At 57.8% G+C, this 115,343-nt stretch carries 99 protein-coding genes (1 of these 99 running past the window's edge); 45 read left to right on the top strand and 54 right to left on the bottom strand.

Going from position 1 to position 115,343, the window contains the following annotated elements; translation table 11 throughout:
* Both B2590_RS12255 and B2590_RS12250 read left to right on the top strand, forming a co-directional pair.
* Positions 1 to 641, top strand: the 3' portion of a protein-coding gene (locus B2590_RS12255) for a cupin domain-containing protein (RefSeq protein ID WP_091641339.1). Its footprint begins 511 nt before the window's first position; only the last 641 of its 1,152 coding nucleotides appear in the window; the start codon falls outside the window, past its left edge; its stop codon occupies positions 639 to 641.
* A 29-nt stretch (positions 642 to 670) separates the two neighbouring features.
* A complete protein-coding gene (locus tag B2590_RS12250) occupies positions 671 to 1,636 on the top strand; it encodes a GNAT family N-acetyltransferase (protein ID WP_286811705.1) in 966 nt (321 codons plus the stop codon).
* On the opposite strand, the gene B2590_RS12245 is transcribed toward B2590_RS12250, so the two are convergent.
* The gene (locus tag B2590_RS12245; RefSeq protein WP_007153713.1) at positions 1,625 to 2,635 is read right to left on the bottom strand and encodes a LysR family transcriptional regulator; all 1,011 of its coding nucleotides are present in this window, start codon (positions 2,633 to 2,635) and stop codon (positions 1,625 to 1,627) included. The genes B2590_RS12250 and B2590_RS12245 overlap by 12 nt on opposite strands.
* A 232-nt stretch (positions 2,636 to 2,867) precedes the next feature.
* Here B2590_RS12245 and B2590_RS12240 point away from each other — a divergent pair, with 232 nt between their 5' ends.
* The gene (locus B2590_RS12240; RefSeq protein ID WP_041336667.1) at positions 2,868 to 3,641 is read left to right on the top strand and encodes a hypothetical protein; all 774 of its coding nucleotides are present in this window, start codon (positions 2,868 to 2,870) and stop codon (positions 3,639 to 3,641) included.
* Between the two features lie 122 nt (positions 3,642 to 3,763).
* A complete protein-coding gene (locus tag B2590_RS12235) occupies positions 3,764 to 6,034 on the top strand; it encodes a hybrid sensor histidine kinase/response regulator (RefSeq protein ID WP_228301351.1) in 2,271 nt (756 codons plus the stop codon).
* Here B2590_RS12235 and B2590_RS12230 read toward each other — a convergent pair.
* Positions 5,994 to 6,464, bottom strand: a complete 471-nt coding sequence (locus B2590_RS12230) for a MarR family winged helix-turn-helix transcriptional regulator (protein ID WP_286811706.1) — start codon at positions 6,462 to 6,464, stop codon at positions 5,994 to 5,996. The genes B2590_RS12235 and B2590_RS12230 overlap by 41 nt on opposite strands.
* 3 nt (positions 6,465 to 6,467) lie before the next feature.
* Positions 6,468 to 6,953, bottom strand: a complete 486-nt coding sequence (locus tag B2590_RS12225) for a glutathione peroxidase (protein WP_075196229.1) — start codon at positions 6,951 to 6,953, stop codon at positions 6,468 to 6,470.
* Between the two features lie 240 nt (positions 6,954 to 7,193).
* Between B2590_RS12225 and B2590_RS12220 the strand changes: the two genes are divergently transcribed.
* The 3 genes from B2590_RS12220 to htpX all read left to right on the top strand — a co-directional run bounded on the left by B2590_RS12220 (position 7,194) and on the right by htpX (position 9,859).
* Positions 7,194 to 8,408: a pyridoxal phosphate-dependent aminotransferase gene (locus tag B2590_RS12220; protein ID WP_036205287.1), complete on the top strand. Its 1,215-nt coding sequence runs from the start codon at positions 7,194 to 7,196 to the stop codon at positions 8,406 to 8,408.
* A gap of 10 nt (positions 8,409 to 8,418) precedes the next feature.
* On the top strand, positions 8,419 to 8,880 hold the full coding sequence (locus tag B2590_RS12215) for a hypothetical protein (protein WP_041334247.1): 462 nt from the start codon (positions 8,419 to 8,421) through the stop codon (positions 8,878 to 8,880).
* 97 nt (positions 8,881 to 8,977) lie between these two features.
* On the top strand, positions 8,978 to 9,859 hold the full coding sequence (htpX, locus tag B2590_RS12210; RefSeq protein WP_091641347.1) for a protease HtpX: 882 nt from the start codon (positions 8,978 to 8,980) through the stop codon (positions 9,857 to 9,859).
* Positions 9,860 to 9,889: 30 nt separating this feature from the next.
* Here htpX and pdxB read toward each other — a convergent pair whose 3' ends face one another.
* The 3 genes from pdxB to B2590_RS12195 are packed head-to-tail and all read right to left on the bottom strand — an operon-like array spanning position 9,890 to position 12,935.
* Positions 9,890 to 11,044: a 4-phosphoerythronate dehydrogenase PdxB gene (pdxB, locus tag B2590_RS12205; protein WP_278367520.1), complete on the bottom strand. Its 1,155-nt coding sequence runs from the start codon at positions 11,042 to 11,044 to the stop codon at positions 9,890 to 9,892.
* Positions 11,045 to 11,063: 19 nt separating this feature from the next.
* On the bottom strand, positions 11,064 to 12,350 hold the full coding sequence (locus B2590_RS12200) for a DEAD/DEAH box helicase (protein WP_041334245.1): 1,287 nt from the start codon (positions 12,348 to 12,350) through the stop codon (positions 11,064 to 11,066).
* Between the two features lie 6 nt (positions 12,351 to 12,356).
* On the bottom strand, positions 12,357 to 12,935 hold the full coding sequence (locus tag B2590_RS12195) for an elongation factor P hydroxylase (protein WP_273623547.1): 579 nt from the start codon (positions 12,933 to 12,935) through the stop codon (positions 12,357 to 12,359).
* A gap of 150 nt (positions 12,936 to 13,085) precedes the next feature.
* On the opposite strand from B2590_RS12195, the gene dsbD reads away from it, so the two are divergent.
* Positions 13,086 to 14,999 carry a protein-disulfide reductase DsbD gene (gene dsbD / locus B2590_RS12190; protein ID WP_127401518.1) on the top strand — a complete coding sequence of 638 codons (1,914 nt, stop codon included), beginning with the start codon at positions 13,086 to 13,088 and terminating at the stop codon, positions 14,997 to 14,999.
* 10 nt (positions 15,000 to 15,009) lie between these two features.
* Here the strand turns inward: dsbD and tusA are convergent, their stop codons facing one another.
* A complete protein-coding gene (tusA, locus tag B2590_RS12185; RefSeq protein ID WP_041334240.1) occupies positions 15,010 to 15,249 on the bottom strand; it encodes a sulfurtransferase TusA in 240 nt (79 codons plus the stop codon).
* Positions 15,250 to 15,338: 89 nt separating this feature from the next.
* Between tusA and B2590_RS12180 the strand changes: the two genes are divergently transcribed.
* A complete protein-coding gene (locus tag B2590_RS12180) occupies positions 15,339 to 15,623 on the top strand; it encodes an antibiotic biosynthesis monooxygenase family protein (RefSeq protein ID WP_041334237.1) in 285 nt (94 codons plus the stop codon).
* Positions 15,624 to 15,643: 20 nt separating this feature from the next.
* Here B2590_RS12180 and rlmM read toward each other — a convergent pair whose 3' ends face one another.
* On the bottom strand, positions 15,644 to 16,720 hold the full coding sequence (gene rlmM / locus B2590_RS12175) for a 23S rRNA (cytidine(2498)-2'-O)-methyltransferase RlmM (protein WP_273064420.1): 1,077 nt from the start codon (positions 16,718 to 16,720) through the stop codon (positions 15,644 to 15,646).
* Between the two features lie 112 nt (positions 16,721 to 16,832).
* Between rlmM and B2590_RS12170 the strand changes: the two genes are divergently transcribed.
* The gene (locus B2590_RS12170; RefSeq protein WP_075196235.1) at positions 16,833 to 18,674 is read left to right on the top strand and encodes a sensor domain-containing diguanylate cyclase; all 1,842 of its coding nucleotides are present in this window, start codon (positions 16,833 to 16,835) and stop codon (positions 18,672 to 18,674) included.
* 1 nt (position 18,675) lies between these two features.
* Here the strand turns inward: B2590_RS12170 and B2590_RS12165 are convergent, their stop codons facing one another.
* Positions 18,676 to 19,338, bottom strand: a complete 663-nt coding sequence (locus B2590_RS12165) for an alpha/beta family hydrolase (protein WP_052479672.1) — start codon at positions 19,336 to 19,338, stop codon at positions 18,676 to 18,678.
* A gap of 228 nt (positions 19,339 to 19,566) precedes the next feature.
* Between B2590_RS12165 and ccoN the strand changes: the two genes are divergently transcribed.
* From ccoN to B2590_RS12120, 9 genes are all read left to right on the top strand, one after another.
* Complete coding sequence (gene ccoN, locus B2590_RS12160) at positions 19,567 to 20,997, top strand: cytochrome-c oxidase, cbb3-type subunit I (RefSeq protein WP_007153696.1); 1,431 nt, start codon at positions 19,567 to 19,569, stop codon at positions 20,995 to 20,997.
* Between the two features lie 15 nt (positions 20,998 to 21,012).
* A complete protein-coding gene (ccoO, locus tag B2590_RS12155; protein ID WP_007153695.1) occupies positions 21,013 to 21,621 on the top strand; it encodes a cytochrome-c oxidase, cbb3-type subunit II in 609 nt (202 codons plus the stop codon).
* Positions 21,622 to 21,626: 5 nt separating this feature from the next.
* The gene (locus B2590_RS12150) at positions 21,627 to 21,812 is read left to right on the top strand and encodes a CcoQ/FixQ family Cbb3-type cytochrome c oxidase assembly chaperone (protein ID WP_036205261.1); all 186 of its coding nucleotides are present in this window, start codon (positions 21,627 to 21,629) and stop codon (positions 21,810 to 21,812) included.
* Positions 21,809 to 22,699: a cytochrome-c oxidase, cbb3-type subunit III gene (gene ccoP / locus B2590_RS12145; protein ID WP_041334233.1), complete on the top strand. Its 891-nt coding sequence runs from the start codon at positions 21,809 to 21,811 to the stop codon at positions 22,697 to 22,699. Before B2590_RS12150 ends, ccoP begins: the two co-directional genes overlap by 4 nt.
* Before the next feature lie 132 nt (positions 22,700 to 22,831).
* Positions 22,832 to 24,265 carry a cytochrome c oxidase accessory protein CcoG gene (gene ccoG, locus B2590_RS12140; protein WP_075196237.1) on the top strand — a complete coding sequence of 478 codons (1,434 nt, stop codon included), beginning with the start codon at positions 22,832 to 22,834 and terminating at the stop codon, positions 24,263 to 24,265.
* Positions 24,266 to 24,309: 44 nt separating this feature from the next.
* Positions 24,310 to 24,825, top strand: coding sequence for a FixH family protein (locus B2590_RS12135; protein ID WP_091641359.1), 516 nt, complete (start codon positions 24,310 to 24,312; stop codon positions 24,823 to 24,825).
* A complete protein-coding gene (locus B2590_RS12130; protein ID WP_278367531.1) occupies positions 24,822 to 27,269 on the top strand; it encodes a heavy metal translocating P-type ATPase in 2,448 nt (815 codons plus the stop codon). The genes B2590_RS12135 and B2590_RS12130 overlap by 4 nt, the downstream gene beginning before the upstream one ends.
* 42 nt (positions 27,270 to 27,311) lie before the next feature.
* Complete coding sequence (gene ccoS, locus B2590_RS12125) at positions 27,312 to 27,539, top strand: cbb3-type cytochrome oxidase assembly protein CcoS (RefSeq protein ID WP_041334231.1); 228 nt, start codon at positions 27,312 to 27,314, stop codon at positions 27,537 to 27,539.
* Positions 27,539 to 28,237, top strand: coding sequence for a sulfite exporter TauE/SafE family protein (locus B2590_RS12120; protein ID WP_085680187.1), 699 nt, complete (start codon positions 27,539 to 27,541; stop codon positions 28,235 to 28,237). Before ccoS ends, B2590_RS12120 begins: the two co-directional genes overlap by 1 nt.
* Before the next feature lie 29 nt (positions 28,238 to 28,266).
* On the opposite strand, the gene ttcA is transcribed toward B2590_RS12120, so the two are convergent.
* The gene (gene ttcA, locus B2590_RS12115) at positions 28,267 to 29,178 is read right to left on the bottom strand and encodes a tRNA 2-thiocytidine(32) synthetase TtcA (RefSeq protein ID WP_075196242.1); all 912 of its coding nucleotides are present in this window, start codon (positions 29,176 to 29,178) and stop codon (positions 28,267 to 28,269) included.
* A 74-nt stretch (positions 29,179 to 29,252) separates the two neighbouring features.
* On the opposite strand from ttcA, the gene B2590_RS12110 reads away from it, so the two are divergent.
* Genes B2590_RS12110 through B2590_RS12100 form a run of 3 tightly spaced genes read left to right on the top strand, consistent with a single transcriptional unit; the run spans position 29,253 to position 31,656 of the window.
* A complete protein-coding gene (locus B2590_RS12110) occupies positions 29,253 to 29,897 on the top strand; it encodes a TetR/AcrR family transcriptional regulator (protein WP_041334226.1) in 645 nt (214 codons plus the stop codon).
* 27 nt (positions 29,898 to 29,924) lie between these two features.
* Entirely contained in the window at positions 29,925 to 30,587 is a 663-nt protein-coding gene (locus tag B2590_RS12105; RefSeq protein WP_041334224.1) for a DNA-J related domain-containing protein, read from the top strand.
* A gap of 46 nt (positions 30,588 to 30,633) precedes the next feature.
* Positions 30,634 to 31,656, top strand: a complete 1,023-nt coding sequence (locus B2590_RS12100) for a polysaccharide deacetylase family protein (protein ID WP_075196290.1) — start codon at positions 30,634 to 30,636, stop codon at positions 31,654 to 31,656.
* 3 nt (positions 31,657 to 31,659) lie between these two features.
* Here B2590_RS12100 and B2590_RS12095 read toward each other — a convergent pair whose 3' ends face one another.
* The 4 genes from B2590_RS12095 to B2590_RS12080 are packed head-to-tail and all read right to left on the bottom strand — an operon-like array spanning position 31,660 to position 36,281.
* The gene (locus B2590_RS12095; RefSeq protein ID WP_278367535.1) at positions 31,660 to 32,712 is read right to left on the bottom strand and encodes a MalM family protein; all 1,053 of its coding nucleotides are present in this window, start codon (positions 32,710 to 32,712) and stop codon (positions 31,660 to 31,662) included.
* 35 nt (positions 32,713 to 32,747) lie between these two features.
* Positions 32,748 to 34,373: an OmpP1/FadL family transporter gene (locus B2590_RS12090; RefSeq protein ID WP_075196246.1), complete on the bottom strand. Its 1,626-nt coding sequence runs from the start codon at positions 34,371 to 34,373 to the stop codon at positions 32,748 to 32,750.
* A 37-nt stretch (positions 34,374 to 34,410) separates the two neighbouring features.
* Complete coding sequence (locus tag B2590_RS12085) at positions 34,411 to 35,421, bottom strand: hypothetical protein (protein WP_041334221.1); 1,011 nt, start codon at positions 35,419 to 35,421, stop codon at positions 34,411 to 34,413.
* 59 nt (positions 35,422 to 35,480) lie between these two features.
* Positions 35,481 to 36,281 (bottom strand): C39 family peptidase, encoded by an 801-nt coding sequence (locus tag B2590_RS12080; RefSeq protein ID WP_085680181.1) that lies wholly within the window; start codon positions 36,279 to 36,281, stop codon positions 35,481 to 35,483.
* Positions 36,282 to 36,533: 252 nt separating this feature from the next.
* Here B2590_RS12080 and malT point away from each other — a divergent pair, with 252 nt between their 5' ends.
* Positions 36,534 to 39,299, top strand: a complete 2,766-nt coding sequence (malT, locus tag B2590_RS12075; protein WP_085680179.1) for an HTH-type transcriptional regulator MalT — start codon at positions 36,534 to 36,536, stop codon at positions 39,297 to 39,299.
* A 7-nt stretch (positions 39,300 to 39,306) separates the two neighbouring features.
* Here malT and B2590_RS12070 read toward each other — a convergent pair whose 3' ends face one another.
* Complete coding sequence (locus tag B2590_RS12070) at positions 39,307 to 39,627, bottom strand: TraR/DksA family transcriptional regulator (RefSeq protein WP_041334219.1); 321 nt, start codon at positions 39,625 to 39,627, stop codon at positions 39,307 to 39,309.
* 134 nt (positions 39,628 to 39,761) lie between these two features.
* Between B2590_RS12070 and B2590_RS12065 the strand changes: the two genes are divergently transcribed.
* Complete coding sequence (locus B2590_RS12065) at positions 39,762 to 41,132, top strand: sodium:solute symporter family transporter (protein ID WP_126812321.1); 1,371 nt, start codon at positions 39,762 to 39,764, stop codon at positions 41,130 to 41,132.
* A gap of 219 nt (positions 41,133 to 41,351) precedes the next feature.
* Here the strand turns inward: B2590_RS12065 and B2590_RS12060 are convergent, their stop codons facing one another.
* A complete protein-coding gene (locus B2590_RS12060) occupies positions 41,352 to 42,287 on the bottom strand; it encodes a LysR substrate-binding domain-containing protein (RefSeq protein WP_228209742.1) in 936 nt (311 codons plus the stop codon).
* A 173-nt stretch (positions 42,288 to 42,460) separates the two neighbouring features.
* On the opposite strand from B2590_RS12060, the gene B2590_RS12055 reads away from it, so the two are divergent.
* A complete protein-coding gene (locus tag B2590_RS12055) occupies positions 42,461 to 43,327 on the top strand; it encodes a DMT family transporter (RefSeq protein WP_286810276.1) in 867 nt (288 codons plus the stop codon).
* A gap of 299 nt (positions 43,328 to 43,626) precedes the next feature.
* Here the strand turns inward: B2590_RS12055 and B2590_RS12050 are convergent, their stop codons facing one another.
* Both B2590_RS12050 and B2590_RS12045 read right to left on the bottom strand, forming a co-directional pair.
* Positions 43,627 to 43,881 (bottom strand): Txe/YoeB family addiction module toxin, encoded by a 255-nt coding sequence (locus tag B2590_RS12050; RefSeq protein WP_126812317.1) that lies wholly within the window; start codon positions 43,879 to 43,881, stop codon positions 43,627 to 43,629.
* Complete coding sequence (locus B2590_RS12045) at positions 43,878 to 44,129, bottom strand: type II toxin-antitoxin system Phd/YefM family antitoxin (protein WP_126812315.1); 252 nt, start codon at positions 44,127 to 44,129, stop codon at positions 43,878 to 43,880. The genes B2590_RS12050 and B2590_RS12045 overlap by 4 nt, the downstream gene beginning before the upstream one ends.
* A 150-nt stretch (positions 44,130 to 44,279) precedes the next feature.
* Between B2590_RS12045 and B2590_RS12040 the strand changes: the two genes are divergently transcribed.
* Entirely contained in the window at positions 44,280 to 44,657 is a 378-nt protein-coding gene (locus B2590_RS12040) for a GFA family protein (RefSeq protein WP_228209744.1), read from the top strand.
* Between the two features lie 60 nt (positions 44,658 to 44,717).
* Here the strand turns inward: B2590_RS12040 and B2590_RS12035 are convergent, their stop codons facing one another.
* From B2590_RS12035 to B2590_RS11965, 15 genes are all read right to left on the bottom strand, one after another.
* Entirely contained in the window at positions 44,718 to 45,725 is a 1,008-nt protein-coding gene (locus tag B2590_RS12035) for an AgmX/PglI C-terminal domain-containing protein (protein ID WP_286810275.1), read from the bottom strand.
* Positions 45,726 to 45,727: 2 nt separating this feature from the next.
* Entirely contained in the window at positions 45,728 to 46,228 is a 501-nt protein-coding gene (locus B2590_RS12030) for an ExbD/TolR family protein (protein WP_041334208.1), read from the bottom strand.
* A complete protein-coding gene (locus B2590_RS12025; RefSeq protein WP_286810274.1) occupies positions 46,225 to 46,722 on the bottom strand; it encodes an ExbD/TolR family protein in 498 nt (165 codons plus the stop codon). The genes B2590_RS12030 and B2590_RS12025 overlap by 4 nt, the downstream gene beginning before the upstream one ends.
* Positions 46,723 to 46,746: 24 nt before the next feature.
* A complete protein-coding gene (locus tag B2590_RS12020) occupies positions 46,747 to 47,460 on the bottom strand; it encodes a MotA/TolQ/ExbB proton channel family protein (RefSeq protein ID WP_041334205.1) in 714 nt (237 codons plus the stop codon).
* Between the two features lie 135 nt (positions 47,461 to 47,595).
* A complete protein-coding gene (locus B2590_RS12015; RefSeq protein ID WP_286810272.1) occupies positions 47,596 to 47,913 on the bottom strand; it encodes a hypothetical protein in 318 nt (105 codons plus the stop codon).
* Positions 47,910 to 48,509 (bottom strand): tetratricopeptide repeat protein, encoded by a 600-nt coding sequence (locus tag B2590_RS12010; protein ID WP_286810271.1) that lies wholly within the window; start codon positions 48,507 to 48,509, stop codon positions 47,910 to 47,912. Before B2590_RS12010 ends, B2590_RS12015 begins: the two co-directional genes overlap by 4 nt.
* On the bottom strand, positions 48,496 to 51,375 hold the full coding sequence (locus tag B2590_RS12005) for a tetratricopeptide repeat protein (RefSeq protein ID WP_286810270.1): 2,880 nt from the start codon (positions 51,373 to 51,375) through the stop codon (positions 48,496 to 48,498). Before B2590_RS12005 ends, B2590_RS12010 begins: the two co-directional genes overlap by 14 nt.
* Positions 51,368 to 53,395 carry a hypothetical protein gene (locus tag B2590_RS12000; RefSeq protein WP_286810269.1) on the bottom strand — a complete coding sequence of 676 codons (2,028 nt, stop codon included), beginning with the start codon at positions 53,393 to 53,395 and terminating at the stop codon, positions 51,368 to 51,370. Before B2590_RS12000 ends, B2590_RS12005 begins: the two co-directional genes overlap by 8 nt.
* Positions 53,396 to 53,403: 8 nt before the next feature.
* Positions 53,404 to 53,955: a hypothetical protein gene (locus B2590_RS11995; protein WP_036205193.1), complete on the bottom strand. Its 552-nt coding sequence runs from the start codon at positions 53,953 to 53,955 to the stop codon at positions 53,404 to 53,406.
* A 20-nt stretch (positions 53,956 to 53,975) separates the two neighbouring features.
* A complete protein-coding gene (locus B2590_RS11990) occupies positions 53,976 to 55,106 on the bottom strand; it encodes a DUF3570 domain-containing protein (RefSeq protein WP_286810278.1) in 1,131 nt (376 codons plus the stop codon).
* Between the two features lie 22 nt (positions 55,107 to 55,128).
* Positions 55,129 to 55,368 carry a DUF4266 domain-containing protein gene (locus B2590_RS11985; protein ID WP_127401546.1) on the bottom strand — a complete coding sequence of 80 codons (240 nt, stop codon included), beginning with the start codon at positions 55,366 to 55,368 and terminating at the stop codon, positions 55,129 to 55,131.
* Positions 55,369 to 55,386: 18 nt separating this feature from the next.
* On the bottom strand, positions 55,387 to 55,884 hold the full coding sequence (locus tag B2590_RS11980) for a TlpA family protein disulfide reductase (RefSeq protein WP_007153661.1): 498 nt from the start codon (positions 55,882 to 55,884) through the stop codon (positions 55,387 to 55,389).
* 15 nt (positions 55,885 to 55,899) lie between these two features.
* Positions 55,900 to 56,547 (bottom strand): outer membrane beta-barrel domain-containing protein, encoded by a 648-nt coding sequence (locus tag B2590_RS11975; protein ID WP_286810268.1) that lies wholly within the window; start codon positions 56,545 to 56,547, stop codon positions 55,900 to 55,902.
* Positions 56,517 to 57,272 carry an SH3 domain-containing protein gene (locus B2590_RS11970; protein WP_075196258.1) on the bottom strand — a complete coding sequence of 252 codons (756 nt, stop codon included), beginning with the start codon at positions 57,270 to 57,272 and terminating at the stop codon, positions 56,517 to 56,519. Before B2590_RS11970 ends, B2590_RS11975 begins: the two co-directional genes overlap by 31 nt.
* A gap of 20 nt (positions 57,273 to 57,292) precedes the next feature.
* A complete protein-coding gene (locus B2590_RS11965) occupies positions 57,293 to 59,941 on the bottom strand; it encodes a hypothetical protein (RefSeq protein ID WP_286810267.1) in 2,649 nt (882 codons plus the stop codon).
* 397 nt (positions 59,942 to 60,338) lie between these two features.
* Between B2590_RS11965 and B2590_RS11960 the strand changes: the two genes are divergently transcribed.
* Genes B2590_RS11960 through B2590_RS11950 form a run of 3 tightly spaced genes read left to right on the top strand, consistent with a single transcriptional unit; the run spans position 60,339 to position 65,537 of the window.
* On the top strand, positions 60,339 to 61,418 hold the full coding sequence (locus B2590_RS11960; RefSeq protein WP_286810266.1) for a hypothetical protein: 1,080 nt from the start codon (positions 60,339 to 60,341) through the stop codon (positions 61,416 to 61,418).
* A 6-nt stretch (positions 61,419 to 61,424) separates the two neighbouring features.
* Positions 61,425 to 63,965, top strand: a complete 2,541-nt coding sequence (locus B2590_RS11955) for a LamG domain-containing protein (RefSeq protein WP_286810265.1) — start codon at positions 61,425 to 61,427, stop codon at positions 63,963 to 63,965.
* 12 nt (positions 63,966 to 63,977) lie between these two features.
* Positions 63,978 to 65,537, top strand: coding sequence for a general secretion pathway protein GspF (locus B2590_RS11950; RefSeq protein WP_286810264.1), 1,560 nt, complete (start codon positions 63,978 to 63,980; stop codon positions 65,535 to 65,537).
* Positions 65,538 to 65,583: 46 nt separating this feature from the next.
* On the opposite strand, the gene B2590_RS11945 is transcribed toward B2590_RS11950, so the two are convergent.
* On the bottom strand, positions 65,584 to 66,543 hold the full coding sequence (locus B2590_RS11945) for an FAD:protein FMN transferase (protein WP_273623597.1): 960 nt from the start codon (positions 66,541 to 66,543) through the stop codon (positions 65,584 to 65,586).
* A 278-nt stretch (positions 66,544 to 66,821) separates the two neighbouring features.
* Between B2590_RS11945 and B2590_RS11940 the strand changes: the two genes are divergently transcribed.
* Both B2590_RS11940 and malK read left to right on the top strand, forming a co-directional pair.
* Positions 66,822 to 68,435 (top strand): alpha-glucosidase family protein, encoded by a 1,614-nt coding sequence (locus B2590_RS11940; RefSeq protein WP_286810263.1) that lies wholly within the window; start codon positions 66,822 to 66,824, stop codon positions 68,433 to 68,435.
* 36 nt (positions 68,436 to 68,471) lie between these two features.
* The gene (malK, locus tag B2590_RS11935) at positions 68,472 to 69,587 is read left to right on the top strand and encodes a maltose/maltodextrin ABC transporter ATP-binding protein MalK (protein ID WP_085680157.1); all 1,116 of its coding nucleotides are present in this window, start codon (positions 68,472 to 68,474) and stop codon (positions 69,585 to 69,587) included.
* Positions 69,588 to 70,051: 464 nt separating this feature from the next.
* Here malK and malG read toward each other — a convergent pair whose 3' ends face one another.
* The 3 genes from malG to malE all read right to left on the bottom strand — a co-directional run bounded on the left by malG (position 70,052) and on the right by malE (position 73,812).
* Positions 70,052 to 70,942 (bottom strand): maltose ABC transporter permease MalG, encoded by an 891-nt coding sequence (malG, locus tag B2590_RS11930; protein ID WP_041335489.1) that lies wholly within the window; start codon positions 70,940 to 70,942, stop codon positions 70,052 to 70,054.
* A gap of 10 nt (positions 70,943 to 70,952) precedes the next feature.
* Positions 70,953 to 72,446 carry a maltose ABC transporter permease MalF gene (malF, locus tag B2590_RS11925; RefSeq protein WP_286810262.1) on the bottom strand — a complete coding sequence of 498 codons (1,494 nt, stop codon included), beginning with the start codon at positions 72,444 to 72,446 and terminating at the stop codon, positions 70,953 to 70,955.
* Positions 72,447 to 72,612: 166 nt separating this feature from the next.
* Positions 72,613 to 73,812, bottom strand: coding sequence for a maltose/maltodextrin ABC transporter substrate-binding protein MalE (malE, locus tag B2590_RS11920; protein ID WP_085680153.1), 1,200 nt, complete (start codon positions 73,810 to 73,812; stop codon positions 72,613 to 72,615).
* Positions 73,813 to 74,074: 262 nt separating this feature from the next.
* Between malE and B2590_RS11915 the strand changes: the two genes are divergently transcribed.
* From B2590_RS11915 to B2590_RS11905, 3 genes are all read left to right on the top strand, one after another.
* Complete coding sequence (locus B2590_RS11915; protein WP_286810260.1) at positions 74,075 to 75,898, top strand: alpha-amylase; 1,824 nt, start codon at positions 74,075 to 74,077, stop codon at positions 75,896 to 75,898.
* 2 nt (positions 75,899 to 75,900) lie between these two features.
* Positions 75,901 to 76,788, top strand: coding sequence for an aldo/keto reductase (locus B2590_RS11910; protein ID WP_286810259.1), 888 nt, complete (start codon positions 75,901 to 75,903; stop codon positions 76,786 to 76,788).
* A gap of 166 nt (positions 76,789 to 76,954) precedes the next feature.
* Positions 76,955 to 78,205, top strand: a complete 1,251-nt coding sequence (locus tag B2590_RS11905) for a substrate-binding protein (protein ID WP_091641391.1) — start codon at positions 76,955 to 76,957, stop codon at positions 78,203 to 78,205.
* On the opposite strand, the gene tpiA is transcribed toward B2590_RS11905, so the two are convergent.
* From tpiA to B2590_RS11860, 9 genes are all read right to left on the bottom strand, one after another.
* Positions 78,202 to 78,990: a triose-phosphate isomerase gene (gene tpiA, locus B2590_RS11900; RefSeq protein ID WP_085680147.1), complete on the bottom strand. Its 789-nt coding sequence runs from the start codon at positions 78,988 to 78,990 to the stop codon at positions 78,202 to 78,204. The genes B2590_RS11905 and tpiA overlap by 4 nt on opposite strands.
* A 33-nt stretch (positions 78,991 to 79,023) precedes the next feature.
* Positions 79,024 to 80,325 (bottom strand): phosphopyruvate hydratase, encoded by a 1,302-nt coding sequence (gene eno / locus B2590_RS11895; protein ID WP_036205147.1) that lies wholly within the window; start codon positions 80,323 to 80,325, stop codon positions 79,024 to 79,026.
* 172 nt (positions 80,326 to 80,497) lie between these two features.
* Complete coding sequence (locus B2590_RS11890; RefSeq protein ID WP_286810258.1) at positions 80,498 to 82,504, bottom strand: methyl-accepting chemotaxis protein; 2,007 nt, start codon at positions 82,502 to 82,504, stop codon at positions 80,498 to 80,500.
* 270 nt (positions 82,505 to 82,774) lie between these two features.
* The gene (locus B2590_RS11885) at positions 82,775 to 84,523 is read right to left on the bottom strand and encodes an extracellular solute-binding protein (protein ID WP_286810257.1); all 1,749 of its coding nucleotides are present in this window, start codon (positions 84,521 to 84,523) and stop codon (positions 82,775 to 82,777) included.
* Positions 84,524 to 84,782: 259 nt separating this feature from the next.
* Complete coding sequence (locus B2590_RS11880) at positions 84,783 to 85,058, bottom strand: DUF2160 domain-containing protein (RefSeq protein WP_041335498.1); 276 nt, start codon at positions 85,056 to 85,058, stop codon at positions 84,783 to 84,785.
* Positions 85,059 to 85,069: 11 nt separating this feature from the next.
* A complete protein-coding gene (locus B2590_RS11875; RefSeq protein ID WP_007155503.1) occupies positions 85,070 to 85,876 on the bottom strand; it encodes a carbohydrate ABC transporter permease in 807 nt (268 codons plus the stop codon).
* A 10-nt stretch (positions 85,877 to 85,886) separates the two neighbouring features.
* Positions 85,887 to 86,753 carry a carbohydrate ABC transporter permease gene (locus B2590_RS11870; protein WP_036205138.1) on the bottom strand — a complete coding sequence of 289 codons (867 nt, stop codon included), beginning with the start codon at positions 86,751 to 86,753 and terminating at the stop codon, positions 85,887 to 85,889.
* Positions 86,750 to 87,853: an ABC transporter ATP-binding protein gene (locus B2590_RS11865; RefSeq protein ID WP_041335501.1), complete on the bottom strand. Its 1,104-nt coding sequence runs from the start codon at positions 87,851 to 87,853 to the stop codon at positions 86,750 to 86,752. Before B2590_RS11865 ends, B2590_RS11870 begins: the two co-directional genes overlap by 4 nt.
* Entirely contained in the window at positions 87,853 to 88,950 is a 1,098-nt protein-coding gene (locus B2590_RS11860) for an ABC transporter ATP-binding protein (RefSeq protein ID WP_126812285.1), read from the bottom strand. The genes B2590_RS11865 and B2590_RS11860 overlap by 1 nt, the downstream gene beginning before the upstream one ends.
* A gap of 338 nt (positions 88,951 to 89,288) precedes the next feature.
* Between B2590_RS11860 and B2590_RS11855 the strand changes: the two genes are divergently transcribed.
* A complete protein-coding gene (locus B2590_RS11855; RefSeq protein ID WP_127401566.1) occupies positions 89,289 to 91,187 on the top strand; it encodes a sigma-54-dependent Fis family transcriptional regulator in 1,899 nt (632 codons plus the stop codon).
* On the opposite strand, the gene glpK is transcribed toward B2590_RS11855, so the two are convergent.
* Entirely contained in the window at positions 91,188 to 92,660 is a 1,473-nt protein-coding gene (glpK, locus tag B2590_RS11850) for a glycerol kinase GlpK (protein WP_041335504.1), read from the bottom strand.
* 220 nt (positions 92,661 to 92,880) lie between these two features.
* Here glpK and B2590_RS11845 point away from each other — a divergent pair, with 220 nt between their 5' ends.
* Positions 92,881 to 93,639, top strand: coding sequence for a DeoR/GlpR family transcriptional regulator (locus B2590_RS11845; protein WP_007155657.1), 759 nt, complete (start codon positions 92,881 to 92,883; stop codon positions 93,637 to 93,639).
* Between the two features lie 199 nt (positions 93,640 to 93,838).
* A complete protein-coding gene (glpD, locus tag B2590_RS11840; RefSeq protein ID WP_085680137.1) occupies positions 93,839 to 95,368 on the top strand; it encodes a glycerol-3-phosphate dehydrogenase in 1,530 nt (509 codons plus the stop codon).
* Positions 95,369 to 95,551: 183 nt separating this feature from the next.
* Here glpD and B2590_RS11835 read toward each other — a convergent pair whose 3' ends face one another.
* A complete protein-coding gene (locus tag B2590_RS11835) occupies positions 95,552 to 96,670 on the bottom strand; it encodes a porin (protein ID WP_075196277.1) in 1,119 nt (372 codons plus the stop codon).
* A 407-nt stretch (positions 96,671 to 97,077) separates the two neighbouring features.
* Between B2590_RS11835 and B2590_RS11830 the strand changes: the two genes are divergently transcribed.
* Positions 97,078 to 98,832, top strand: a complete 1,755-nt coding sequence (locus tag B2590_RS11830; RefSeq protein WP_083637252.1) for an ABC transporter substrate-binding protein — start codon at positions 97,078 to 97,080, stop codon at positions 98,830 to 98,832.
* A 23-nt stretch (positions 98,833 to 98,855) separates the two neighbouring features.
* On the opposite strand, the gene B2590_RS11825 is transcribed toward B2590_RS11830, so the two are convergent.
* Positions 98,856 to 99,455: a uracil-DNA glycosylase family protein gene (locus B2590_RS11825; RefSeq protein ID WP_041335511.1), complete on the bottom strand. Its 600-nt coding sequence runs from the start codon at positions 99,453 to 99,455 to the stop codon at positions 98,856 to 98,858.
* A 122-nt stretch (positions 99,456 to 99,577) separates the two neighbouring features.
* Here B2590_RS11825 and B2590_RS11820 point away from each other — a divergent pair, with 122 nt between their 5' ends.
* A complete protein-coding gene (locus B2590_RS11820; protein ID WP_075196278.1) occupies positions 99,578 to 99,910 on the top strand; it encodes a nitroreductase family protein in 333 nt (110 codons plus the stop codon).
* 12 nt (positions 99,911 to 99,922) lie between these two features.
* On the opposite strand, the gene B2590_RS11815 is transcribed toward B2590_RS11820, so the two are convergent.
* Both B2590_RS11815 and edd read right to left on the bottom strand, forming a co-directional pair.
* A complete protein-coding gene (locus B2590_RS11815) occupies positions 99,923 to 100,888 on the bottom strand; it encodes a glucokinase (protein WP_286810255.1) in 966 nt (321 codons plus the stop codon).
* On the bottom strand, positions 100,885 to 102,705 hold the full coding sequence (edd, locus tag B2590_RS11810) for a phosphogluconate dehydratase (RefSeq protein ID WP_127401568.1): 1,821 nt from the start codon (positions 102,703 to 102,705) through the stop codon (positions 100,885 to 100,887). Before edd ends, B2590_RS11815 begins: the two co-directional genes overlap by 4 nt.
* A gap of 168 nt (positions 102,706 to 102,873) precedes the next feature.
* Here edd and gap point away from each other — a divergent pair, with 168 nt between their 5' ends.
* Together gap and pyk are read left to right on the top strand one after the other, a co-directional pair.
* Positions 102,874 to 103,881 (top strand): type I glyceraldehyde-3-phosphate dehydrogenase, encoded by a 1,008-nt coding sequence (gene gap / locus B2590_RS11805; protein ID WP_036205115.1) that lies wholly within the window; start codon positions 102,874 to 102,876, stop codon positions 103,879 to 103,881.
* A gap of 70 nt (positions 103,882 to 103,951) precedes the next feature.
* Positions 103,952 to 105,400: a pyruvate kinase gene (pyk, locus tag B2590_RS11800; RefSeq protein WP_041335519.1), complete on the top strand. Its 1,449-nt coding sequence runs from the start codon at positions 103,952 to 103,954 to the stop codon at positions 105,398 to 105,400.
* 463 nt (positions 105,401 to 105,863) lie between these two features.
* Here pyk and B2590_RS11795 read toward each other — a convergent pair whose 3' ends face one another.
* Genes B2590_RS11795 through zwf form a run of 3 tightly spaced genes read right to left on the bottom strand, consistent with a single transcriptional unit; the run spans position 105,864 to position 108,730 of the window.
* Positions 105,864 to 106,511, bottom strand: coding sequence for a bifunctional 4-hydroxy-2-oxoglutarate aldolase/2-dehydro-3-deoxy-phosphogluconate aldolase (locus B2590_RS11795; protein ID WP_036205111.1), 648 nt, complete (start codon positions 106,509 to 106,511; stop codon positions 105,864 to 105,866).
* 37 nt (positions 106,512 to 106,548) lie between these two features.
* A complete protein-coding gene (gene pgl, locus B2590_RS11790) occupies positions 106,549 to 107,262 on the bottom strand; it encodes a 6-phosphogluconolactonase (RefSeq protein WP_085681987.1) in 714 nt (237 codons plus the stop codon).
* Positions 107,255 to 108,730: a glucose-6-phosphate dehydrogenase gene (gene zwf, locus B2590_RS11785; RefSeq protein ID WP_036205105.1), complete on the bottom strand. Its 1,476-nt coding sequence runs from the start codon at positions 108,728 to 108,730 to the stop codon at positions 107,255 to 107,257. Before zwf ends, pgl begins: the two co-directional genes overlap by 8 nt.
* A 214-nt stretch (positions 108,731 to 108,944) precedes the next feature.
* Here zwf and B2590_RS11780 point away from each other — a divergent pair, with 214 nt between their 5' ends.
* The 4 genes from B2590_RS11780 to B2590_RS11765 all read left to right on the top strand — a co-directional run bounded on the left by B2590_RS11780 (position 108,945) and on the right by B2590_RS11765 (position 115,331).
* Positions 108,945 to 109,817 (top strand): MurR/RpiR family transcriptional regulator, encoded by an 873-nt coding sequence (locus B2590_RS11780; protein ID WP_036205103.1) that lies wholly within the window; start codon positions 108,945 to 108,947, stop codon positions 109,815 to 109,817.
* Between the two features lie 278 nt (positions 109,818 to 110,095).
* The gene (locus B2590_RS11775; RefSeq protein ID WP_036205101.1) at positions 110,096 to 111,421 is read left to right on the top strand and encodes a carbohydrate porin; all 1,326 of its coding nucleotides are present in this window, start codon (positions 110,096 to 110,098) and stop codon (positions 111,419 to 111,421) included.
* A gap of 248 nt (positions 111,422 to 111,669) precedes the next feature.
* Positions 111,670 to 114,825 (top strand): pullulanase-type alpha-1,6-glucosidase, encoded by a 3,156-nt coding sequence (pulA, locus tag B2590_RS11770; protein WP_286810248.1) that lies wholly within the window; start codon positions 111,670 to 111,672, stop codon positions 114,823 to 114,825.
* 74 nt (positions 114,826 to 114,899) lie between these two features.
* Positions 114,900 to 115,331, top strand: a complete 432-nt coding sequence (locus B2590_RS11765; RefSeq protein WP_199449025.1) for a hypothetical protein — start codon at positions 114,900 to 114,902, stop codon at positions 115,329 to 115,331.
* Positions 115,332 to 115,343: the final 12 nt, after the last annotated feature.

Genomic DNA, 115,343 nt, shown 5'->3' with positions numbered 1-115,343 from the left:
ACGGCGAGGAGACGGTAACCCTGGCACCGGGAGACATGCTGTACCTGCCACCGGGCGTTGGTCATCACGGGGTCGCCGAGGACGACTGCATTACCCTGTCTATCGGGTTCCGCGCACCTACGGTCGACGATGTACTGACAGGCTTCACCGACTTCCTGTGTAGCCGCTCCGATGCCTCTGACCATCTGGATGATCCGGACCTGAAGGTCCAGGACAACCCCGGCGCCATCAAGCCCGACGTTATCCATCGGCTTGACCGCCTCATCCGCGACCAACTCAGTGATCAACGCCAGTTGGCACTCTGGTTCGGCCAGTACTCAACGGCACCCAAGAGCCTGGAAATCGTTGTGCCCGCGGAAGAACCGGTCACACCAGAGTTGCTGGGCGAGTTGATTGCGGCCGGCAACCCATTGCGCTGGAACGAGGGCTCACGTTTCGCCTACCATGACTTCGAGGACGAAACCGCCCTGTTCGTGGACGGTGAGCAGTTCCTGCTTCGGGGCGACGCACGGCCCCTGGCACCCCTTCTTTGTGCCAGCGCTCGCCCGGACATGGGCGCACTGGCCAGCTTTGCCGGTGACGATGCCATACAGGGTCTTCTGAGCACACTCGTCAACCAGGGCTCTCTGTACTTTGACTGACATCTGACTGAAACCTGGGTGAAGGCAGCATGAACGTACGGGTTCGAAAATACAGCTGGCAACTGACGCCGGCCGATGTCCGGAACATCCGCCAGTCCGTATTCGTGGACGAGCAAAAAGTCCCACCGGAACTGGAGTGGGACGACACCGACGAAATTGCCGACCACTACCTGATGGTATTACCCGACAACACCCCCGTTGGCGTCGCCCGCCTGTTCTCCACGTTGGAGGAAACGGCACACATCGGCCGCATGGCTATTCTTCCGGCACACCGGGGCAAGGGTCTGGGTGAAGTCCTGCTACGCCATCTTGTCTCCGAAGCCGCAGAGCGTTTCACCGAGCTGCAACTTTCCGCCCAGGAACACGCCATCCCCTTCTACCAACGCTCGGGCTTTCACGTGTGTTCCGACCTCTACGACGACGCCGGAATCCCCCATGTCGACATGCGCTGCCTCGCTCCGAAGCTGGTGAACGACGCCTATTCAACCCGTGAGAATCCCATGTTGTTGGGTGAAGATCGGGACGCCTGGCTGTTTGACCGCGAGAGCACCATGGTAGATTTGATCGACTCCCTGACTGGCCAGGCGCGTCAGCGGATCTGGCTGTATGACCGGGTGCTGGACCATGATCTCTATGACCGCCTGCGCTTCCGGGAACTGATATCCGGCCTGGCCCGTCGACATCGGCTCAGTGACGTGCGGCTTCTGATTCACGATGACAAGCCGCTGGTCCAGCGCCGTCACCAGATTGTTGAACTGATGCGCCGCCTGCCCAGCCGGATTGAACTGAGGCTGGTGAACGAGGATTACCCGGTGGACGACCAGCCCTTCCTGCTCGCGGACCGCGAGGGCGTGGTTTACCGGCATGACTTCTACAAGCCGGAAGGCTTTGCAACGTTTGCAAACAGCGGCCGGGTAAAACTTCTCGCTGAGTCGTTCCAGCGCATGTGGGATGCAGGAAGGAGTTCTCTGGAACTGCGAGAACTACCGCTCTGAGTGGCGGATACCGGGCACCCCGGTGGATTCAAACTGTGCTCCGAACGGGGCAAATTCCGCGTCTACCTCTTCCGCCACTTCGGCAATCAGCTTACGTAACCACTGGTGATCCGTGTTGTGTTGCAACAGCGGGCTCCAGGCCATTTTGAGCTCGAACGGCGGTATCTCGAACGGTGGCACTTTAACCACCAGGTTGGCGTTGTCTTTCTGCAACCAGGCCGCCCGGCATGGCAGCGTGGCGATCAGGTCGTGCTGCTCCGCCAGCAGCATCGCCACCTGGTAATGCCGCGTAAACACGGAAATCTGGCGTTTTCGGCCCATCAGTGACAAGGCCTCGTCCACCCACCCCAGGCGCTGGACGTCTTTCGGGTTCACCCCCACCCCGACACCAAACCCGGTCTTGCTGACCCAGATATGACTGGCGTCCAGGTAGGTATCGAGGGTAAACGGCTCCTTGAGTATCGGGTTACGTGCGTTCATCAGGCAGGCAAAGTACTCCGTCCACAGAGTTTTCTGGTGGAACGACTGGGGGATCTTGTCAAAACGGTTGATCGCCATATCGAGGCGCCCCTGCTCCACGTCGAGGAAGCTCACGTCACTGGGGGTAAGAACATCCAGAGTCACATGAGGCGCTTCCTGACGAATCCGGCGAAGTACCCGTGGCATCAGGCAGGATTCCGCGTAGTCACTGGCCATGATCCGAAACACGCGCTGACTTTCCATAGCCGCGAACGCGGTTTTCTCATGAACCGCCTGCTCAATATCGGACAGAATGCTCCGCACCAGTGGCTGTAGCTCAGTGGCACGCTCGGTTGCGGTCATCCCCTCACTGGTACGAACCAGCAGCGGGTCTCCGAACAGGTCCCGCAGTCGGCGCAGGCCGTTGCTCATCGCGGGCTGGGTAATCCCAAGATGATTGGCGGCTTTGGTGACGTTCCGCTCCCTCAACAGTACATCGAGATAAACAAGCAGATTGAGGTCTACCCGGGAAATGTCCATGACGTGGCCCCTATCGGAAGTAACACGTAAAAACGGCTTTTATTCACTAGAATAATGGTCAACAGGGTATCAATTCATCGGATTGATATGAAGCTGCAATCTTTCACATTTCAGAACGGAATCATCCGGGGTTTTCTGCTAATCTTCCGTATACTTGCTGGATTTCTCCGGATTTTTTCTGTGGCCGGAGCTGCCAGTGGCCTGTCCATTCAGCCGGAGTGTTTGCAACAAGATGGATACCACAATGATTGTGCTGCTACTGGCGGCTGTCGTTACCGTTTCGATCATTATTATTGTGGCCAGTCAGATGCGAGAGCGCGCACGTATCGAGCGTATTCGTAAAACAACGGCTCTGGAAGACAGCTACAAAAGAGCCGGCCGCCTGCTCTCCGAAATCCCGGGCCAGTATTTCACTGCAGATTTGAAACTGCTATTGATCAAGCGGATGGAGGAGTCTTGCAAAGACCTCCAGGCCCTGAAATCTGATCAGCCCGTTGAAGAACGACTGAGTGCTGTACAACAGCTGAAAAAGTCCGTAATGGACGGCGAAGACAAGCGCACTCCGATCAAGATCGACTCCCCCGAAAAGTCCACCTATGTCCAGGAGCTGCTGCAAAATCTGTTCAAGATGATCGAGGGCATGCACAAGGCCGGCAAGATTGATAGCGCCACCGCCAAGAAAAACCTGAAGTTCGTGTTGTTCCTGGTGCACAAGACCCACGCCGACCTGCATGTGTTCCAGGCACGCGATTATGTGAAGCAGAACCAGATTCGAAAGGCCATTCACGCCTATCATCTGGCCAGTACCGAAATGGGCAAGTCCAGGGACAACCCGATGGCCATGAAAGCCGTGAAAAGTTTCCGTACCCGCATCAAGGAACTGGAAGCCATCAAGGGGGACGAAGAACACAGTGCCGCGGCCGCGGGCCAGTCAAGCCTGGACAAGGAATGGGATACGTTCCTCCACGACGATGAGTGGCGCAAGAAAGCCGACTACGACGACTAGGCGCCAACTGGCGCCCCGCGAAAACCACCGAAACGTTACAACAGGGACCGTGAAACGCCGTGACAACTGCATTCCAAAAGCGGCTATCCTATCGCCTGACCCGTGACACCGTTTTAATCGCAATGGTATTGGGCCTTGTGCTCAACATTGTCCAGGTCACTCTCGATTATTTCAGCGCCAGGGACTCCATGGAGCAGGAGATCCGTGCGCTCATCGAAATCAGTCACAGCCCCGCTTCGCAGATCGCCTACAACATCGACATCCGGCTTGCGGAAGAGCTTCTTGATGGCTTGCTTCGCCATCCCGCAACCATCGACGCCCGTATTATCGATAACAATGGCCAAACCATGGCTGCGGCGAGCCAAAGCAGCCCGGATTCGCGCTATCGGTGGATCAGCGACCTGCTCTTTGGTGACAGCCGCGTATTCAGTCAGGAACTGGTGGTACCGCAGCTGAGCGACCTCTCCCTCGGGAGCCTCACGGTCACCATCGATACCTACCACTACGGCCTGCTGTTCCTCCAACGCGCGGGCTATACCGTCATCAGCGGCCTGCTGAAAAGCCTGGTGCTGACTGCTGCACTGCTGTTCATTTTCTTCTTTGTGCTGACCCGGCCCATGCTGAACGTCATCGGTGCTCTGAGCCGGGTCAAGGCTGAAACGCCTGAGAAGGTCCGGCTTCCTGTGCCGGAGAATCATCGTGAAGATGAGATCGGGCTGATGGTGGGTGTCATCAACCAGCATCTGGAAACCATCGATTCCAGCCTCGCACAGCTCAGGATGGCCGAAAGTGCGATGAAGAACTACTCCAGCCAGCTGGAACAGGAGGTGGAAGACCGCACTCGGGAAATTTCCGAGAAGAACGATGCCTTGCAGCGAGGCAACCGCGCCCTGGTTCGCGCCAAAGAGGACGCTGTACGCCGTGCCAGAGCCCGTGCCAATTTCCTGGCCAGCATGAGCCATGAGATACGCACACCACTCAACGGTGTTCTGGGGATGTTGGGCCTGGCGCTGGAAGGCGACATGGAACAGGCACAACGAAACCGATTGGAAATTGCGCTCAATGCCGGCCAGAGTTTGCTCGGTCTGTTAAACGACATCCTGGACATCTCCAAGGTCGAAGCCGGGAAATTGAGCCTGGAGAACATCCCGTTTTCACTCCGCAACCTGGTGGAAGAATGTGCGACACTGCATGCCCAACAAGCCAGGCGCAAGAATATTGACGTTGTGGCGGACATCGACTGTGACCTGCCCGAAAGCTTTCTTGGCGATCCCACCCGAACTCGGCAGATCCTGAACAACCTGCTCAGTAACGCTATTAAATTCACCGAGCAAGGCTTCGTCCGCATCCACGCCACCCGCTACAACGGCAACGTACGCATTGACGTTGTCGACACCGGTATCGGCATGTCCAAGGAAGGGCTGCACAGGATATTCTCACCCTTCTCACAGGCTGACAGTGACACTACCCGGCTCTATGGCGGCACTGGCCTGGGCCTGACACTGTGTCGTCAACTGGTGGAGCGGATGCATGGCCAGATCCTGGTAGATTCCGAGGAGCACGAAGGCACACACTTCACTGTGAACCTGCCCCTGCCGGTTCACGATGAGCAGGAAAGCCAACCGTCGATGCCGGCTATTCCAAGCCTACTTCAGCAGGTAGGTGTCGATATCGGGATGCCCCGGGACTATCCGCACCGCACGCCCATCGAGCATCAACTGAGAGCCTGGGGCATTCCACTGCGCGAGGCGGCACCCGACGGAGAGGGAATTCTGATGATCGCCGCCAACGAAAGCGACGAGACCGCGGCACAACTGGCATCGTCCTGGTCCGGCACCGGCATTATTCTGGTGGACCGGGACGGCTCCGCCCATCCCACCAAAGATCGTCAGATACTGTCGATGCCACTCAGACGTGAGCAGTTGTACCGAACACTGTGCAGGGCCGCTGGGCTGGACATCGGGGACAGGGCAAGAATCATCGCAACCCCGGCTGGCGTGTCACGCACGCTGAATCTTCTTCTGGTCGAAGACAACCAGGTAAATCAGGTGGTCGCCAGCAGCATGCTGAAAAAGCTGGGCCACACCGTCACCCTGGCCGAAAACGGCAAACAGGCACTGGAAGCCTTGCAGCAAGGCGAAAGGAGATTCGATATTGTACTGATGGATTGCCAAATGCCGGTGATGGACGGCTATGAGGCCACCCGCAACATTCGTGAAAACCCTGAGTGGCAGGATCTGCCAGTGATCGCGGTCACCGCCAACGTCATGCAGGGAGACCGGGACGACTGCCTCGAGTCCGGCATGAATGACTACATCACCAAACCTTACAATCGTGCCGACCTGAAATCCATTATTGACCGCTGGGCGCCTCCCCAGCCTCCAGAAGACTGAGGACAGATCGCAGCTCTTCCCTCAATTCCACAATGCGCTCCTGATCAATGCCCGTACCACACAACAGGCGGCCGGGAATGTCCCGAGCCTGCTGGCGCATGGCACTGCCCTTCTCAGTGGGGGAGACCGTAACCACTCGCTCATCGGTGGTATCCCGCAAACGGGTTACCAGATCACGCTCAGCCAGACGTTTGAGCAGCGGCGTCAGGGTTCCGGAATCCAGGCGCAGTCGTTTACCCAGGTCAGACACCCTGACCGTCTGTCCGTTCTCCCCGGCTTCCCACAACACCAACATGACCAGATACTGCGGATAGGTCAGATTCAGTTCCGCCAGCAGCGGACGATAGCGGGCGGTTATTGCCCGGTTGGCGGCGTAGAGGGCAAAACAGAGCTGATTATCCAGCGCCAGGACGTCGTCTTCGTCAGTCATGGTTCACAGTAACGCTTCAATGTCGGCGCGAATGGCAGACGGCTTGGTGGTCGGCGGGTAACGACGCACCACTTCACCCTCACGATTCACCAGGAACTTGGTGAAGTTCCATTTTACAGCTTCCGATCCCAACAGCCCCTTGGCACTGTGCTTCAGGTACTCAAACAGCGGGTGGGCATTAGGGCCGTTGACGTCAATCTTTGCGAACATGGGAAAGTCCACGCCGTAGTTAAGGCTACAGAATTCGCTGATGGCCTTGTCGTCCGCCGGGTCCTGATTCCGGAACTGGTTGCAGGGGAAACCGAGCACTTCGAGGCCTTTTTCTTTCAGCTCGACGTACAGGGACTGCAAACCCTCGAACTGGGGAGTGAAACCGCATTTGCTGGCCGTGTTTACGATCAACAGAACTTTGCCACGGAACTCATCCAGGGAATGCTCCTCACCGCGAATATCGGCCGCGTTAAAGTCGTAGATGCTTTGCGTGCTCATTACATTCCTCCCTTGTATTTTTCGCTATTATATTTTGCACAACCCTATTTACAACTGATTCCGTCACGGTTGTCACGCTCAGTTCATGGAATCTGTGAGCTTTGGGCGTTAAATCTCCGCATTTGTGCCACAATTCATCACAATTGGCCTGTTGCCGCCGGCCGTTGCTCCGCTAGAATACAGGCTTGTCTTTGAAACATGGCACTTGTCATCTTACCGATCTAAGGAAATACCGGGCTTATGCAGAACTATCTCAAATCCGCCAAGCTGGATAACGTGTGTTACGAGATACGTGGCGTGGTTCTGCGTGAAGCCCGTCGGCTGGAGGAAGAGGGCCACCGGGTTCTCAAGCTCAATATCGGCAACCCAGCGGCTTTCGAACTGGACGTTCCCGAGGAAATCCAGCAGGACGTTATTCACAACATGCCCCTGGCCCAGGGGTATGTGGAATCAAAGGGGTTGTTCTCTGCGCGTAAGGCGGTGATGCACTATTGCCAGCAACGTGGCATCGACAAGGTGGATATCGACGATATCTACCTGGGCAACGGCGTCAGCGAAATGATCGTGATGTCCATGCAGGCCATGCTCAATACCGGCGACGAGGTTCTGATCCCGGCCCCTGACTATCCGCTCTGGACGGCCGCCGTGACCCTGTCCAGTGGCAAGCCGGTTCACTACCGATGCGACGAGCAACAGGACTGGTTCCCGGATATCGACGATATCCGCAAAAAAATCACCCGCCGCACCCGGGCTATCGTGCTTATCAACCCCAACAACCCCACCGGCGCCGTGTACTCCCGCGAATTGCTGGAACAGGTGGTGGAACTGGCGCGGCAGCACAACCTGATCGTGCTGTCAGATGAGATCTACGACAAAATCCTGTACGACGGCACTGAACACGTCCCCACCGCGTCACTGGCGGATGACGTGCTGTTCTTTACCTATAACGGCCTGTCCAAGAACTATCGTGCCGCCGGTTACCGTTCCGGCTGGATGATTATCAGCGGCGCCAAACACCGCGCGCGGGACCTGATCGAGGGCATCGAAATGCTCTCCAACATGCGCCTGTGTGCCAACGTACCGGCACAGCTGGCCATCCAGACCGCACTTGGGGGCTACCAGTCAATCGAAGACCTGGTGGCACCGGGCGGTCGCCTGTTCGAACAACGGGAAACCGCCTGGAACCTGCTCAATGATATTCCAGGCGTCAGCTGTGTGAAGCCCAAAGGCGCTCTATATCTGTTTCCAAAGCTGGACCCGAAGCGCTTCCCCATCGTCAATGACGAAAAGCTGGTACTGGACCTGCTGCTGCAGGAGCGCATCCTCCTGGTTCAGGGTTCCGCCTTCAACATCGACGACAAGCAACACCTGCGCGTGGTCTTCCTACCCCGCGAGGACGCCCTTGAGGATGCCATGAAGCGTTTGGCACACTTCCTGTCGTCTTACCAGTTGTGAAGGGGGCTTGATGGCGGACATTCATATCGAAGAGTTCTACAAGGACGCCGCAATCGCCCTGGTTCAGCTCTACAATGCCTTTCCCCGCCGGGTGAACCTGTTTGTGGAAGACATTGCTGGCCCCGACGAACCAGACGAGTTCGGGCTCCACAGCAAGCGGCACATGGCCTGCTTCGGCACCCTGCTCTGGTTAGCTGAGGAAGGCCTGCTCCGCTACGTGGATACCATCCGCCAGGAAGCCCTGGACCAGGCCGTGCTGACCCAGCGGGCGTTCGTGCGCCTGAGTTCGCCTGCCAGCCCAGATCTGCATGAAGAAAACAACGCTGACAGCAGCCAGGACCTGCCACCGGCTATCCGCGAGGATTTTTCCACGCACATACACATGCTTCGCAACGCCCTCCGAAGCGGTAGCTCCGCAAAAATCAGCCGCGTAATGCAGGCGACGTTCTTTCGCGACCGGTCCGATCATTAAATTGGCGTAAACCTGTTGAACATGGCCACACTGGCCACATATAAATACCCAGACACAAACCGCGGTCTGCGGCCGACGATTCAACAAGGGATTCAAGATGCGTATTCTGCTGTTTCTTGCCACCAACCTGGCCGTCATTCTTGTCGCCAGTTTTACCCTGAAACTTCTGGGTGTTGACAGCTATCTCGCCCAGAACGGTATCCAGTACGGTTCGCTGCTTGCCTTCGCTGCGGTCTTCGGCTTTGCCGGCGCCATTGTATCGCTGCTAATTTCCAAGCCCGTGGCTAAGTGGAGCACCAAGGCAAAGGTGATCGAGTCGCCGCGTACGCCGGCTGAGCGCTGGCTGGTAGACACCGTTCGCGAGCTTTCAGAAAATGCCGGCATCGGTATGCCGGAAGTCGCCATTTTCCCGGCCTCACAATCCAATGCTTTTGCCACCGGCTGGAACAAGAACAACTCGCTGGTAGCCGTCAGCGAGGGGCTGCTGCACCGCTTTAACAAGGAGGAAATTCGTGCGGTCCTGGGCCACGAAATAGGCCACGTGGCCAACGGCGACATGGTAACCCTCGCGCTGATTCAGGGTGTGGTGAACACGTTCGTAATTTTTGCGTCCCGCGTGATCGGCTCGTTTGTTGACCGCGTGGTGTTCAAGAACGAAAGCGGGCATGGTATCGGCTTCTTCGTGGTCAGTATCGTGGCGGAAATCGTGCTGGGCATTCTTGCCAGTACCATTGTGTTCTGGTTCTCGCGTCGCCGGGAATACCGTGCCGACATCGCTGGCGCGCAACTGGCAGGCCGTGGCGCCATGATCAACGCCCTGGCGCGGCTGAAACAGGAAAGCGAAGTGCCTGATCAAATGCCCGACAGCCTGCAGGCGTTTGGCATCAATCGAGGTGCAAGGGCGGGCATCAGCGCCCTGTTCATGACACACCCGCCGCTGGACAGCCGGATCGAGGCTCTGAAGAGCGCGCAGCTGTAATCGGCGCGAACAGGCGCGTTCGAAGGAACGTCAGAGCTTCAGCTTGAAGCCAAGGGCCCGGAAAGTATCCTGCATGGATTTACTGGTGCCCTTGAGCTGGATCTTCAAGCTGGAAAACTCCCGCCGGACCGGATAATCCCGGCGCAACCGGTCAAAGGCCTGCGCCCGATCCTCCGGCTGCAGCGCCATTGCCAGCCGCATGCGAGCGTCATCCTGGCGCGGATCGTAGCAGGACCGTATGGCAATATTGGCTGACGCCATTTCTTCTGCAGCACTGGTAAAGGAGAGTTTGCTCAACGCTGGTTCTGGCAGGAACTGACCAGCCTTCTTGCGGGCGGGCAGTCCCATATAGCGACTCAGCGCCTGGTACACCACCTCACTACCCTGCACCTTGCCCTCCAGGCTATAGCCTGCGATATGGGGAGTGACAAGCCATACTTTTTCCACCAGTTCAGCGTTAACCCGGGGCTCATGCTCAAAGACATCCAGTACCACTGTAGGCGCGTTTGGCGCCTCCAGACGCGCCAGCAAGGAGGAGGTTTCAATAACTTCGCCCCGGCTGGTATTGATCAGCAACTGGTCTTCAGTCAACGAAGACAATCGTTCCTGCCCGAACATATGAAGCGTTGCATGCTCTCCCTCGCGGGTCAGTGGCGTGTGCAGTGTTACCACGTCGCACGCCATGGCCTCGTCAAGACTGACAAATTTCTCGCCTTCGTCGCCTTCCCTTTCGGCCCGTGGCGGGTCACAAAGGCGCACATTGAAACCGAGCCTGTCCAGCTTGCGTGCAAGCTCTCCACCTACATTGCCGGCACCCACGATACCAACACTGAGTTTTGACCAATCCGCCACGCCACGCTTTTCCGCGTGCAGTGAGATCACTGACAGCACGTACTCAACCACACTGTTGGCGTTGCAGCCGGGCGCCGCCGAAAACGCGATCCCACTGGATTCAAGCCATTTCTGATCAACATGGTCGGTACCGATGGTACAGGTTCCAACGAAGCGGACCCGGCTTCCTTCAAGCAACGCCTGATTGACCCGAGTGACTGAACGCACCAGCAGGATATCCGCATTCTGAACATCCGCAGCAGACATCGTGCGCCCGGACACTGGTCGTATCTCGCCGATATCGCCAAAAAACGATTCCAGTAAGGGTATGTTCTCGTCCGCTACTATCCGCATGATCCTGCTTCCCAACCTGTTAGTTCCTGCGTTGACGCTGGTTTCCGCCACGTCCACCCTGGCTGCGGTTGCCTTGGGGACGCCGGCCACCACGCTTGCGAGTGATCGGCGGTTTGGCGAGTTCGGTCATCAGCGCTTCATCCGGCACCGCCGTGGTCAGTTTCTGGCTGATGTAGGACTCGATAGCCGGCAGTGAAAAGGCATCGTCCTCACTGGCAAAGCTGACAGAGACACCGTGCTTCCCTGCCCGACCGGTGCGTCCGATACGGTGAACGTAATCCTCAGCGTTGTCCGGCAGATTATAGTTGAATACGTGGGTTACACCGTCAACGTGGATACCACGACCGGCGACATCCGTGGCAACCAGCACCTGAATGCTGCCATTCTTGAACTGTTCCAATGTCTTCAGCCGCTTGTTCTGGGCGATTTCCCCTGACATCAGCGCGACCTTTACGCCCTGGTTGCGAAGGTCCTCATCCAGGTCACGACACTGGTCACGACGGTTCGCAAAGACGATGGCTTTTTCCACCTCGGGGCGCTGAAGATAGTTGACCAGTACCGGCAGTTTTTCATCCTCGCCCACCAAGTAGACAGTCTGCTTAACTCGCTCGGCGGTCTTCTGTTCCGGTTCGATCTCGACGAATTCCGCACTTTTGGTCCACATCGAGGCGAGGTTGAGGACGTCCTGGTTAAAGGTGGCGCTGAACAGCAAGGTCTGACGCTCTTCCTTTGGCGTGCACTTGCGGATAATGCGCTTCACATCGGGAATAAAGCCCATGTCCAGCATCCGGTCCGCTTCATCCAGAATCAGGATGTCGAGCTGGTCGAGAAAAACGTCCTGAGAGCCCAGGAAATCAATCAGCCGGCCCGGGGTTGCCACTAGTATGTCAACGATCTCGTTCTGGAGCTGATCGCGCTGTTTATCGTAGTTCATACCACCCACCACGGTGACCACATTATGGCCCGTGTAGCCGCATAGTTGCTCGGCGTCCTTGGCGATCTGCATGGCCAGTTCACGGGTTGGCGCCAGGGCCAGAACCCGGGGTTCCGAGGCGAACCGGTCCTCTTTCGGAATCGGCGTTTCCAGCATGCTCTGGATAGCAGTGATCAGGAATGCGGCGGTTTTACCGGTGCCGGTTTGAGCCTGGCCGATCAGGTCCTGGCACGCCAGGGTGAACGGAAGAGTCTCTGCCTGGATGGGTGTGCAATGCTCAAAACCGATATCGGTGATGGCATCGAGCACTCGCTGGTCAAGGTTGAGATCCTTGAAGAAGGTTTTGCCGGCTTCGGGTGCGTCAGATGTCATGTTGCTTCAATCTACCTCAGTGTCTGTGGCGGAATCGTCGGGCATCAGGCGCCTGGTCTCTTTCTTCCAGACTTCGTTAAAATCAGCCCCGGTTCCGTAAAATGTCTTGAGCGTCTCGAAAAACAGGCCCGCGCGGGCCGGCATGCCGTGCTCAAGGTAATAATTTGCCTGCGCCCGCACATTCCTGCGAAAGGCGTTCTCATCCCATGCCCCGCAACCGGAGAGATTGTCGACGCTGATGTGGAAACGTGTGCCCGATGCGGCAGAGAACAGCCATTCCAGGGCCTGCGGCTTGATTTCAGCCTTTTCAAAGGCTTGCTGCTGCGCCTCGTCGCGGCCATCGGGACAGTACCAGTAGCCAAAGTCCCGAAGTGTGCGCCGGTGCTCACCGGCGATACACCAATGACTGATTTCATGCAGAGCACTGGCATAATAACCGTGAGCAAAGATAATCTGTGCGTAACTGCCAGACGCCGTTGCGGGCAGGTATTCAGGCTCATCGCTGCCCTTGACCAGAACGGTCCGGTAATCCTCCCGGAACAGGTCACTGAACAGCATGATAAGATCATCAGGATCGTGTTTCATGGGACGGCTATTGTGCGACTTTAGACCGTTCAATACCAGAGGGAACTTTTGCCTGACAAATGAGTCCATTGCAACCTTGGGATGCAGGGTTTCAACAGACACTGAGACCACGCAGATATTTCCAGAACCAGCTACGGTAATCCATTGACTATGACCGGCAACAACACAGCCTCACGCAGTAGTGCTCTCCATCGGGTGCTGAGCCGCTTTTTAGTGTTTCTGGCACTGTCCGCCGTATCGCTGTTCGCGTCCGCGGCAGGCAATTCGCTGTTCGGCGGCAGCAACGATTTCCTGCCGGTGGACGAAGCCCTGCCGTTCAATTACACCGTCGATACCGGCGCTATTGTGCTGTCCTGGGACGTCACCCCTGAACACTACCTCTATAAAGGCCGCATCCAGGTAAGCAGCAAAACAGACGGCGTCACCCTGGGTGAACCTGATTTCTCCTACACCGGTACCGATACGGAGGATGAGTTCTTCGGCAAGGTCACGGTCTTCTACGACCCGGTTCAGGCACGCGTCCCGGTCAATCTTCCGGAAGGCGTCCGCGAGGCGGAGCTTCAGGTTACCTACCAGGGCTGTGCCAAGGCAGGCCTGTGCTACCCGCCGCAAACCCGTGACGCGCTGTACTACGCCAGCGCCGGAAGCAACGACGCCCCCGTTCCTGCCGGCATGTCCGGCTCTTCGGGGTCATCAGGCAATGCCCAGTCATCGTCAACAAATGCACCCACGGATACATCCTCGGCGACCGGGCTCGCCGGCTTTTTGGCCAACCAGTCTGTCCTGGTCATCGCGGCCCTGTTTCTGCTACTTGGGCTGGGGCTGACCTTTACACCCTGCGTCCTACCCATGGTGCCAATCATTTCCTCACTGGTGTCCAGTCGCAACACCAGCACCACCGCCCACGCGCTGCTGCTTTCCGGCAGCTATGTCCTGGGTATGGCACTGACTTATGCCGCAGCGGGTGTGATTACCGGGTTACTGGGTGCCAGTTTCAACCTTCAGGCACACCTGCAGTCGCCGTGGGTGCTGAGCGTTTTCGCGGCACTGTTCGTGGTATTTGCCCTCTCCATGTTCAACCTGTTTGAGATCCAGCTTCCCCGGTTTATCCGGGAACCGCTCAACGATGCCAGCCATCGCCTGACCGGCAGCCGCGTGGTCAGCATCTTCGGCATCGGCGCGCTGTCAGCACTGATCGTTTCACCCTGCGTGTCGGCACCGCTTGCTGGCAGCCTGCTTTACATCAGTACCACCCAGGATGCCGTCATTGGAGGCGTTGCCCTGTTCGCCCTTGGGCTCGGCATGGGCATTCCCCTAATACTCGTGGCGGTGGGTGGCCGCAAACTGTTGCCTTCCACCGGTCCCTGGATGAACGTGGTTAAGGCCTTCTACGGCGTCATGCTGCTGGCGGTTGCAATCTGGTTGGTGGAACGGCTGGTACCAGCCTGGCTGGCGCTGACACTCTGGGGGTTACTGATTGCCGTGACTGGCGTGCAGCTCGGAGCCTTCGATGCCGCAAAGGCTGGGTGGGAGCGCACTCGCAAAGGCCTCGGCCTGGTGATGTTTGCCTACGGTATTGCGCTCTTGGCCGGCGCGGTGTCTGGCGCCAATGATCCAATGAAGCCATTAGCGCCGTTCACGGCAGCCAACCCGGCGGTTGCGGGTGGCTCTGCCTCCCAGATGGCCCACGCCCAGTTCCTCCGCCTGGAATCGCCCGCCGATATTCGCAATCAACTGGCCCAGGCCAAACGAAACGGCACCCCGGTCATGCTGGACTTCTACGCCGACTGGTGTATCTCCTGCAAGGTTATGGAGCGGAACGTTTTCAGCAATGACTCTGTGATCCAGGCGCTGTCACCCTACACACTGCTGCAACTGGACATGACGGACAACACGCCCGCCCAGCAGGCACTGCTTGAGGAACTGGGGCTGTTCGGCCCGCCAGCCATTCTGTTCTATGGCAACGATGGGGCTGAGCTGGAAACCGCCCGGATACTGGGCGAAATGGACCGCGAACAGTTCCTCGGCCATCTGAACGCACTGGACATGTCGGGCGGCTCCTGACAGCCTTTAGTCACTCCCCTCGTCGGATGAAGTAAACAAATTCCTGGTCATCCTCGGCGCTGTACACCAGCTCGTGATTCAGGAACTGGCAGAACCTCGGTATATCCCGGGTTGTTGACGGGTCCGTGGCAACCACCTTCAAGACGCCCCCTATACTGATATCCACGATTCTATTATGCAGCAGCATGACGGGTTCGGGGCAAAACAGTCCCCGGGCGTCCAGCTCTGCATCGTGTTCCGGTTGTCCCAATGTTCTTCCTCCTGCGATTCCACCTGAATTTTGGAAAATACGTGCTAAATTATTGTTTATAGATGTCAAAAAACAAAACGAGGTAAACAATGATCCGGGTGCTGATTGAACGTCATATTGCTGAAACACTCGAATCCGCCTACGAGGACAGATCCCGCAAGGTCCTTCAGAACGCCGTAAGCGCCCCCGGCTTCGTTTCCGGTGAAACGCTGGTCGATACCCACGACTCCAACCATCGCCTTACCCTCTCCAACTGGCGCTCCGAAGCCGACTGGCAGCGCTGGTTCCTCTCAGAGGAACGCCGGGAACTGATGGCGGAGCTGATTCCAATGATGGACCGGGACGAGATTATCACCGTGTGGCAGCATAGCTAAAGCACGCTATTTACAGGCGCTCAGTCCCTGCGTTCTATGAAGCAGGTGATCTCCTCACGATCGTGGTAGAGGTGACGGGCCCTCAGCAGGAAGTTCATTTCCGTCTGTGCAAGGCCTTCTTCCAGGATGTCCTTGCACACCAACCACTCGTCGTATCGTTTTTTCATCGGTAGTTTCAGATTGAAAACGGTATAGCGACAAAGCTTGGCAGACAGCCAATGCACGACCATCTCCGAGGTTCGGCGTGGATGGTCGACGATATCGCACACCATCCAGTCCACACCGCGCCGGGGCCTCCATTGATAACCATCTGCCTCAACATGCTCTACGTGTCCGGAAGCCATCAATTCAGCATTCATGGGCCCATTATCAACGGCGGTCACCATCATACCCTGCCGGACCAGTTGCCAGGTCCAGCCACCGGGAGCCGCGCCCAGATCCACAGCCTGCTTGCCGCTTCCCAGGTAGTCCAGTTCCTGGCCCGGGGGCAGGAACACCTTCCACGCTTCTTCCAGTTTCAGCGCCGATCGGCTGGGGGCGGACGCGGGCAGTCGAAGCCTTGGTATACCACTGACGTAACGCGCACGATTGCTGGCCAGGCTGAACCCGACGATGGCGCGTTCAAACCCCGTCAGCAACACTTCAAGCCGTGCCGGCGACTCAGCTTTCGAATCCTTCTCCAGTAACCCGGCGCCCCTGAGCGCTTTCGACAGTGGGGAAACCCATTTGCGGGCGAAGTTGCCGAGGTCTGCGTCAGCGTTGTTTTCGGGAAGACGAATTTCAATACGGGCACAGACAGGAATCGCCCCATCAACGGACCGCAATGCGTCAATAACGGCGCCGACGCGATCCGACGTGGGCAGGGCTACGTCCGCTAAAACCACAAACCAGTCCCTGACAAACACCAGCTGGTCGATGGACAGCCGCTGGACCAGCATCTCCACCTGCCCGGGCCCCGGGCAGTGAAAGGTCAGAAATCCCTGGTTTACAGAGGGCTCGAAGTAACCATAGACCCCGCCGCTGGCAGCCGAGTCGGTTAACTCCCGCCCCGCTTCCGTCTCGAACCCGGGACGACAAATTGCAATCAGTTGTTCCATTAGGCACCTGGACAGGGCTTCTCACCAGAAACCCCAAATTTGAATCTGTTTAACATATACACAGCCCGCATTTGTCTACACTATTGGGCTTTCCGCTGGCAGGAATACCTTAATGCCGCTGTACCTGCGCTTTCTGTTCCCACTGATCGGGCTATTACTGGTCACGGACCTGTCACTGGCGACCCATCCGGGAACGACACCTCATTGCCCGGCGCTGGACGCCAACGATCCGGTGCAACGGGAAGCGCTGATGAACCATGTCTGCTTCCTGAGCGCAGCACCCGACACGCCCGCACATCGGGCCGAATCCCCCCGTGAACTGCCGGCGGATATTCAATGGACATCCGCCAGGGGACACGATCTGGTATTCAGCCACACCGATTCGGTGTACTGGGTTCGCCTCAATGTTCGGAATTCCGACGATAGCCAGAAGCTCTGGTACCTGAAGCTCAATTACCCACTGCTGGATGAAGTAACGTTCTGGCGCTCCAGCGAACTCGTTGAACCAGCCTTGACCACGGGGGACCAGCACCCCTTTCTCTCGCGGGGCATAGATTACCGGTATTTCCTGCTCCCCGTCACGCTCGGCGCTGGCGAAACCCAAACCATCACCTTGCGGATTCAGAGCAGCGGGGCATTGAACGTTCCGCTGTCGCTGAAAACGCCGGAAACGACGATCGCGGAAAGCAACCACCTTACCCTCCTGCACGGCTTCTTCTATGGGGCGTTGCTGGTCTTTGCGGTATTCAACCTGCTGCTCTTTTTCAGTTCCGGCACCGGCTACTACTTCTACAACGCCTTTTACATGGCATCCCTGGGGCTGTTCCTGTTCGCCATGGGCGGTTTCGCCAACCAGTATTTCTGGCCCGACAGTACCGGTTTCGCCAATACATCGATTCCCATGCTGATGTCGATCAGTTCGCTGGCGATGACCCTGTTCGGGCGCTCATTCCTCGAAATCCCCACCAACACGATTGCGAACAAGGTGTTGACGGGGCTTGCCCTGACCAGCGCAGGCCTGTTCATCATGGCATTCCTGTTGCCCTACAACAGATCCATCGTATTGAATACCGGGATTGCACTGCTGATCATTGCCTGCCTGTTTATCATTGGCATCATCCGCTGGCGCCAGGGATATTCTCCCGCCAAGTGGTACGTAGTGGCATGGTCTGGCATGTTGGCAGGCGCCCTGATCTATTCAATGGCTGCCTTTGGTTACCTGGCTGACTTCCTGGCACGGGAAATCTTTATGCAGGCCGCCGTTGGAGCGCAGGTTATTCTGCTCAATTACGCCATGGTGCAGCGTTGGCGGCTATTGAATAAAAAGCTTCTGGACGTAGAGCATAACGCCAGAACCGAGCTCGAGTTAAAGGTGCATGAACGCACCGCGCAGCTTCGCAGCACCATGAGAGAGCTGGAAAAGGCAAACCGGCAGCTGGCAACCCTAAGCCTCAATGACGCTCTGACCGGGCTCCATAATCGCCGTCATATGGACAACCTGCTGCCGGAACTCTGTGCCGAAGCCCGACGTACTGGTCAACCCCTGACCATTGCTCTATTGGATGCCGACCACTTCAAGGCTGTCAACGACTCCTGGGGGCACGAGTTTGGTGATCGTTGCCTGCAACACATTGCCGACATTCTCAGGCGCCACGTCAAACGACCCCGTGATGTTGCTATCCGCTTTGGCGGAGAGGAATTCGCCATCCTGTTACCCGGCACCGACGCGAATGGCGCTCTGGGTGTCTGTGAAGGGATTCTTGAGGATATCGCTGCGATACGCGTGCCTGCGGACGATGGCACACCGGTTACGCTGACCATGAGCGCCGGTACCGCCACGTTATCCCAGGGGGATGATGAGCGAGATCTGTTCCGGCGTGCCGATGAGGCGCTCTATCGTGCCAAAGCGTGCGGTCGAAACCGGACTGAGCAAGCGACGCCCGAGGTCTCCTGACTCATTCCTGCCCGATCATAAACCTCGCAGCTGCTGCCGCCGCCTGCTGAATCAGATCTTCCCGGCTCTCACTCTGTCGCGCCAGGGGCCGATAATCGTGGTCTCCACCTTCCAGCCACGCCAAATTTACGTTATCCAGGGTGTCCAGTGCACGCGCCTCAACCTCTGCCTGTTTGCCGAAAGGATCACGCGTTCCCTGAATGATCTGTATTGGCCGGCACAATGACTGGAAATGATCCGTCCGCCACCGATCATTTTTGCCAGGAGGATGAAAGGGATAGCCGAAACACACAGCACCACGCACCGCGTCGTCAATGCCGGGCTCAGCAGCCAGAATGCTGGCCATTCTTCCCCCCATGGACTTGCCTCCGACAAAAACGCCGGCCTGCCCGTCGATGCCGGCGCAAGTTTCTGCAATGACCGTGCGGAAATGCCCAAGCAGTGTTGGCTGGCGGTCTGGTGGCCGCTTTTTGCCATCCTCCCGCCGCTTCTCCATATAGGGGAACTCAAACCTGACGGTCGTCACGCCCTGCGCTGAAAGCGCTGCCGCCAGGAGCTCCATGAACGGCGAATCGGCGGGTGCACCTGCGCCATGTGCAAGGACAAGCACCGGCGCTGCCACACTACTTTTCGCCCTGGTTTTGAATACGGTTACAGAATTCACCAAACCTCCGAATTATGACTATCATTAGTGTTCCGGGAAGCAATGCATCAACCGAACATCAAAAACCGCTTTTGGAGCATTCGTGATTACCCTTGTAGATTCGCCATGTTACTGATTTAGACCCAGTTGACAGAGTTTCAGAGTTGATCTACGTCATTGCAAACAGCTAATCGTTTCTCCATACTTGCGCCCGCATATTTTCCCCACTCTAAACCCATTGGTAAGGCTATGAGCACAGTAAATGCTAACCTGACATACAACTACAAGGTGGTGAGACAGTTTGCCATCATGACGTTGGTCTGGGGCATTGTTGGCATGGGCATGGGTGTGCTGATCGCATCCCAGCTTGTTTGGCCCTCGATGAACCTGGATTTCTCCTGGACTCACTTCGGTCGTTTACGGCCGCTCCACACAAACCTCGTCATCTTCGGGTTTGGTGGTTCGGCACTGTTTGCCACCTCCTATTACGTTGTTCAGCGTACCTGTCAGGCGCGACTGATCTCCGATGGGCTCGCGGCGTTCACCTTCTGGGGCTGGCAAGCCGTGATGGTTGCGGCGATCATTACCCTGCCAATGGGCCTCACCTCTTCCAAGGAATACGCAGAACTCGAGTGGCCAATTGATATCCTTATCGCCATTGTCTGGGTGTCCTACGCACTGGTTTTCTTTGGCACAATCATGCGGCGCGCCACTGCCCACATCTATGTGGCCAACTGGTTCTACGGCGGTTTCATCCTGACCGTGGCCATTCTGCACATTGGTAACAACCTGGCCTTACCGGCGGGCGCCTTCAAATCCTACTCCGCCTACGCGGGCGTGACAGACGCGATGATGCAGTGGTGGTGGGGCCACAACGCGGTCGGTTTCTTCCTGACTGCAGGCTTCCTGGGGATGATGTATTACTTTGTTCCCAAACAGGCCAACCGCCCTATCTACTCTTATCGCCTGTCCATCGTTCACTTCTGGGCGCTGATTGCGACCTACGTATGGGCGGGCGGCCACCACCTGCACTACTCGGCGCTGCCGGACTGGGCCCAAACCGCGGGCATGGTAATGTCTCTGATCCTGCTTGCACCCTCCTGGGGCGGAATGATCAACGGTATGATGACGCTGTCGGGTGCCTGGCACAAACTGCGTACCGACCCGATCCTCCGCTTCCTCGTGGTGTCTCTGTCGTTCTATGGCATGTCTACGTTTGAAGGCCCGATGATGGCCATCAAGACGGTTAACGCGCTGTCGCACAACACGGACTGGACCATTGGCCACGTACACTCCGGTGCACTGGGCTGGGTTGCCATGATCAGTATCGGCGCCATCTATCACCTGATTCCCAAGCTGTGGGGCCTTCAGGCCATGTACAGCGTCAGCCTGATCAACGTCCACTTCTGGCTGGCCACCGTGGGCACCGTACTCTACATCGTTGCCATGTGGGTGAACGGTATTATGCAGGGGCTTATGTGGCGCGCCGTCAACGAAGACGGAACCCTGACCTACAGTTTTGTCGAAGCCCTTGAAGCGTCCGAATCAGGCTATTTCGTGCGATTCCTTGGCGGTGTGATTTTCCTGACCGGTATGCTGGTGATGGCATACAACGTGTACATGACCGTGCGTCAGAAGGAAGCCGTTGCTCAGGACAATACAGCAGCGCAAGCGGCGTAACGGGAGACAGAATCAATGAAACACGAAATTGTTGAAAAGAACCTGGGGCTGATGATCGTACTGATCATCTTCACCATCAGTGGTGGTTTCCTGGCAGAAGTGGTTCCGCTGTTCTTCCTGGACGAGACCAACGAGCCGGTTGAAGGCCTTGAGCCCCTGTCAGCACTGGAACTGGAAGGCCGGGACATCTATATCCGTGAAGGCTGTCACGTCTGCCACACCCAGCAGATCCGCCCGTTCCGCGCTGAAACCGAGCGCTACGGCCACTACTCCGTTGCGGGCGAGTTTGTCTACGATCGTCCGTTCCTGTGGGGCTCCAAGCGTACCGGTCCTGACCTGGCGCGTGTCGGTGGTCGCTACTCCGACGCCTGGCAGCGCCAGCACCTGTACGATCCCCGCAGCGTTGTGCCTGAATCCAACATGCCCGCTTTCCCGTGGCTGTTCGAGAATCGCATCGATCACACCAGCACCGAGTCCAAGCTGGAAACGCTTCAGACCCTGGGCGTGCCCTATACCGACGAGCAGGTTGCCGGAGCGGCCGACGAAGTCAGGGGCAAATTCGAAATCGAAGCCCTGGTGGCGTACCTGCAGCAGCTTGGTACCGTGATTTCAGATAAACGGTGATCCCCATGGATATTAACGAGTTACGCGGCATTCACTCACTGGTCATTATGGCCATGTTCCTTGGCATCATCTGGTGGGCCTACAGCGCCCACCGGAAGAAGCCCAACGACGAGGCGGCCCACCTGCCCTTCGAGGATGACGACGTGGAAAAGCGTACTCTTGAACAGGAACAAACGGAGAAAAAGCAATGAGTACCTTCTGGAGCATCTGGATCAGCGTGATCGTGCTCGGTACCGTGTTTGGCTGTTGGTGGCTTCTGTATGCCACCCGCAAGGGCCAGACCACCGATACTGAAACCAACAAAACCGTTGGTCATTCGTTCGATGGCATTGAAGAATACGACAACCCGCTGCCAAAGTGGTGGTACTACCTCTTTATCGCGACCTGTGTTTTCGCACTGGGCTATCTCGCCCTGTACCCGGGCCTGGGTAACTACAAGGGGCTGCTGGGATGGACCGCTGAGAACCAGTGGCAGGCCGAAATGCAGCAGGCCGATGCCCGTTACGGCGAGCTCTACGCCAAGTTTGGTGACACACCGGTGGCCGAGCTGGCAGAGAACGACGACGCCATGAAAATGGGCCAGCGGCTGTTCGCCAACAACTGTGCCGTCTGCCACGGTTCCGCTGGGCGCGGCTCCCTCGGGTTTCCCAACCTGACGGATGACGACTGGCTGTATGGCGGCGACCCGGACACCATCCTGACCACCCTGCACCAGGGGCGTAACGGCAACATGCCCGCGAAGGGCACCATGCCGGGCATGACCTCTGAGCAGGTCGATCAGGTTGTAAACTACGTGCTCAGTTTCAGCGACCGGGCAAAAGACGAGGAAGCCGCTGCCAAGGGCGAGCAGGTGTTTGCACAGGCCTGCGTGGCCTGTCACGGTCAGGACGGCAAGGGCAACCAGGCTATGGGCGCCCCGAACCTCACCGACAATACCTGGCTGTACGGCTCCACCTACGAGTGGATCAAGGAAACCGTGGTAAACGGTCGTGCGAACCAGATGCCCGCACAGGGTGACCGGCTCTCCGACGATCAGATCCAGATCCTGGCTGCGTACGTCTACAGCCTGTCCAACTGAGTACCCGGCCGGGATTCTGTCCCGGCCCGGTCTGCTCAACCCTTGGCCTGCCACCTGCGGACCAAGGCTTGAGAAGATCGACTGCCCCACAGTCCACTGTGAATCAGGGCGCCACATCATCGGGAGGTAACGATGAGCAGTGAGATTCCGGTCAAACAGATTGACCCATCCTCTGACACCTCCGACAACAATAAAAACACCGGAACTGTCGAGCTATACGCCAGCCGCAAAAAGATCTACGTCAAAGGGGTCAAGAAGGGCTTCTTTCAGCGTATCCGGAATGTCAGCCTGACAGCTCTGATGGGCATGTACTTCCTGTTCGTCTGGTTTACCGTGGATGGTCAGCCGCTGATTCATTTCGATCTCCCGGCGCGGGAATTCCACCTCTACGGAACCACGTTCTATCCCCAGGATTTTATCCTGCTGTCGGGTATGCTGATCATCGCCGCTTTTGGCCTGTTTTTTATCACCACGCTGTTCGGCCGGGTGTGGTGTGGCTACACATGCCCCCAAACCGTTTGGACATTTATCTTCATGTGGGTGGAGGAGCGTATAGAGGGCAGCCGCAATAAGCGGATGAAGCTGGACAAGGCGCCCCGTTCCGCTGAGAAAATCGCCAAAAAATCCGCAAAGCACTCCGCGTGGCTACTGATTGCGCTCGCCACCGGCCTGACCTTTGTTGGTTACTTCTACCCCATCCGTGAACTCATCACCGACCTGTTCACCCTGCAGGCCAACGGTTGGGCCTATTTCTGGGTCGCCTTCTTTACAGCCGCCACCTACCTGAACGCCGGCTGGCTGCGTGAGCAGGTATGTCTGTATATGTGCCCCTACGCCCGCTTCCAGTCCGTCATGTTCGACCCCGATACCCGCGTGGTGTCCTATGATCCCAACCGGGGGGAGCCCCGCGGCGGGCGCAAGAAAGGCATTGAACCCTCGGAACTGGGCCTTGGTGACTGCATCGACTGTGGCCAGTGTGTTCAGGTATGCCCTACCGGCATCGACATTCGAGACGGGCTGCAGTACGAGTGTATTGGCTGCGCGCTGTGCATTGATGCGTGTGACGAAGTCATGGACAAGATGGAATATCCGCGCGGCCTGATTCGCTATACCACTGAAAACGAACTGGAAGGCAAAACCTCGAAGCTGATGAGACCGCGCACCTTTGGTTACGGGCTGGTATTGCTGCTGATGGTTGGCGCGATTGTATTCACAATTGCCACCCGGGTTCCGGCACAGCTTGATGTCCTGAGGGATCGAGGCGCCCTCTTCAGCTTCAACGGTGAAGGACGGGTAGAGAATACCTACACCCTCAAAGTCGCCAATATGTCGGAAGTGCCGCAGACCTTTACGATCTCGGTTTCAGGCCTGGAAGGCATCCGGTTGCTGACCGAGAACACCCTGACGGTGGCGAGCAGTGAGAACCGGGCACTGCCGACGGTGGTGGATGTCGCGCCCGAGAAACTCTCGGAAAGCAACAATGCCATTGTCTTCACGCTTGAATCACAATCCGACGAATCGCTCGTTCTTGAAACCGAAAGCCGGTTTGTCGGTCCAAATCGCTGATCCCCTGACACCAACCAGGGAGACCAGCCTTGAGAGACAGCACTATGAATGAAAACGCACCCGTCGTTCCCTGGTACCGGCAACCCTGGCTCTGGTTCCTGCTGATATTTCCCGGCGCCGCCATTATCTGGTGCTCCATCGCCATTACGGTCGCGATAAACACCGACAACTCCATGGTAACCGACGACTATTCCAAGGAGGGTCGCGGGATCAACATGGCAATTGCACGCGACCAGAAAGCCGAAGACCTGGGCCTGACGGCAGATATGACATTTGGCGAACGGGAAATCACCCTCTCCATGGATACTGCCGACGGCCCTGCGAACTACCCTTACCTGATACTGAGCCTGTATCACCCGACCATGTCGGAGTACGACCGCACCATACAATTCCGGGCAATCGGCGAGGGACTATACAGCGCCACCCTGAATCAGCCGATTGAAGGCCGCTGGTACTTTGACCTGCGTGGCCCGGACAACCAATGGCGACTGAAAGGTGAGTCCAGCCTGCCATCGCAACGCTCCCTGAGCCTCGGTGCGGTCACAGAAGACCGCGGGTGATCCCCTTGGATTGTTATCATTGTGGTGAGCCGGCCACTGGAACGCCACCCATCACCCTGGAACTTGAAGGAGCGTTGCGACACTTCTGCTGCGTTGGGTGCAAGGCGGTCTGTGAGACCATTCGCGCCGAAGGCCTCACCGGGTTCTACCAGTTCCGCACCGAGCCGGCCGTCACCCCGAAGGCGCTCAGCGATTCCGAACGGAACCGTATCCTCGAAGTGGACCATCCCCTGGTTCAGAAGTCGTTTGTATCTCCCGTTACCGCTGGCCAGGAAGCCACACTGCTTGTAAGCGGCATCACCTGCGCCGCTTGCATATGGTTGCTGGAAAACCACATGGCCAGGCAACCGGGCGTGGTGTCATTTTCCGTCAATCACAGCACCCAGCGCGCGCGACTGGTCTGGAACCCGGAGCACTCAAAACTCAGCCAGCTACTGATTGCCGTCCATGAACTGGGCTATCGAGCCCGCCCCTATCAGGCCGATGAGGCCGAGAAAGCCCTGAAAGCGGAACATCGCTCTGCACTGATCCGCCTGGCTGTCGCGGGGATAGGCTCGTTCCAGAGCATGATGCTGGCCTTTCCGCTTTATTTCGAACTGGTGAATGACCTGTCGCCAGAGTTTGTCAGTTTTTTCCGCTGGTTCAGTCTTCTGGTCGCCACCCCCGTAGTCCTTTACAGCGCTCGTCCGTTCTTCACAAACGCATTCAGGGATCTTCGCAGCCGTCACCTGACCATGGACGTACCGGTGGCCACCGCGATTGGCCTGGCCTATGTCGCCAGCGCATGGGTGACGGTATTCGGCGGCGAGGAAGTCTATTTCGAGTCCGTCTGTATGTTTACCTTTTTCCTGCAGCTTGGCCGCTACATTGAGATGCAGGCCCGTTACCGCGCCGGGCTGACAGGCAACGCGCTGGCCGGCTTCCAGCCCATGGTCGCCAACCGCATCCAGGGGAACGGCAGTGATATCGTCGCCACCCATGACCTGGCTGCCGGCGACGTTATTCGCATCCGGCCTGGCGAAACATTGCCCGCAGACGGCGTCATCGTCAGCGGCCACTCCACCCTTAACGAAGCGGCTTTGACCGGTGAATATCTGCCGGAAACCCGTAGCGAGGGTGACCCCGTCCATGCTGGCAGCATCAACGGCGAGAACCCGTTGGAGGTTGAGGTTCGCCGCGCCGGCACACAGACCAGACTGTCCGGCATTTTGCGGGTGCTGGATCGGGTGCAGGCTGAGAAGCCACCCGTTGCGCTGACGGCCGATCGAATTGCCGGCGTGTTTGTCAGCCGTGTGCTGATCCTGGCCCCACTCATCTGGATTGGCTGGTGGATGGCCGGCGCCGATAATGCCTTCGACATTACGCTCTCGGTACTGGTAGTGACTTGTCCCTGCGCCCTGTCGCTCGCCACTCCAACGGCAATAACGTCGGCAACCATGAGACTTCGCAAGCTGGGCTTCCTTCCAACACGCGGACACACTCTGGAATCCCTGAACACCATCGACACGGTGATTTTCGATAAAACCGGCACCCTGACCCGAGGTGAACTCAGCCTGGTGGATACCCGAACCTTCGGCAACCTTGATGCGGATCGATGCCGGCAACTGGCAGCCAGCCTGGAGAAACATTCGGAACACCCGATCGCCAGGGTATTCCACCAGATACCCGGTTACGCCGCCAGGCAGGTACAAAACCACTTGGGCGGTGGTCTCTCGGGACAGGTAGACGGGGCACCCCTCTATATTGGCCACCGGGATTTTGTGGAAGAGAAGCTGGGTAGCCCGGCGCCGGAAGCCGACACCTCCAAAGGCATGGAGATATGGCTGGCCACGGACCGTGGCTGGATGGCCAGGTTCACACTGGACGACGAGCCCAGACCGGATGCAAGAGAAGCCGTCCAGGCCCTGCAAAATGCAGGACTGCGCACCATTCTGCTCAGCGGCGACCGCTCAGGACACGTTGATCAGATAGCAGGCAGACTCGGCATTGATGAAGCCATCGGCCAGGCCTCACCGGAAGAGAAACTCCGCGTACTGGAGAACCTCCGCGACCAGGGCCACCAGATCATGATGGTGGGTGATGGCCTCAACGACCTGCCCTCCATGGCCGGTGCTGGTGTGTCCGTGGCCATGGGAAGCGCTGCCGATCTGACCCAACTCAAGGCCGATGCAGTGCTGTTGAGCGGGCAGTTAACGCAACTGTCCGAAGCCCTGAAAGCCAGCCAGGACACACGCCGCGTCATCCGCCAGAACATGGCCTGGGCACTGGCCTACAACGTCTGCGCCCTGCCCCTGGCGGCAGCGGGTCTGGTTCCACCCTGGCTGGCGGCCATCGGCATGTCCCTCAGCTCACTGGTGGTGGTACTCAATGCCATGCGGCTAGGTAGGCAGCGAGGCAACCCGGTATCCCACGCCCCGGCGGTTGGCGCCGAAGCAACGTCCTGATACCGTGAACACTGAATCACCCAACACGTTTGAGGTAGCCCTGTGCAAATCGTAATGATCCTGGTTCCGGTCATGCTGATCCTGGTGGCACTAGGCATCCTGCTGTTCTCCTGGGCCGTCAAGAACGGCCAATACGATGACCTTGATGGACCGGCCCATCGCATCCTTTATGACGATGACAAAGACATGATCCCGGACGACGCCAAACAACCCAAGCAGGATGCCAACTCCAACTCTGCCGAGGAGCCGGGCGACAGCCACAAATCCTGATGGGCGAAGAACTTTACCTGAGTTATTCCAGCGCCTTCCTGATTGGCCTGCTCGGCAGCACCCATTGCCTGAGTATGTGCGGAGGGATCAGCGCGTCATTGTCCATGGCACTGCCTGTTGGCCGGGGCTTCCGTGTTCGCCAGACCGCCATGCTGCTCGCCTTCAATGGCGGGCGGATTGGCAGCTACGCAGCGATTGCGGCCCTGATCGCGCTGCTGAGCACCAGCGCCTCGGCCTATTGGACGCAACTTGGCCCGATACTTCGAACAATGGCAGGGATACTGCTGATCCTGATGGGACTGTCCATGGGGCAGTGGTGGCAAGGCATCCGCTACGTAGAACGCATCGGTGCCCCGGTCTGGAAACGTCTGTCACCGCTCACCGCCCGAGTGCTCCCGGTGCATCATTTCCACCAGGCGCTCATCCTTGGCGCACTCTGGGGCTGGTTGCCCTGCGGGCTGGTCTACAGCACCCTGGGCTGGGCTGCCCTGCAACCCTCGGTGGGCAGCGCGGCCACCACCATGTTGTTCTTCGGCCTCGGTACCCTGCCATCCATGCTGGCCACCGGTTACGCCGCCACCTGGATCCGAAAACTGCGGGAACACCAACGCTTTCGGCAGATCGCCGGACTGCTGCTGATTGGTTTCGGTATCTGGACCCTTCCTGTCACTGCCTTTTTGCATACCGGTCACGGATAGACAAGGGCTGGACTACCCGCTCGAACTGATCAGATATTAAGCACGTCCAACCGTCCGAAATCGGGTGTTTGGGGCTCGACCGTCCCGGCACTTTGGCCCGGCTCGGAATGGCGGTGACCCTCACGGAAGTTGTACAGGGAGGTATCGGCGAGGTGTGACGGCTCAACGTTACACATGGCCCGAAACATGGTTTCCAGGCGCCCCGGGTGCTGCTTGTCCCAGGTCTGGAACATGTCCTTGATCACCTGACGCTGCAGGTTTTCCTGGGAACCGCAGAGGTTGCAGGGAATGATCGGGAACTCGCGCAAGCTGGCGTAGCGCGCAATGTCTTTCTCCCGGCTGTATGCCAACGGGCGAATCACCGTGTTCCGGCCGTCGTCGCTGTGCAGAACCGGCGGCATGGATTTCAGCTTGCCGCCATAGAACATGTTCAGGAACAGCGTTTCCAGCAGGTCATCCCGATGGTGCCCCAAAGCAATCTTGGTAACGCCGTGTTCTTCCGCAAAATTATAGAGAATTCCGCGACGTAGGCGGGAACAAAGTCCGCAGGTGGTCTTCCCTTCCGGTACTTTTTCCTTAACAATACTGTAGGTGTCCTTCTCGATGATGTGATACTCAATATCAAGAGCCGAAAGGTACTCAGGCAGCACTTCTTCCGGGAAGCCGGGCTGCTTCTGATCCAGGTTCACAGCAATCAGCTCAAAGCGCACCGGCGCGCTTTTCTGGAGATTCAGCAGGATATCGAGCATGGCGTAGGAGTCCTTGCCGCCAGACAGGCAGCACATGACTTTGTCACCAGCCTCGATCATCGAGAAATCAGCAATCGCCTGCCCCATTTCCCGGCGCAGGCGCTTCTGCAGCTTGTTCAGTTCCAGTTTCTGCTTGCGCTCCGCTTCAGGAGCCTGGGCGGTTTCGGAGTTGGCAGTTATTGCTTCGGGCATAGGAAAACGTCGTTCATAAGGTCAGTGAGCGTCGGATTATACGCGTGCAAAAGTTCCAGGGACAGGATACAGACATGGATATGTTAGACACAAAACCGGAAGCCACCGGTAAACGGGAATTCAACCGTATTCGCAACCGCAGTGCCATTCTTGACGCGGCGCGGGAGTGCTTTCGGGAACGGGGGTACGACAACTCCACCATCCGCGATATCGTACGCCGTACCGGCCTGGCGGCAGGCACCTTCTACAATTATTTTTCCAGCAAACAGGACATTTTTGCAGCTCTGCTGACAGATTTCCTAAGCGGCCTCAATCACAACCTTACCGAGTGCCGAAAGTCCGCCAATTCCGCTGAAGACTTCATCTACTTTGCATACCTTTCGCTGTTCCGGGCCACCGCCAGCGACCCCCTGGTTTACGAGCTGGCGCATCGTAACGATCGTGCCATCCGTGAACTGTTCGGCTCAGACATTCTCGGGCTTGCCATGCTCTCCCTGGAGGACGATGTCAGGAACGCCGTTGAGCGTGGCCTGTTGCCGGAGATGGACGAAGAGTACCTGTGCGCCGCTTTCTTCGGGGTAGGCTACGAACTCAGCTTGCGCCTGGCCTACCGTGCCCACAATCGGCCCGCCGAGGCCGAGGCCGAGGCCAGGAATGCCACCCGGTTCGCGACCAACCTGTTCCTGAAGGGGTTGGAGCGGGACATGCCTCTTCCGTAACGGCGCCCTGTCGCCTACCATTGGGGCATGAATCAACCCGATACCGCAACACAGGGCGCCAAGGCGCTGGATGGTGACGCGCCCAATGAGACGCTGAATTTTCAGATTCAGCACCTGCTGGTTGCCACCGAGCATATTCTTCGTCGGCACCCAGCCGGAATCAACGAGCTGGGCCTTATCAAAACCCTGCAAGAGCCGCCCTGGGAGCTGATTGGCGAGGTCAACTTTGGCGAACCGGACAAGCTCTATCCGGTTCATTTCCTGCTGTTCCATGTGCTGTACCGGCTACGGGATCAGCTCGCCACCGGCGGAGAAACCCTGACCATTTCGCCACTGGTGATTCAACTTCGCAAAAGTTCTGTGGTGGCAGGCGCAGGTGTGCCCGACCGCATGGACGAACTGCGGAATTTTTACCTGGACCTGTCCAAGTACGAGCTGCCGGAAGACGCCATAAACCGGATGATGGACGATTTCTGGGCCGGGCGCAGCGGCAACCGACCCGCCGCCACAGAAGCGAGTGAAGCCGCAGCCGTCCTCGGTTTTGATGCCATTCCCCCTGGCTTTGACGACGTCAAACAACGCTTCCGGCGGGCTGTTATGCATGCGCATCCGGACCGGGGTGGCGAAACCGAAACCATCCAGGACCTAAACCAGGCCTTCGCCGTGCTCAAGGCTCACTTTCGGACCTGATTGCACCGGAATTCCCGATTTCAAGGACACACCAATGGCACCAAGAATGATGACCCGATCTCTCCTTCTCCTGCCCATCACGGCGTTCGCGCTGACTGCCAATGCCGATCTGGTAGTGCTTCAGTACCACCATGTCAGTGACTCGACGCCGTCCTCCACCAGTACGTCAGTGTCCCTGTTCCAGGGACAACTGGATATGATTGAGGATCTGGGGCTGGAGGTCGTTCCGCTTGAATCAGGAACCCGCGCAGCACTGGCGGGTGAGCTGAACGACAGGTCCCAGGTTGCCATCACCTTTGATGATGCCTACGAATCCGTCTACTCACAGGCAGCGCCAGCCCTGCAAGAGCGGGGGTATGAGTACACCATATTCGTCAATACCGAGGCCGTGGGCAGCCATGGCTATATGACCTGGGATCAGTTGCAGGAAGTCAGAGACCGCGACGGCGTGACCATCGCCAACCACAGCAAAGACCACGGCCACCTCGCAAAACGCCCAGGTGAATCCGATAACGATTGGGAGGCACGTGTCAATCGCAGCCTGGATGAGGCCCAGGAAACACTCTCCGAAAAACTGGGGACCAACATTCCGATGTTTGCCTATCCCTACGGCGAGTTTGACGACGCGTTATTACGCAAGATTGCGGCACGTGGCTGGCTCGGCTTTGGACAGCAATCCGGCGCCATCGGGGAGACTTCCGCCGCCACACGTCTGCCTCGATTCCCGGTGGCGAACGCCTACGGACAACTCAACAGCCTTGAAGACAAACTACGTAGCAAGGCGCTGCCAGTCGATGCCAACAAGCTGCCGGACGGCGTTATCTCTGAGAACCCGCCCACCCTCGCTTTTACCGTACCGAACACCATCAGCGTCGACCGGTTGAGTTGTTTTGCCTCCGGCCAGGGGCGCGTAGACTTCCAGGTATCGGGTGGAGATAAAGTCATTCTCAAGGCTCCTAGAAGCTTTAACAGCCGTCGTTTTCGCTACAACTGCACCCATCCGGCCCCCGATGGCAGCTATTATTGGCTGTCACAGCAATGGCTTGACCTGAGCCAGCCTGAAGACTGAACGTCACTCGCCAGCCCGGGAGAGACTGAGTTCACCGGTACGGGTGTGCGGGATGGCCTTGGGCCCGTACTTGTCCTCGATAACCGTCTGCCCCGCCAGATCCGCCTCGCGCGTGAAGATCACCATCCAACGCTCACCCCGGCTCGGGAACACCGGAATGTAAGCGTGAAGGTAGCCGTACTGGTACCAGGATTCAGGAACATAGCTGGCAACCAGGTCAGTCACGATTCGAACCGGGGCGAACGAGGCATCAAGAAACGCCACCGAGGCCACAAACATTCCTTCGTGGTTGAACGACCTGAGGTGGAGGATGAAATCGGTAATTTGCTCCGCCGGCGGCAGCCTGACCAGACGGTAATGGCTTTCACCCGTGCTGAATGAATGGCGGGGGGCCTCGTCACCCATGGACACCCCGAATTCACGACCTTCCTGCCATTGCTCAGGCTCCGACCGTTCCAGCGCCTGACAGCATTGCCCTGCCCACTGCTGGAAAAAACGTTCCTCTCCGGGATCGATTCCCAGGACAGCCATGGTCTCGGGGTCAGCATCTTCCGGCAGGCCCGGCAGCCCGACCGTTTCTCCCGGTTGATGGATACTGGCCTCCGTCAGTTGAATCGGCGGCTTGATGCGCCCCTTCTCGACAGCGGTCCGGGTATCCGGCTGGTAATAGCTGACACGAATATTGCCCTGGGCATCACGCCAGGTGAAATAAGGCTTGGGTTCGCCCGGACGAACATAGCCGTCTTTTTCGAGCTGATTGGCATCGGGATAATTTTCGAGATTGAATTCTTCGTGGTACCCGCTGGAAGAATCATCCCCGGAAGCCGACGAGTCCGCAGAGCCAGTTCGGGGAGCATCCTCAGCGTTTGCCTCCTTGCCCTCGCCCTTATCTCTCTCACCGGTGCTCTGCGGTATTGGCGACTGTCTTACCCGCCCCTGCTCGTCCACCCAGGTAAAATAACCCTCGCGGCTGCCAGAGGCGTCGGGGCCAGACAACTGGCAGCCACTTATAACGACAGCCAGACAAGCGATAACCATAAAATGGCATTTGGACATCGGGGCAAAACACCCTGTTCGTTAACGCGTTTGCGTCAGAATTTGGTACGGAAACTGAGACCTGCCGTGACAACCCGTAGCGAGGTTTTCACATCCAGCCCCGCATAGGGGTTGTAGATGATATTGGTAATATTGTCACAGTTTAGGTTACAACTGCCGTTGGCAGGAACCGTTTCTATGGATTGCAGATAGCTCAGGTTCATGTCGATCTCAGTATCCTTATCCCACCGATACCCCATACCAATACTGTAGAGGTTTGCACCGCCGAACGGCGCCATAATCTGGCGCTGGTCATCGGGAATTACCGAATCCCGGATTTCCATACCCGCGCGAAGGTCCAGACGGGACGACGCATGGAACTCCAGCCCAAAACCCCAGTTCCACTGATCGGTAAAACCGAGAGGCAACCTCAGTGTGTTGGGAGTGGCGTTCTGCGGTGACAGAATCCGCGCGGCGTTCAGGAACTCCAGGTTACGATCGAAGCGAAACACAAACGCGTCCCACTGCTTGTAGTCCGTCCAGCCAACGTCCACATTGACCGTCAGCTTGGGATGGACATCCAAGCTGATGCCGGTCTGGAAATGCTGGGGATAGGTCAGGTCCATGGAGACGTTGCCCGCTTCCCTTGGGGCACCGGACGGCAAGCTCAGGATAGCCGAGGTGATGGCACCCAGCACCGAGCCGTTGACGCTCTGCCAGAAGCCGGACCAGTCGTCGGTGTACTCTATCTCGAAAGTACCCTTCATATTCATGTCGGCTTCGGAGGTATAACTCGCCCCCCAGGCGAACCACTCATTGGGTTCCCACATCACACCCAGCGCGTAGGTGGGTGACAGGGTTTCCTGCACGTTGATACTCAAGGCGCCAATGTCGTCCCAGGGCCCGACATTACCCCCGCAAAGGGCCAGCCATGGCTGCAGAGGCTCATCCCCACTTTCGCAGTTGAAGGCATCCTGAAGAACCTCCGCAACGCCCAATAGCATGTTGGGGGCGCGCATGTACTGATCTGCGGCAACCCCCATATGCGACAGATGGATTCCGGCACCCACGGACCACTCGTCGTTGATCTTGTAACCAACGGTTGGCGACAGATAAGTTGTCCGCTGCAAGGCCGTTGCCTGTGGCATATAGCGCCCCGGGTCGTCCTTGTCGCGATAGAAGCCGGCGGCCAGGGGCAGGTAGAAGGCGTTGCCAAAGGTCAGTTTCGACCCGGGCGGGTTGATGCTGATACCGGCAGACGGGGCGACGGCGGGGCCAGGCGGCGCCCGCAATATGCCAAATCCCGGGAGATACAGGGCAACGTTGTTAGTATGGCTGTGTTTGTTTGCGACCGGGTCCCGCTGTTTGCCAGTGAGAGGGTCTGTTTCCAGGCCATCAATGCCGAAAATCTCGTAGCCATCCGGGGCGTGGAAATCGGCGTCAATGTCCAGGTAGACGCTCATCAGGTTAACTTCAAGCTGACGCCCATCCAGCTTGGTCAGCCCCGCCGGGTTGTAATGGATCGCCATAATACCGGGCGGATCGGCCGTCACGGCGTTACCCAGGGCCAATGCCTTGGGATGAATGGTCAGGTTCTGTGCCAGCTGCGCCTCGACACCACAGGTCACCGAGGCTGCCATAATGGCAGCGGCAATCTGTCTCTTGTGGCTGGTTATTCCCATGAAATCTTCCCTTCCCGTAAAACGTCAGAGGCTGAACTCACTCTTTGAGACCTGAAAATCTGATGGGTAGGGACACGCCCAGCGAGAAATCAGGTGCGTCTTCGGTAAGGCCAATACCAAGGCTGGTGTTCACGATGGTGGTATCGCTCACGCGGGTACCCAGCGACATACTGAGGAAGCCACTCATCTGGTCCTGAGCAACGGCCTGAGTGCCATCACTGAAGGACAGGATGGTCTGGTCGCTGTAACTCAACTGGGCGGAGATGCTGAGGGAAATGTCGTAGGACAGCGAATAGGCGAAACCGGCGGAGCCGGAAAGCCCGAAGCCGGGTTCCAGTTCCTGTAACACCCTGGCGCCCCGGACTTGTTGGAGGTCCCTCTCAGGAAGGTTGTAGGTAGCGCTGGTAGACCCGAACACAACCACCGGGTCCAACACCTTTGAGAAACTTACGCCGCCGGCAACCGAATAGTAGCCGCTACCGGTGGACAGTTGCTCGTCTATATCAATCTCGTAGGGACTGACACCCGTCTTGGTTGTGAAAGTGCCGAAGACCGTCGTGGACATCTTGCCCGGCACGTAGGCAAAAGGCTGCCAGCGAGCGGTCGCGGAGATATCGCCAAAATCGTAGATGTTCAGTTCATCCTGGGTATCGTACTTAACCACCAGGGGTATCCGCGCACCGACAGTCAGGTTATCCAGCAGGCCATAATCGTAGGAAAACGCATTGGTGAAGTTGTGGGTCGCGGACGGCACCACATCGAGGTTGCGAACTGAACCGTCGGTGATCGCCAGGTCGAGACGCTGGTCACCGGTGTAGGAGTAATCGAACGAGTAGTTCAGGGAATGGGTGCCCTTCTTCTGCAACGAGTAGCTGGTCTCGGCTGCCTGGAACACCTCTTCCAACTGTTTGGATGAATCCTCGTCACCCTCCTGCCTGGCAAGTGCCTCCCTCGCCTCGTCTACGTTTCCTTCCTGCGACAATGCCATGGTTGGTAAAAGGCCAGTCACGGAAAAAAGGATAAAACCTCGCACTAACCAACGATTCATCCTGACTCCCTTATTTCTAATTGTATTGTTTCCTGTGTGCCGGCTTTGCGCCCGGCACGTTAATGGCGCCGGTAGAACAGCTGCTTCCGGGTATTCTCAACGCTGCCGTCCGGATTATTCTTCTGGCGTTCCAGCATGTTTCTGATCCGGCGTTCCGTGGATTCATGGAATTCGGGTAACTTCTGCAACGCCAGCAACGTCAATGTCTGGTCGTCCACAAACCGGAGGTCCTCCTCTTTCAACTCCAGGTAATCCAGCGGCTTGTCACTGCCGGGGAACACAATGAAGAGCACGTTGTCGTCCCAGCTCTCTTCAAACTGGGCGAGCGTGAAGGAGATATTGCCGACCGCCGGATCGGCGAGATACACCCGGCCGTCGCGAATGGTGCGCAGCACCACGAAGTGCTTGAAACCGGCGTGCTGGATGGGAACGATGGCCGGGTGATCGAGGTCAATCAGGTCATCAATCGTGGCGCGGAACCCGCCAGAGGGATAACCAAGGGCGGTAACGAGACGTTTCATGTCGAGCATGGAAAAGGCGCGGCGCTGCACAATCCGTTCACTCTCGCCGTAGTGAAGCAGCCCCTCCATGACTTGCCGCTCACCAAGGTTTCTACCGAGGTAGAAATTCAGAACCGTGGTCAAGGCGGCGCTACCGCAGCTGTAGTCGTAAGCCTGACGCACGATATTCCGGAACTTCTGCTCCACCAAAGGTTCCACCCGGGCGTCGGTTCTCAACTCAATGGGGCTGGTGTCGAAATCCTGCTCAATCACAATGGTGCCCTGTTCATAAGGCTCCACGACGACCGCCTCCTGGGCCATAGTGAAAGTGAGGATGGATCCGGCGAGTACCAGCAGCATGGTCAGACGAAGTCCCTGTTATTATTAGACATCACGTTTTCCGAGTTACATCTTGTTACGGTAAGATACCGAAATCGCTAACGCCTTAAAGATAACTGTGCCTCAAATCTACCGCTGCAGAAGGGGCCCTCCCTGCCGGTTTTGAGAACTGGTTCATGCCCCTCAAATAGCGACAACGGGAAGTTGACGCAGAGCCACAAAGCCGGTATCACATTCTTTGCCACTGTCTGACACCAATTACTGAAGATCCTGATGACAACAACACTGAATCCGGGACAACTGACGTTCATCGCTGCCAAAAACCAGAGCCCACAACCACCACCCGCCCTTTTACACCGGGAAAAATTCAACGATCTTCTCCACGGCCTGGAACCGGTAAGCCTGCTGCTGGTGCATGCGCCCGCGGGCTATGGCAAAACCACCACGGTGGCGGACCGTCTTGAGGCACTGGAGGCCACCAGCGCCTGGTATCGCCTGGAGGTCGGCGACAACGACCCGGCCCGATTTGCAGGCTACCTGGCCAAGTCACTTGAGGTTGCAGCTCCCGGCAGCTGCAAGGCCACGCTGCGGAAATTGCAGGAGAAGGGGTACGACGATCTGGAGAGTTTTCTCACCGACCTCCTGGCCGAGCTTCCCTTGGACGGGCTGGACGGGGACCCGCTGTATCTGGTGCTGGACGACTATCACCTGATTGACAACGAGGTCATCCACAACGCGCTGCGCTTCCTGCTGCGGCATCAACCTGCCTGTCTGACGCTCGTCCTGATCACCCGGACGGTGCCCCCCATTGGCGTCGCGCAACTGAGGATGCAGGGACGGATGACCGAGATCACCTCACGGGATCTGGCCTTTGGTGCAGACGAAGCACAGAGCTACTTTGACAGCCGATTGCCGTTCGAGATTTCGCGGGAAAGCATCGAGCGGGCTGTCAGGCGGGTTGAAGGCTGGGTGTCGGCACTCCAGCTTCTGTCCGCATCGGCACTGACCAGCATCGAATTCAACGATTTTGTGGATCAGCTGGAGTACGGCAACCAGCACATCTTTGACTACTTTGACGAACTGGTTGGACAGGGGCTGACGGAACAGCAGCGAACATTCCTGCTACGCACCAGCATACTGGACCGCTTCAACGCGCGGATGGTCATGCGGGTGATGGACGACAGCAATGGCCAGGCCCTGCTCAGCGGCCTTCTGTCCATGGGGCTGTTTATCACGCCCGTGGACAATTCCGCCCTGTGGTTCCGCTACCATCCGCTGTTTTCCGTCTATCTCCAGCACCTGTTGAGCTGCACCACCGAAGAAAACCGCCAACAGCTGCACCAACGGGCCAGTGACGCCTGGCTGGAACTGGACCACGCCGAAGAGGCCGCCCGCCACGCCATCGCCGCCGACGACGCGGACCGTATCACCCGCGTACTGACCATTCACGGCCGCAAGTTTTTCACCGAGGGCCAGTTTATCCTGCTGCAGCGTTGCCTCGACGCCCTGCCCCAGGATGTGATTGCCCAGGATCCGACGCTGACACTGCTCAGGGCCTGGGTGGCCCAGGGCCAGTACAAGTTTGACGAAGTTGAAAACTGGTTGTCGGCTGCGGAAACCCGTCTGGAAGCATCCATGACGGAAGACACCCAGCGCGCGGTGCATGGTGAATTCAGTGCCATTCGTGCCCAGGTCGCCATGAATTATGGGGATGGAGAACGTGCCCTGGCCCTCGCCCGCGAAGCCATCGACCAGGAAGCCCGCTACTTGCCCACCTCCCGGGTGGCGGCGGCCTCTGTCATTGGGGAAGCTCTGTTTGTCCAGGGCGAACTGGAAGAAGCCCTCGCCCGTATGCAGGAAACCGAACACCTCGCCCGGGCGCACCAGGCCCACCAGAACGTGCTCTGGGCACTGTGTCAGCAGTCTGAAATCAGCGTTGCGATGGGCTTGTTGCAGAAGGCCTACAACATCCAGGAACGGGGTTTCCAGTACGCCGAGGAAAACCACCTCAACCACCTGCCGATACTGGAATTCCTGTTCCGCATCCGCAGTCAGATCATGTGGGAATGGCACCATCTGGAAAATGCTGAGCGGTGTGCGCTCCAGGGCATCGAAATCCTGGAAGCCCAGGGCGAGCGCTGGTACGTGCAAAGCTATACATCGCTGGCCAAGGTGGCCCATGCCAGGGGCCGGCAAAGCCTGTGCGCGGACTACATCGCCAAGATGCAGAAAATGCTCGCCTCCGGTGACTATCATCTGGACTGGGTCGCCAATGCCCATGCCACCATGCTCGCCTACTGGGATGCGGTTCGGGACCGGGAAGCCATACAACGCTGGCTGACCATTGCCCCGCCCGTCGACCCCACCACGGCGACCAACCACTTCAATCAGTGCAACGGTCGCAACCGGGCTCGGGCATACATGAGCCTGGGGCTGTACAGCAAGGCGCAGCCTCTGCTGACGGGACTGCAAGCCGTAGCGGAACAGGTGGGGCTTAAAACCGACCTCAACCGCAACCATATCGCCCTGGCGCTGCTCTACTGGGACACCGAAGACCGCGAGAACGCCCTGAAGCACATGGTCGCCGCGCTCCAACTGGCCAGCACCACCGGGGCCGTTGGCAGCTTCCTGCGTATGGGCAAGGTATTGATCGTGATCCTGAAAGCGCTGATCAATGACGAAGCGATTGACGGAATGGAACTGCAGCGCGCCGAACGCCTGATCCAGCTGGCTCAGCAACAACGGGATTTCAGCCGCGCCATCCGGATTTCACTGGACGAAGCCATCATTCAGGATATTATCGACCGTCCTGATGTACCCGAACTGATCCGCACATCTCCCCTTACCCGCCGGGAATGGCAGATACTCAGTCTGATCCACGCCGGCCTGTCGAATGACCAGATCGCCGAACACCTGAAAGTCGCCTCCACGACGGTGAAGACGCACATTCGCAGCCTCTACCAGAAGCAGAACATCAGCCACCGGTCAGAGGCCATTGAACTGGCCAAAGACCTGCTCAGCAAGATTCAGGGGGAGTGATAGGGGGTCAGTCTTCGGCGCACTTCACGCAGACTGTGGTGTAGGGCAGAACCTGCAGGCGCCGTGGATCAATGTCTTCGCCGCACCCCTCACATTCGTCCCCGAGCCCTTCAGCAAGGCGTTCAAGGGCGTGTTCGATCTGGGCCAGCTCGTTGCGGGTTTCCGTCTCCAGTGAATCGACCACTTCGTCGTTCTGGGTCTGTACGGCCTGCTCTTCGAAGTCTTTCTCCAGCGCGCCACCCTGGCGATGCTGGTGGGCTTCATACTTTGACAGGCGTGCCTTAAGGTCGGCACGCAGGGTTTCCAGTTCCGATTTGCGATTACTCATTGGGTGGGGCCTCCCCCGTCGGTTCAATTCCGAATGGTGACTTAATACAGTAAAGCATAAGACAGACAGTCAATCGCAGCACCACGTGGAATATGTCACTATTCCCGGCTTTATGATTAACGGAGAAACACACCATGCTCTACACCACGGTAGCTGCCCTGGCGGCTGCACTCGTTCTGTTCACCTGGCTCGGGCTGCGGGCTCGCCTGGCCGATGGCGGCCTGGATGATTTCGTGACGGCCCGCAACAGTCAGGGCGCCCGGGCACTCGGGCTATCCTTCCTGGCGTCGGGTATGGGAGGCTGGATACTCTTCGCGCCCCCGGAAGTTGGCGCCCTGGTGGGGCCGGTGGCATTGGCCGGTTACGCCCTTGGCGCCGCCCTGCCCTTTATCGTGTTTGCCTTCTGTGGCCCGGCCATCCGGCGCTACCTGCCACAGGGCCGCAGCATTGGCGAGTTTGCCCAGGCCTGTTATGGCTCATCGGTTCGCCGCTACGTGTCGCTGATCTCCGTGCTCTACATGCTGTGCTTCCTCACCGCCGAACTCACCGCCATCGGCGCCATCACCTCATTGCTGTCGGGCGTGAATGGGAACCTTGCGGTGCTTGGCGTGGCCGTTGCCACACTTATATACACCACCTGGGGTGGCCTGCGAGCCAGCATCGTCACGGACCAGTGGCAGGCGTTCCTGCTGATCGGGCTACTGGCCATTGTCGGATTCGTGGCAATGGACCGGCTACCGGAACTGCAAATGGCTGACGCCCCCTCCGCGCCAGTAGGCAGTGCCCTGGGCGTTGCCCTGACACTGGTGATCGCCGTAACCGCCGCTAATCTGTTTCACCAGGGCTACTGGCAGCGCCTGTGGTCCGCCCGCGATACTTCGGCGCTGCGCAGCGGCGCCCTGTTGGGCGGCCTGGTGACTATTATAGTGGTTGCCGTAGTCGGCGGCCTGGGCATTGCCGCCGCCATGAGCGGTGCAGATCTCGGATCTCCACCCATTCCGTTCTTTGCACTACTATCCGGCGCCCCCGCATGGCTGACCATTCCCGCCCTGGTACTGGCCCTCACACTAGTCGCCTCATCCGTGGACACACTCCAGAACGCCCTGGCCTCCCTGGCAGTAACTGAAAAACAAGGGCTCTCCATCATATCGGCACGATGGGTGACCGTCCTCCTGATGATTCCCGTGGTGATAGTCGCACTCCAGGGCGTCTCGGTACTGAGATTGTTCCTGATCGCCGACCTGCTCTGCGCGACGGCGGTGATACCGGTATTGATGGGGCTGTGGAAGCGAATGACCACTACCGCAGCCGTATTTGGCGGCCTGGCCGGCCTGGCGGGGGCGATCATTCCTGGCTGGGTGACTGGTGGCAGTCTGACGGCGGGCCTCCTGGCCGCCAGCTTCCCCGGTGGCATCCCTACCCTGGCCCCCTTCCTTGGTGCCTTGGCCGCCTCCGCTGTGGTTAGCGTGGCGATAACGCTGGTTTGGGGGCGGAACAGGCACTGAAAACTGATCGTTCCGACCATGATTTCGGGCAATACAACGAATACCCGGTTAACTCTATTTGTATCATTGACTTACCCAGGTTCAGCAGGCACTCCTAGTCCATGATTAGAGCATAGGAGGAACTATCATGAGCAATCAACGTTATCCCCCGGAATCCAATGGCGAAGCGGTTCATCAAGGAGAGCTCGGGTTCAGGTATTGCGTATTGTCCTGATAGCCCTAACTCACCTGCTGCCGGAAGCTCTGTGCTTCAGCCACCAGCCAGTCAACAAATCGCTGGACTGCCGGGGGTGCCGTGCCTGAAGCAGGCAGAAGCAGGTCATAAGTAAACGATGAAGCCAGGGTGTACTCATCACCCAATGGGCGCACCAGTACCCCGCTCGCCAGACGATCTGCCACCACAGGATAGGTGGCCAGCATCACGCCCTGCCCGGCAATAGCCCGGTCCAACGCCAGGCTGTAGAGTGAATACTGGCGCTGCGTCGGTGAAGCGGTGATTGTAACGCCCGCTGCACGAAACCATTCGTTCCATCCCGGGAAATCCCCGCTTTGGTGCGAACACCAGTCCACCGCCAGGAGTTGGTGGTGCAGCAAATCTTCTGGTGTGCGGATGGGTGACTGCTCAAGCAGGCCCGGGGCACAGACCGGAACCAGCCGGTCATCGAATAGCGGGACAGTGCGAACACCACGCCAGGGGCCGCGTCCATAGCGCATGGATAACCTCGCACTGCCCTCCTGCCAGACCGGAGGCGTGAGTTTCTGATCCGCGTCCAGCGCAATCTCAATGTCATTTTCCTGCGTCTCGAAGTCGTTGAGCCGGGGCAGCAGCCAATGTTGCATGAAGGATGGCGGGGCACTGATCACCAGTGTTGTAGTTTCCCGGGATCGTTCCGTCACCATCTGGACACCATTGGCGATGCGCGCAAGGCCAGCATTGACATCCTCTGCGAGCAATCGGCCGGCTCGACTGACCGAAACGCCGTTTGCATGGCGTTCAAACAACGACACGCCAAAACGATCTTCCAACTGTCTGATCTGTCGGCTGACGGCGCCCGGCGTCACCCCGAGCCGGTGAGCGGCAACCTTGAAACTCCCAGTCCGGGCGGCTTCGGCAAAGGCACGCAAGGCGTTCAGTGGCAATCGTTCGATTTTCATGAGTTGAGTTTTCCTGACCCTAGAGTACCCGATTAATCGTTTGTTGGCGCTATCGTAGAATGCTGGAATGGCAACCTTTTATATACCAGGAGGCTGCCATGAATACATCCAGATTCGCAAGGCTGCAGGCCACGCGGGAAGTGAGAATAAGTCACCCAAGGAAATCGGTCGATATGACCGCTGGTTTGGCGATGGTGGTTTTCTGCCTGGCCCTTGGCTTCCAGCAAGTTGCCATCAAATCGGTTATCGGGGATATCTCATCGCTGGCGCAGATTGCCCTGCGCTCAGCCCTGGCGTTCGTGCTGGTTGCTGTACTGGTGCGTTGGCGGGGTATTTCTCTCCATGATCTTCGCGCCCGGCTTGGCGCCGGCGTAGGCGTCGGGCTTGGGTTCACTTTCGAGTTTGTCTTTGTCGCTTGGGGGCTCAACTACACACTGGCCTCACACATGTCCGTATTTCTCTACACGGCGCCGGTGTTTGCAGCGCTGGGTCTGCATTTTCTGGTCCCCGGGGAGCAACTGAGTCTCCGTCAATGGTGGGGTATAGCCCTGGCGTTCCTGGGCATGGTGTTCTCGATGGCGCCAACCGCCGACGTGGTCGGAGCCAGGGACATCCTGATCGGGGACGCGCTGGGCCTGCTGGCCGGGCTGTCATGGGCCGCCACCACCCTGGTCCTCCGGACCACGTCCTTGTCGGAGGCTCCGGTCGAGCAGACACTGATGTATCAGTTGGGAATGGCAGGCCTGTTGCTGCTGCCAGCGGCCTATATACTTGGCGACCTGTCATCCATCAAGTTGACTCAAACGGTGATCGCCAGCCTGACCTTCCAGACCCTGATAATTGCATTCGGCGCTTTGCTGCTATGGTTCGCCCTGCTGCGTCGTTATCGGGCATCGCAACTCGGGGTCTTTTCATTCCTGTCCCCGCTGTTTGGCGTGCTATTCGGTGCGCTATTGCTGGATGACCCTCTGACCACCAACTTCCTGATCGGCGGTGCTATGCTGATGATCGGTATTGTCCTGGTGACACGCCAAAAATAAATCTAATCAGCCCAGACATAGTTGGACGCCTTCCCGGGCGCAACAGCGCCCGTCGAAAAAGAGAACTCGGAGTCAGGACGGATTCGCTCTCGCGTCGGTTGCCCCCAACTGTATACAGTATCGGTCGTGTTCCATGAACGAAATGTGGAATGCAAGCGATCACATAGTGATCCACTGAAAAATGAACTAAGCTGTTATTAAGTGGGCAGTTTATGGCTGTGTCCGAGTGGGCAAAGATCGAAGTTATTTGGAATCCGCTTTTTCGCAATATCGCGGAACGCGGTCTAGACACTGTTAAATCAGTAGTGGTACCGGAGCTGGGCTAAGAGCAAAGCGTCATCCGTGACTTTGTAAACGATCCGGTGCTCTTCGTTAATTCGGCGGGACCAGTACCCGGCGAGGCTGTGCTTGAGGGGCTCTGGTTTACCAACACCTTCGAAAGGTTCTCGCTTGGTCTCTTTGATCAACTTGTTGATTCGGTTAAGGATCTTTTTGTCGGTTTTCTGCCAGTACAGATAGTCTTCCCAGGCGTTCTCGGAGAAGATGAGTTTCATTCAAGAAGTTCCTTGTCTTGACCACCGCCTTGCTCCAGCTCGGCAACGGACTCCAACAAACGCCGGGCATTTTTGGGTGCGCGCAGAAGGTACGCAGTCTCTTGCAACGCCTCATAGTCCTCAAGAGAAATCATTACCACGGATTGTGACTTGCTCCGAGTGATGATCACAGGAGAATGGTCTTCACAGACCTGCTCCATGGTTTTTGCTAGGTTGGTTCTAGCGGCTGTATAGCTGATGGCATCCATAAGATCGATCCTGTACAGGAAATTGCACGTGTTCAGGATATCGTACAGAAAAGAATTTAACAATCGGTTGCACAGCAACCGATTTTCCGCTGCTTCTCAGCTCCAAACCGGCGCGAGAGCCGGGCGTTACTAACAAGGAGTTGGCCCGACATGGACATCCAAGGCATTAACCGCGGCGCCTGCCATTGCGGCAGAGTCCAATTCGAAGTTGATCTTCCCGGTGGCTTTGAGGACTTGAGCCGTTGCAATTGCTCAATGTGCGCGCGGCGTGGTGCTGTCGTGACGTCGGTTCCTCTGGCTGCTTTCAGGATATTGAAGGGAGCAGAGAATTTGACGCTCTATCAGTTCAATACCAAAACGGCTGAACACTACTTCTGCGCTACCTGCGGGATCTATACACACCATAGACGGCGCTCAAACCCGAATCAGTTTGGGGTGAACGTGGCGTGTATAGAGGGGGTAAATCCCTTTGAGTTGGGCGATATTCCTACCACGGATGGCATCAACCACTCGTCCGATCGCCGCTAATCGCTGATTGCAGGTTAGTCCCGGCCTGGTGGCCGGGACTCGGTAGCCAATAGCGTCCGCTCAACCAGAGAGCAGTTCGATCGGATAACGAATAGTCGTCCTGTCGACACCCGGGCGGGCGCCGAAATCCACCAATCGCAGGCGGTTGCAGATTTTCTTTTCAAGGGCTGGCTCGTTCAGGGTGGATTCCACCACCGAACAGCTTGAGACCGCCCCATTCTCTTCGATCACCAGTTCCGGCGTCACGCTACCCTGCAGTGAGGGTTTGCGGCGCAGTTCGCGGTTGTAGATGCTGTAGATGGCCGATTTGTTGGCGTCCATGGTGCGACGGAGCTCTTCGCGGCTGCGCTTGCTGGCAGCGGCCTGCTGCTCACGCTCGGCGGCTTTCGCCTGGGCGACCACTTCTTCCGCTTCCTCTACCTGGGCTCGTTGCCGTTCTGCCAGCGCAACCTCGCGGGTTTCGCGGGTCAGGCCGGATTCATCCACGCCGGAGCTGCGGCCGGTGTTAGCCTTTTGTGCCAGGGTATCACCCGTCTTGCGGGCGATTGGTTCGGCCGTTGTGACGGTGGCCGGTGTATCCAGTTTGACGGATTTACCCAGCGCACTCAGCTTGGAGAGCTCATCGCCCATGGCGAGGATACCGGTGTTTTTTGCCTTTTCCCGGGCTTTTTCGACATCCTGCTGCGTTGGCTCCGGCTTCTCCGCCACCTGGGGCTCGGGTTCGGGTTCTGGCTCAGGCTCCGGCGCGGGCGGCTGTACCTGGGGCTCGGGTTCGGCAACGGGTTGCTCTTTCGGTTCCGGCTTCTCTGGTTCAAGTTCGGGCTCAGGCTCGGGTTCCGGCGCTTTCAGTTCCGGGGGTGGTGGCGGTTCCTGTTTCTCAACAATCAGCTTCGCCAATTGCGGCGGCAGGGCTTCACGCTCTTTGCGATCCTGCTCCGGCAACTCAACCCAGGTGATGTACGCAGCTGCCACAAGGAACAGCGGTACCACGAGGGTAGCAACCGCAAACAAGCGCTTGCGTTCTCCGGCCTCCTGATTCCAGGGCAATCCCTGACGATACTCTGCCACAGCTAGGCTCCCTGCTCTGTTTTCTGGTTTACAGCCAGTGAAATACTGGCGTAGCCCGCGTCCACGCAGGTGGACATGATTTTCTTCAACAGTTCATAGGGCAGTTCGCGATCGGCAAGGATGGTGATGGGGCGCCCTGCATCCGGTGCCGGAGCACTGGAGCGGCTGGCCTGGTAGTCCAGCTCTTCCTTCAGGGCGGGCTCTACCTGACCACTAAAGGCCTGGAGCACGTCCCGTTTCATCACAACACGGCCGTTCACCAGGATATCGTTGTCCGTGACCGTCAGCGCGAGCACATCACCCGGGGGCTGCTGGGCACTGGAGTCCGGCAGCTTGATGGCGTTGTCCTGGTTCAGCACCTGCACATCGGAGGATGAATTCACCATCAGGAAGAACACCAGGATGGTAAAGATGTCCATCAACGACACCAGGTTCAGCTTGCTCTGTTGTTTGCCCCGCCGATGATGGCGCTTCAGGCGTTTGGCTTTCGCAGACTCTTTCATGACTGTTCAGCCCTCTTCGGTGCGTCGCCCAGTGAGATCTCGGGGAACAGCTCGGCCTCAACGACATCACCTGCGACAACCGCTTCGTAAGAGCGCACCTTGTCCATCACCGACACCAGCGTCTGATATGAGGTGTCGCTGGACGGCATAATGATGATGTTGCGTTTGTCCGGGAGCCTGCCCTTAAGCTCCTTCATGACCTTACCGAGCATCTCGAAGTCGTGGGCCGCTTCGTGGTTGGCAATGGTCTTGATCACGCCGCCCTGGTTGTCGGACACCACAAGCTGGTCTTCGAAAATGACGACCTGTAACTGGAGTTCTTTCTGTTCTTCTACGGAACTGCTATCCACATCTGGGAAATTCAGCTCCAGCACGCTGGTGTGTGCAAACACCATATTCAGCAGCAGGACCGGAACCAGCACGATCATCAGGTTCATGAACGGTGTGATATCCAGGTCCGCTTCGCTGCGAAGCCGACGATGCTTACGCCTCATGGCTTTAGCTCCCTGATTGAACCGTTACGCCACTGACCCGGCGGGGTTGGCCGCACGGGAAGCAGGCTCTGCTGGGCGGGCAGCGGCGGCAGCCGGTGCCTGCGGCCTTGCGCCTGTTCCGTCGGTGATCAGGTTCAGCACCTTGATGCCGGCCATCTCGAAGCTGTCGATGATTTCGTTGGTCTTGGTCTGGAGCACTGAGTGGATCAACAGCAGCGGGATCGCAGACATCAGGCCGAAGGCCGTCGTGTTCATCGCTACGGAGATACTCTGGGACAGCAGGCTCGCCTTTTGAGACGGGTCCGCCGCGGCAACCGCGGTAAAGGCCGCGATCAGGCCAATGATGGTGCCGAGCAGGCCCATCAGCGTGGAAATGTTGGCCAGCGTAGACAGATACTGGGTACGCTTCTCAAGGCGGGGCATGACTTCCAGAAGCCCCTCTTCCATCGCGTACTCGATCTCTTCCCGGGACTGGCGACGGGCCAGGCGCTGGAGGCCGAAACCGATCATGGAGGCCATGGCACTGCCAGACTCAGTAGCGTAGTTCAGCGCGCCCTTAAGATCCTTACCACCAATCATGTGGTGCAACCGGTTGAAATCACGACGATTAGTGATCTTCTGGGCAGACAGGTATATGTAACGTTCAGCGGCAACGATGAGTCCGATAATCAGCACGATGGCGATCGGATACATGAAAAAGCCACCTTCCTGGAAGAAGCGAACGGCAGTTTCAATCATTTTCAGGGCACTCCATAGTCCGTATTTGCTGGCTAGTGTATGCGGCAACGGCCCCGGTGGGGGTAAGTTCACGCAAGTCTTTGTAGCGGTTTGTTTTTACATGCGTATGTGCACAGACAATGTGTGACACACGTCTCACTCTGACGTTGAGTCAGGACGTCCGGACACCGTCGAATCCTCCGCTGAGGTGCGGAAATACTGATGATAGGACACCAGGCGCTGAAATTCCTGGCGCGCCAGCGGCGCAATAGGGCGCTGGAGCATCAACTGCTCGTCCGGCCGGGCCAGCGACTGCACCGCCGGCGCCTGCCAGGGCACCAGGTAAAGCACCGTCGGCACTTCCTGGTCACCGCGAATTCGTGTGCCTTCGATCGTCACGACGCCGTCCTGGGCGACGCAGGGAAATGCGATGATCAACAGCAATAGACTGAGTAGGTGTTTTCTAGCGGTCATAAGCGGTTCCTGACATCGAATATCCAGTCCTTGAGGCGCGGATTCGGCTCTTCCGCCAGCGACTGATACTGCTCGTAGAGAGGCAAAGCCTCCTCGAGCCGGCCGAGGTAGATATCCAGCAGGATGGCCAGATTCAGCATGGCCGGCAGGTGATTCGGATCGGCTTCCAGGGCTTGCCGGTAAAGCGTTTCAGCGTGCTCGAACTCGCCCTGCTCCCGGGCCATCACTCCGAGGTGGGTCAACGCTGCGCTGTGTTGCGGGTCGCGCTCAAGCACCTGTTGGAAATACCCTTCGGCGGCGTCGGGGTTGCCCTCTTGCAGTGCAATAATGCCGAGATTGGCCAAGGGTCCGGTTCGCTCTGGGTCGGCCTGATGGATCTGTTCAAACAGGTTCCGCGCGTTATCGGTATCCCCTCCCCTGAGCAAGGCAACCGCCTCGCTGAAGTCCTGCGTTAACTCGGCCTCCCGGGCCTGGCGCTCTGCCTCCGCCACATCTGCCGGGTCGGTTTTGGGCGAGGACGCACAACCGGCCACCAGCACGACAGCCAGCAGCAGGCCCACTCGCGTCCACCCCTGGAATGACCTAACCCAGCTCATCGACAACCTCTACGGTGATTTCAGGTTTGTTGTAGCGGCCCGGAAGCAGGGTTTTCAGGGCTTCGTAACTGCGCTGAACCCATTCATCGAAAATGCCGTTGCGGGCGCGGCTGGCGTTCTGTTCATGAATGTCGATGGCGTTGTCCTCAAACGGGTAGGCCTGCTCTTCCAGCAAAAGCTCGTACTGGGATAACTCCAGCTCCGACAATCCTTCTGGTCGCTCCGACTCCATCAGGTCACGACCGAGGCGCGCGTAGATGTGTGCAATCTGATAGCCGGCTTCGGTGGAGAAGGACGACACGCCGTAACTCGCGGTTTTCTGGTAGGCGGTAACGGCCTCTTCCAGTGCCTCGGTCTTGGCTGCCATGCTTTGATTCAGCGGCAAGGTCAGGCGAATGCTGTCGTAATAGGCCAGTGCTTCCCGTGCCAGGATCGCCGAAGCTTCGGCCGCCAGGTAACGCATGCGGTCGTCCGCCTCGTCGGGATTGTCGTCCACGGTCTCCATCTGCTTGCGCAGCCAGAAACGGCGGCTGCTGTCGTCGCCAATCCCGTCGTACAGGCCGGCCAGGCTGTTGGCGGCCTCCATGTAAACGTCCAGTGGTTCAGGATAGGTATTGGCATACCGCCGCCAGGTGTCGATGGCCTTGCCAGTATTTCCCGCACGTTCGTACAGATCCGCGGCGATCAGCAGGTTCTCGCGCTTCTCCTCGTCCGTGGTGGCCATCGCAATCAGGTTGTTCAGCTCATCCCCGGCTTTCTCCCACTGCTCTGTCTCGCGGTAGGCCAGTGCCAGGCGCGCTGGCAGGGTATCGATTTGTTCGTGTTCGGGGTAACGGGTCCGGAATGCCACCATCACATCGATGGCATCCTGCCAGTGGCTAAGCTCAATCAGCAGGGTGGCAGCATCGTATTCAGCGTTGGCCCTCAGAGCCGAGGTGGGCGCAACCACGCCCACACGCAGGAATTCACTAACCGCTCCGGCGGTATCACCGGCATCCGCCAGCGCTTCCGCCTGACGGAAAACGGACGCGGCCAGGCTTTCAATGACATCCGGCCGCCGCTCATCGGCCTCTGCCATGACGCGCAAGGCCTGTTGATAGGTGGTTTCCGCCTCGGCGTATCGGGCCAGCTCAAACAGGCTGTGGGCTTTCAGCAACCAGGTTTCCGTGAGGATATCCGCCCCGGGCGCGGGAACTCGGGCAATCATGCGATCCGCCATTTCAACCACCTGCCCATAGCGATAGCGCTCGAATTCGTGCTGCATGGCAATGTAGAGCACTTCTTCCGAGCGAGGGTCGTCGGGAAAGGCGTTCACGAATCGTTGACGATTCAGCTGCTGGAACTCGGTGTAATCATTGTAGGTTTCAGCGGGCTCACGGGGCCAGGTTTTGGCATATTCGCGGAAGGCCAGTACCGACGCATAGCCTGCCTCAGCGGCGCGTTCGGGTGGTTCTCCCTCCCATGGGAAGTCATAGGCCACACGTTCAAAGGCTTCGATAGCTTCCGGCCACTGAGCCAGTTCTACATGGGTTTCACCCAGCAGGAACAGCATCTCCGGTGTGCGGGGGTGGGCCGGGAAGGTATCCGCGAAGGCCTCGTAATACACCGCCGCCTGACGATAATGCTCATCCGATTCCAAACCTTCTGTCTCGCCCGCCAGTACATAGTGGCGATTGGCAAGCTCCGGGATCAGCTCTTCCAGCTGCTGCCCGATATAGAACGCTGTCTCGTCATCCGCCTGTTGCAGGTAGGCACTGTGAATGCCGTAGTCCCGAACAAACGCCGCCTTGCGATCCGGTATGTCAGCGGTAAAGCCGGCCTGTGCCAGGGTGTCGATGATACGCATGTGGTACCGGGGCGCCCATGGGCTCAGTGGCCGCGCATCGATGTAGCGCTCGAATACATCAATGGCGTCTGTGTACTGTTCCCGCTCCAGCAAAAGGTCGCTGTAGCGGTCATACACGAGGATTTCGTAGGGTTTCTCGCCGGTCTCACGGAAGATGGCCTGCAGGGTGTCCGCACCGTCCAGGTAAGACAGTGACAGGCCAAATACGCGGAACAGGTCTTCCATCATGGTGCGGTATTCCTGCCCGACGGATTCCACGTCCTGCTCTTCCGGCATGACCAGGTCCAGCACATTGATGTAGCTGAACAGGGCTTCCCGATAATCCCCCTGCTTGAACTGGCTCCAGCCCAGCATGTAGTGGGCGTTGACCAGGAACGAGGCGTCGTCCCTTCTGGCCGGGTCGGCGTCGATCACCATGCGGAACGCCTGTTCAGCCTCGGTGTACCGGCGATTACTGAACAGCAAGTCACCGCGCCGGAACTGCGCCTCGACCCAGAATGGCGAATCCGGATGTTCATTCACCAGCGTTGTCAGTGTGGCAAGGTGTTCTTCGCTCATGCCGCGCAGATCGTAGGCGCGGGCCAACTGGTAAAGAACCTGATCATTACCGGGCCGCTCCGGATACTCAGCCAGCAGTTGTTCATAGGCTTCAATGGCCCCGGCCATCTCATCCTCTGCGGTTTCAACCATCTTGTTTTCCGCACGCTGGAATTCCAGGTCCGCCAGCCGGTGGCGCACGACAACCTGCTTGGCGGGGTCCTCCAACAGGGGCAACAAGGCACGGTAACTGTCCATCACCTCCCCCAGAGATACCTCACTGGTGCCGCCCCGGGTATCCGGTGCTGGCTCGATGGTTTCCTCGATGGATTGAAGAGTGGCCAGAGTCCCCGGTTGGGGCTGTCTGTCATCCCCAGCGCCGAACACATCCGGCATTGAAAGCGACTGGCAGCCACCGAGGAGGCCTGCAAAAAGCACTGGCAGCAGGGTATCCAGGCGCCTGCGGATGACCGGCTTAGTCACGGGCACCTCCCGCTTCGGTGGCCGGATTCGCCGCCGCGCCATTGCGACCCAGGAAAAGCGTGTCCGCCAATCTTGCCGCTGCATGACGGGTTGCCCTGAGGTACCCCTGCACTTCCTGGCTCTGTTGCTGCAGTTCAGTATCCACCAGGGTGAGCAGTTCCGTTCGTGCTGCCGAGAGTGCCTTGTCCAACTCGCCTTGCAAACGTTGCAGCGCGGCCTGGCGGGCCTCTACCCGGGCTGCCAGGGCCTGATTTTCTCCACCCGATGCCATCTCCTGTTCAATCAACGCGCGCTGATCGACGAACACCTCCATGGCCCGGTCCAGTTCCCGCAGCTGCTTTTCGGCAGCCCAACGATTGACCGCGTAATCATCGGCAATGCGCCAGTTGAAATAGGCGTTCATCCGCTGGAAGGTTTCACGCTGTTTGCGGGTGGATTCGTCCTCCGGCAGTTGCGACAGGGTCTTTTCCACCTGCGCCAGTCGGTCCGCCAGTTCGTGCTGTTCCTGCGTCATGAAGAAGCGCAGATCCTCTCTGGCCAACGCGTCTTCAATAGCGCTGCGGTACTCAGCCTGTCGCGCCAGCCATTGATCCGCGTTGAGCGCATCAAGTGCGTCGCGGGTCTCGCGGATACGTTGCTCCCGCTGTTGGGCACGGGTTTCCAGCATGATATCGAAGGATTCCAACTGCGTTTGCCATTGGCCAAGGGAATCGCGCAACCGATAGAGTTCATGCAGATCACGCAGGGACAGCTGAAAGGACTCCGTCGCCAACAATCCAGCCAGGCTGTAATCCCCGGGCCGGACCTTTACACGCCCATAGGCATCGGTCAGTACGGTTGTTTCTCCCGGTTCGGGACGAACCATCTCCGCGTTCATCGATCCGGGCTGCCCGGGACTATCGCCCTCACGCACGAAGCGAAGCGCCTCGATCAATCGCGCTTCGGTTAGCTGCTCCCGCTCATCCGACAGGCGAGTACTCAGTGACTGGTAATGACTGGCAGCCTCACGGTACGCCTGCAGCGCCTGCTGTTGACGACCCATCTGCTCGAACAGGAAGCCGCGGGCATAAGGCACTTGCTGTAGCCAGGGTGTAAACAGTGGGCGTTGTTGAAGGGTATTCAACGCTTGCAACGCCAGGCCAGCCTTACCTTCGCGAGAGGCTGCAACTGCATAATCGAACAGGGCCTGGTCGGAAAACACGCCGTCCAGGGCGATGTGCTCAAGGCTGGCCATGGCGCCGGCGAAATCACCTCTGCTGAGATGAAGACGTCCGATGGAGAGCTTCACCCGCTCCCGGAGTGCCGACATTTCGTTGGCTAACGGCGGCTCGAATTCGGGCAGCTCGCCAAGCAAGCTATCGAGGCTGGCCAAAGCGTCCATCGCCTCTTCCGTCTGGCCTTCAGACAGCATGCCAACAGCCTGGTTGTAATGCAGGTAAGCACGCCAGGGTGAGCTCTCTGGCAGCGCGTCGATCAGTTCGTCAACGGTTTCGCCACTGGTCCCGGCCGTTCCGGACAGGGCCAACTGGCCCCGAAGGTACAGCCACTCGTGGTAAAGCTCGTCGCTTTCGTCCTGCAACAGCTCGTCATCCACCCTCTCAAGGGCATCTCGCGCCGCGGTCGAATCCTGCTCAAGGTAGAACACTTTGCCCAGATAGAACCAGGCCTGGTTGCGGGTACCCGGCGCCACCGCTGCGTTCTCGTCCAGTAACTCCCGGAACAGCGCGCCGGCTTCGTGGGTCATACCGTAGGACAGCATCAGGCCGCCCTCTACGAGCGCCGGATGGTCACCATGACCATCGATGCCGCCTTCGGCGGAGGCCACGTTTAGGCGGGTCAGCGCCTCAAACGCATTGCCCTGATAATACTCATACAGAGCCACACCATAGGCAGGATCACTTGCGCGCTGCGGCAGTTCATCACCCACAGCCACCGGACCATGAAGCAACGCCGCAAGCGTACCGGCAAGAGTCAGTCCCGCCGGGGCGCCCGACGTCATTCGGTTCAGCCACTCAATCACGGACCGCGTTACTCCCACTCAACAATCGCCACTTCGGGCTGGTAATCAGATGAGCGGTCGCGGATGCGGACCTCCAGGGCAGCGGTATCCGTATCCTTCTGCAATTGATAGGTCGCGGCCTGCTTATAGGCGCGGTTATCCGGGCCAATACCCTCAACAAACACCGTCACCTCGTGTTCGCCCGTCTTGAGGTTACCGATGTGCAGGCGCTGCATACCGCCACGCTGCAATGCTTTGGCCTGACGCTCGGTATACAGGTGCGCGGCAACGGTTTCGTCATTGACCTTGAGTTTCACCGAATCCAGCTTGAGGAATTCGCCGGTGTCGAGGCTGAGAAACACCGCAAACTGGGTACTCGCGGGATACAGCAGGTCCTCTTCCAGAATGAACAGGTCCCGGTTCAGGCGGATCACCTGCTTTTTCAGCTCTTCAACGCTCAACGAGACCGCACCGTCGCCGGTTTCGGCTTCGCTATTGTCCTGGGCCATGGCTGCCGGCTGCCAGAACGCCAGTGCCAGGCTGACAATGTGCAGTGCGAATGTGTTCTTCAAGGTCATCATGTTGAATCGTCCCGACCTGGTCAGTATTCAAGAATCAGCGATGCCCGGGTTACGAAGGCATCGAACGAATAAAGGGGCTCCTGCCCCGGCAGGAAATCGCCGGACACAGTGACATCCCGGAAGTTGTCATAGCTGAAATCGAGCCAGTCCACCAAGAGGCTCGCCTGTAGGCGCTGGATGCCCGGCAACGAAGTCTGTTTCCACTCGTACACCACGCCGCCACCAAGGGTAGTGCCGGAAAACGCACTCATTTCCTTGTCGCGCGCCAGGTGGGTCTGGGAGTTTTCGAAGGCGTAGAGGTCGCTGTAGAAATCCGCCTCATCCTGGACGTAGTATCGGGCACGTCCCTCCAGCGTCCAGCGCGGATTCAGGGCATGAACGTAAGCGAGCTCAAAGGTCTGGGCGTCAATGCCCCAGCTGTCACTGAAATAGCGAAACTCACCGCGAATCGATGCCCGGTAAGGCAGGTAGTACAAGGCCCGGGTGGCCACGGAGAAACTGGTGCGGGTTTCCGGGTATCGCTCGGGCTGGTCGAGTATAAAGTTGGTGGGATCGTTCGGGTCGATATAGCGATTTCGGCGGTAGGGGTTCTCCAGGAAGCCTTCGTCCGTCACCACTTCCAGGTCAACGCCCAGCAGGCTGTTGCGGGTCATGACCTGACTCAGACCGAGTTGGTAATTCTGGCGATCAGCGTCTTCGCTGAACGATTCGTCCCCCCTGACACCCACCTCGTCCTGTCCCCGCGCATAACCCAGGGTGACCGTGGACATGCCGCCGAAGAATTCCTGGCTGACGGAAAAGTAGACGGTGTTGGCTTCGTAATCGTTCTCTGAGCTGTTGGTGTAACCCAGGCTCAGGATGGAGTCCTCATGGAGGTAATCCACCCCGAGGGTGTATTCCGTGCGCTCTTCGGTGTATTCACTGGCCAGCGCCACCACATCCACGGACGCGGCGGATACCATGTCCACGTAATACTGGCCGGACACCGACACCTGGGGGCCCACGCTCTTGCGCACCAGCACGGAGGGGCCATCAATGACCATGCCGCCGCCATCATAGCGGTGATAAAGGACATCCACGTTGTCTTGTGGCAGGGTTGCTGCGGTGGCGATCTGTACAAACGCCATCGCACACGCCAGCCCCTTTACCATCACAGGGAACAGCCGGGAGCAATCAGTTACAGCCACAACCACCTCCGGAGCCGCCTTCCGCCCCCCTTGCGGATTCACGGGCCTGGTACACGTGATGCATATAGGCGTCCGCTTTTCCATGCCGGCTCAGGCTCATGACCGGGTCCGCGAGCTTGTCCCGCTCATAGGGCTTCACCCAGGGCTTGATGTCACTGCAACCGGCCGCCCCCGCCGTTATGAGGATCACGATTGCCGATGCCATCACTGCTTTGAAAGGGTTCATACACTCACCTGCCTCAAGCTATTCCCGCACCAGTTGCCGGATCTGCGTTTCGTATTCGTCTTCATAGCCGGGCTGGTAGCCATGATGGAGAAAACGTGCGTTGCCATCGCGGTCAATCATGACCGTGGTCGGCATAGCCTGCACTTCGTACTGTTCGCTGACATCGCTCTGCGGGTCATAAAGGATCGGATAGCTGACTGGCACCTTGTCCAGGAAACGGTGTGCCTCGTCTCGGTTCTCATCCACGTTGACCGCCAGGATGGTGAAACCGAGATCCTTGTACTGAGCGTACAGGTCATCCATCAATGGCATTTCCTGACGACAGGGCCCGCACCAGGACGCCCAGAAGTTGAGCATTACCACTTCGCCACGGAAATCCTGTAGCCGCAGGTTCTCGCCCTGACGGCTTTCAAGAGTGAAGTCCGGCGCCGGAATGTTCATTTCCTCGGCCTGAACGGATGAAACGCCAACCAGCGTCGCCAGGGTCAGGGCCAATCCCAAAAACCGTGTTGTCATCATTGACTCCTGTTATCAGAAAAAGACAGAGAGGCCACCACTGACCTCAGTATTCACGGACGTTTTTTCCTCGCCCAGCACATCAATCCGGTAGAAGTGTTCACGCACCCCCAGATGGATCGATACGCTGTCGGTCAGCAATACCTGGTAGCCAGCGCCCACGTTGAAGGTAAACCGGGTGTCACCGGCAAAGTCCGTGGCACCGGCCCCGCCGATCAGGTAGAAGTTGGTATTGAAGGCATAGTTCTCGGTCAGGAAGGCCTCACCGGGCAGCACATTCATGCCAATATTGATGTTGTAGTAGCGGTAGTCCCGGTCTTCGTCCGACAACACCTGAACGTCCCCGGCGAGTTTTTCAAAGCTGGTTTCTCCGCCTTCGGCAAAGCCCACATTGGCTTCAAAAAAGAAGGTTTCGCTGAGGTGGTAGGTCAGCTTGCCGCCCCACAGGAATGATGACTCAAAATCCTCGATATTGATGATGCCGGCAAACGCACCGATCTCGAAATTCTCGGTGTCGATCAACGCCTCGTCGACCTTCTGGGGCCGCACATCCGGCTCAATCAATGGCCGGTCGTCCTCCTGGGCGCTGACAGCGGTTGGCACCAGCAGCAGGCCCGCAAACGGCAGGACGGTCAGAAGAATATGCTTAATCCGATTTTCCATTCTGTTGCTTCTTCGTTGGTTGCCCGATTGGTAAAAATCTTATAGTCCTTGACCTCGGCACGGATAAAATAGTTGTCCGTGACATAGGCGCGCAGGCCCAGGCCGGCGTGCCCAATGCTGTTATCCCGGTCTCCGGGGTCCGCCAGGGTGGCCTTGGGCTCGATGAAAATATGCCCCACGCCCAGCGTGAAGAACGGCGAAATACGCCAGTGCGGAAACGGCTGGTGAACGATGTTGGCGTTCACCATGCGAATTTCAGAGGCGCTTCCCAGTACCTGCGAACCCCAGAGCTCTGCCGACAGGTTGCGGGTCAGGAGATATCCGCCGTAAACCGCAGTTACCGCCGCGCCCTCGAACTCGCCCATCATCAACCCCGCCTCCCAACGGCGGCTGCTGAAATCATCAAAACGTGGATTACTGAGTGAGACCTGCTCGCCCTCGCCATCCAGCGTCAGTTGCACATCGTCCACATGCACCCAACCTTCACGGCCCTTACGGTCGGTGACTTTCAGCCAGGACGTCTTGCGCATGCGCAGCGTCAGCCACTCGCCCTTTTCGCTGGTATGGAACACCGGATAACCCACAGCCGGGCCGGTGCGCCACTCCACAAACGGTTCCGCCACCTGAACCTGGGGCATTGGCTCGTCGGCACCGCCCCACAGCCAGTCGGCGGCAGCGGAAAGGGGCGCAGTTAACATCAACAGCAGTATCAGGGCCAGTCTCATGGTTAACAGTTCGGGTCCTATCAGTCCGCCGGAGCATCAAAGGGGTTGTTGTAATACTGGCCACCGACATCAAGCCATTCGGCGAGGAGTCGCAGCTCGGCAGGGCTCATGAAGTCTTGGTGACTGCCACCGGCACGGAATCGATTGAAGAAGTTGCCGCTGGCACGGGCTCCATTGACGGACATGGTGGGAGGCACGTTGACGTTCACCAGGATGGGAATGGGATTATCGTCATCGTCCAGGATCAGCTCTCCATCTTCGTCCCGCAGGAACTCCCCGGATTCAACCTGCACGTCAACGAGCTGGTCACCGACCAACTCCTGTTCGTTGTCGTTAAACATCAACTCCCGGTAGGACTTGAAATGATCGGGCTCATCCGGGGAGGCGCCGTCGCTCAGATCCAGTTGTGCAATCGGCAACTGTGTTGCGTCGGCTGCATCGGTGTTCGAGTGGCACCCGGTACAGGTGTAGTTATCAACGTTGCCGTTGCCGTCGTCAACGAGTCTCTCAAGCCCCCACAGCGGATGGATATGCTGCTCGTAGTTGATAACGGTCCGACAGGCGGCGCGCCAGTCATCGGCGCACTCAGGACGGATCGGCGCGGGCGTTTCAAGATCCGCATAACTCAACGAGAAGGCTGTGCCCGGTGTGAGACTGGCATCATCGGGGTCTGTCCACTGATCGACATAGACAGCGTCCGGCCCGAGGCGACGGATTCCGTTAATCCGGGCCCAGGTTTCCGCCATGGTTTCACCCATATCTGCGAAGAGAGCGGGGTCGGTATTCGGGAATTCGATGCCGGTGGTCGGCGCGCCTGCGTAGACTGGGGCTGGCCCCGCATCCGGGCGACCATGAGGCACCGCGCTGCCAGGGTTATGGCAACCGCTGCAGGCCAGGGTTTCTCCGGGCCTGACGTTCAACCAGTTCTGATGACGGGGGCCAATCCGTCGTCCTTCATCGTCCAACACGCTGATGGCAAACGCGACGTTGGCGGGCACTGCCACCCGAACCGACCCATCAGGCTCGACCGGCACGTAGCCGAGAATTTCCCGCATCGACTGCGCCTGGCTGCGCCCAAAGGCGGTGTTGTCGAAGTCCCTGACCTCTTCATCGGGAATTGAGACCGGCTTTTCGAGTCGAAGGAAGCGCCTGGGAAGGTTGTCCGGAGAAACAATCGCCGGATCGGCTGTCTGCCGAATACCCGCTGGAGAAGTATCAACGCCATCAATGTCGTAGACACTCTGGATTTGCAGTATGCCAAGACCATCCTCTGCAAGGGCCGCCGCATCGCCTGAGAACTGCGATTCGGGAATAAACGTCGGCAGGGACCTTTCGGTCATCAGTACCGCCTCGTCGACCTGTTGGCCTTCCTCGGGCGACTGAATCGGGCGCTGGGTGCCGGACGCCATATCAAGCAACCACAACCCGTAAACGGGAGCGGCGGCCCGATAGGCGCCCGAGGCAATCCGCTCCTGCGTGCAGTTGAGGATGTCGCCACTGCCAGTGGCAAGCCTCAGCCGGCATGGGCTCCAGCTAACAAGGTAGCGACGGGTGCCATCCAGAAACGGGGATACCGAGCTGTAGTTTCCGCGCAGCGAGATCTCATTGCCAAGGGACAACCCGCTGACCAACGGCGTTTGCGCCGAGCCGGGATTGCCGTCAACGCGGATGCCCGCCTCTACATAACTTTCGACATCAATCTCAACCGGAACCGCCCCAAAGTTGTTGGTTTCGGTAGGACGGAGCTGAGCCAAAAGTCGACCGGAATCCGTCGCCTGCGGGCGCAGATACTCAATGTTGACGTCATCGCTGACAGAGCCATGAGAGTGGCGGCCGTAAAGATAACTGAGCCCGGTGCCGTCCGGATTGACCTTATAGAGGTTGAATCCGTTGCCCTGGGTTTGGCCGGCATTGTCCCAGCGGCTAAATACGATGGCGCCTTCGTCCGTTACCAATGGGTCCAGATCGTGGCTCTGGTTGAACGTGATCTGCTCGATGTTGTCCCCGTCAGCATCCATCACGTGCAGGACAAAGGCCGGAACCTCGCGCTCCTCGTCAAGCCCCGGATACTGGGGCTTGCCCTCGTCCAGCAAAATCGCGCGAGACACCCGTTGCCGCGTGGAGGAAAAGACAATGCGGTCATCAGGCAGGTAAGCAGGCGCGATATCCTGCCCTGCTTCGGCGGTGACGTTGGATTCGATAACGCGCCGGAGAGTGCCTGAAGATACGTCGTACTCCCAGATGTTCCAGGTTGGCTGTTCGTCCTCATCCGCGTCTTCAATCTCCGGCGCCCTCATGGCAAAGAGAACGCGAGTACCATCGTAAGAGACAGTGAGATCCTTGACATCGTAGCCAAGCGGCCCCGGAAAAGCGGATGAAGTGATGTCTCGCGACGGCGCGTCGGGAGACGCGCGATCCTTCAGGAACAGGCGAGCGCCGGGACGAAACTCTGCAGGCTCGGCAAGGTTGTCACCGATGAGCGCGCCATTGTCCTCATCGAAAAGCAAGGGGCGTTTTACAAAGACGACCGGATTCTCAACAACCACAGGGTCACGGGACTGACTGTCGCCGCTCTGGAGACACCCTGCAGCCAGCGCGACAGGAAGAAGCGCGAATACCCGGCCCAAGACAGCGAGATGGTAACGTAACCCACTGACGCAAGAGAACATTTTATTTTCGTAATGTTTAGTCACCACCAACGAACCCTGTTTGGCCTGAAAATCCATTTACATACGCTAAGTCGAGACGGGGCCTGTGCTCCAAGCCTTTTACGTAACGCTATGTAATAACGTGGAGCAGCACTCAAAACCGCCGTTAATAGCTCGCCTAGACTTTGAACAATTGTAAAATGGTACTAATGTGCGAATGCTAACGAAATCGAGGGAATCGATCATGACAGTCTTATGTACGACCCGGCAACTTATAAAGAGGACATTTTTACTCACTGTCCTGCTGGCTTTGGTCGGAACGCACGCTACCATCGCAAGCGCTGGCCCGCGGGACCAGGCAAAACGCATCCATGAACGCATCGCCGGTGTTCCTCCTTCTCCGGAGGTGCTCGATCAAATGGCGGCAAACATAACCAACAATGGTGCGTCAGGCGCCGTTTCTGCCGCCTATACGGCCATGGAAGATCCAGCGTTTTACGATGTTACCCTCAAAAATTTCGTTGCACCATGGACAAATGAGGCGATGTCCCCCTTCGTGCCGTTGAATGATTACACGGCAACGGTCATCGGTATTGTGCGGGATGAACATGATTTTAGACGCGTCTTATATGACGACATACTCTATGTGGGCAACGCCAGCCTGAACGGCATCTCGGCATACTCAACGTCGAACAACGACAACTATGAGGACCTTGAGCGCTCCGGTTACTCCCTCAGTGATGACAACGTGCTGGAGCAAACCACACAGTCCAGCCTGAACTCCGAATTGCCCACGGGAGCCACGGCCGGTGTGATCACCTCCCGGGCCGCAGCGAGGGCGTTCTTCAGCGCGGGCACCAACCGCGCCATGTTTCGGTTTACCTTGCTCAACCACATGTGCAATGACCTGGAGCAGGTCGCGGACGTATCCCTGCCACCGGACCGCATCCGCCAGGATGTGTCGCGAAGCCCGGGTGGCGACAGCCGGGTATTCCTCAGCAACTGCGTTGGCTGTCATACCGGCATGGACCCCATGACCCAGGCCTTTGCCTACTACGACTACCAGTACAACGCGGACACGGACCCTGACGGCGAACTGGGCAGGCTGATCTACAACTCTGTTAGCGACGTGGACCCGGAAACGGGTACCCGCGTTGTCGCCAAATACCACATCAATTCAACCACCTTTGAGCAGGGATACGTGACGCCGGACGATGGCTGGGACAACTATTGGCGGTCCGGCACCAATCGGCGCCTGGGCTGGGATGGCTCCCTGCCCGGCTCCGGCAACGGCGCCAAGAGCCTGGGGCGGGAGTTTGCCAATTCCGACGCTTTTGCCCAGTGCCAGGTGAAAAAAGTATTCCGCAATGTCTGCCTGCGAGAGCCTTCAAACGATAGCGATCGCTCAAAGATTAGCGAAATCGTTACGAGTTTCCGCAGCGGGTACAACCTCAAAACTGCCTTTGCGGAATCTGCCGCGTATTGCCGGGGGGAATAGGACATTATGAAAATCATAATCAGTAAAGGAACCCGAGCCCCCGCTGCGCTGTTCTCCGTTATTGTCGCCCTGCTCTTTCTTGCGGGCTGTAACAGTGGCGAGTCTACCGAAGCCCTTCCGAACACCGGCGGCGGCTCCAATACCGTTAGCTATAGTGGCCCGCCCCCCGCCAGCGACGATGTACTGAATTTCAAGCGCAGCGTGTGGGATGAGCTTTCTGGCCAGAACAAGTGCGGCGCCTGCCACAACGCCGGCGGCCAGTCACCACAGTTTGTGCATGAGGGCGACATCAACATTGCCTACGCCCAGGCCAATACCATTGTTAACCTGTCCGACCCGTCCCAGTCCGAGATGGTGACCAAGGTAGCGGGTGGCCACAACTGCTGGACGACGTCCGTCACTGCCTGTACCGACCTGCTGACGGTCTACATTTCAAACTGGGCGGGTGGCTCGGAGGGGTCAGTGAAGACCGTGGAATTGCGGGCCCCGGATATCAACGAAGTTAACGACACACTGAAGTTTCCAACTGACCCTGGCAAATTCCAATCCACTATCTACCCTGTGTTGACGAATTTCTGCAGCGACTGCCATACCAGCAATGGTCAAACGCCCTACATTGCGAGCAGCGACGTTGCCGTCGCTTACGACCAGGCCAAAAGCCGGATCGACCTGAACGACGGAATTATCCCTGGGACGGAGGAGGAATGGACACTTTTAGACGACGCATCTTCGCGCTTGGTTGAGCGACTGAGAGACGACAGTCATAACTGCTGGACCGACGATTGCGTTGACTCATCGCTCACCATGCTGGCAGCCATACAAAATTTTATTGGGAGTCTCGACAAGCCCCAACCTCTTCCCGACAACCTAGTCACCAGTAAAGCGCTGAACCTAGTTGATGACGGCTTGCTGGCCAATGCCGGCGGCCGATACGAAGACAACGTCATCGCGCTTTACGAATTCAAAGCAGGCGACGGCCCAACGGCCTTTGATACCAGCGGTATTTCCCCACCCCTGGACCTGACGCTCAGCGGCAACGTTGGCTGGGTTGGCGGCTGGGGTATTGATATTGGCCCTGCCTTTGAAACCGAAGAAGGCGAAATGATCCGTGCCGGCAAAGCTCAAGGCTCCACTGCCGACAGCCGCAAGCTGCACACCCTGCTGACCGCCTCTGGCGAATACGCCATCGAAGCGTGGGTTGTGCCCGGCAACATCACCCAGGAAGACTCCCGCATCGTGACCTACTCCGGCTCCTCGACAGCGCGGAACTTCACGTTGGGCCAGGACATGCAGAGCTACGAGTTCCTGCATCGGAGCACCACCACCGACCAGAACGATCCAATGCTGACCGAAGCCAACCCCATGCTGTTGCAGGCGACCTTGCAACACGTGGTGGTGAACTTTTCACCGGACGGTGGCCGCGAAATTTTTGTGAATGGCGAACCCTCCGGTGATGTCGACCCGGATTCCGCCGGCCTGCTGACCGACTGGGACGACAGTTTCGCCCTGGTGTTGGGCAATGAGACGGACGGTGAATCGCCCTGGGAAGGCGCGGTCAGGATGCTTGCCATCCACAACCGTGCCCTCACCGCAGAGCAGGTTGCCGCCAACTACGACGTGGGCGTTGGCCAGAAGTTCTTCCTGCTGTTCAGCGTATCCCACCTGGTGGATATGCCGGAAAGCTTTATCGTCTTTGAGGTCAGCCAGTTCGACAACTACGGCTATTTGTTCTCAAATCCGTTCTTCATCAGTCTCGACGAGACCCAGTCTCCATCGGGTATACCATTGAAGGGCATGAGAATAGGTATCAACGGCCGCGAAGTGGTTGTAGGCCAGTCGTTTGCCAACCTGGATCTAACACTGAATGCCAGTGATTACGTAGCAGGCTCCGGCCAGCCATTGTCAAGACTCGGCACGGTTCTCGCGCTGGAAGAAGGCCCGGAAAACGACCAGTTCTTCCTGACCTTTGAACAGCTCGGTAGCAACACAGACGTTCGAGTGGAAGGCCCTGTCCCGACGCAGCCACCAGAAACCGGTAGCACGGAATTCTCCGCCATCGGCCTGAAGACGTTTGACGAAGTGAATGCGTCCATGTCCAAGGTGACGGGTATTCCGACCACCCAGCCGGGCGTCGCCGAAACATTCACTACGGTTAAGCAGCAGTTACCGACCGTGGAGGACCTTGAAGGCTTCCTGTCATCCCATCAGATGGCGATTACCCAGATGGCGATCCAGTACTGTGATGTTCTGGTGTCGGATACCACGCGCCGCAACGCCTTCTTCCCGGGCTTTGACTTTGGCGAGAATGCGAGCACTGCGTTTGACGACGCCGGCCGGGATCTCATCAAAACGCCGTTGATGGAGAAGTTCGTCGGCACAAGCCTGACAACGCAACCGAGTGATGCGGACATTGAAGCCGAGCTGGACGCGCTGATGGGACGACTCACCACCTGTGGTGGTGGTAGTTGCGAAGCCGGCCGTACCGAAACCGTTGTCAAAGCAAGCTGCGCAGCCGTACTGGGCAGCGCAGTGACACTGATCCAGTAGAGGACGTTGACCATGTATATCAAACCTTCTCGCAAACGTGCACTGGCGACGGATCAACCTCTCCTGCACAGCGATCACTCAAGACCGAAAACCCGACGCGAGTTCATCGCGCAGGGCTTTATGACCGGTGCAGCCACCCTCTGTGGCGCATCCGTGTTCAGCTTGTTCGCTAATCCGCGGCAGGCGGCTGCAGCGCTGTCTCCGGACCTTGAGGACTGGAAAGCATCCTGCGGCATCGCCTCCGCAGGCGCGGGCAAGATTCCCTTTATCTGCTTTGACCTCGCCGGCGGTGCCAACATCGCCGGCTCGAATGTGCTGATGGGCAAATCCGGTGGCCAGTTCGACTTCCTGAGCACGGCCGGCTACAACAAGCTGGGCTTGCCCGGCACGATGCTGCCCAACGACCCGGCCTTCGTGAACCAGGAGTTTGGCCTGGCGTTCCATTCCGACAGCGGTTTCCTGCGGGGCATGCAAGACAGCACGTCGATTGCCGCCCGTGGTTTCATCAATGGCGCCATCATTGCCGCCCGTTCCGAGAACGACACCGGCAATAACCCCCATAACCCGATGTACGGCATCAGCAAGGCGGGCGCTGACGGTGAACTACTCACACTTGTGGGTTCGCAGAGCTCAGAAAGTGGCGGCAACTCCATGGCGCCCATGAGCCTGATCAATCCTCAAGTACGCCCCACCAAGATTGACCGCCCGAGCGATGTTTCGGGGCTGGTGGACGTGGGCGACCTGACCGCCATTCTGGATCAGGACGATGCCGTCGCCGTGATGGAGTCCATCCAGCGCATCAGCCGCAAGAAACTGGACAATGTCGATACTAAAATGACGATCACGAGGGATGATGTGGTGAAAGACCTCGTCAACTGCGGCTATGTTAAAAGCGCAGATCTGACCGAACGCTTTGCCGATCCGTCTTCTATCGATCCATCTCAGGATACGGACATCGTGGGTGGCATTTTCACCGAAGCCCAGTTCAACGAAAACTCGCGGCTGGGCCGGGAAATCCGCAAAACAGCAGCCGTTATGAAACTGGTCCAGAATGGCTACGCCGGTGCCGGTACCGTTACGCTGGGTGGTTATGACTACCACACTGGCGAGCGTGGCACCGGTGAAGAGCGGGACTACCTGGCGGGCCGCTGCATGGGTGCCTGCCTGGAATACGCCCACCGGACGGGCACGCCGCTGATGCTGTACGTGTTCAGCGACGGCTCCGTATCAAGCAATGGTCGGCTGGACGAATCCATGGCCGGGCGCGGCAAAGGCGAGTGGACAGGCGACAACCAGCAGACGGCTGCGTCTTTCTTCCTGGTCTACAGCCCGGCAGGCCAACCCACTGCCCTCACCAACCAGATCGGCTTTATGCGCTCGGACGCCTCCGTGGAAACCGCCTCGAGCCCTGCAGCCAACAACGTAAACCAGTTGGTGCAGACGGTATTGCTCAACTACATGGCCCTGCATGGGGAACAAGGCATGTTCGAGAACTCCGATCGGTTCCCCAATCATGGCCTCGGGAATCAAAACAGCCGTGATCGGCTCATCGCCCTCGAACCGATTGTGTGACCCGGCGTGACCGGGCTTACGGGCCCGGTCGCACACCCCTTTTGCATCACTCCCTTTCCGGCGGCATCAGCCCGTCCGAATAATGCACCTGACGCTGTTCATCAATGATGACGGCGTCGATGCCCTTTAACCGATTGACCATTTCAAGCCCCTTGGCCGCCCCAAGCACAAAGACCGCCGTGGACAAGCCATCGGTTGTGATGCTGTCGTCGCCGAGGATGGTCACACTCTGCACGCCTTTTGCCGGTTTTCCAGTCGCGGGCGAGAGAATATGATGGACACGCTCGTTGTTGTCGTCAAAAAAGAAGCGTTCGTAATCGCCTGATGTCGACACTGCCACGTTGGTCAGTGGCAAAACCATAGCGTTGCGTGATTCAGATCGGGGGTCCCGAATACCCACGATCCAGGGCTTGCCGCGCTTATCACCCAGCAGCCGCAGGTCTCCCCCCGCGCTCAAGCGGGCATGACGAATGCCGAACGATTTCAGGATGTCGATACCACGGTCAACGGTATACCCCTTGGCAATGCCACCCAGATCCAGCCGCACCCCCTCATCAAGGAATCGGACGGTATTGGCACTGGGGTCCAGCACCACCGATCTGTAATTCACCTTTGCCAAGCCTTCCGCCAGCTCTTCATCGGAGGGCTGTTGTCTGGCGCGAAAGTCGTACAGGTAGCCGATGGAACCAAAGCTGATGTCGAAGGCGCCATGGCTCAATTCAGAAATCCTCAGCGCCTGCTGAAGCACCGTAAAGAGACTGTCGCTCACCTCCACCGGTCCGTTGGCCGCCTCGCGGTTAACCCGGGACAGTTCGGAATCTTCCCGGTAACGGCTCATCTGACGGTCGATACGGTCGAACAAAGCCAGCACGGCATCTCCTGCCTCGCTGGCCACGGCCGGATCCTCGGTCCAGAACTCCATCTCTATGGCGGTGGTCATTGCCGTACCGCTCACACGTACCCATTCGGCCTGGGCCGGCATGGCCACAGTCAGCAGCGTGGCCATACCCCACGCCAACGTCCGTGCAACTGTCCCCTTATTTAACCATCCGTTGTTCACCACCCACCCTCGTTTCAATAATTGTGTTTGATCGTTGTTTTGATGCCAGCCCCTGACTCATCCCCTCTACGCCCCCCTCATCCCCCCGTCTACGCCAATAAAAAGTGCGTCAGGAGGATGAACAGCCGGGAGCATCGTCGCACTATGCATGAAAGCTATTCCAGCGGATGCTCTCCGCTCTCACAATAACAATCTTTCACCGCCAGGGTGTTAAGCGAGGCAAGATGATGAAAAACCCGGACTGGTGGCGTGGAGCCGTCATTTACCAAGTCTATCCACGCAGCTTCTACGATTCCAATGGCGATGGCATTGGTGACCTGCCTGGGGTTACTGCCAAACTCGATTACATCGCCAGCCTCAACGTGGATGCAATCTGGCTGTCACCCTTCTTTACCTCGCCGATGAAGGACTTTGGCTACGACGTCTCAGACTACCGCGGAGTGGACCCGATATTCGGCACCATTGAGGACTTCGATGAACTCATCGCCGAGGCCCACAAACGCGATCTGAAGATCATGATCGACCAGGTGTTGAGCCATTCCTCCGATCAGCATCGCTGGTTTACTGAAAGCCGCGCCAGCCGCGACAACCCGAAAGCGGACTGGTACGTGTGGGCAGACCCGAATGCCGACGGCACCCCACCCAACAACTGGCTGTCGGTGTTTGGCGGCTCCGCGTGGGCCTGGGACAGCCGCCGCAAGCAATACTACCTGCACAATTTCCTGACCAGCCAACCGGATCTGAACTTCCACTGCCCGGACGTGGTTGAACAGGTTTTGTCAGACGTAAAATTCTGGCTGGACCGCGGCGTGGACGGCTTCCGCCTGGACGCCATCAACTTCTGTTTCCACGATCCGGAACTGAGGGACAATCCGCCCAGCAACGCCGTTGCTGAAGGCTCCATTGGTGTGCGCAAGGAAAACCCTTACGCATACCAGTTCCACAAATACGATAAGACCCGCCCGGAAAACCTGGCCTTTCTGCAGCGCCTGCGTGCCCTGCTCGACCAGTATCCCGGCACGACTACCGTTGGGGAAATCGGCGACGACAACTCCCTGCAGACCATGGCGGAATACACCAGTGGCGGCGACAAGCTGCACATGGCCTATTCCTTTGATCTGCTGACAGAACAGCATGGAGCCGACTTTTTCCATAAGACCGTCGACTCCATCGAGAAAAAACTGACCGACGGCTGGCCCTGCTGGGCCATCGGCAACCATGATGTTTCACGGGTTGCTACCCGCTGGCAGGCGGGTTCGCCCGAACAGTTGAAAGCCTATATGGCAATGCTGCTGACACTCCGTGGCAGCGTTTGCATCTATCAGGGCGAAGAACTGGGGCTGACCGAGGCGGAGCTGGAATACAAAGACCTGGTGGATCCCTATGGCATCAATTTCTGGCCCGAATACAAAGGCCGGGATGGTTGCCGTACACCCATGGTATGGCACAACAAAGAGGCCAATGGTGGCTTCTCCGATGCACGCCCCTGGCTACCGGTTTATGATGAACACTACAGCGCCGCGGTGGCCGTCCAGCGCGAACAGGAAAACTCCATCCTGCAGGCATACCGTACATTCCTGGGCTGGCGTGCACAGCAACCGGTACTGTTGAAGGGCGACATTGAGTTTCTGGACAGCCCCGAAAACACTCTGGTTTACACCCGGACTTATGAAGGCGCCACTTTCCTGGTCGCCCTGAACCTGACTGATCAGCAAGTTCGAATCACAGCTCCGGCCGCGGGCCAGAGAGTCAGCGGCGCGCCGGATTTTGTCGGCGGTTCCTGGAATGACCGGGAGCTGGAACTGCAGCCCTGGGGTGTGGAGATTGCAACACTCTGAGTCCGCTTTCACAGATCAAACAAGAAGACATACGTTATGGCCAGCGTCACATTAAGAAACATCTGCAAGAGTTATGACGAAACCCAGGTCACCCGCAATGTGAACCTGGATATCGACGACGGTGAATTTGTGGTGTTTGTCGGCCCCTCCGGGTGCGGCAAATCCACCCTGCTGCGAATGATCGCGGGGCTGGAGGACATCACCTCTGGCGACCTGTACATCGGCAATGACAAGGTCAACAACCTGCCTCCCAAGGAACGGGAAGTGGGCATGGTGTTCCAGTCCTATGCGCTATACCCCCACATGAACGTGGCGGAAAACATGGCATTCGGTCTCAAACTCGCCAAGACTGACAAGGCCGAGATTGACCGGCGCGTTAACGACGCTGCCAAACTGCTGCAACTGAACAACCTGCTGGAACGCAAACCCAAGGATCTGTCCGGTGGTCAACGCCAGCGGGTTGCGATTGGCCGCACCATCGTTCGGGAACCCACGGTATTCCTGTTCGATGAGCCCCTATCCAACCTCGATGCCTCCCTGCGGGTGCAGATGCGCATCGAGATCTCACGACTGCACAAGCGGCTGGACGCCACCATGGTGTACGTCACCCACGATCAGGTGGAAGCCATGACCATGGCCGACAAGATCGTTGCCCTGGATAACGGCACCATCGCCCAGGTCGGCAAGCCCATGGAACTCTACCACTACCCCGCAACAAGGTTCGTGGCAGGCTTTATCGGTTCCCCGAAGATGAACTTCATCGACTGCACCGTGGAGAGTGCCAGCAGCCAGTCCGTAACCGTTACCATGCCCGGCAAACACTCTCTCGAACTGCCCATCAACGGCCATGAGCTGGCCGCTGGTGAATCTGTCACCGTGGGCATTCGTCCGGAGCACCTGAGCAACGACGAAGAAGCGGATATGTACCTCGACGGCGAAGTGACCGTCGTGGAGCGGCTGGGTTATCAGACCCTGGTGCATATGGACGTGAACGGCGTGGATGGCGTGATCACCATGCGCACCGACGGCAGCGACCCCGTCCAGGAAGGCTCGAAAGTCACCCTGGGCATCAAGGCCATCAAGTGCCACCTGTTCCGCGAAGATGGCAACGCCTGCCCCCGGCTTTACCGGGAACCCTGCATTGATTTTTGATCTGCTCTGACATCTTTTCAGGGGCCGGTTCCGTCACGTACCGGCCCCTTTTTTTGCCCTTTCAGTATCGTCTAATCTGGTCTGGCCTGGCCTGGCCGCCAAACAGGCTGGTAGGTCCTCCCGAAACACGCTGTGAATACACCCGGTTTATCGACTATTTCCAAGGTAGCTGAATAGTGGCGGAGGTCCTCCCGAAACCGTGCGGAGCCATGGATGGCGTAGCCGAGCGTACACGGACGTATTCACAGCGTGTTTCGGGAGGACCTCCGCCACTGTTCAGCGGACAGATAATGCTCGAGTTGTGGTTGGGGGCTGACAGGGGAATCAAAAAAGCCCGGTCAGCAGGGGGGGTATTAGCCTGACCGGGTCGCGAAGTGCGGAAAAGGAAGACGCATTTCTCGCGGAAGGGCCGCCCGGGATCCTCCGTGGCGGCGTAGGAGAACGTTCAATTCAGTCCAGCGGCATCAACCCTTGACGCCGCCGGCTGTCAGCCCACCAACAATCCATTTCTGGCAGTACAGGAAGATCAGCGTGATGGGCAGCCCGGAGAGCACCGCAGCAGCGGCAAAATCGCCCCACAGGTAGTTCTGCTCGTACAGGTACTGCTGCGCGCCGACCGCCAGGGTCAGCTTGTCGGTGTCCACCAGCAACACGGATGCCATCGGGTATTCCATGATGGTCATGATGAAGGCCAGGATGAACACCACCACCAGGATCGGTACCGACAACGGCAGCAGGATGTAGCGGAACGCCTGCCACGTGGTTGCCCCATCCACGATGGCGGCTTCTTCCAGAGAGCGGTCGATGGAATCGAAGTAGCCCTTGATGGTCCAGATATGCAAGGCCATACCGCCGAGCGAGGCCACGATCACCGCGCCGTGGGTGTTCAGCCCCAGCCAGCTCACATGGTTGCCTATCTGGTCAAACAGGGCATACAGCGCCACCAGGGACAGCACCGGCGGGAACATCTGGAAGATCAGCATCGACTTGAGCACAAAGCCTTTGCCTGCAAAACGCATGCGGGCGAAGGCGTAGGCACTGGTGGTCGAGAGAGCCAGGATCATCACCGAGGAGATCACTGCGATCTTGATGGAGTTCCACAGCCACAACAATACCGGGAACGGCGGCTGGGTGACCGTGCCGTCCTCCCCGGTATAGGGAATGCCCAGCGCCAGGTACCAGTGTTCCAGCGAAGGGTTCTCCGGCAGCAGGCTGCCGGCCGCAAAGTTACCGCTGCGGAAGGAGATGGAGATCACCATTAGAAGCGGGAACAGGATGATCACGATAAAGCCCAGCATCCCGAGATGGGACGCCAGAACGCGATACTTGGTGGAGCGGGGTTGAACCATTGCCATGGGTAGCTCCTTACACTTTGACTTTGGACAGTTTCAGGTTGATCAGCGACAGGGCGCCAACCACCAGGAAGATGGCTGTGGCAATCGCAGCCGCCAGGCCAAAGTTCTGTCCGGAATCCTGGAACGCGATGCGGTAGGTGTAGCTCACCAACAGGTCTGTGGTGCCCGCAGGTGTGCTTGCGCCGATAATATCGGGCGCGCCACCGGTCAATAGCGCAATCAGGACGAAGTTATTGAAGTTGAACGCAAAGCTTGCGATCAACAGCGGCATCAATGGCTTGATGATCAGCGGCAGGGTGACATTGAACAGGTTGTTCACCGGCCCTGCCCCGTCCATCGCGGAGGCCTCGTAGAGATCCCGAGGTATCGCCTGCAATAAGCCCATGCAGAGCAACATCATGTAGGGGTAGCCCAACCAGGTGTTAACGATCAGGATCATGGTTCGCGCCAGCGCCGGGTCACTGAACCAGTCAGGCCGCAATCCGAACAGGCCTTCCAGTACCAGATTGATCTCACCGAAGTTCTGGTTGAACAGGCCCTTGAACACCAGGATCGAGATAAACGCCGGTACCGCATAAGGCAGGATCAACATGGTGCGGTAGAAGCCCTTTCCGCGAATCTGGTCCCACTGCAGGAGGTTCGCCAGCAACAGCCCGAGCGCCAGGGTGAACACCACGGTTGCCACGGCAAAGGACAGCGTCCATACGAAGATCTCAAAGAACGGCCCGCGAATGCTCGGGTCGGACACCACCTTCAGGTAGTTGTCCCAGCCGATGTTCACGGTCCACCCCGGCGACAGTGTCTGACCTTCCGCACTGCGGTAGAAGCCGGTGTCGTGGTCCGGGAAGTAGGTCACGTCCGTCTGGTTGTTGGTGATGCTGCCGTTGTCGTGCAACGTGAACTGGGCGTTGATGGCCGCAAAGGCACGCAGGCTGGCCATGCTCAGCTCGCGCCCGTCTTCGGTCAGCAGGTCCAGCTCCGACAGTTCCGATCGCAACTGGATAATGTCGCGAATGGCCAGCGGCTCGCCAGCCGGCTTATCCGAAGCGGGTAGAGCCGGCGCGCTGGAGTCGGAGCCGTCCAGCGCCAGCGGGGCCGAAACCAGGTTCTGGTGCTTACCCTCAAGGTAGATCACATAACCGGCATCGGTGTTGAAAAGCTCATAGTTATAGCGGACGGAATCGGACTGGTAGGTCCGGTCCATCAGGTTGTCCTTCACCTGCTCAAAACTCAGCAGGTTGCTGGCACTGTAGTTGGTAAAGCCAATACCAACCGTGTACATCAGCGGGAAAATAACAAACACCCCCATACCGGCTACTGCGGGGAAAATGTAGCGATGGGCGTAGAGTTTCTTGTTCACGAACACAAACACCGCTGATGCCGTCAGCACCAGGAACAGCATCGCGAACACAAACTCCTGCTGGGCATACAATGCCAGTATCAGGTAGAGCGCCATGCCTACCAATGCGGCCAGGGCACCCCACTTTAGAATCATTCGGGTCATTGGAAGTCTGCTTTCGGTTCCGGGGGAGGACAGGGTTTCCGTTATCATTGTAGTCAGCCCGTTTAAAGCCGTCGCCAACGTCTGGCGAGGGCAGGTTTACAACAACAGGTCAGCACGGCTGGGAGAACCATCGGCACGGCGGCCGACGGCACTCCCATCAGGGGCATTACCGGGTAATGCGCTGTGCTGCTGAGTTCAGGGCGTCCTCAACGGGCTGTCTTCCAGATGTGATGTTCTGCAGAGCCGGCCCCATGGAGGACCAGAAAGCGCCCATGGCAGGCACACTCGGCATGGGTTCACCCAACTGGGCGTTTTCAAACGTCGCCGCAATATTCGGGTTGGACGACAGTTCGTCCATAAATTCCTTGTTGGCCACGGCTCCCAGGGGAACATCGTTGTTCACCATTTTCAGGCCTTTGACGGACAGCGCGTAGTTCTCAAGGAACTCTACCGCCAGGTCCTTATTGGGGCTGGCCGTATTGAGAGTCGCCGCCATCACGCCAACCATGGGTTTGCTGGGCTGGCCATCGACGGTGGGCAACTTGGCAACGCCAAAGTCAATGTCGCTCTTCTCCAGGTTACCCCAGGCCCATGGGCCGTTGATCATCATTGCGGTTTCGCCCTTGTTGAAGCTGGACTCCATGGCGCTGTAATCCGCACCGCGAGGCATCACGCCTTCTTCAATCAGGGTTGTGAGCATGTTGGCGCCCTTCATGGCACCTTCGTTGTTCACGCCAGTGTCCTTGACGTCATAGCTGCCGTCTTCGTTCTGGGCGAAAATATAGCCGCCGGCCGCGGCAATCATTGGCCAGGTGAAATAGGTGTTGTTGTAGTCCCAGAGGATGGCGCGCTTGCCATCTTCCGCCAGTTGTTTGTGAATGGCGGGAATGTCCTCGAAGGCGGTTGGCGGCTCGGGCACCAGATCCTTGTTATAGATCAGACCAATGGACTCGACGGCCATGGGGTAACCGTACATCTTGCCATCGACGGTCACAGCATCCCAGGTGAAATCGAAGTTCTCACCGATAACACGCTGTGACGGCTTGACCTCGGAAATGATGCCGCTTTGCGCCCATTCGCCGAAACGGTCATGGGCCCAGATAAAGATGTCCGGGCCATTGCCCGTGGCGGCGGATTGCTGGAACTTGTCAGTGGCGCTGTCTGGATGAGCCACTTCAACGGGGATGCCGGTTTCCTCGGTAAACCAGTCACCCACTTCCTGCAGGCCATCATAGCCTTTGTCGCCATTGATCCAGACCAGGAGCTTGCCTTCCTCGATCTCGGCGTGAGCCGGTGCGGACATGCCAAATGTTGCTGCAACAATGGAAGCTGCGAGTGAACTACGGATAAAAGTTCGACGATTCATCAGGTGTTTCCTCTGCTTGTTCCTGCCTTATTCTTGTTGTCCGCCCTGACACGAGGTTGGCCGGGCGGGCTGAACGCAAATCTTTTTATTGCGAGTAACCGAACTGTGTTGCAATTTGCTGTTGCTGGCATCAGCCCTGATTTCATTCCCTGAGGCGTAGAACGGGGGAGTAGTGAGGCGTAGTGAATTCCGTCTACCACCCACCGTTCAGGTCTGGTTTGATTGGATAACCACAACAATAAATGGAACCGGAGCCCATTGCATGAGCCAGACCCCGAAAAAAATCAGGTTTACCGCCAGCCTTGTGACGTGCCTCTCGCTTGCCGGCTGCGCCGGTGGCCAGTTCGAGACAGCCGCCCCACCCTCGGACAACCGCGCAGTTTCAACCAGAGGGATGTGCACCGCCACCCAGGCAGAGATGACCGTTACCGTCGGCAATGCCTTCAAAGACGGCGACTGGGTGCGAGACTACTACAGTGGCAACAAGGCACAGGTGACAAATGGCCAGGTCACCCTCACCCCGGCCCCGGACGCCGAAGGCCTGTTACTGCTGGAAGCCGTGGACGCTCCGGAGCAGAGCTTCACCTGGGCGGGCGCAACCGTCTACTTTACCGTGACAGATCGCTTTGCCAATGGCCGCACCGACAACGACCTGAACTACGGTCGCAAGCCCGACGGCATGGATGAAATCGGCACCTTCCACGGCGGGGACTTTGCTGGCCTGACACAGAAGCTGGACTACCTGAAGGATCTCGGCGTCAACGCTGTCTGGGTCACCCCACCCTTCGAACAGATTCATGGCTGGGTTGGCGGTGGTGACCAGGGGGACTTCCAACACTATGGGTACCATGGCTATTACGCTCTGGACTTCACCCGCCCTGACGCCAACTTCGGCACCCGCGAGGAATTCCGCACCCTGGTGGAAGAAGCCCATGCCCGCGGCATCCGCGTGGTTATGGACGTGGTTATGAACCACCCAGGCTACGCCACCCTTCAGGATATGCAGACCTTCAACGTTGGCGGGCTACGCGAAGGCTTCGAAAAGCACCTGCCCGAACAATGGGGCGACTGGCGACCGGAATCCTGGGAGAATTTTCACGCCTACCATGCGCTGATCGACTACGATCATCCGGGCTGGGCCAACTGGTGGGGCAAGGACTGGGTTCGCGCCGGCATCGGCGACTACGACACGCCGCCCAAAGCCTCCCTCGATCCGGTACGGGGCTCCCTCGCCTTCCTGCCGGATTTCAAGACGGAATCCGATAAAGCGGTGGACCTGCCCATTTTCCTGCAGGACAAGGAAAACACCCGTGCCACACAGCTTGAAGACGCCACCGCCCGGGATTATCTGGTCACCTGGCTAACCGATTGGGTGCGCGAGTTCGGTGTCGATGGTTTCCGGGTGGACACCGCCAAGCACGTGGAGCCGGAAGCCTGGAAACAACTGAAAACCAAAGCTCAGGATGCACTCGACACCTATCGCGCCAATAATCCCGGCCAGCCGTTGCCAGCGGAAGAGTTCTGGATGGTCGCGGAGGTATTCCCCCATACAGTGACCCGAAGCAGCTACTTTGATGCCGGATTCGACGCCGTCATCAACTTTGACCTGCAGGAGGAAGCCCAGGCCGGTGCAGCTTGCCTGCCCGCCATGGAGCCCATCTACAGCGAGTATTCCGACAAGATGCACGGCGACACCCCCTTCAACGTCATGAGCTATATCTCATCCCATGACACCCAGCTTTTCAGCCGCATTGCCGACAACAAACCGGCGATGCAGAAACGGGCCGCCGCCGCCTTGCTGTTTACACCGGGCACCAGTCAGATATTCTACGGAGACGAATCCGGCCGCGCTTTCGGGCCCACGGGTTCTGACGGCCACCAGGGCACCCGTTCAGACATGAACTGGGCCGACATCGAAAATGGCACGGCACAGCCGGTCCTGTCCCACTGGACAAAGCTGGGCCAGTTCCGGGCACGTCACCCGGCAATTGGTGCCGGGGAACACAAACAACTCAGTACCAAACCCTACGTCTTTTCAAGAACCCACGGCGACGACCGGGTGGTGATCGCCTTCGGCAAGGAGTAATCGTGCAAAACACCCAAACAGCAGGATTCACACCGGAAACACCCCTGATTCTGGGAATGATGCGGCTCCATGACCATCCCAGCCTCACGCAACCGGCCCGGCTTGCGGACTGGATTGCCGCGCGGCTGGATGACGGCCTGAACGTGTTCGATCATGCCGACATCTACGGTGGTGGCGAGTGTGAACGGCTGTTCGGGGATGCATTACGTGCTCACCCGGCCCTAGCCCAAAACCTGCAGGTGATCACCAAAACCGGCATCGTACCGGCCGACCGGGACACCTCGCAGTGGCGGGTAAAACACTACCGGGCCGAAGCAGATTATGTGGAAAACGCGATCAACAAGGCCATCGCCTCACTGGCGGTAGAACAGATTGACACCTTTCTGATTCACCGTCCTGACCCGTTGATGCAGGCCGAGGACGTCGCGCGAGTGCTGGAAGCGGCGGTGTCCGCGGGTAAGATTCGCCAGATCGGCGTCTCCAACTTCCTGCCCGAGCAATGGCGATGGCTGGCCCGGAACACCGAGCTACCGCTGGTGTGCAATCAAAGCCAGTTATCCCTGCTCCACACCGATCCGTTGTTCGATGGCACCCTTGAAGCTCATCTTGCGGATGGACTGCGCTGGTTGGCGTGGTCTCCGCTGGGTGGCGGTGGCCTGGCGGACCGAATCCCGGCAGAGCTGATGGGAGAGGCTCGGGAAGAAACCGGTCTGGATGACACCGGCCTGGCTATCGCCTGGTTACGACAGATTCCCGGAACGCCTATACCCGTGCTGGGCTCCATGAACCCCGAGCGCATTCACTCAGCGCTCAATGGCGCTCGAAGCCCTATGCCACGGGGCCTCTGGTATCGGCTTCTGGAATCGGTTCGCAATACCGCAGTTGCCTGACCCGGAAGTGCGTTGTGACGTCCGTCAACGCCTGACAATTCGTTACACAACTTCCACCTTCGTCCGATTGTTGCTTTTGCAGACAGCCGCGACACTGGTCCTGATCCACAACAACAATATCAGGGCCCGCGTTACCGGCCCGGCGCGACCAAGGAGGCCTGTGCCAATGCTCTGCAAGAAGCTGCTTCTCTCTTTGTTACTGACCCTGCTGGCGACGGCTCCCGTTGCAGCGGAAACCCTGAAAATCGGGCTCAACTACCCCCAGACCGGCCGCTACAAGGACCAGGGTCTGCAACAACGCCTGGGCGCCTTCCTGGCCGTCGATGAAATCAACAAGGCCGGCGGCATCATGGGCCGCGAAGTGGAACTGGTGATACGCAACACCTCCGGCGAACCGGACAAGGGCGCCAAAAACACCGCTGAGCTGATCGACCGCGAAGGGGTGCAAATGGTATTCGGTGGCGTTTCCAGCGCAGTAGCCATTGCCTCCGGCAGAGCAGCAAGGGACCGAAACCGCATCTACTTCGGAACCCTGACCTACTCCAACGCCACCACCGGCGCCGCCGGCCACAGTCACATGTTTCGCGAACCCTATAATGCCTGGATGACGGCGAAGGTACTGAGCCAATATCTCAATACCCAGCATGCCGGCGACGAATACTTTTACATCACGGCAGACTACACCTGGGGCTGGTCGGTAGAGAAATCGGTCCGGAAATTCACCAATACCGAAAACACCGACGCTCACAAGGGCGTTAAGACACCCTTCCCTCGCGCGTTAATTACGGATTTTCGCCAGGCTCTGGAACAGGCGGAACAAAGTGGCGCGAAGGTCCTGATGATGGTGTTGTTTGGCGACGACATGGTGCGTGCGCTGAACGTCGCCTACGAAATGGGTTTGACGAAGAAAATGCAGGTGGTGGTACCCAACCTCACGCTCGGCATGGCCCGCCAGGTAGGCCCGACCATTATGGAAGGGGTCGTTGGCGGATCGCCCTGGGTGTGGAGCGTTCCCTACCAGTACAACTACGCCCGCGGTAAGGAATTCGTAGAGGCCTTCTCAAGCCGCTACGAGATGCGCCCCTCCACCGCGGCGGCCTCTGCCTACAGCATCGTCTACCAGTACAAGGATGCCGTGGAAAGGACCGGTACCACGGACACACGCCAGCTTATTCGAGCCCTGGAAGGCCACCGGTACACTTTCCTGAAGGACGAGCAGTACTGGCGCGACTTCGACCACCAGAACATCCAGACGGTCTACGTTGTGAGGGTTAAGCCCCGCAATCAGATCATGGAAGACGAGTACTCGGCTGACTACTTCGAGATCATCGACTCCATGCCCGGCGATGAGGCCGCCCAGACCCGGCAGGAATGGGAAGCCAGACGCAAGGAAGCCGGACAGCCGCTCAACCTCTAGGTGAGCGTCGATGTCACAGGGTTAACCGTGTTTGCCAGCGCCGCGCCAATGTTCGAAAACTCGTCCGCCTGCAGGGACGCCCCGCCGATCAGGCCGCCATCCACTTCGGGTGACGAGAACAGAGCCACCGCGTTGGCCGCTTTCACACTGCCACCATAAACAATGCGCACGGACTGCCCTGCGCCTGTCTCACAGTTCTCCAGAAACTGGCGGATAGCCCGGTGGGTGTCCGCCACCTGCTCCGGGGTAGCGGTCCTGCCGGTGCCAATAGCCCAGACCGGTTCATAGGCAACGATGCTGCCAGCCAGGCCGGACATGCCGCATTGGTCAATCACCGTCTGCAGCTGTCGCTGAACGACCTTCATCGTCCACCCCTGCTCCCGCTCTTCCAACGTTTCGCCAACACACATCACCGGTATCAGCCCAGCTGAGAGCACCTGCTGAAACCGGGCAGCAACATCATCGTCGGACTCGTGGTAAAGCGCGCGTCGCTCCGAATGCCCGACCAATACGTAACGGCACCCCATTTCATGCAACATGGTGGCGCTTACTTCCCCGGTGTGTGCACCGGACGTCGCACGGCTGGCATTCTGCGCCCCGAGTGCAATGCCGGTGTACCCGAGCAGGTCCCGCACCTGGAACAGATAGGGAAACGGCGGGCAAATGGCCATATCAATGGTTTTGCGAAAGGGGCGGAGCTTTGCCAGCATCCGCACAAGCAACGCCTGGTTGGAGTGCAGGCTGCCGTTCATTTTCCAGTTCGCAATCAGAATGGGTTTTCTCATGGTTTGTCTCCTGTGATTCCTCGTATCGACGTGTCAGGTATCCAGGGCACAGCGAATGGCTCCAACACCGGGATAGAAAGCGTGGGCGCCAAGGTCCTGCTCGATACGAAGCAACCGGTTATACTTGGCGACACGGTCAGAGCGGCAGAGGGAACCGGTCTTGATCTGACCTGCTCTGGTTGCCACTGCCAGATCGGCAATAAACGTATCCTCGGTTTCACCACTGCGATGGGATATAACCGCGGTGTAGCCAGCATCCTGTGCCGTTCCAATAGCTTCAAAGGTTTCGGTGAGGGTGCCTATCTGGTTGAACTTGATCAGAACCGAATTGGCGATGTCCTTCCGCACGCCATCCGCGATCAGTGACGCATTGGTCACGAACAGGTCATCCCCTACCAGTTGCACCCGTTCCCCCAGCTTTTCGGTCAGCAGCTTCCAGCCATCCCAGTCGTCCTCATCCATACCGTCCTCGATGGACGCGATGGGGTACTGCATCGCCAGCGACAGCAGATAATCGGCAAAGCCGGCGGAGTCAAAGCTTGCTCCGGCTCCGGACAACTCGTAGCGGCCATCGCGATAGAACTCGGACGCGGCACAGTCCAGAGCCAGCACGATATCCGTGCCCGGCCGATAACCCGCCCTGACGACCGCTTCCAGGATAAGATCCAACGCCTCTTCGCTGGAGCGCAGATCCGGCGCGAAACCGCCTTCGTCACCAATGGCGGTGGAAAGGCCTTTCTCGGTCAGCAGTGATTTCAGTGCATGGAAGGTTTCAACACCCATTCGCAATGCCTCGCTATAGCTGGGCGCTCCGACCGGCTGGATCATGAATTCCTGAAGATCAACGGTATTGTCTGCATGGGCACCGCCGTTGATGATATTCATCATGGGTACCGGCAACACACACGGACCGGAGCAACCATAGAGTTCTGCCAGATAGCGGTACAGCGGTTGCTGTCGAAAGTTGGCGGCGGCATCGGCAACCGCCAGGGACACGGCGAGAATGCCGTTTGCACCAAAACCGGACTTGTTATCGGTGCCGTCCAGGTGGCGCATCAGCCGATCAATCACCAACTGGTCAAACACCACCCGGTTTTCAATCGCTGGTGCGATGTGCCGGTTAACCGCTTCGACAGCCCCCAGCACACCCTTGCCATTGTACCGATCAGGATCACCGTCCCTTTTTTCCAGGGCCTCCCTGGAACCGGTGGAGGCGCCCGACGGCGCCCGACCGCGTCCGACCACGCCGTTTCCCAACTCAACATCCACTTCCACTGTGGGAAAACCGCGGGAATCCAGAATTTCCCGGGCGAATACGGACTGAATACGCTCCATAATCATTAACCTACTTGCTCGTGTTGTTTTTGTTTCCGCACACATAGGTGCACTATCGAACAGTTCACTCGATTGTAATATTCGTTTACGAACATTCACAAGCGAAAAAGAACACAATTCCATATGATTTTGTTATATGGAAAACCCCAATAGGAACTTCAAACGGTTTCGACTACACCCGGAATCGCCCGATCAACGCTTCAATATCACTCATCGACGCCTTGAGCTGATCGCTGGTGGCTACCAATTGCTCAATCTCTGCCAGGTTTTCCGATGAGGATTCACTGATCTCGGTGACATTACGCGACACAGAACGGCTCACATCTTCCTGCTCGTCCATACCAGTGCGAACGTGTTCCGCACTATTGCGAATCTGATCAACCGCTTCCCGAATGGTTTCAACGCCTTTTGAGGCATCGGTAATCAGGGACTTGACCGACTCCAGGCGCTGGAAGCTGTCAGCCATGGAACTCACGGCCTCCGCCGCGTCCCCCTGGAGACGGTTGACCAGACCACGAATGGTTTCCGTACTGCTGGTGGTCTTCTGGGCAAGCTGCCTGACCTCGTCGGCCACCACCGCGAACCCGCGGCCGAACTCGCCGGCCCTGGCGGATTCGATGGCGGCATTGAGCGCCAGCAGGTTGGTCTGGTTGGCGATTTCATCGATGGATTCGGTGATGCGCCCGATATCGTGGGATGCACTCTCCAGCTTCTTCAGTTTCCCGGAGGTTTGCTGAACCTGCTCCTCAAGTTCGTTCACGCACTCCATATTTGCGTTAGCCGTCGCCTTACTTTCATCCACCCGGCTGTTCACCGACTCCACCAGTTGATGAGTATCTCTCACAGCTTCCGCCACATGATGGCAGGACGCCTCCATTTGCGTCATGGCAGTGGCGATTGAATTCAGATCATCGGACTGGCCCCGAATACGCTGGCTGAGATCGTGGGAAAAATCCGCATTGGACGCGGCCACCCCGGTAATTTCACCGCCGGCTTTCTGCAGGCTGCTCAACACCTCGCGCATGGCCGCTGCGAGTTTGTTGGCAGACTCTTTCAGTTCAATAAACTCACCATTGGCGCGGAACGTCAGTTCGCGACTGTAGTCACCGCCCGCCATTGCCGAGAGGTGATTGACGGTGGCACGCAAGGGGATACTGATCAGCCGACCCAACCACACAGATATCACAACGGCGATAAACAGGATCAGCGGGACCAGGTAATACACCAACTGTTCCGAGAAGCGTGCCGTGGCATCAAGATTGTCGACGGTCTGTACAGCAGCCTCCCCGGCTGCCGTGACCATCTGGTCGATATGGCTGTTGAGATTATCGAGCCCGGCCTCAATGTCGGCGACCGTGCTGTTCACCGCCAGCAGGTTGCTGCGGTAATCGTAATACTGGCTGACAATGCCGGTTTCACTGTTGACCGACTCAAAAAATTCGTTGGCGATTGGAGCAAGTGACTCCAGCGAGGCGATTTCTCCAATGATGGCCTCAATATCCTGCTCAACCGTCACGGTGTTGAATCGCAGGTTTTCCACCACGGCTTTCAGCCGTTCCGCATCCTCGGTACTGACCAACTGCATGATCAACAATTCGATATTGGACAGGTTCCCCATGACCGTCATGAGGAGGTCCTTCAGGTAAATATCGGACCCGGCCGGTGCCGATGCTTCGCGAAGCAACAACTGTTTCATTTCCGAGGCTTTAGCCAGAAAGTCGGACAAATCACGGTTCACCGATTCAGAGACCCTGATGACGTCCGCCTGGTGTTCCTGGAGCCTGGTGGCTCGTTGCTGAAGCGCCTCAAGCGCCTCCCTGTACTGCTGGGCAAGCTCTTCGAACCCGTTCAGTAATTGGATGTCGCCGGCCTCGACGGCAAGCGATGCGACTTGTTCATCCAGCGCCGTTATCTGGCTTGTCAGCCTTCCGTAGCGGGCTTCCAGCTCCTGACTATCCCCTAACCTGGCGAGCGATATAACCGCCATGCCACTGCCACTGGTCGATGCCTCGACCGCCTGCACGGAGCGCTGGAACGGGAAGATTCTCTCCTTTACCTCCGACGTGCCCTCGGAAATGGACGTCATCATAGTGCCGTTGAACAGCCCCCAGCCCGCAATGATCACACACAGCAAACCGAAGCCCAGGTATAGACGATGGATAACTGATATTTTTCTCATGCCCTATCAACCCCTACTGCCAGCCCTGGACAGGCCCGGAATCTGAAAAGGAAAAATCAGGTACGAAAAGGTGGAAAAAGGGCCGGCAGGGTCAACCCGCTAAACACGGGGGAACGCCTGAAATGCTAGTAAGGGGGGGTATGAAAGCAACCGGCCAAGACCCACCGACCTGACGGTGTAAGATCTGCCGCTGCCCCAGGAGACTCGGGACAACGGCAGGACACTACAGGTAAGTGATTTTCTGAGAGATCACTGGAACTGACTCGGAAATCAGCTTTCGCGAGCCTGTTCCCAGGTTTTCAGAAGCTCTTCGTAGCGGACGGTTTTGCCTTGCGGCTTTTCGTTGTCCAGCTTCGGCTTGGGCGCACCCGGCTGATCCAGCCAGTACTGGGGATCACGCGGCTCGTTCAGCTTAGGACCACAGGTTTCCTGGACACTGGCGCGTTCAAGACGCTCCATGACACGGTCCTGGGCTTCAGCCAAACCATCCAGGGCTTTCTGTGGCGTTGCTTCACCACTTGCAGCCTGGGCGATGTATTGCCACCACAGCTGAGCCAGCTTCGGATAATCCGGTACGTTGGTACCCGTCGGCGACCACTGAACGCGGGCCGGGCTGCGATAGAACTCCACAAGACCACCGAGCTTGGGCGCCAATTCGGTCATGGCATCCGAGTTGATGTCAGACTCGCGGATCGGCGTCAGGCCAGCGATTGTTTTTTCCAGGGATACGGTCTTGGACACCGTAAACTGGGCGTACAACCAGGCCGCCAGGCGACGTTTCTCCGGAGTGGACTTCATGAAGGTCCAGGAACCCACGTCCTGATAGCCCAGCTTCATGCCCTCTTCCCAGTAGGGTCCACGGGGAGAGGGTGCCATACGCCACTTCGGGGTGCCGTCTTCGTTAACCACCGGCAGGCCGTCTTCGATCATGCTGGCAGTAAAGGCGGTGTACCAGAAGATCTGCTGGGCAACAGCGCCCTGAGCGGGCACGGGACCAGCTTCAGAGAACGTCATACCCGGCGCTTCCGGCGGTGCGTATTTTTCCAGCCAGTCAACATACTTGGTGGTTGCGTACACAGCAGCCGGTCCATTGGTTGCACCGCCGCGGCTTACGCTGGCACCAACAGGGTGGCACTCATCCACCCGGATGCCCCACTCGTCAACAGGCAGGCCGTTCGGAAGGCCCTTGTCGCCGGCGCCAGCCATGGAGAACCAGGCATCCGTGAAACGCCAGCCCAGTGACGGGTCTTTCTTGCCGTAGTCCATGTGGCCGTAGACACGCTTACCATCAATTTCCTTCACGTGTACGGAGAAGAACTCGGCAATGTCCTCATAAGCGGACCAGTTCACTGGGACGCCCAGCTCATAGCCGTAGATATCCATGAACTGCTTTTTCAGGTCTTCGCGCTCGAACCAGTCAGCGCGGAACCAGTAAAGGTTGGCAAACTGTTGGTCAGGCAATTGGTAGAGCTTGCCATCAGGGCCGGTGGTGAAGTCCAGACCGATAAAATCGTCCAGATCCAGGGTCGGCAGGGTCAGATCCTTGCCTTCACCGTTCATGATGTCCTCAACAGGCATGACCTTGCCGTAGCGGAAGTGGGTACCGATCAGGTCAGAGTCGTTGACCCAGCCGTCGTAGATGTTCCGGCCGGACTGCATCTGTGTCTGCAGCTTCTCGATAACATCGCCTTCCTGGATCAGCGTGTGGGTCAGATTGATCCCGGTGATTTCGCTGAATGCCTCAGCGAGTACCTTGGATTCGTATTCGTGAGTGGCAATGGTTTCCGAGACGACGTTGATGTCCATGCCCCGGAACTGCTCGGCAGCCTGGATGAACCACTCCATCTCCTTCATCTGCTCTTCTTTCGTCAGAGTCGAATTCTTGAATGCCTCATTCACCCACTTCTTGGCGGCATCAGAATACTGATCTGCACTGGCCTGAAAACTGAGCCCCAATCCCACCGAGCCAATCGCAGCGCTCAGAAGGAGGGTTTTCGGATATTTATTGTTCTTGAACATATCCAACCTCGTTCGTCTTGTTTTGGTTTGTTCGAAACGCGACAGCGAGTGTCAGTGCGTTCCGGCTTTCCCTCTATAGCGTTATTGCCGCTATTCCTGGAAACGGAGCCGAATAGGGATGTTCGATTCCGATCATTAAGAAGAAAATAGTTCGTTATAGAAATTTTTACAACCGTTTTGAGCGATAAATCATAAGATTTTTTTCGGGCCTCCCTGGCAAACGAAAATCAAAAGCGCCTTCCACTGGCACCGTTTCCCATCACCCCCAGCGCAACAGCACCAGGAGCCACGCCACTGACACCACCAACGCTACCCAAAGAGTAATGTCGCTGACCGCCAGGAACGCAAGATGGATATAGGCCGCCGATAGCAGACCAATGAAAAGACGATCTCCCCGGGTTGTCGAAATCGGCAGAAACCCTTTTCGCTCCGTGCACGGCGACACCACTTCGTAAACCGTCATCACCAGCAAGATACAGGCAATCACCGCAAAGAAAATCGCAACCGTTGGTGTCCAGTTCATCCATTCAATCATGAGTTCTCTCCTTATACCCGACCCAGTGCGAAGCCTTTGGCGATGTGGTTGCGAACAAACCAGACCACCAGCACGCCGGGAATAATAGTGAGCACACCGGCAGCCGCCAGCACACCCCAGTCAATGCCGCTTGCCCCGACCGTTCGGGTCATGATTGCGCCAATGGGCTGCGCATCCACGGAGGTCAATGTTCGGGCGAGCAACAATTCCACCCAGGAGAACATGAACGCAAAGAACGCGGCGACGCCAATGCCAGACCGAATCATCGGCAGGAAGATCTTCACGAAAAACTTGGGGAAGCTGTAGCCATCAATATAGGCCATCTCATCGTACTCGCGCGGCACACCCGACATGAAACCTTCGAGAATCCAGACCGCCAGCGGCACATTGAACAGACAGTGAGCAAGCGCCACTGCAATGTGGGTATCAAACAACCCTACTGACGAATAGAGCTGGAAGAACGGCAGTAGAAAAACAGCCGGCGGTGCCATGCGGTTACTCAGCAGCCAGAAAAACAGGTGCTTGTCTCCCACGAACTTGTATCGGCTGAACGCGTAGGCGGCCGGCAAGGCCACCAGCAGTGTGATGGTCATGTTCATGGACACGTAGATCATCGAGTTGATGTAACCCGAGTACCAACTTGAATCCGAGAAAATCACAGCGTAGTTGGCCAGGGTGAAATTCTGCGGCCACAACGTCAGGCCACCGAGAATTTCCTGGTTGGTCTTGAACGACATGTTCAGGAGCCAGTAGATCGGAGTCAGCAGGAGCACGATAAACAGTGTCATCCCGAAGCCCTTGGAACGTGAATAGTTCATCACTCTCTCCTTATTTTTCTTTGTCGAGGTGAGTTATGGCGGTAAAGAACACCCAGGACACCAGCAGCACGATCAGGAAATAGATCAACGAGAACGCCGCTGCCCGGCCGATATCAAACTGGCCAATCGCCATGGTGGTGAGTGTCTGGCTCAGGAAGGTTGTTGAGCTGCCTGGCCCGCCACCGGTGAGAACAAAGGGCTCGGTGTAGATCATGAAGCTGTCCATGAACCGCAGCAGTACCGCAATCACCAGCACACTTTTCAGGCGCGGTAACTGGATATAGCGGAACACGGCCCACTTGGAGGCACGGTCAATTTCGGCAGCCTGATAGAAGGCTTCGGGAATGGCACGCAAGCCGGAGTAGCAGAGAAGAGCCACCAGGGGTGTCCAGTGCCATACGTCCATCAGCAGCACCGTCAGCCAGGCATCCACCGTGTCGCCGGTATAGTTGTAATCCAGCCCCAGCGCATTCAGGCCCCAGCCAAACAGGCCGATGTCACCACGGCCGAAGATCTGCCAGATGGTCCCGACCACGTTCCAGGGAATCAGCAACGGAATGGCCAGAAGGATCAGGCACAGAGAGGCCTTGATACCGGATTTTGGCATCATCAGCGCAACCCCGATCCCGAGGGGGATCTGGATCGCCAGCACAGCGCCGGAAAACAGGAACTGCCTGAGCAGGGATTCTCTCAGCCGCTCGTCAGCAAGCACTTCGCGAAACCACTCGGTACCAACGTAATAGGCGTTACCCGGGCCAAAGATATCCTGGACCGAATAATTCACAACGGTCATCAGCGGTATCAGGGCTGAAAACGCTACAAGTATGAAAACTGGCAGTACGAGCCACCAGGCACGATTATTGGGAACCTTATTCATTGGTCCTTCTCCTCTACCAGAAACTCGTCCACGTAAAGCTTCAGCCACTTTTCCGGAAAGCTGAGCTGAACCTGGCCGCCAACTGCAAAGTGCTGGTCTTCCGTCAGCCGAACCTTCAACGTTTCGAAATCCAGCTTGACTGTCATGACCTTGTAAGTGCCGAGGTCCTCGACATCCAACACCTCGGCCTCAAACGTATCGTCCGCCGGCATATCGGACGCCTGGATAAACTCCGGGCGAATACCGATCTTGAGATTGTTGGACTGCAGGCGCTGCAACAGCTCGACGTGTTGAACACTCAGCGGGACAACCGTGCTGCCGAAGCAGACCCCGCGTGGGCAACGCTGAACCTCAATCAGATTCATGCCGGGGCTACCGATAAAATACCCCACAAATGTGTGGTTGGGCTGTTCGAAGAGCTCCGTTGGGGTGCCAAACTGAACAATCTGACCGCCATACATCACCGCGATTTTGTCGGCGAAAGTGGACGCCTCAAGCTGGTCGTGGGTGACGTACACCATGGTGATATCGAACTGTTCGTGAATCTGCTTGAGCTTGCGGCGCAGCTTCCACTTGAGCTGGGGATCGATAACCGTCAGCGGTTCATCGAACAGGATGGCGGACACATCGCCCCGAACCAGGCCTCTACCCATGGAAACCTTCTGTTTCTGGTCCGCGGACAGGTTCTTGGCCTTTTTCTGCAGCTCGCTCTCAATCTCCAGGATCTCCGCGATCTCATGCACCTTGGCCTTGATCTGGGACGACGGCACGCCGGTGTTCTTGAGCGGAAATGCCAGGTTCTGGTACACGGTCATCGAGTCATAGATCACGGGGAACTGGAAAACCTGGGCAATGTTCCGGTCCCTCGGGGACAGCTCGTTCACCCGCTTGCCATCGAACAGTACGTCGCCCTCGGAGGGCTGGAGCAAACCCGAAATGATGTTCAGCATCGTACTCTTGCCGCAGCCGGACGGACCGAGCAATGCATACGCCCCACCCTTCTCCCAGACATGGTCCAGTTGACGGATCGCGTAGTCATCGGGCCCGGCAGGAGTGTCGCTGTAACTGTGAGCCAGGGACTTCAAATGAATTTCAGCCATCAGACCGACCCTCCTGTGACGACCTGTGCCGGTGTGTGCACCAGGCTTTCGTCTTTATCGAATACGAACAGTTTGTTGATGGGCAGGTAGATCTTGATGGGCGAACCCGTGTGGTACTGGTGTACGCCCATCAACTGCATCACCATCTCGAAGTACCGATTGCGCACGTGCATGAAGGTTTCGGAGCCACTGATTTCACTGAGCTCAACCTCCATCGACATCTCGAGATCATCCTCATTGTTGGGGACCAGTCCGATGTGACTCGGGCGGATACCAAACCAGTAATCGCCGGGTTCGAGCCGTGCGAGTTCCTGGGTCAACGCATGATGGGAGTATTCGTCGAAGGTCACTTCCGTGGCGGTGACCCGACCCTTGATCATATTCATGGGGGGCTCACTGAACAGTTGTGCCGCCAGGGTGTTCACTGGGTTACGGTAAACGTCCATTACCGGGCCGCTCTGAACGATCCGTCCCTCGTTCAGGAGCGTGGTGACACCTCCCAACGCCAGCGCCTCGTTGGCTTCGGTGGTGGCGTATACGGCAATGCACTGGCGTTCGCGGAACAGTTCCCGCAACTCAGCGCGCAACTCTTCCCGCAGTTTGTAGTCGAGGTTCACCAGCGGTTCGTCAAACAGGATCAGGGTTGCGTCCTTGACCAGGGCCCTGGCCATCGCCGTGCGCTGCTGTTGCCCCCCTGAAAGCTCCAGCGGATACCGCTTCAGCAAGGGGTCAATCTGCAGCATGTTCGCGGTTTCCTTGACCCGCCGGTCAATCTCACTCTCCTTCATCTTGGCCAGACGCAGGGGCGAGGCGATGTTTTCGTACACCGTGAGGTTGGGATAGTTGATGAACTGCTGATAGATCATTGAGACATTGCGTTGTTGAACGCTTTGCCCGGTGACATCGTTGCCGTTGTAGATGAGGCGGCCGTCATCGGGCTTGTCCAGCCCGGCCATCAGCCGCATCAACGAGGTTTTGCCGGCCAATGTACGCCCGAGCAGAACGTTGAACGAACCTGCCTCAAACGTGATGTTCGCGTCGCGGATGTAATCGACTCCATCCACGACACGGGAGAGGTTCTCCAGCGTTAAGGACATAGGCTTTCCTTTGTTGTTCTTGTGGCACGTTATCCGCCGTCACCGCAGGCGACCGGCGAGAATTCGATTTCGAATACATAAAGGCAATGAGCATACCAATGTAGGTGGAAACCACGAGAAAATGCGTAGATCATTGTTTTTATTGTCATTAAATTTCTAGAAAATTTCTTTATTGAAAACAGAAATGTTCGCTATCAAACTTTTTGTTCAGTTTGAACATTGACCTGAACAACCAATGAGCACATTATTGAACATCGTGGCGAACAGATTCGCGGCCTCGGGCCACCCTGGCGGGGTGCGAAAAAACAAAACGAACTTCAGGAACGCGGAGGATTCGCGTGAAAAGGCAACAAGAGAGGGCGGAATACCGATCCATTATCGCGGATTCATGGAATCGCTGTATTGGTTACGGGCTTCACCATGACTACGAACCCGAGCCCGCGAACCTCGACGACCGTGCCCGGGAAACGCTGGAAAAGGACTACGAAGCGTTACTCAGCACAACAGAGACGGAAGTACTTCCCTACTACAACAACATCATGTCCAACAGCCGCTGCCTGATCCTGCTGGCCGACTCCCATGCCCAGGTCCTGAAGGGCTGGGGCGACAAACGCATTACCGAAAGCCATCTGCGGCCATGGTTCAGCGCGGGCGCCAGTTGGCACGAACGCTACGCTGGCACCAACGCCATTGGCACTTCCATCGCCACCCGCTCGCCCGTCCAGGTCCAGCGAAACGAACATTTTCTCAAACTCAACCGGAGCATCATCAGTTCCGCGGCGCCGATATTCGATACCGACAGAACCCTGGTGGGGGTTCTCAGTGCCTTCAGTGATGCCTACCTACCGCAGGCGCATACGCTGGGGATGGTTCGTCTTCTTTCGCAATCGGTTGAAAACCGTCTGATCGTCAGGCAGTTGGGGAGCGATCATTTTATCCTCACCCTCAACACCACGGCGGACAATATCGACAGCCCCTGGTCGGGACTGATCGCGTTTGACCCCAACGGCCGCATAGTTGCCTCCAATCAACGGGCAGATCAACTACTCGGCGAGCCTTTGTCAGGGCGCAACCTGAACTCGCTGTTCATTGAAAACCGGAACCTGGTACTGAATCACTCCCACAACACCCCCATACAGCTCACGACCACGAAACGAGTGCGGCTGTCAGGACTGTTGAAGCGGCCGGTCTCGCTCGACACCGTCACCACAAAGCCCGCGCGCGCAATACCCCGTGCCAGGCCCACGGAGCCAGGCATGGCTGGCGTTTCCATGGACGATATTGAACATGGGGATCCACTGGTCCGGCGCTGTGCCGACCAGGCGAGGAAGGTTCTGGAGAGAGGCGTTCCGATACTGATTTGTGGTGAAACCGGTGTGGGCAAGGAAGTGATGGTCAAAGCCCTGCATGGAACCAGCCAACGATGCGCGCAGCCTCTGGTCTCCGTTAACTGTGCGGCGATCCCACCGGAGCTTGTCGAATCCGAACTGTTTGGCTACGAGGCCGGCGCATTCACCGGCGCCCGCGCCCAGGGTTCTCTGGGCCTGATACGCAAGGCCGACAAGGGCATCCTGTTCCTGGACGAAATCGGAGAAATGCCCCTGGCCGCCCAATCCCGGCTATTGCGCGTTCTGCAGGAACGGGAAGTGACACCGGTGGGCTCCACGGAACGCATTCCCGTGGACATACTGCTGGTATCTGCGACCAACCGCCCGCTCGCAGATCGAATCGACAATGGTGAGTTCAGAGCGGACCTCTACTACCGCATCAATGGCCTCAGCCTTGAGCTTCCAGCACTCAGGGATCGAATGGACCGGCGCGAGCTGATCCGCAGAATCTATCTGGAGCATCGTGACAGCGGCCAATCGGACACTCTGAACAATGAGGTAATGGCGGCGCTTGAGAATCACCCCTGGCCCGGCAATATTCGCCAGCTGGTGAACATCGTCCGCGTCGCCGTGGCCATTGCCGACGGCGACGACGTGCAACTCTGGCACCTGCCGGAGGATTTCCTGGCGGATTATGAGAGTCAAACCAGGCCCGAGCGCAAACCGGTATTCGATGCATCGCCCTACAGAGAATCGCCCCAGGCGAATGACAACTCCCGGAATGACACCATGGATCAGACACTGGTGGTCTACCGACAGTGCATGGGCAACGTGTCCCGTGCAGCCAGGGAACTGGCTGTCAGCCGCAACACCCTGTACAAGCGACTTCGGGATCTGGGTGTAAGGTAGTCATAGCTTGCGAATGGCTTTAAGCCAGCCGTCGTAGAGCTTGTCACGCTGGGCTTTGGTCATCGTTGCCTCAAAACTGCGGTCGCATCGCCACATACTGCTCAGATCCTCCAGGCTTTTGTAGACACCCGCCTGCAAGCCAGCCAGATAGGCCGCGCCCAGGGCGGTGGTCTCCACCAATGCAGGCCGATCGACCCTCGCTCCGAGGATATCCGCCAGGAACTGCAGTACCCAGTTGTTGGCCACCATGCCACCGTCCACACGCAGGGTAATGGGCCTTATGCCATCCTTCTCCATCGCCTTCTGCAGATCCTTGGTCTGGTAGCAAACCGATTGCAGGCCAGCGGTCACGATTTCCTTGATCCCGGTATCGCGGGTCAGCCCGAAAATCGCCCCACGGGCGTTGGGGTCCCAGTACGGTGCACCCAGGCCCGTAAACGCTGGCACCAGATAGACCCCGTGGTCCACCGGTGTGCCTTCCGCCAGGGGTTCGGTCTCACAGGCGTCCCGAATCAGCTGCAACCCGTCTCGCAGCCACTGGATAGCAGCACCGGCGATAAAGATACTCCCCTCCAGCGCGTAGGCAGGCTTTCCGTTGAGGCGATAGGCTACCGTTGTGAGCAGGCGGTGCTCTGACGTCAGAGCCTTGTCGCCGGTGTTCAGCATCAGGAAACAGCCGGTACCGTAGGTGCTTTTCGCCATTCCGGTTTCAAAGCACGTCTGGCCGAACAGGGCCGCCTGCTGGTCCCCCGCCATACCCATGACGGACGTACCACCCAGCCGACCGTTACCGACGATCTGGCCGAAGTCCGCTGCCGAATCCATCACCTGCGGCAACAACGAGGCAGGAATGCCGAACAGGTCAAGTAGCTCCGGGTCCCAATCCTGATCGTGAATGTTGAACAACAGGGTGCGACTGGCATTGGTCGCATCGGTCCTGTGCTCCCTGCCGCCGGTCAGTCGCCAAAGCAGAAAACTGTCTATCGTGCCGAACGCCAATTCTCCGCGTTCCGCCCGTTGCCGGGCGCCCGGTACGTTGTCCAGTATCCAGCGAATTTTCGTCGCCGAAAAATAGGGGTCAATCAACAGCCCTGTCTTGTTGTTCACTGAAGGTTCAAGGCTTTGCTTCTTGAGCGATTCACACCAGTCTGCGGTTCGCCTGTCCTGCCAGACGATCGCCGGGTAGATGGCCTCGCCCGTTGCGCGGTCCCACAACACCGTGGTTTCACGCTGGTTCGTTATGCCAACAGCGACAACCTCATCGTTGTCACCACACCCCCTGGCCATCACGTCATCGCAGGTTTCCTGGACAGTACGCCAGATGTCTTCCGGCTCATGCTCGACCCAGCCGCTCGCGGGAAAATGCTGAGGGAACTCCTGCTGGCTCGTCGCGTGGATGTTGCCGTCCAGGGTGAAAAGGATGGCGCGGGAACTGGTTGTCCCCTGGTCGATCGACAGAATGTACTGAGTCATAGTTGTTTTGCCTCGGGCCAGTGTTCTTATTTTTTCGTATTTTTACTTTTTTGAAAACAAAAGCCAACCCTTTTTGCGGGCGAAAACTTACCCGCACTTCGCAAGCCTCACACAAGCCCCTAAAAATGCTGCACAAAGGCACAAAACACTCTAAACTGAGTTCAGGTTTGAAATCGCTATTTCGTTCGTTACAGAAAAACCGTGGACCGGAGGAAGTTGAATGGCACAACGACGCCGACAGGACCTGATCATGGAGCTCATCCAGCAGAACGGCTTCGTGACCACCGAGCAACTGGTTGATCAGTTCAAGGTAACGCCGCAAACCATCCGCCGGGATTTGAACGACTTGGCCAGCCAGAAGAAACTGCGCCGGCATCACGGCGGCGCCGGCATCGACTCCAGCACGGTGAACACGGCCTACCAGGCTCGCAAAATCATGGACCTGGAAGCCAAGGAGCGCATCGCTGAAGCACTGGTGGACATGATCCCCGACAACTCCTCCATGTTCATCAACATCGGCACCACCACGGAAACCATTGCCAAGGCCCTGCTTGAGAAAAACAACCTCCAGGTAGTCACCAACAACCTTCACGTCGCATCCATTCTTTCCGCCAAGGAAGACTTCCACATCATTATTGCCGGCGGCGAAGTGCGTAACCGCGACGGCGGCATCGTGGGTGAAGCCACTCGGGACTTCATCAACCAGTTCAAGATGGATTTCGGCATTATCGGTATCAGCGGCATCCACAGTGACGGTTCTTTGCTGGACTTCGATTACCGGGAAGTGCGGGTTGCCCAGTCCATCATCGAGAATTCCGGCCAGGTACTGCTGGCCGCGGACCATTCCAAGTTCGGCCGCAACGCCATGGTGCGCCTCGGCAGCATTGCCCAGGCAGATCATGTGTTTACCGATGAACCGCCTCCCGTCGAAATCCGCCAGCTCCTGCGTGAAAACAACGTGGAACTGCACCTGGTCTGACCCCTCCATCGCCGCAACCATCACCCAGTCATAGCCTGGCAGCGTGACTCCCAAAGCCTTCGCCCACTTTTTTTCGTTTTTTTTCTGTATTTTCCTTTACGAATATATTTTGCTTTCGCATAATGTGGGTATACGTTTCTGTGAAAATCGGAAAGAGCGCCGGAAGCGTCCTTTCATTGGCGTCAGGAGATGACTCGAGATGACCGAGGAGAACAATACATTTGACGTTGTCGTTGTGGGCGGTGGCGTCAACGGCACAGGTATCGCCATGGACGCCGCAGGCCGCGGACTGAAGGTGTTGCTTTGCGAAATGAACGACCTCGCCTCAGCCACCTCGTCCAGCAGCAGCAAGCTGATTCATGGGGGTCTCCGATACCTTGAGCACTACGAGTTCCGCCTGGTACGTGAAGCCCTGGCAGAACGGGAGTCGCTGCTGCGAAATTCGCCACACATCATGTGGCCAATGCGCTTTCGGTTGCCACACCGCCCTCACCTTCGCCCCGCCTGGATGATCCGGACCGGGCTGTTCCTTTATGACCATCTGGCCAAGCGAGAGGTCCTTCCGGGGTCGCGCTCCATAAAGTTCGATGAGAAGGATCCGCTCAAGTCGGATATCACCAAGGGTTTTGAGTATTCAGACGGCTGGGTGGATGATGCTCGCCTGGTGGTACTGACCGCCAAGAAAGCCCAGGAGTGCGGCGCCACCATCCTGACCAGAACCAAGTGCATCAATGCCGAGCGCGGCGCGGATTCATGGAACGTATCGCTTCAGGATATGAATGACGACAGTATCCACCACGTCTCCGCTAAGGTGATTGTCAATGCGTCGGGCCCCTGGGTAAGCCGGCTGTTCAGCGAAAGCCTGTCCATGAAAGCGCCAAAAACCATTCGCATGGTCAAGGGCAGTCATATTGTGGTGCCTCGCCTCAATCGGGAAACCGAGGCCTACATTCTCCAGAATGAAGACGAACGCATTGTGTTCGTCATCCCCTACGAGGACGAGTTCTCCCTGGTAGGCACCACCGACGTGGATTACGAAGGCGACCCGAAAAAAGCGAAAATATCACCGGAAGAAACCGAATATCTGCTGGATATCGTCAACTCGCACTTTAAACGCCAGCTAACGGAAAGCGATGTGGTGTGGTCCTATTCCGGCGTTCGACCTTTAATGGACGACGAAGAGGGCGATGCCAAGAAGGCTTCCCGCGATTACTCGTTTGAGGTCAGCCGGGAAAAGGGCAAGGCGCCGGTCATCTCCGTCTTTGGTGGCAAGATCACTACCTACCGCAAACTTGCAGAAGCTGCGACGGACAAACTCTGCCAGTTTTTCCCACACGCCCGCGGTCCGTGGACGAAAACAGGCATCCTGCCCGGCGGTGATTTCGAGAATCACGACACTCTCGAGGCAAGCCTGTCAGCCGAATACCCGTGGCTTCCCGAAGCGGTATACAGCCGTTACGTGCGTACTTACGGCACCAAGGCATACGACTTTCTGGGCGACGCAAAATCCATCCAGGATCTGGGATTTCGGTTTGCCGGCACACTCTACGAGCGCGAAGTCGAGTATCTTATCAAGCATGAATGGGCGATGACGTCGGAGGACATTCTCTGGCGCCGCACCAAACAGGGGCTCTATGCCACTGAAGACGATGTTCGGGAGCTGGACAGATATCTATCCGCCCAGGCAACCCCGCAACCGCAAACCGTTGCTCTCCACCACAGCGCCTGAATCACTCTCTCAGGCATTTCGCTCCGGCCGGCCTCCCCCGCCCGGAGCTTTTTTGTGCCCCTCTACTGGCAAGCACTCCCCGGTATCCCTGGATACGAAAAAGCCGGATGCCATACGGCACCCGGCTTTTCCTGCCCCACCCTTCGTCCAGTCAGTAGGGTGTATAAGGCTCTTCCGCTTCTATCAGAACGTCAGCTGTGAGCCAACGATGAACGCATCGTATTCACCCTGACCACCCTCTGTGCCCAGCGTCGTGTACTCGGCCATCAGGGTCAGGGCGTCCGTAGCGGCGTAACGCGCAAACACCATGGTCAGATCCGTATCGTTCGCGCTCGAGTTGATGTCGTCTTCACCCTCGCCGTAGCTGACACCCAATGTGGTGCGGTTGAAGCCGTATGTCGTCTCAACGTACCACTGACTGGCGTCTTCCTCGTTCGGATCCAGGCGAGCGGCAAATACGCCGTTCCCGGTACCGGACGTCATGGAATAGTTACCACGAACATTCAGGTTGCCGAGCGACACCGAACCACCAAAATCGACACCAGACATGGTGTAGTCGTCAAAGGTGCCGGTCTTCGAGTCTACATCCTGAGTAAAGGCACTTGACCACAACGAGAACATATCCGCGGTGTAGACCACGTTGCCCTCAATTCGGGGCGCGCTGTATTCCGCATCAGCTACGCCATCCACCTTGGAGGGGCTGAATACACCCACCTTGAATTGCAGACCACCCAGGCTATTCGAGGTATACATCACACGCGGCGTGAAGTTGGCGTAGAAGTAACCGTTACCGATACGTCCCGCCGTTGCAGCCACCTGGTCCGGGCCGCCGATCAGGCCGACACCCAGGGCACTGCCGTTGTCCCCGATAGCGGGAACACCGAAGATCCCGAAGCCCTTACCAATGTTGACCTGACCGAAATCACCGGCAACCGCGATCTCGGACACGCGGCTGCGGAAATTCGCATTGGCATCACCAGGCGCTATGTCTGCGTTCATCTGGAAGTGACCCGATACTTCCAGGCCATTCTGTGTGGGAGCGTAGATGTTGGTTTGCAGCGTAGCCGGGTTAAAGCCTGTGGTGATGGTAAACGAGTCTTCGTCCGTTGGATCGTCGTAGTTGCCAAGTACCGCGAAGATCGGAATGTGACCATTGAATCCCGCTCTCCAACCGCTGTCGGATTCGAACGTGGTATCAGCATATGCCGGCGCAGCAAACGCTCCGGCAACCATCGCAACCCCGGCCGCCAGCGCAGACAATTTGAAAGACTTAACATTCGCGCAGTTTTTGTTTTCGATCATGATAGCTTCCTATTATTGTTTGAGATTTTCTGGCCTATCAGCACTTCCTCTCGTTGGAACCTGAAATAACCTTTATATCAGTAACTTGATGGGCTACCTCTTGCTAACAGACACTGTCATCTCGAACATTCATTGCGGTTTTCGGCCGCTTTCTGTTTTCGAGACAGAACAAATCTAGCGCGCTAAAGAAAAAATGGAAAGTTTTAGAACATATTTTATCTGAAATTTACGCCCTTGCATGGCGAAAAAAACAACGAAACAATCCATATATTGCTGTTTTTATTGACTTAATTACAGATACAGAAATGTTTATAAATTTTCGTTGACGAACCATGAAACGAACATTACTCTCAATAATGTAGTAAAACCAACAAAACACGTGTAACTAACAACAAGAAAGGTGTTCCATGAGGAAATGGCCAATTGTCGCTGCGACCACCTGTCTGCTGTGCTTCAGCGCAGCCGGTCACGGTTCAGATACGTTTAGTGCGTTGCCGGAAGCACGCAAGCAGGTCATCAATCAGTGGATTTCAGAAAATTTTCAGGCGTCCACGCTATCTACGGAGCAACAGGCAGAAGAGCTTGCCTGGTTTGCACACACCGCCAAGCCGCTGGAAGGCCTTGAGATTTCGGTTCTGTCAGAGAACCTGGCAACGCACCGTTACGAATCCGAAGTACTCGCGAAAGCGTTTTCCGACATTACCGGCATAAAGGTGACTCACGACCTGAAACCGGAAGGCGAGGTCATCCGGCAGGTCAACCTGCAAAGGATCATGGCTGCCAAGGGTCGGTATGACGCCTTCGTCAACGACTCAGACCTGATTGGCACCCACGCGCGCACCGGCTGGGCACTGGCACTGAGTGACTACATGGAAGGCAAGGGGCGCGAGTACACGCTGCCCACGCTGGACCTGAAGGATTTTATTGGCCTGAGCTTCGTGACGGGCCCGGATGGAAAAATCTACCAGTTGCCGGACCAGCAATTCGCCAACCTCTACTGGTTCCGTTACGACTGGTTCCAGCGCCCCGAATTACGCGCAAAGTTCCTGGAGCGCTATGGCTATGAGCTTGGCGTGCCATTGAACTGGTCCGCCTATGAGGATATTGCCGAGTTCTTCACCGTCCATGTGAAGGAGATCGACGGCGAGCCCGTGTACGGCCATATGGACTATGGCAAACGAGATCCGTCACTTGGATGGCGCTTCACCGATGCCTGGCTATCCATGGCGGGCGCTGGCGACCCCGGGCTGCCCAATGGCCTGCCAGTGGATGAATGGGGAATCCGGATGGAGGAATGTCATCCTGTTGGCTCCTCCGTCGAGAGAGGCGGCGCCACCAACGGGCCGGCCGCTGTTTATGCCTTGCAGAAGTACATAGATTGGCTCAGAAGCTACGCGCCACCGGAAGCGCCAGAGATGAACTTTTCCGAGGCTGGTCCCGTTCCCGCTCAGGGCCAGATTGCCCAGCAGATTTTCTGGTATACCGCCTTCACGTCCGACATGACCAAACCCGGGCTCCCCGTGGTCAATGACGACGGTACGCCGAAATGGCGAATGGCACCCTCCCCTTACGGCGCCTATTGGTCGGAAGGCATGAAACTCGGCTATCAGGACGTAGGCGCCTGGACCATTCCCAGAGTGATGAGTGATCGCAGCCAGAAAGCGGCCTGGCTCTACGCCCAGTTCACCGTCTCAAAATCGGTATCACTTCAAAAAACGCTCGTGGGCCTGACGCCAATTCGCGAATCGGACCTGGACTCCCCGGAAATGCAGGCCAGAAGCGCGGAACTGGGCGGGCTGGTGGAGTTCTACCGCAGCCCCGCCCGTGAAGCCTGGACACCGACCGGTGTTAATATCGCCGACTATCCCAAACTGGCCAAACTCTGGTGGCCGAACATCGCCGATGCAATGTCGGGAGAACGCACAGCACAGCAGGCCATGGATAAACTGGCCGAAAGTCAGGACAGGGCGATGGCAGTGATGGAACGCAACTACACAGTCAAGAATTGCCCACCCCGTATCGCATCAGACGACGATGCAAAAGGTCGCGACTGGTGGCTCGCACAACCAGGAGCTCCGAAGCCGAAGCTGAAGAACGAAAAGCCACCGGGGAAAACCATTCGCTACGAGGATCTTCTTGCGCGCTGGGAAGAAGCCCGATAGGTGTACAACAGACACCTGGGAGCTCAGTCGTCCAGAATATCCTTTACCCGGCGGCGCAGCTCGGGAATAACCTCCTGCTCGAACCAGGGATTGCGCCGTAGCCAAAGGTTGTTTCTCGGGCTGGGGTGTGGCAACGGCAACATGGTCGGCCACACCTCCCGCCATTGCCTCACCCGCTCAGTCACCGACGTTTTCGCCCCTGGCAAGTGCCAGGCATGAGCGTACTGTCCAATCACCAACGTCAGCTCCACATGCTCCAGGCGTTCCAGTAGCAGGTCCCGCCAGGCAGGCGCACACTCCGGCCGTGGTGGCAGGTCACCGTTCTTTCCTGTGCCGGGATAACAGAACCCCATGGGCAAGATCGCCAGTTGCTGTTCGTCGTAGAAAGTGTCCCGGTCAATGCCCATCCAGTTACGCAGCCGGTCGCCGCTGGGGTCGTTGAACGGCAATCCGGTATCGTGAACACGGCGCCCGGGCGCCTGCCCCACCACCAGCAAACGCGCTGACTGCGAGATCTGGACCACCGGCCGGGGCCCGAGGGGCAACTGAGCTTCACAGATCCGGCACTGGCGAACGTTCGCCACCAATTCACCAAACGGCATCCGGGAATAAAGACTGGTCATTTGTGCCAACCACTCCAGAAGAATAGGCCATTGCATACACAGCCACTTAACGTAACCATAAAGCCTCAACCCGTTAGCCACAAATCGACGATTCCGAGAACGGCACAAGGACTGCTCCGCCCATGAATGCCAAGTCAGATGTTGACTCCAACGCCACCCTGAATGCGTTTCGCGAGGTTGTTCGCAGCCGGCGTTCAGTACGCCGATTTACCGACGAGCCAGTGCCGGAACACGTGCTGGATGATTGCCTTGAGCTGGCCATGCTGGCGCTGAGGGCCCACGGTTACGATTCATGCCCCATGGAAGGCTTTGACGAATGCCGGGTAAGACGGCTGTTGAAGCTACCGCGAAAGGGCCTGGTGACCATGGTACTGGCGGCGGGGAAACGCTCAGACAAGGGCGTGTATAACCGCCAATACCGCTTTGAGAGGGATACGCTCATTCACTACCTGTGAATGAGCGCCGGACTACACTTCCGGGTTGGCCAGCGCTTCGGCGGCACCCAGCAAACCGGTGTACCCCTCCATCACCACGTAAACCGGCGTTGATTCCAGCAAGGGACGCATCCGCCCCTTGTCTTCGAAACCTTTCTGGAACGGGCTTTCCAGGAAGAAGTCGATGAATCTGGGGAGAATGCCTCCGCACAGGTAAACGCCTCCGGTACCTCCCAGGGTCAGAACCCCATTGCCGGCAACGCGCCCAAGAATCTCGCAGAAGTGCCGCAAAGTCTGGCGGGCAAGCAGATCAGACTGATCCAACGCGGCGGCGGTTATTTTCTCCGGCGCATCCAGGGGGGCGGCCACGCCCTGTATCTCCGCGTGGGCCTGGTAAAGGTTCAGCAAACCCTGACCACACAGGATACGTTCGACGGAAACGCGACCGAACCGGGCCTTCAGAATCCGCAGGATAGCCATCTCGGTGTCGTCTGTCGGGGCAAAGTCCACGTGACCACCCTCAGTCATCAGCGGCACCCAGCCATGCTGCAACGGAACCAACCCTGACACTCCCAGGCCGGTGCCCGGGCCGATAACCAGCCGGGGGCGCGCCGCGTTGCCCGGGCCGCCGCAAACGTGGACCAGCTTATCGGCACTGACATGGGGTACCCCGAGGGCCATGGCAGTAAAGTCATTGATCACCTTGAACGCGCCCCAACCAAACCGCCTGCGAACCTCCTCGCTGTCGAAACGCCAGTGGTTGTTGGTCATCCGCACCTGGGTGCCCTGGACTGGCGATGCTACCGCAAGACAGACATCCTGCACCTCCCCTACGCCGCAGCGGGCAAGGTAATCAACGATGGCAGCATCAAGATTGTCGTAGTCCCCGCAGGCAAGGACTTCAACAGCCTCAGGGGTAACGTCACCGGAGCGAACGAGAGCAAACCTGGCGTTGGTACCCCCGATGTCTCCTACCAGCGAGTAGTTGTCTTTCGTCATGCGTCGTGATTCCAGAAAAAGCTGGCGCCCTCTTCCGGGTTGCTGGCGGCTTTACGCATCCAGCCAAACAGCTCCCGGCCCAGGCCGTGATGATAACTGCTCAGGTCCGCTTTTTCCGCCTCGCGGCTGGCAAATTCCTCAGCCGACACCTCAATCTCCAGTGTTCCGGCAACCGCGTCCAGATTGATCACGTCGCCATTGCGCACGCGGCAAAGCTCCCCACCATTCGCTGCTTCAGGATAGACGTGTATGGCTGCCGGCACCTTACCGGACGCCCCGGACATGCGACCATCGGTAACCAGCGCAACCTTATAGCCACGGTCCTGAAGCACACCAAGGTACGGCGTCAGCTTGTGCAATTCAGGCATGCCGTTGGCTTTCGGGCCCTGGAACCGGACCACCACAACGCAATCGCGGTTGAGGTCACCCGCATCGAAGGCCGCCTTGAGTTCGTTCTGGTCATTGAACACAACAGCCGGTGCCCTCACTACGCGGTGCTCCTCCGCCACGGCCGACACCTTGATCACTCCACGGCCAAGATTGCCATCCAGAACCCGCAACCCGCCGTCCGGCGCAAAGGGCTCCGCCGCCGTACTCAGCACATCCGGCTTGGCACTTTTCTCAGGCGCCGGCTTCCACACCAGCTTGTCATTCTCCAGTTCCGGCATTCGTGCGTACTGTTCCAGCCCATGCCCCACAACCGTCTCAACGTCATTATGAAGCAGACCGGCACTCAGCAACTCACGGATCAGGAACGGCGTTCCCCCCGCTTCGTGGAAGGCGTTCACGTCTTCCTGGCCGTTGGGATAAATACGCGTCATCGAAGGTACCGCCGATGACAACTCGGAGTAGTCGTTCCAGTCGACAATGATGCCGGCGGCTCGGGCGATGGCGATCCAGTGAATGGTGTGATTGGTGGAGCCACCGGTCACCAGCAGCGCCACCAGCGCATTCACGATACTCTTTTCGTCCACCATATCGCCCAGACCCAACGTGCCTCCGTGGGGCTTGGACAGCCGGATAACCTGTTCGGTTGCCTCACGGGTCAAGGCTTCACGTAGTGGCGTACCCGGGTTCACGAAGGCCGACCCTGGCAGATGCAGCCCCATCACCTCCACCAGAAGCTGATTACTGTTGGCGGTACCATAGAACGTGCAGGTACCGGGGCTGTGGTAGGACTGGGATTCCGCCTCCAGCAGCTCGTCTTTACCGATCTTGCCCTCGGCGTAGAGCTGGCGAATGCGCTGCTTCTCTTTATTGGGCAGCCCAGACGGCATGGGACCAGCCGGTACCAGAATAGTCGGCAGGTAGCCGAAGCTCAGCGACCCGATCAGCAAACCAGGAACGATTTTGTCGCAGATGCCGAGCAACATGGTGGCATCGAACATATTATGACTCAGGGCGACCGACGTACTCATGGCGATGGTGTCGCGTGAAAAAAGGCTCAGCTCCATGCCCGGCTGGCCCTGGGTCACACCGTCACACATGGCCGGAGTGCCACCGGCAAACTGCGCCACCGAGCCCATTCCGTTGGCCGCCTTGCGAATCACGTCCGGAAAGTCCTGATAAGGCTGGTGGGCCGACAACATGTCGTTGTAGGCGGAGACAATGGCCACATTGGCCTTGTTCATGAATTTGAGGGTATCTTTATCGGACTGGTTACAGGCGGCAAAGCCATGAGCCAGGTTGCCGCAGGACAGCGTGCTGCGCTGGGGTGACTGGGCTTTGAGCTCGCCCATCCTGTCCAGATAATCCTGCCGGGTAGCGCGACTGCGCTCGATGATCCGCTTGGTAACCGCGTCTACGGTCGGGTGCATAGTGGGTCTCCTGAAACTTGTTATCTAATTACTTTTTTATTCCCGTAAGTTTACTTTCTTTTTTTGCTACTTTCACCCGCCAGTCATTCATTTTTCCATTATTTGTTGTTATATTTACTACATCAGAAACTGAAACGAACAATAAACAAACAAATCTGGAGCCAGAACATGACTATTCGTATCGCAATTAACGGCTTTGGTCGCATTGGCCGCAATGTTCTCCGCGCACTTTATGAAAACGACTACCGAAATGAGCTTCAGGTGGTTGCCATCAACGACCTGGGAGACGCGGAAACCAACGCTCACCTACTCAAATACGACAGCGTTCACGGTCGCTTCAACGGCATTGTGAACCACGATGCCGAATCACTCTCCGTCAACGGTGACCGCATCGCCATCACCGCCATCCGTAACCCCGAAGAACTGCCGTGGAAAGACTACCATGTGGATGTGGTCTTCGAGTGCACTGGCCTGTTTACCGCCCGTGACAAGGCAGAGGGTCACCTCAAAGCCGGCGCACGCAAAGTCATTATCTCAGCCCCCTCTTCTGACGCCGACGCGATGGTTGTCTACGGGGTCAACGACGACGTTCTGACCGCCGAACACAACATCATCTCCAACGCCTCCTGCACCACCAACTGCCTGGCACCGGTTGTTGAAGCATTGCACAGGAAAATTGGCATTGAGAGTGGCCTGATGACCACGATCCACTCGTACACCAATGACCAGAAACTGAGCGACGTCTACCACTCTGACCTGTATCGCGCGCGCTCGGCCACCCAGTCCATGATCCCGACAAAAACCGGTGCAGCCGCAGCCATTGGCAAGGTGATCCCGGAACTGTCCGGAAAACTTGACGGACTGGCCGTGCGGGTTCCTACTATCAACGTTTCCCTGGTGGATTTCGGCTTCATCGCCAGCCGCGACACCACCGTGGAAGAAATCAACGAGGTCGTGAAAGCTGCAGCGGAAAACAACCCGGTCCTTGGCTACAACGCAGAGAAACTGGTTAGTGTGGACTTCAACCACAACGCCCTGTCCAGCATTTTCGACGCCAATCACACACGGGCCATGGGCCGTCACGCGAAAGTCATGGCCTGGTACGACAATGAATGGGGCTTCTCCAACCGGATGCTCGACAACGCTGTTGCACTGATGAAAAAGGCGAGCCAGTAACTCTGCTCACCTGCCATTTCGTCCAGCACAACCGGAAAGCTTCACTGAAAAACAAAAGGAAACTGGAACCATGTTAAGGCGCACCAAGATCGTCGCCACTCTCGGCCCCGCCACCGATTCACCGGAATCACTGTCAGCTATTATTGCTGCAGGTGTTGATGTTACGAGATTGAATTTTTCCCACGGCAGTGCGGAAGACCACATCCAACGCGCCCTGCGGGTGCGGGAATCTGCCGCCGCCAACGGCCGGTTTGTCGCCCTGCTCGCCGACCTCCAGGGGCCAAAACTTCGTATCGCGCGCTTCGCGGAAAACAAGGTGACCCTCAAGGCCGGCCAGCAGTTTATCCTGGACGCCAGCATGGACAAGGAAGCCGGCAATGAAGAGCGCGTCGGCATTGACTACGAGCAACTGATTGAAGACGTCAAGCCAGGCGACATCCTGGTACTCGACGACGGCCGCATCGAGATGGAAGTCGAGTCCGTTGACGGCACCAGCATCTCCTCCCGCGTTCTTATCGGCGGCCCCCTGTCCAACAACAAGGGCCTCAACAAGCGCGGCGGCGGCCTCTCCGCCGAAGCCCTGACCGAGAAAGACAAGCAGGACATCAAAACCGCCGCCCGCCTGGGCGCCGATTATGTCGCGGTGTCGTTTGTACGCACCGCCGAAGACATGCACGTTGCCCGCCGTCTATTGAAAGAAGCTGGCTCGGAAGCACGCCTGGTTGCCAAGATTGAACGCGCGGAACTGGCCCACGATAACGCCGCCCTGGATGCGGTCATCGATGCGTCGGACGCGGTTATGGTGGCCAGGGGTGATCTCGCTGTTGAGATTGGCGACGCCGAGCTGGTGGGCGTTCAGAAGCACATCATCAACCGCGCCCGCGCCCTGAACACGGTGGTGATTACCGCCACCCAGATGATGGAGTCGATGATCGAAAACCCGATGCCGACCCGGGCGGAGGTTTCCGACGTGGCGAACGCGGTGATGGACTACACCGACGCGGTCATGCTGTCAGCAGAAACGGCGGTCGGCGACTATCCCACGGAAGCGGTGGAAGCCATGGTGCGAATTTGCATGGGCGCAGAAAAGCATCCGTCGATGCATCAGTCCAAGCACCGCATTCATGAAAGCATGGAGCATGTGGATGAGGCGATCGCCCTGTCTGCCATGTACGCGGCCAATCACCTGGATGGGGTGACGTCGATTATCTGCATGTCGGAAACCGGTGCCACTCCCCTGCTGATGTCGCGCATCAAATCCAGCCTTCCGATTTTTGCCTTCTCGCGCAATCATTCTACCCAGCATCGGGTAACGATGTTCCGTGGTGTACAGACGGTACCCTTTGATTCGGCGACGATTCCGCCCGAGCAGACAAACTCGCGCGCGGTGGCTGAGCTGGTTCGGATGGGGGCCGTCAAAGAGGGTGACCTGGTGGTGATTACCAAGGGCGATTATGTGAATGCCCAGGGCGGCACGAACACTATGAAGATTGTTCGTGTTGGGGCTGATATTCGCTAGACGGGAATTGGGAGGTGTCGTCGTTTGTAGCCTGATGGTTTTGGTGCCTTGAGGCTGCGGGGCGGGGCTTCCCAAAACCGCTACGAGCACATCCATGTGCGCTTGGAATTGGCCATCCTTGGCCAATTACATTTTGGGAAGCCCCGCCCCGCAGCCTCTTGCTTAGACCAATCGGATATCGCTGGACCACACTCTTGTTTACAACGCGTTATTCGCCGGAATGACCAAAGCTAGCCTCCCTCTTCTTCACGCAAAACATTGACTCAAAGCACTTCAAGCAGCCAGGGAGACACCTCTGAGACCGGAACAAGCGGTTGGTGGTAGGGCCGTTCGGGAATGTAATTGGCCAAGGATGGCCAATTCCAAGCGCACATGGATGTGCTCGTAGCGTTTCCCGAACGGCCCTGCCACCAACCGCGAACACCCCGATATCTCAGGCTACAGCCCGCAGATAACTCACAGGTCAAAGGTCACCAAGGCTCCCACGAACAATCTCAGAAATCTGCCCCCAATCACCGGAAGCAACGGCATCACCAGGGGTCAACCAGGTGCCACCAACGGCCGAGACGTTCTTAAGGGCCAGATAGTCCTTGGCAGTGTTGCGGCGGATACCGCCGGTCGGGCAGAAGGTAACGTCCGGGAAAGGGCCAGAGAACGCCTTCAGGGCGGGGATACCGCCGGCGACTTCGGCTGGGAAGAACTTGAATTCACGGTAGCCAAGGTTGTAGCCAACCATCAGCTCCGAAATCGTTGAAATGCCCGGCAGCAACGGCGCTTCCGAAGTCACACCGAATTCCAGAATGGCCTCGGTGACACCCGGCGTGATCACGAACTGGGCGCCGGCGGCTTCAACCTGCCGGTACTGGGCAATACTGGTGACCGTGCCCGCCCCAACCCAGGCATCCGGGATCGCTTTTCGTACCTGCTCAATGGCCTTCACGCCATGAGGGGTACGCAAGGTGATTTCCAGTACTCGAATGCCACCATCAACCAAAGCCTGACACAGTGGCAGCGCTTCGTCCGGGTGGTTAATGGTAATCACCGGAACAAGCGGGGAAGCGTTCAAGACCGCCTGGACGCGCTCGCGGTGGAAGTCAGACAATTGGTTCATACATATCTCCGGTATAACAAATCTCGGGCGAACAGCCTTAAGCGCTCCAGTAAACCTGCAGCCCCGGTTTCAGGAAAGCGCGGATGGGCATTTCGCGGATGTTTTCGATATCGCTGCAGGCACTCTGCAGGGTTTTCAGCTTGTCGTCCCCCTTCAGGTGCAATGCCGTAAAACCCGCACGGCTCAGGGCACGCAGCGTCAGCGTAATGCGCTTCTGGGGCTGGGAAGGTGGCGTCATGGGGGCCACGATGGCGGTCGAATCCGTATCAAGGGCTTGATCCAACTCCGGCGCATCTGGAAACAATGACGCCGTATGGCCGTCGTTGCCCATACCCAGGATCAGCACATCCAGCGGAAGGTGGAGCTCCTCAAGGGCTGTTTCCGCGGCCGCCAAGCCGTCAGCCGGCGTGTCGCCTGGCTGCTTGAGGGACAGGTACCGGGCTTCCGAGGCAGGGCCTTGTAACAGACTTTCCCGCACCAGGCGGGTATTGCTGTCGTTATCGTCTTCGGAGACCCAGCGCTCGTCCGCCAGCAGCACGTCAATGCGCGCCCAATCCAACGGCTTCTCCCGCAAGGCCTCGAAAAATGGCAGCGGGGTTGAGCCGCCAGACACCACCAGACTGGCGCGGGGTGCAATCAGCAGCCGTTCCGAGAGGTGTTTTGCGACTGCATCCGCCAGCGCAACCGCCGTATCACCAGGGGTGTCGAAAAAATACGCATCCACTGACTCCGGCAGATTCAGGTCATGCATCTTCATACCAGCTCCTTCCGTCACGGGTAATCATGGCGATGGAGGCAACCGGGCCCCAGGTTCCTGCGGCGTAGCGTTTTGGCGGTATGCCACTGTCGTCCCAGTTGCGCATGATCTGGTCAACCCATTGCCAGGCGTGCTCCACTTCGTCACGACGGACGAACAGATACTGATTACCCTTCATGACCTCCCAGAGCAGACGCTCGTAAGCATCCGGTATGCGGTCGGTCTCGAAGGTTTCCGAGAACGTCAGCTCCAATGGCCCCTGGCGCAGGCGCATTCCCTTATCCAGCCCCTGGTCCTTGGTCAGAATTTGCAGGGACATACCCTCGTCCGGCTGCAAACGGATGATGAGTTTATTGTTCGCCAGGTGCTTCTGATCCGGATCAAAGATGTAGTGTGGCGCCGGCTTGAAGTGAATGATGATCTGCGACAGCTTCTCCGGCAGGCGCTTACCCGTACGGATGTAGAACGGTACGCCAGACCAGCGCCAGTTATCGATCTCGGCTTTCAGGGCCACAAAGGTTTCGGTCTTGCTGCCGCGCGCCGCGCCCTCTTCCTCCAGATAGCCCGGCACGGGCTTTCCGCCACTGGTGCCAGCCGTGTACTGCCCGCGAACCACATGCGTATCCATCATGTCGGGAGTGATACGGCGCATCGCCTTCAGCACTTTCACTTTCTCATTGCGGATACTGTCTGCCGACAGGTCCGAGGGTGGATCCATGGCGATCAGGCACAGGAGTTGAAGCAGGTGGTTCTGAACCATATCGCGAACCTGACCGGCTTTATCGAAATAGCCCCAGCGGCCCTCAATACCGACGCTCTCAGCCACCGAAATTTCAACATGGGAAATATGGTTCTGGTCCCACTGGGAAGCGAATAGGTTGTTGGCAAACCGAAGCGCGATGAGGTTCTGTACCGTTTCCTTACCCAGGTAATGGTCGATACGGAACAACTGGTTTTCGTTATAAACCTCACCCAGCTCGTCATTGATGACCTTGGACGACTCAAGGTCGTGACCAATCGGCTTCTCTACAACCACCCGGGTGTTCTGGTCGCAACAGTTATTTCCCCGGAGGTTGCGTGAAATCTCACCGTACATGGCCGGTGGTGTGGCCATGTAGACGATCAGATTGCTGGGCTCCTTGCTGCGCCAGTCATTGAGGACGCTGTAACCTTCAGGGTTGGTGAAATCGAGGAACTGGTAATCCACGCGCTGCAGGAATTTCTCGGCCACGTCGGCATCAAACTCATCTTTCCTGACATGCTCTTTCAACTTGCCAAGAAGCGTCTTACGAACCTCGCCGCTGTCTGCCTTGTTTCTCGCGATTGCCAGAATACGAGTGCCCTTGTGGAGCAGTCCGGCCCGCTCAAGCTGATACAGCGCGGGAAACAGTTTGCGTTGCGCCAGATCACCGAGCGCACCAAACATCATCAGGTCACAGCGGGTATTTATCGGATCAGCCATCGGTTCCTTCTCTCTTTGTTTTCATGCAGCAATACACCGCCGCACGACTCGAGGCGTCAATGTAGTAATTTTATGCAAATAATGACACCAGAAATGAAATTTTCCAAGGATATTTTCCAATTAATGACACTTTTACTACCACAAACCTACCAAAAACACGCTATAATCAGCGCGGATTTTCACAAGAACGCCGATGATTCAGGGAGTATCCCAAATGGCTGCGAACCAGGCGCAACGCGATGACAACCTGCTCGAAGATATCCAGCTAAGACTGGACACGCTCAATAAATCGGAGCGCAAGGTTGCCGAAGCGATTCTTCGCGACCCAAGTGCCGCCACCCGATACAGCATTGCCGCTCTGGCAAGGGCAGCAGACGTCAGTGAGCCAACCGTTAATCGTTTCTGTCGCGGCTTTTCAGCCACCGGCTTTCCTGATTTTAAAATACGCCTGGCCCAGAGCATTGCCACTGGCACACCGTATATTGGCCAGAATGTGGAACCCGACGACACTGTCGCAGAGTTCTCCGACAAGATCATGCTCAGCACCATCGCCAGCCTGGACAAGGCACGTCAGGCCCTTGACCCAAAAGCACTGGCGTCGGCTATCGACTATCTGATCCAGGCCAAGCAGATCAACTTCTTCGGCATGGGCGGCTCCGCACCCGTTGCCATGGATGCCCAGCATAAGTTCTTTCGTTTCAATATCCCGGTCATGTCGTACGATGACGCCCTGATGCAGCGCATGGTTGCCGCGGGGGCCACCAAGGGCGATGTCATCGTGCTGATTTCCTACACCGGGCGCACCCGCGAAACCGTCGAGATTGCGCAGCATGCGCGCACCAACGGCGCTACCGTTATTGGCATCACCATGCCCGGTTCTCCGCTGGCGGAGGTCTGCACCGTGGTCATCGAGGTAACCGCGCCGGAAGACACTGAGGTTTATATGCCGATGTCCTCCCGCATTATTCACCTGACGGTGATCGATATCCTCGCGACCGGCGTGACTCTCAAGCGCGGTGCAGACTTCCTGGGCCACCTTAAAAAAATCAAGGAAAGCCTGAAACCAACTCGCTTCCCGACGACCTGAGCACCACACAGTCTAAAGGTAGCAAAACCACTGATTTAGCATCTCATCCCTCTACGCCCCTCCTCCCCCTGAAAACTCACCCCCCTTTTTCTTCAGGGCGGAGGATGCACTACCCCACCCGTTACAGGACTATGAAATCCGGTTTCCCAATGTCTGATTGGCAGAAGCTGCAATCAAGGGAACCGGAGGCCTGTTCCGGAACTGACTGTCCACGACACGATGTCGGAACTTCCGCTTCCCTGACATTCAAAAAAGACAAAAAGCACAGGATGCAGATGATGCAAAACAATAAGCGCTTTTTCCCGAACAAACTCCCGCTTGCGGCTGCGGTCACAGCTGCCATCATGGCTACGCCCGCCATCGCCGTTGAGTTCCACGGTTACGCCCGCTCAGGCCTTTCCACCAACACCAGCAGTGGCGGGGAACAAACCTGTTTCGGTAGCGGTGCCAACGGCCACTTTGTCGGACGCCTTGCAGACGAATGCGACACTTATGCGGAACTGGCCTTTGGTGACCAGCTCTTCAGCCAGGACGGTAAAACGTTCCGCTTCGACTCCATGGTCTCCTACGAAGCCATCAACCAGGGTAACGACTACCAGGCATTTGACGGCGCCGACGATGTCAACGGCGTCGATTTTGCCGGTGAGGAAACCACTCGCAACAACGGCAACCCCTATAGCGGCGGCGAAGTAGCGGTGCGTCAGCTTTACGTGTCCGGCACCAACGTCATCGAATCTCTGCCTGGCGCCACGCTCTGGGCTGGCAAGCGCTACTACAAGCGTCACGACGTGCACCAGCTGGACCTGTACTATATTAACAACTCCGGCTACGGTGCCGGCGTTGAAAACATTCAGGCCGGTGCTGGCCAGTTCTCCGCTGCATGGATCAACTTTGACAAGCAGGAAAGCGACACCATCGTTCAGAACAACAAGCTGGACCTGCGCTACGCCTTCCCGGTTGGCGAAAGCACGCTGACACTGGCGGGCATCTATGGCATGGCCGACCTGACCGATGAGCAGGAAGCGGCCGACATCATGGACGAGGATGGTTTCTTTGGTACCGTTGAGCTTGCGACGGGCTTTATGGGCGGCTTTAACAAGTTCGTCCTGCAGTATGCGACCGACTCACTGGGCGAAGCAGCATTCAATAACCAGGGTGGCAATTCAAGCCTCAATGGGCCCTACTACCCCGGTACGCTTGAGAAGAGCTGGCGGGTTCTGAACCATGGTGTAATCAAACTCGGTGGCCCGTGGGAGCTTGGCTACTCCGCCCTGTATTCCAAAGGTGAAACCTACGGCCCGATCAATGAAGAAGAACCCACCCGCCTGAGCGTTGTTGCTCGCCCGATCTACAACTGGAACTCCGTGACCAGCACGGCTCTGGAAATTGGCTACGAGGACGTGCACCAGCCCTATAACGACGAAGAGACCGATCTGCAGAAGGTAGCCATTGCGCAGCAGTGGAGTGCCGGTCCCGGTTACTGGGCACGCCCGGTGATCCGCGCCTACGCCGCAGCGTTCTTTGGCGATCAGGCGGAAGCCGCTCGCAGTGAGGGCATCGATGGCGACATCCAGATCGGTGCCCAGATCGAAACCTGGTGGTAAGGCTCTAAACCCCACACACTCTCGTTGGACCTCCTTGGGCCGGCTTTTCAGCCGGCCCTTTTTTGTACGCACCACTCCTCTATTCTCTACTCCCCATACGCCCCTCAGACTACGCCCGCAAAAGTCCGTTGCCGAAGGATGTGTGGCCGAGCTCTTCGCGCAACCATGATCCTGCAACGTTTGCGTACAGGTTCTGCCGGTTCGCAAGCAACATCCCAAACAACAACAATGGAAAAAGGATACGCGTTATGCCTGACCATAAACTGGTTGCAGGCGGCTGGGCCTTGGCTTTGTCCCTGGCTCTTGTCGGTTGCAACTCCGGTAGCAACAGCTCATCTTCAGACTCCGGCGACGGCGGAGGCGGGGACTCCACCGCCCTGCTGGAACCCGGCGACAACGAAGCCATCCTCTATTACAAACGCCCCGCCGGCGACTATGACGGCTGGGGGCTCCATCTCTGGAACGACGCCGCAGCCGGTTGCGATGGCCTGGCGGAAGGCGTGCCGACCGAGTGGACCGACCCACACACCGCCAGTGGCGTGAACGACACCTACGGCGCCTATTACATCATTCCCATGCGCGACGGCGGCGACTGCATGAACTTCATCATGCACAAGGGCGATGAAAAAGACCTGGGTGATAATGATAAACGCTGGCACTTCGGCGCCCTGGGCAATCGTATTTTCACGATCAGCGGCAGTCAGCTGCTCTCCCCCGACCCGATCGAAGCCGAGGAACTGGCCGTCGACGGCGCCAAGGCTCACTGGCTGGACGCCAATACGCTCGTCTTTGCCGACACCGCCGCGGCGACCCGAGTCGAACTTCGATATGACGCTGGCGCCGGCATCACTGTCGATAACACCGATAAAACCCTGAACGGGGGCACCGTTATTGAGCTGAGCGCAACCACCCTCTCGCCAGAGCTGGAAGAGGCCTTCCCCCATCTTGCAGACTGGCCCGCCTATAGCGTGGACACCGACAGTCAGACCAAAATGGACGCTTTGCGCGGCCAACTGATTGCCGGCGCTTACAATGGCAATGATGAGCTGATGTCGGCTACCCGCCTTCAGATCCCGGGTGTGCTCGACGATCTCTATGCCTATGACGGCACTCTGGGCGCTACCGTTAGCGGCGCCGATACCGGGTTTGCAGTTTGGGCCCCAACCGCCCAGAGCATGCGCCTGCACGTGTTCAATGCCGACGGCAGCATGGTGAGCGGCTATCCGGTAGACATGACCCGGGATAACGGTGTCTGGAGGCATACCGGCAACACCACCGATGTCGACCGTAAGTTCTACCAGTATGAAGTGACGGTCTACCACCCCCGTACCGATGCCATCGAAACCACTATGACATCGGACCCCTATGCCCTGAGCCTTTCCGAAAATGGGGTGTATGCGCAGGTCGTCGACCTGGCTGACAGCGACTTGAAACCGGCCAACTGGGACAGCCTGACCCCACCGACAGTGCAGGCACCCGAGGATGTCGTGGTGTATGAAACCCATATTCGCGATTTCAGCGCCACCGACGAAACCGTTGCAGCGGCCAATCGGGGCAAGTACGCCGCCTTTACGGAATCCACCAGCGATGGCGTCACCCACTTGGAAAGCCTGGCGAACGCTGGCATCACCCACCTCCACCTGCTGCCGTCCTTCGATATCGCAACGATCAACGAAGACCCGGCCGAGGTGGTCAATATCAACGACGACTTCAGCAAACTGTGCGACCTGTCTGACGACGCCGCAGCGAACTATGCGGACCTCTGCAGCAGTGGCGATACCATCCGCACGGTCCTGGCATCCTTCGACCCGACAACCGGCGACGCCCAGGCGCTGTATGGCACTTTTCGTGGCCTCGACAGCTTCAACTGGGGCTATGACCCGGTGCACTACACCGTTCCCGAGGGCAGCTACGCCTCCGATGCCAACGGGGTGACCCGGATACGGGAATTCCGTGAAATGGTGCAGTCTGCCACCAATCTGGGTCTGAACGTGGTCCTGGATGTGGTCTACAACCACACCAACGCCTCCGGGCTTGCCGACAAGTCGGTCCTCGACAAACTGGTCCCCGGCTACTACCACCGCCAGAACCCCGAAACTGGTGTCGTTGAGCAATCAACCTGCTGTGAAAATACGGCGTCCGAGCACCGGATGATGGAAAAACTGATGATCGACTCCCTGGTCACCTGGACATCGGAGTACGGCATTTCCGGATTCCGTTTCGATCTGATGGGGCATCACATGCTGTCGAATATGGAGAAGGCATTGGCCGCCGTAACTGCAGTCGATCCAGACACCTACTTCTACGGTGAGGGCTGGAACTTCGGTGAAGTCGCCAATAATGCGCGTGGCGTCAACGCCATCCAGCCAAACATGGCCGGAACGGGCATCGGCTCCTTCAACGATCGCCTGCGTGACGCCGTACGTGGTGGCGGCCCCTTCGATGGCGGTGACGCACTGCGCGCCAACCAGGGCTTCAGCAATGGTCTGTTCAGTATCCCCAACGACCGAAACAGCGGCAGCGACGCTGAGAAAACCCGCCTGCTGCAGATCAGCGACTGGATCCGCGTTGGCATTGCCGGCAGCCTGAGCGACTATTCGTTGATCACCGCCGATGGCACCACCAGAACCGGCGCGGAGATCGATTACAACGGTCAGAGTGCCGGGTATACCAGCGATCCCCAGGAAATCATCAACTACGTCTCCAAGCACGACAACCAGACGCTCTGGGACAACAACCAGTACAAGGCGGATTTCGCCGCCACGCTTCAGGAACGTGCCCAGATGCAGGTGGTGGGCCTTTCCGTCCCCATCCTCAGCCAGGGCATTCCCTTCATCCATATGGGCTCGGAATTGCTGCGTTCCAAATCCATGGAAAGGGACAGTTACGATTCCGGCGACTGGTTTAATGAAGTCGACTTCAGTTACCAGGAAACCGCCTGGAATCGTGGCCTGCCCCGTCAGGACAAAGACGGCGCGAACTGGGACCTGATCACCGAGATTATCGGCCAGTTCCCGGCCGGCCCAACGCCAAGCGAGATCGACTACACCCGCAAGCAGGTCGAGAAGTTGCTGACCGTTCGTAGCGGAAGCGAGCTTTTCCGTCTACGCACCGCTGAACAGGTCAGTGAGCGGCTGGCGTTCCACAACACCGGTCCCAGCCAGGTACCCGGCGTGATTGCCTTCAGCCTGGACGATGGCCCCGACAACGGCCTGACCGATCTGGACAGCGACGTGGATCAGATCGTCGTGGTGATCAACAGCACAGGGACCCAACAGGCACTGGACACCAGCCTTAGTGAGGCCTTCTCCGTGATGGCGGACACCTCCCCGGAACAGACCGCTGCGGCAGCGAACGGCACCTTCACGGTACCGGCCCTGTCAGTGGCTGTATTCAATCGATAAGGCCGCTGACAACGGCCCTGGCGGCCCCATGGAAGAACAGACCCATGGGGCCAGCAACCATAAAGGAGACAATCATGAACAGGAAACTCACAACGCTGGCTTTGGCCTCGGTTATGGCCATCACAGCCGGTTGCGCCACCACCGGTGGTGAACGCGATTACAGCAAATCCCTGTATCTACGTGGGCAATTTGCCTGGTGGGATGCACTGCCGGAATACAAGGTCAAGAAAGTGGACAACGAGCTCTATCGCACGGAAGTGGAACTCAAGGCTGACGGGCAACCCTACGAGTTCAAGTTTGGTGATGCCAACTGGACGTCAGGCACCAATTGCGGCTATCTGTCGGAAGAAGACAAGGATGTTCAGCTGAACAAACCGGTAAAGACTAATTGCTCCGCGGTCTTCGAAAACTTCCGCTTTACCCCGCCCGAGACTGGTACCTATGGGTTTTACTTCGATGTACGCGGGGAGACCCCCGAAATCTACATCGACGAAGCCATCGAGTAGGAGGGGGAGTTA

Origin of the sequence: Marinobacter sp. UBA3604, from assembly GCF_002375325.1 — a bacterium.
GTDB classification, from domain to species: Bacteria; Pseudomonadota; Gammaproteobacteria; order Pseudomonadales; family Oleiphilaceae; genus Marinobacter; species Marinobacter salarius.
The sequence above is the reverse complement of the archived record's forward strand: the minus strand, read 5'-3'. Positions and strand labels throughout refer to the sequence as shown.

Bases quoted from the DNA above. Each gene is read 5' to 3' on its own strand.
- B2590_RS12250 (WP_286811705.1), top strand. From the start codon at position 671: ATGAACGTACGGGTTCGAAAATACAGCTGGCAACTGACGCCGGCCGAT.
- B2590_RS12245 (WP_007153713.1), bottom strand. From the start codon at position 2,635: ATGGACATTTCCCGGGTAGACCTCAATCTGCTTGTTTATCTCGATGTA.
- B2590_RS12240 (WP_041336667.1), top strand. From the start codon at position 2,868: ATGGATACCACAATGATTGTGCTGCTACTGGCGGCTGTCGTTACCGTT.
- B2590_RS12235 (WP_228301351.1), top strand. From the start codon at position 3,764: ATGGTATTGGGCCTTGTGCTCAACATTGTCCAGGTCACTCTCGATTAT.
- B2590_RS12230 (WP_286811706.1), bottom strand. From the start codon at position 6,464: ATGACTGACGAAGACGACGTCCTGGCGCTGGATAATCAGCTCTGTTTT.
- B2590_RS12225 (WP_075196229.1), bottom strand. From the start codon at position 6,953: ATGAGCACGCAAAGCATCTACGACTTTAACGCGGCCGATATTCGCGGT.
- B2590_RS12220 (WP_036205287.1), top strand. From the start codon at position 7,194: ATGCAGAACTATCTCAAATCCGCCAAGCTGGATAACGTGTGTTACGAG.
- B2590_RS12215 (WP_041334247.1), top strand. From the start codon at position 8,419: ATGGCGGACATTCATATCGAAGAGTTCTACAAGGACGCCGCAATCGCC.
- htpX (WP_091641347.1), top strand. From the start codon at position 8,978: ATGCGTATTCTGCTGTTTCTTGCCACCAACCTGGCCGTCATTCTTGTC.
- pdxB (WP_278367520.1), bottom strand. From the start codon at position 11,044: ATGCGGATAGTAGCGGACGAGAACATACCCTTACTGGAATCGTTTTTT.
- B2590_RS12200 (WP_041334245.1), bottom strand. From the start codon at position 12,350: ATGACATCTGACGCACCCGAAGCCGGCAAAACCTTCTTCAAGGATCTC.
- B2590_RS12195 (WP_273623547.1), bottom strand. From the start codon at position 12,935: ATGAAACACGATCCTGATGATCTTATCATGCTGTTCAGTGACCTGTTC.
- dsbD (WP_127401518.1), top strand. From the start codon at position 13,086: ATGACCGGCAACAACACAGCCTCACGCAGTAGTGCTCTCCATCGGGTG.
- B2590_RS12180 (WP_041334237.1), top strand. From the start codon at position 15,339: ATGATCCGGGTGCTGATTGAACGTCATATTGCTGAAACACTCGAATCC.
- rlmM (WP_273064420.1), bottom strand. From the start codon at position 16,720: ATGGAACAACTGATTGCAATTTGTCGTCCCGGGTTCGAGACGGAAGCG.
- B2590_RS12170 (WP_075196235.1), top strand. From the start codon at position 16,833: ATGCCGCTGTACCTGCGCTTTCTGTTCCCACTGATCGGGCTATTACTG.
- ccoN (WP_007153696.1), top strand. From the start codon at position 19,567: ATGAGCACAGTAAATGCTAACCTGACATACAACTACAAGGTGGTGAGA.
- ccoO (WP_007153695.1), top strand. From the start codon at position 21,013: ATGAAACACGAAATTGTTGAAAAGAACCTGGGGCTGATGATCGTACTG.
- B2590_RS12150 (WP_036205261.1), top strand. From the start codon at position 21,627: ATGGATATTAACGAGTTACGCGGCATTCACTCACTGGTCATTATGGCC.
- ccoP (WP_041334233.1), top strand. From the start codon at position 21,809: ATGAGTACCTTCTGGAGCATCTGGATCAGCGTGATCGTGCTCGGTACC.
- ccoG (WP_075196237.1), top strand. From the start codon at position 22,832: ATGAGCAGTGAGATTCCGGTCAAACAGATTGACCCATCCTCTGACACC.
- B2590_RS12135 (WP_091641359.1), top strand. From the start codon at position 24,310: ATGAATGAAAACGCACCCGTCGTTCCCTGGTACCGGCAACCCTGGCTC.
- B2590_RS12120 (WP_085680187.1), top strand. From the start codon at position 27,539: ATGGGCGAAGAACTTTACCTGAGTTATTCCAGCGCCTTCCTGATTGGC.
- ttcA (WP_075196242.1), bottom strand. From the start codon at position 29,178: ATGCCCGAAGCAATAACTGCCAACTCCGAAACCGCCCAGGCTCCTGAA.
- B2590_RS12110 (WP_041334226.1), top strand. From the start codon at position 29,253: ATGGATATGTTAGACACAAAACCGGAAGCCACCGGTAAACGGGAATTC.
- B2590_RS12105 (WP_041334224.1), top strand. From the start codon at position 29,925: ATGAATCAACCCGATACCGCAACACAGGGCGCCAAGGCGCTGGATGGT.
- B2590_RS12100 (WP_075196290.1), top strand. From the start codon at position 30,634: ATGATGACCCGATCTCTCCTTCTCCTGCCCATCACGGCGTTCGCGCTG.
- B2590_RS12095 (WP_278367535.1), bottom strand. From the start codon at position 32,712: ATGTCCAAATGCCATTTTATGGTTATCGCTTGTCTGGCTGTCGTTATA.
- B2590_RS12090 (WP_075196246.1), bottom strand. From the start codon at position 34,373: ATGGGAATAACCAGCCACAAGAGACAGATTGCCGCTGCCATTATGGCA.
- B2590_RS12085 (WP_041334221.1), bottom strand. From the start codon at position 35,421: ATGAATCGTTGGTTAGTGCGAGGTTTTATCCTTTTTTCCGTGACTGGC.
- B2590_RS12080 (WP_085680181.1), bottom strand. From the start codon at position 36,281: ATGCTGCTGGTACTCGCCGGATCCATCCTCACTTTCACTATGGCCCAG.
- malT (WP_085680179.1), top strand. From the start codon at position 36,534: ATGACAACAACACTGAATCCGGGACAACTGACGTTCATCGCTGCCAAA.
- B2590_RS12070 (WP_041334219.1), bottom strand. From the start codon at position 39,627: ATGAGTAATCGCAAATCGGAACTGGAAACCCTGCGTGCCGACCTTAAG.
- B2590_RS12065 (WP_126812321.1), top strand. From the start codon at position 39,762: ATGCTCTACACCACGGTAGCTGCCCTGGCGGCTGCACTCGTTCTGTTC.
- B2590_RS12060 (WP_228209742.1), bottom strand. From the start codon at position 42,287: ATGAAAATCGAACGATTGCCACTGAACGCCTTGCGTGCCTTTGCCGAA.
- B2590_RS12055 (WP_286810276.1), top strand. From the start codon at position 42,461: ATGACCGCTGGTTTGGCGATGGTGGTTTTCTGCCTGGCCCTTGGCTTC.
- B2590_RS12050 (WP_126812317.1), bottom strand. From the start codon at position 43,881: ATGAAACTCATCTTCTCCGAGAACGCCTGGGAAGACTATCTGTACTGG.
- B2590_RS12045 (WP_126812315.1), bottom strand. From the start codon at position 44,129: ATGGATGCCATCAGCTATACAGCCGCTAGAACCAACCTAGCAAAAACC.
- B2590_RS12040 (WP_228209744.1), top strand. From the start codon at position 44,280: ATGGACATCCAAGGCATTAACCGCGGCGCCTGCCATTGCGGCAGAGTC.
- B2590_RS12030 (WP_041334208.1), bottom strand. From the start codon at position 46,228: ATGAAAGAGTCTGCGAAAGCCAAACGCCTGAAGCGCCATCATCGGCGG.
- B2590_RS12025 (WP_286810274.1), bottom strand. From the start codon at position 46,722: ATGAGGCGTAAGCATCGTCGGCTTCGCAGCGAAGCGGACCTGGATATC.
- B2590_RS12020 (WP_041334205.1), bottom strand. From the start codon at position 47,460: ATGATTGAAACTGCCGTTCGCTTCTTCCAGGAAGGTGGCTTTTTCATG.
- B2590_RS12015 (WP_286810272.1), bottom strand. From the start codon at position 47,913: ATGACCGCTAGAAAACACCTACTCAGTCTATTGCTGTTGATCATCGCA.
- B2590_RS12010 (WP_286810271.1), bottom strand. From the start codon at position 48,509: ATGAGCTGGGTTAGGTCATTCCAGGGGTGGACGCGAGTGGGCCTGCTG.
- B2590_RS11995 (WP_036205193.1), bottom strand. From the start codon at position 53,955: ATGATGACCTTGAAGAACACATTCGCACTGCACATTGTCAGCCTGGCA.
- B2590_RS11990 (WP_286810278.1), bottom strand. From the start codon at position 55,106: ATGGTAAAGGGGCTGGCGTGTGCGATGGCGTTTGTACAGATCGCCACC.
- B2590_RS11985 (WP_127401546.1), bottom strand. From the start codon at position 55,368: ATGAACCCTTTCAAAGCAGTGATGGCATCGGCAATCGTGATCCTCATA.
- B2590_RS11980 (WP_007153661.1), bottom strand. From the start codon at position 55,884: ATGACAACACGGTTTTTGGGATTGGCCCTGACCCTGGCGACGCTGGTT.
- B2590_RS11975 (WP_286810268.1), bottom strand. From the start codon at position 56,547: ATGGAAAATCGGATTAAGCATATTCTTCTGACCGTCCTGCCGTTTGCG.
- B2590_RS11970 (WP_075196258.1), bottom strand. From the start codon at position 57,272: ATGAGACTGGCCCTGATACTGCTGTTGATGTTAACTGCGCCCCTTTCC.
- B2590_RS11965 (WP_286810267.1), bottom strand. From the start codon at position 59,941: ATGTTCTCTTGCGTCAGTGGGTTACGTTACCATCTCGCTGTCTTGGGC.
- B2590_RS11960 (WP_286810266.1), top strand. From the start codon at position 60,339: ATGGCGGCAAACATAACCAACAATGGTGCGTCAGGCGCCGTTTCTGCC.
- B2590_RS11955 (WP_286810265.1), top strand. From the start codon at position 61,425: ATGAAAATCATAATCAGTAAAGGAACCCGAGCCCCCGCTGCGCTGTTC.
- B2590_RS11950 (WP_286810264.1), top strand. From the start codon at position 63,978: ATGTATATCAAACCTTCTCGCAAACGTGCACTGGCGACGGATCAACCT.
- B2590_RS11945 (WP_273623597.1), bottom strand. From the start codon at position 66,543: ATGGCCACGCTGCTGACTGTGGCCATGCCGGCCCAGGCCGAATGGGTA.
- B2590_RS11940 (WP_286810263.1), top strand. From the start codon at position 66,822: ATGATGAAAAACCCGGACTGGTGGCGTGGAGCCGTCATTTACCAAGTC.
- malK (WP_085680157.1), top strand. From the start codon at position 68,472: ATGGCCAGCGTCACATTAAGAAACATCTGCAAGAGTTATGACGAAACC.
- malG (WP_041335489.1), bottom strand. From the start codon at position 70,942: ATGGCAATGGTTCAACCCCGCTCCACCAAGTATCGCGTTCTGGCGTCC.
- malF (WP_286810262.1), bottom strand. From the start codon at position 72,446: ATGACCCGAATGATTCTAAAGTGGGGTGCCCTGGCCGCATTGGTAGGC.
- malE (WP_085680153.1), bottom strand. From the start codon at position 73,812: ATGAATCGTCGAACTTTTATCCGTAGTTCACTCGCAGCTTCCATTGTT.
- B2590_RS11915 (WP_286810260.1), top strand. From the start codon at position 74,075: ATGAGCCAGACCCCGAAAAAAATCAGGTTTACCGCCAGCCTTGTGACG.
- B2590_RS11905 (WP_091641391.1), top strand. From the start codon at position 76,955: ATGCTCTGCAAGAAGCTGCTTCTCTCTTTGTTACTGACCCTGCTGGCG.
- tpiA (WP_085680147.1), bottom strand. From the start codon at position 78,990: ATGAGAAAACCCATTCTGATTGCGAACTGGAAAATGAACGGCAGCCTG.
- eno (WP_036205147.1), bottom strand. From the start codon at position 80,325: ATGGAGCGTATTCAGTCCGTATTCGCCCGGGAAATTCTGGATTCCCGC.
- B2590_RS11890 (WP_286810258.1), bottom strand. From the start codon at position 82,504: ATGAGAAAAATATCAGTTATCCATCGTCTATACCTGGGCTTCGGTTTG.
- B2590_RS11885 (WP_286810257.1), bottom strand. From the start codon at position 84,523: ATGTTCAAGAACAATAAATATCCGAAAACCCTCCTTCTGAGCGCTGCG.
- B2590_RS11880 (WP_041335498.1), bottom strand. From the start codon at position 85,058: ATGATTGAATGGATGAACTGGACACCAACGGTTGCGATTTTCTTTGCG.
- B2590_RS11875 (WP_007155503.1), bottom strand. From the start codon at position 85,876: ATGAACTATTCACGTTCCAAGGGCTTCGGGATGACACTGTTTATCGTG.
- B2590_RS11870 (WP_036205138.1), bottom strand. From the start codon at position 86,753: ATGAATAAGGTTCCCAATAATCGTGCCTGGTGGCTCGTACTGCCAGTT.
- B2590_RS11865 (WP_041335501.1), bottom strand. From the start codon at position 87,853: ATGGCTGAAATTCATTTGAAGTCCCTGGCTCACAGTTACAGCGACACT.
- B2590_RS11860 (WP_126812285.1), bottom strand. From the start codon at position 88,950: ATGTCCTTAACGCTGGAGAACCTCTCCCGTGTCGTGGATGGAGTCGAT.
- glpK (WP_041335504.1), bottom strand. From the start codon at position 92,660: ATGACTCAGTACATTCTGTCGATCGACCAGGGGACAACCAGTTCCCGC.
- B2590_RS11845 (WP_007155657.1), top strand. From the start codon at position 92,881: ATGGCACAACGACGCCGACAGGACCTGATCATGGAGCTCATCCAGCAG.
- glpD (WP_085680137.1), top strand. From the start codon at position 93,839: ATGACCGAGGAGAACAATACATTTGACGTTGTCGTTGTGGGCGGTGGC.
- B2590_RS11835 (WP_075196277.1), bottom strand. From the start codon at position 96,670: ATGATCGAAAACAAAAACTGCGCGAATGTTAAGTCTTTCAAATTGTCT.
- B2590_RS11830 (WP_083637252.1), top strand. From the start codon at position 97,078: ATGAGGAAATGGCCAATTGTCGCTGCGACCACCTGTCTGCTGTGCTTC.
- B2590_RS11825 (WP_041335511.1), bottom strand. From the start codon at position 99,455: ATGACCAGTCTTTATTCCCGGATGCCGTTTGGTGAATTGGTGGCGAAC.
- B2590_RS11820 (WP_075196278.1), top strand. From the start codon at position 99,578: ATGAATGCCAAGTCAGATGTTGACTCCAACGCCACCCTGAATGCGTTT.
- B2590_RS11815 (WP_286810255.1), bottom strand. From the start codon at position 100,888: ATGACGAAAGACAACTACTCGCTGGTAGGAGACATCGGGGGTACCAAC.
- edd (WP_127401568.1), bottom strand. From the start codon at position 102,705: ATGCACCCGACCGTAGACGCGGTTACCAAGCGGATCATCGAGCGCAGT.
- gap (WP_036205115.1), top strand. From the start codon at position 102,874: ATGACTATTCGTATCGCAATTAACGGCTTTGGTCGCATTGGCCGCAAT.
- pyk (WP_041335519.1), top strand. From the start codon at position 103,952: ATGTTAAGGCGCACCAAGATCGTCGCCACTCTCGGCCCCGCCACCGAT.
- B2590_RS11795 (WP_036205111.1), bottom strand. From the start codon at position 106,511: ATGAACCAATTGTCTGACTTCCACCGCGAGCGCGTCCAGGCGGTCTTG.
- pgl (WP_085681987.1), bottom strand. From the start codon at position 107,262: ATGCATGACCTGAATCTGCCGGAGTCAGTGGATGCGTATTTTTTCGAC.
- zwf (WP_036205105.1), bottom strand. From the start codon at position 108,730: ATGGCTGATCCGATAAATACCCGCTGTGACCTGATGATGTTTGGTGCG.
- B2590_RS11780 (WP_036205103.1), top strand. From the start codon at position 108,945: ATGGCTGCGAACCAGGCGCAACGCGATGACAACCTGCTCGAAGATATC.
- B2590_RS11775 (WP_036205101.1), top strand. From the start codon at position 110,096: ATGCAAAACAATAAGCGCTTTTTCCCGAACAAACTCCCGCTTGCGGCT.
- pulA (WP_286810248.1), top strand. From the start codon at position 111,670: ATGCCTGACCATAAACTGGTTGCAGGCGGCTGGGCCTTGGCTTTGTCC.
- B2590_RS11765 (WP_199449025.1), top strand. From the start codon at position 114,900: ATGAACAGGAAACTCACAACGCTGGCTTTGGCCTCGGTTATGGCCATC.